Origin of the sequence: Variovorax sp. RTB1, assembly GCF_035018765.1 — a bacterium.
Classification (GTDB): Bacteria; Pseudomonadota; Gammaproteobacteria; order Burkholderiales; family Burkholderiaceae_C; genus Variovorax.
The window spans coordinates 1-112474 of record NZ_JASJXG010000001.1; the positions used below are offsets into that span (position 1 = coordinate 1).

General features: G+C 63.8%; 105 protein-coding genes and 5 pseudogenes (1 of these 110 cut by a window edge). 45 read left to right on the forward strand and 65 right to left on the reverse strand.

Annotation, left to right across the window (positions count from 1 at the left end; all coding sequences use genetic code 11):
• The first annotated feature begins 67 nt into the window (after positions 1 to 67).
• Positions 68 to 2053: a cation:proton antiporter gene (locus QN397_RS00005; RefSeq protein ID WP_323499681.1), complete on the forward strand. Its 1986-nt coding sequence runs from the start codon at positions 68 to 70 to the stop codon at positions 2051 to 2053.
• 16 nt (positions 2054 to 2069) lie between these two features.
• Here QN397_RS00005 and QN397_RS00010 read toward each other — a convergent pair whose 3' ends face one another.
• The 9 genes and pseudogenes from QN397_RS00010 to rpmH form a co-directional block, all read right to left on the reverse strand.
• Positions 2070 to 2642 (reverse strand): hypothetical protein, encoded by a 573-nt coding sequence (locus QN397_RS00010; RefSeq protein ID WP_323499682.1) that lies wholly within the window; start codon positions 2640 to 2642, stop codon positions 2070 to 2072.
• A 346-nt stretch (positions 2643 to 2988) separates the two neighbouring features.
• A complete protein-coding gene (locus QN397_RS00015; protein WP_323499683.1) occupies positions 2989 to 3810 on the reverse strand; it encodes a hypothetical protein in 822 nt (273 codons plus the stop codon).
• A gap of 153 nt (positions 3811 to 3963) precedes the next feature.
• Positions 3964 to 4032 (reverse strand): annotated as a pseudogene (locus QN397_RS26720) (zinc-ribbon domain-containing protein); the annotation flags it as partial.
• Between the two features lie 119 nt (positions 4033 to 4151).
• Complete coding sequence (locus QN397_RS00020) at positions 4152 to 4619, reverse strand: Crp/Fnr family transcriptional regulator (RefSeq protein ID WP_187053739.1); 468 nt, start codon at positions 4617 to 4619, stop codon at positions 4152 to 4154.
• An 86-nt stretch (positions 4620 to 4705) separates the two neighbouring features.
• Positions 4706 to 6112: a tRNA uridine-5-carboxymethylaminomethyl(34) synthesis GTPase MnmE gene (gene mnmE, locus QN397_RS00025; RefSeq protein ID WP_323499684.1), complete on the reverse strand. Its 1407-nt coding sequence runs from the start codon at positions 6110 to 6112 to the stop codon at positions 4706 to 4708.
• Between the two features lie 94 nt (positions 6113 to 6206).
• Entirely contained in the window at positions 6207 to 7898 is a 1692-nt protein-coding gene (yidC, locus tag QN397_RS00030) for a membrane protein insertase YidC (RefSeq protein WP_323499881.1), read from the reverse strand.
• 2 nt (positions 7899 to 7900) lie between these two features.
• Complete coding sequence (yidD, locus tag QN397_RS00035; protein WP_323499685.1) at positions 7901 to 8188, reverse strand: membrane protein insertion efficiency factor YidD; 288 nt, start codon at positions 8186 to 8188, stop codon at positions 7901 to 7903.
• Positions 8185 to 8574, reverse strand: coding sequence for a ribonuclease P protein component (locus QN397_RS00040; protein WP_323499686.1), 390 nt, complete (start codon positions 8572 to 8574; stop codon positions 8185 to 8187). The genes yidD and QN397_RS00040 overlap by 4 nt, the downstream gene beginning before the upstream one ends.
• A gap of 80 nt (positions 8575 to 8654) precedes the next feature.
• Positions 8655 to 8789 carry a 50S ribosomal protein L34 gene (rpmH, locus tag QN397_RS00045; protein WP_007834827.1) on the reverse strand — a complete coding sequence of 45 codons (135 nt, stop codon included), beginning with the start codon at positions 8787 to 8789 and terminating at the stop codon, positions 8655 to 8657.
• A 322-nt stretch (positions 8790 to 9111) separates the two neighbouring features.
• On the opposite strand from rpmH, the gene dnaA reads away from it, so the two are divergent.
• From dnaA to gyrB, 3 genes are all read left to right on the forward strand, one after another.
• Positions 9112 to 10491 carry a chromosomal replication initiator protein DnaA gene (gene dnaA, locus QN397_RS00050; RefSeq protein WP_323496766.1) on the forward strand — a complete coding sequence of 460 codons (1380 nt, stop codon included), beginning with the start codon at positions 9112 to 9114 and terminating at the stop codon, positions 10489 to 10491.
• A gap of 286 nt (positions 10492 to 10777) precedes the next feature.
• Positions 10778 to 11884, forward strand: coding sequence for a DNA polymerase III subunit beta (gene dnaN / locus QN397_RS00055; RefSeq protein WP_323499687.1), 1107 nt, complete (start codon positions 10778 to 10780; stop codon positions 11882 to 11884).
• Between the two features lie 61 nt (positions 11885 to 11945).
• The gene (gyrB, locus tag QN397_RS00060; RefSeq protein WP_323499688.1) at positions 11946 to 14579 is read left to right on the forward strand and encodes a DNA topoisomerase (ATP-hydrolyzing) subunit B; all 2634 of its coding nucleotides are present in this window, start codon (positions 11946 to 11948) and stop codon (positions 14577 to 14579) included.
• A gap of 234 nt (positions 14580 to 14813) precedes the next feature.
• Here gyrB and QN397_RS00065 read toward each other — a convergent pair whose 3' ends face one another.
• Positions 14814 to 15752, reverse strand: a complete 939-nt coding sequence (locus QN397_RS00065) for a nuclease-related domain-containing protein (protein WP_323499689.1) — start codon at positions 15750 to 15752, stop codon at positions 14814 to 14816.
• 617 nt (positions 15753 to 16369) lie between these two features.
• On the opposite strand from QN397_RS00065, the gene QN397_RS00070 reads away from it, so the two are divergent.
• From QN397_RS00070 to QN397_RS00085, 4 genes and pseudogenes are all read left to right on the forward strand, one after another.
• Positions 16370 to 16939, forward strand: a complete 570-nt coding sequence (locus QN397_RS00070) for a hypothetical protein (RefSeq protein ID WP_323499690.1) — start codon at positions 16370 to 16372, stop codon at positions 16937 to 16939.
• 118 nt (positions 16940 to 17057) lie between these two features.
• A pseudogene (locus QN397_RS00075) lies at positions 17058 to 18041 on the forward strand (magnesium and cobalt transport protein CorA).
• 112 nt (positions 18042 to 18153) lie between these two features.
• Positions 18154 to 18642, forward strand: a complete 489-nt coding sequence (locus QN397_RS00080) for a hypothetical protein (protein ID WP_323499691.1) — start codon at positions 18154 to 18156, stop codon at positions 18640 to 18642.
• A gap of 27 nt (positions 18643 to 18669) precedes the next feature.
• Complete coding sequence (locus QN397_RS00085) at positions 18670 to 19926, forward strand: metallophosphoesterase (RefSeq protein WP_416352291.1); 1257 nt, start codon at positions 18670 to 18672, stop codon at positions 19924 to 19926.
• On the opposite strand, the gene QN397_RS00090 is transcribed toward QN397_RS00085, so the two are convergent.
• Entirely contained in the window at positions 19892 to 20425 is a 534-nt protein-coding gene (locus tag QN397_RS00090; protein WP_323499693.1) for a polyhydroxyalkanoate granule-associated phasin, read from the reverse strand. The two genes, QN397_RS00085 and QN397_RS00090, sit on opposite strands and share 35 nt — an antisense overlap.
• 124 nt (positions 20426 to 20549) lie before the next feature.
• Here QN397_RS00090 and QN397_RS00095 point away from each other — a divergent pair.
• Positions 20550 to 20642 (forward strand): annotated as a pseudogene (locus QN397_RS00095) (acyloxyacyl hydrolase); the annotation flags it as partial.
• Here the strand turns inward: QN397_RS00095 and QN397_RS00100 are convergent.
• From QN397_RS00100 to QN397_RS00120, 5 genes are all read right to left on the reverse strand, one after another.
• A complete protein-coding gene (locus tag QN397_RS00100) occupies positions 20639 to 22192 on the reverse strand; it encodes a UdgX family uracil-DNA binding protein (protein WP_323499694.1) in 1554 nt (517 codons plus the stop codon). The pseudogene QN397_RS00095 and the gene QN397_RS00100 overlap by 4 nt on opposite strands.
• Positions 22193 to 22275: 83 nt before the next feature.
• Entirely contained in the window at positions 22276 to 23553 is a 1278-nt protein-coding gene (locus QN397_RS00105; protein ID WP_323499695.1) for a putative DNA modification/repair radical SAM protein, read from the reverse strand.
• Between the two features lie 59 nt (positions 23554 to 23612).
• Positions 23613 to 24590: a YbhN family protein gene (locus QN397_RS00110; protein ID WP_323499696.1), complete on the reverse strand. Its 978-nt coding sequence runs from the start codon at positions 24588 to 24590 to the stop codon at positions 23613 to 23615.
• A gap of 35 nt (positions 24591 to 24625) precedes the next feature.
• Positions 24626 to 25882, reverse strand: a complete 1257-nt coding sequence (gene clsB / locus QN397_RS00115; RefSeq protein WP_323499697.1) for a cardiolipin synthase ClsB — start codon at positions 25880 to 25882, stop codon at positions 24626 to 24628.
• Positions 25883 to 25899: 17 nt separating this feature from the next.
• Positions 25900 to 26628, reverse strand: a complete 729-nt coding sequence (locus tag QN397_RS00120; protein WP_187053755.1) for an endonuclease/exonuclease/phosphatase family protein — start codon at positions 26626 to 26628, stop codon at positions 25900 to 25902.
• 269 nt (positions 26629 to 26897) lie between these two features.
• On the opposite strand from QN397_RS00120, the gene QN397_RS00125 reads away from it, so the two are divergent.
• Positions 26898 to 27323: a serine/threonine protein kinase gene (locus tag QN397_RS00125; protein WP_323499698.1), complete on the forward strand. Its 426-nt coding sequence runs from the start codon at positions 26898 to 26900 to the stop codon at positions 27321 to 27323.
• 104 nt (positions 27324 to 27427) lie between these two features.
• Here the strand turns inward: QN397_RS00125 and QN397_RS00130 are convergent, their stop codons facing one another.
• Together QN397_RS00130 and QN397_RS00135 are read right to left on the reverse strand one after the other, a co-directional pair.
• A complete protein-coding gene (locus QN397_RS00130; RefSeq protein ID WP_323499699.1) occupies positions 27428 to 28015 on the reverse strand; it encodes a Spy/CpxP family protein refolding chaperone in 588 nt (195 codons plus the stop codon).
• 145 nt (positions 28016 to 28160) lie between these two features.
• Positions 28161 to 29507, reverse strand: coding sequence for a carotenoid oxygenase family protein (locus tag QN397_RS00135; RefSeq protein WP_323499700.1), 1347 nt, complete (start codon positions 29505 to 29507; stop codon positions 28161 to 28163).
• Positions 29508 to 29708: 201 nt separating this feature from the next.
• On the opposite strand from QN397_RS00135, the gene QN397_RS00140 reads away from it, so the two are divergent.
• The gene (locus QN397_RS00140; protein ID WP_323499701.1) at positions 29709 to 30530 is read left to right on the forward strand and encodes a ferritin-like domain-containing protein; all 822 of its coding nucleotides are present in this window, start codon (positions 29709 to 29711) and stop codon (positions 30528 to 30530) included.
• A 27-nt stretch (positions 30531 to 30557) separates the two neighbouring features.
• On the opposite strand, the gene QN397_RS00145 is transcribed toward QN397_RS00140, so the two are convergent.
• The 9 genes from QN397_RS00145 to QN397_RS00185 form a co-directional block, all read right to left on the reverse strand.
• Positions 30558 to 31292, reverse strand: coding sequence for an aspartate/glutamate racemase family protein (locus QN397_RS00145; protein ID WP_323499702.1), 735 nt, complete (start codon positions 31290 to 31292; stop codon positions 30558 to 30560).
• 37 nt (positions 31293 to 31329) lie between these two features.
• The gene (locus tag QN397_RS00150; RefSeq protein ID WP_323496785.1) at positions 31330 to 32220 is read right to left on the reverse strand and encodes an ABC transporter permease; all 891 of its coding nucleotides are present in this window, start codon (positions 32218 to 32220) and stop codon (positions 31330 to 31332) included.
• A gap of 4 nt (positions 32221 to 32224) precedes the next feature.
• Positions 32225 to 33142 (reverse strand): ABC transporter permease, encoded by a 918-nt coding sequence (locus tag QN397_RS00155; RefSeq protein ID WP_323499703.1) that lies wholly within the window; start codon positions 33140 to 33142, stop codon positions 32225 to 32227.
• 91 nt (positions 33143 to 33233) lie between these two features.
• Complete coding sequence (locus tag QN397_RS00160) at positions 33234 to 34517, reverse strand: PotD/PotF family extracellular solute-binding protein (RefSeq protein ID WP_323496787.1); 1284 nt, start codon at positions 34515 to 34517, stop codon at positions 33234 to 33236.
• A 103-nt stretch (positions 34518 to 34620) separates the two neighbouring features.
• Positions 34621 to 35757 carry an ABC transporter ATP-binding protein gene (locus QN397_RS00165; RefSeq protein ID WP_323499704.1) on the reverse strand — a complete coding sequence of 379 codons (1137 nt, stop codon included), beginning with the start codon at positions 35755 to 35757 and terminating at the stop codon, positions 34621 to 34623.
• Positions 35758 to 35954: 197 nt separating this feature from the next.
• Entirely contained in the window at positions 35955 to 37220 is a 1266-nt protein-coding gene (locus QN397_RS00170) for a biosynthetic peptidoglycan transglycosylase (RefSeq protein WP_323499705.1), read from the reverse strand.
• A gap of 31 nt (positions 37221 to 37251) precedes the next feature.
• Positions 37252 to 37866, reverse strand: coding sequence for a hypothetical protein (locus QN397_RS00175; protein WP_323499706.1), 615 nt, complete (start codon positions 37864 to 37866; stop codon positions 37252 to 37254).
• A complete protein-coding gene (gene xrtQ / locus QN397_RS00180) occupies positions 37847 to 38758 on the reverse strand; it encodes an exosortase Q (protein WP_323499707.1) in 912 nt (303 codons plus the stop codon). The genes QN397_RS00175 and xrtQ overlap by 20 nt, the downstream gene beginning before the upstream one ends.
• A gap of 19 nt (positions 38759 to 38777) precedes the next feature.
• Positions 38778 to 40901, reverse strand: a complete 2124-nt coding sequence (locus tag QN397_RS00185) for a VIT and vWA domain-containing protein (protein ID WP_323499708.1) — start codon at positions 40899 to 40901, stop codon at positions 38778 to 38780.
• 207 nt (positions 40902 to 41108) lie between these two features.
• Here QN397_RS00185 and creD point away from each other — a divergent pair, with 207 nt between their 5' ends.
• Together creD and QN397_RS00195 are read left to right on the forward strand one after the other, a co-directional pair.
• Positions 41109 to 42506: a cell envelope integrity protein CreD gene (gene creD / locus QN397_RS00190; protein ID WP_323499709.1), complete on the forward strand. Its 1398-nt coding sequence runs from the start codon at positions 41109 to 41111 to the stop codon at positions 42504 to 42506.
• Positions 42507 to 42549: 43 nt separating this feature from the next.
• A complete protein-coding gene (locus QN397_RS00195; RefSeq protein ID WP_323499710.1) occupies positions 42550 to 44889 on the forward strand; it encodes a penicillin-binding protein 1A in 2340 nt (779 codons plus the stop codon).
• Here the strand turns inward: QN397_RS00195 and creC are convergent.
• From creC to QN397_RS00215, 4 genes are all read right to left on the reverse strand, one after another.
• A complete protein-coding gene (creC, locus tag QN397_RS00200; protein WP_323499711.1) occupies positions 44882 to 46357 on the reverse strand; it encodes a two-component system sensor histidine kinase CreC in 1476 nt (491 codons plus the stop codon). The genes QN397_RS00195 and creC overlap by 8 nt on opposite strands.
• Before the next feature lie 4 nt (positions 46358 to 46361).
• Positions 46362 to 47207, reverse strand: coding sequence for a two-component system response regulator CreB (gene creB / locus QN397_RS00205; protein ID WP_323499712.1), 846 nt, complete (start codon positions 47205 to 47207; stop codon positions 46362 to 46364).
• A gap of 155 nt (positions 47208 to 47362) precedes the next feature.
• Positions 47363 to 47785 (reverse strand): Cu(I)-responsive transcriptional regulator, encoded by a 423-nt coding sequence (cueR, locus tag QN397_RS00210; RefSeq protein WP_323499713.1) that lies wholly within the window; start codon positions 47783 to 47785, stop codon positions 47363 to 47365.
• Entirely contained in the window at positions 47786 to 47980 is a 195-nt protein-coding gene (locus QN397_RS00215; protein WP_187053772.1) for a heavy-metal-associated domain-containing protein, read from the reverse strand.
• Between the two features lie 141 nt (positions 47981 to 48121).
• Between QN397_RS00215 and QN397_RS00220 the strand changes: the two genes are divergently transcribed.
• On the forward strand, positions 48122 to 50398 hold the full coding sequence (locus tag QN397_RS00220; RefSeq protein ID WP_323499714.1) for a heavy metal translocating P-type ATPase: 2277 nt from the start codon (positions 48122 to 48124) through the stop codon (positions 50396 to 50398).
• 14 nt (positions 50399 to 50412) lie between these two features.
• Here QN397_RS00220 and QN397_RS00225 read toward each other — a convergent pair whose 3' ends face one another.
• Complete coding sequence (locus QN397_RS00225; RefSeq protein ID WP_187053774.1) at positions 50413 to 51267, reverse strand: PA4780 family RIO1-like protein kinase; 855 nt, start codon at positions 51265 to 51267, stop codon at positions 50413 to 50415.
• A gap of 74 nt (positions 51268 to 51341) precedes the next feature.
• On the opposite strand from QN397_RS00225, the gene QN397_RS00230 reads away from it, so the two are divergent.
• Positions 51342 to 52391, forward strand: coding sequence for an aldo/keto reductase (locus QN397_RS00230; protein ID WP_323499715.1), 1050 nt, complete (start codon positions 51342 to 51344; stop codon positions 52389 to 52391).
• A gap of 23 nt (positions 52392 to 52414) precedes the next feature.
• On the opposite strand, the gene QN397_RS00235 is transcribed toward QN397_RS00230, so the two are convergent.
• The 4 genes from QN397_RS00235 to QN397_RS00250 are packed head-to-tail and all read right to left on the reverse strand — an operon-like array spanning position 52415 to position 56032.
• Positions 52415 to 53554, reverse strand: a complete 1140-nt coding sequence (locus QN397_RS00235) for a sterol desaturase family protein (protein WP_323499716.1) — start codon at positions 53552 to 53554, stop codon at positions 52415 to 52417.
• 12 nt (positions 53555 to 53566) lie between these two features.
• On the reverse strand, positions 53567 to 54808 hold the full coding sequence (locus QN397_RS00240) for a beta-ketoacyl-[acyl-carrier-protein] synthase family protein (protein ID WP_323499717.1): 1242 nt from the start codon (positions 54806 to 54808) through the stop codon (positions 53567 to 53569).
• Complete coding sequence (locus QN397_RS00245; RefSeq protein WP_323499718.1) at positions 54805 to 55146, reverse strand: phosphopantetheine-binding protein; 342 nt, start codon at positions 55144 to 55146, stop codon at positions 54805 to 54807. The genes QN397_RS00240 and QN397_RS00245 overlap by 4 nt, the downstream gene beginning before the upstream one ends.
• A 37-nt stretch (positions 55147 to 55183) precedes the next feature.
• Positions 55184 to 56032 (reverse strand): alpha/beta hydrolase, encoded by an 849-nt coding sequence (locus tag QN397_RS00250; RefSeq protein WP_416352292.1) that lies wholly within the window; start codon positions 56030 to 56032, stop codon positions 55184 to 55186.
• A gap of 160 nt (positions 56033 to 56192) precedes the next feature.
• Here QN397_RS00250 and QN397_RS00255 point away from each other — a divergent pair, with 160 nt between their 5' ends.
• Positions 56193 to 56882, forward strand: coding sequence for a response regulator transcription factor (locus QN397_RS00255; protein ID WP_323496804.1), 690 nt, complete (start codon positions 56193 to 56195; stop codon positions 56880 to 56882).
• Complete coding sequence (locus QN397_RS00260) at positions 56879 to 58225, forward strand: sensor histidine kinase (protein ID WP_323499719.1); 1347 nt, start codon at positions 56879 to 56881, stop codon at positions 58223 to 58225. The genes QN397_RS00255 and QN397_RS00260 overlap by 4 nt, the downstream gene beginning before the upstream one ends.
• Positions 58226 to 58276: 51 nt before the next feature.
• Here the strand turns inward: QN397_RS00260 and QN397_RS00265 are convergent, their stop codons facing one another.
• A complete protein-coding gene (locus QN397_RS00265; protein ID WP_187053780.1) occupies positions 58277 to 59380 on the reverse strand; it encodes an alkene reductase in 1104 nt (367 codons plus the stop codon).
• A gap of 135 nt (positions 59381 to 59515) precedes the next feature.
• Between QN397_RS00265 and QN397_RS00270 the strand changes: the two genes are divergently transcribed.
• Positions 59516 to 60790: a YbfB/YjiJ family MFS transporter gene (locus tag QN397_RS00270; protein WP_416352293.1), complete on the forward strand. Its 1275-nt coding sequence runs from the start codon at positions 59516 to 59518 to the stop codon at positions 60788 to 60790.
• Positions 60787 to 60990: a hypothetical protein gene (locus QN397_RS00275; RefSeq protein ID WP_323499720.1), complete on the forward strand. Its 204-nt coding sequence runs from the start codon at positions 60787 to 60789 to the stop codon at positions 60988 to 60990. Before QN397_RS00270 ends, QN397_RS00275 begins: the two co-directional genes overlap by 4 nt.
• Here QN397_RS00275 and gstA read toward each other — a convergent pair.
• Positions 60954 to 61562: a glutathione transferase GstA gene (gene gstA, locus QN397_RS00280; protein ID WP_323499721.1), complete on the reverse strand. Its 609-nt coding sequence runs from the start codon at positions 61560 to 61562 to the stop codon at positions 60954 to 60956. The genes QN397_RS00275 and gstA overlap by 37 nt on opposite strands.
• 204 nt (positions 61563 to 61766) lie before the next feature.
• On the opposite strand from gstA, the gene QN397_RS00285 reads away from it, so the two are divergent.
• From QN397_RS00285 to QN397_RS00315, 7 genes are all read left to right on the forward strand, one after another.
• Complete coding sequence (locus tag QN397_RS00285; protein ID WP_187053783.1) at positions 61767 to 61952, forward strand: DUF1328 family protein; 186 nt, start codon at positions 61767 to 61769, stop codon at positions 61950 to 61952.
• Positions 61953 to 62344: 392 nt separating this feature from the next.
• On the forward strand, positions 62345 to 64309 hold the full coding sequence (mnmG, locus tag QN397_RS00290) for a tRNA uridine-5-carboxymethylaminomethyl(34) synthesis enzyme MnmG (protein WP_323499722.1): 1965 nt from the start codon (positions 62345 to 62347) through the stop codon (positions 64307 to 64309).
• Positions 64306 to 64959, forward strand: a complete 654-nt coding sequence (gene rsmG / locus QN397_RS00295) for a 16S rRNA (guanine(527)-N(7))-methyltransferase RsmG (protein WP_323499723.1) — start codon at positions 64306 to 64308, stop codon at positions 64957 to 64959. The genes mnmG and rsmG overlap by 4 nt, the downstream gene beginning before the upstream one ends.
• Positions 64960 to 65224: 265 nt before the next feature.
• Positions 65225 to 65839: a LysE family transporter gene (locus QN397_RS00300; protein ID WP_323499724.1), complete on the forward strand. Its 615-nt coding sequence runs from the start codon at positions 65225 to 65227 to the stop codon at positions 65837 to 65839.
• 16 nt (positions 65840 to 65855) lie between these two features.
• Positions 65856 to 66770: a ParA family protein gene (locus QN397_RS00305; protein WP_323499725.1), complete on the forward strand. Its 915-nt coding sequence runs from the start codon at positions 65856 to 65858 to the stop codon at positions 66768 to 66770.
• Entirely contained in the window at positions 66760 to 67332 is a 573-nt protein-coding gene (locus QN397_RS00310) for an alpha/beta hydrolase (protein ID WP_323499726.1), read from the forward strand. The genes QN397_RS00305 and QN397_RS00310 overlap by 11 nt, the downstream gene beginning before the upstream one ends.
• A 5-nt stretch (positions 67333 to 67337) precedes the next feature.
• A complete protein-coding gene (locus QN397_RS00315; RefSeq protein WP_323499727.1) occupies positions 67338 to 68285 on the forward strand; it encodes a ParB/RepB/Spo0J family partition protein in 948 nt (315 codons plus the stop codon).
• A 73-nt stretch (positions 68286 to 68358) separates the two neighbouring features.
• On the opposite strand, the gene QN397_RS00320 is transcribed toward QN397_RS00315, so the two are convergent.
• Positions 68359 to 69780: an FAD-binding oxidoreductase gene (locus QN397_RS00320; RefSeq protein ID WP_323499728.1), complete on the reverse strand. Its 1422-nt coding sequence runs from the start codon at positions 69778 to 69780 to the stop codon at positions 68359 to 68361.
• Positions 69781 to 69849: 69 nt separating this feature from the next.
• On the opposite strand from QN397_RS00320, the gene QN397_RS00325 reads away from it, so the two are divergent.
• Complete coding sequence (locus QN397_RS00325) at positions 69850 to 70446, forward strand: cob(I)yrinic acid a,c-diamide adenosyltransferase (RefSeq protein WP_323496815.1); 597 nt, start codon at positions 69850 to 69852, stop codon at positions 70444 to 70446.
• Here the strand turns inward: QN397_RS00325 and QN397_RS00330 are convergent.
• Complete coding sequence (locus tag QN397_RS00330; RefSeq protein WP_323499729.1) at positions 70443 to 71687, reverse strand: D-amino acid dehydrogenase; 1245 nt, start codon at positions 71685 to 71687, stop codon at positions 70443 to 70445. The two genes, QN397_RS00325 and QN397_RS00330, sit on opposite strands and share 4 nt — an antisense overlap.
• A gap of 186 nt (positions 71688 to 71873) precedes the next feature.
• Here QN397_RS00330 and QN397_RS00335 point away from each other — a divergent pair, with 186 nt between their 5' ends.
• Both QN397_RS00335 and QN397_RS26725 read left to right on the forward strand, forming a co-directional pair.
• Positions 71874 to 72770 (forward strand): transporter substrate-binding domain-containing protein, encoded by an 897-nt coding sequence (locus QN397_RS00335; protein WP_323499730.1) that lies wholly within the window; start codon positions 71874 to 71876, stop codon positions 72768 to 72770.
• A 28-nt stretch (positions 72771 to 72798) separates the two neighbouring features.
• Positions 72799 to 73091, forward strand: a pseudogene (locus QN397_RS26725) (RcnB family protein); the annotation flags it as partial.
• A gap of 45 nt (positions 73092 to 73136) precedes the next feature.
• On the opposite strand, the gene QN397_RS00345 reads toward QN397_RS26725, so the two are convergent.
• From QN397_RS00345 to QN397_RS00375, 7 genes are all read right to left on the reverse strand, one after another.
• Positions 73137 to 73391, reverse strand: coding sequence for a hypothetical protein (locus tag QN397_RS00345; RefSeq protein ID WP_187053792.1), 255 nt, complete (start codon positions 73389 to 73391; stop codon positions 73137 to 73139).
• Between the two features lie 145 nt (positions 73392 to 73536).
• Entirely contained in the window at positions 73537 to 74487 is a 951-nt protein-coding gene (locus tag QN397_RS00350) for an ABC transporter permease (RefSeq protein WP_323499731.1), read from the reverse strand.
• Entirely contained in the window at positions 74484 to 75596 is a 1113-nt protein-coding gene (locus QN397_RS00355; protein WP_323499732.1) for an ABC transporter permease, read from the reverse strand. The genes QN397_RS00350 and QN397_RS00355 overlap by 4 nt, the downstream gene beginning before the upstream one ends.
• Positions 75589 to 77121, reverse strand: coding sequence for an ABC transporter ATP-binding protein (locus QN397_RS00360; RefSeq protein WP_323499733.1), 1533 nt, complete (start codon positions 77119 to 77121; stop codon positions 75589 to 75591). Before QN397_RS00360 ends, QN397_RS00355 begins: the two co-directional genes overlap by 8 nt.
• A 19-nt stretch (positions 77122 to 77140) precedes the next feature.
• Positions 77141 to 78229, reverse strand: a complete 1089-nt coding sequence (locus QN397_RS00365; protein WP_409050846.1) for a BMP family ABC transporter substrate-binding protein — start codon at positions 78227 to 78229, stop codon at positions 77141 to 77143.
• A gap of 69 nt (positions 78230 to 78298) precedes the next feature.
• Complete coding sequence (locus QN397_RS00370) at positions 78299 to 78685, reverse strand: VOC family protein (RefSeq protein ID WP_323499734.1); 387 nt, start codon at positions 78683 to 78685, stop codon at positions 78299 to 78301.
• Between the two features lie 13 nt (positions 78686 to 78698).
• Positions 78699 to 79700, reverse strand: a complete 1002-nt coding sequence (locus QN397_RS00375; RefSeq protein ID WP_323499735.1) for an isopenicillin N synthase family dioxygenase — start codon at positions 79698 to 79700, stop codon at positions 78699 to 78701.
• A 150-nt stretch (positions 79701 to 79850) separates the two neighbouring features.
• Between QN397_RS00375 and rutR the strand changes: the two genes are divergently transcribed.
• Positions 79851 to 80618, forward strand: a complete 768-nt coding sequence (gene rutR / locus QN397_RS00380; RefSeq protein WP_323499736.1) for an HTH-type transcriptional regulator RutR — start codon at positions 79851 to 79853, stop codon at positions 80616 to 80618.
• A 41-nt stretch (positions 80619 to 80659) separates the two neighbouring features.
• Here rutR and QN397_RS00385 read toward each other — a convergent pair whose 3' ends face one another.
• From QN397_RS00385 to minC, 9 genes and pseudogenes are all read right to left on the reverse strand, one after another.
• Positions 80660 to 81121 carry a flavin reductase gene (locus QN397_RS00385; RefSeq protein ID WP_416352296.1) on the reverse strand — a complete coding sequence of 154 codons (462 nt, stop codon included), beginning with the start codon at positions 81119 to 81121 and terminating at the stop codon, positions 80660 to 80662.
• 103 nt (positions 81122 to 81224) lie between these two features.
• Positions 81225 to 81815, reverse strand: coding sequence for a malonic semialdehyde reductase (locus QN397_RS00390; RefSeq protein WP_323499737.1), 591 nt, complete (start codon positions 81813 to 81815; stop codon positions 81225 to 81227).
• Positions 81812 to 82657 carry a pyrimidine utilization protein D gene (gene rutD / locus QN397_RS00395; protein ID WP_323499738.1) on the reverse strand — a complete coding sequence of 282 codons (846 nt, stop codon included), beginning with the start codon at positions 82655 to 82657 and terminating at the stop codon, positions 81812 to 81814. Before rutD ends, QN397_RS00390 begins: the two co-directional genes overlap by 4 nt.
• Before the next feature lie 38 nt (positions 82658 to 82695).
• Complete coding sequence (rutC, locus tag QN397_RS00400) at positions 82696 to 83085, reverse strand: pyrimidine utilization protein C (RefSeq protein WP_323499739.1); 390 nt, start codon at positions 83083 to 83085, stop codon at positions 82696 to 82698.
• A 36-nt stretch (positions 83086 to 83121) separates the two neighbouring features.
• Positions 83122 to 83874 carry a pyrimidine utilization protein B gene (gene rutB / locus QN397_RS00405; RefSeq protein ID WP_323499740.1) on the reverse strand — a complete coding sequence of 251 codons (753 nt, stop codon included), beginning with the start codon at positions 83872 to 83874 and terminating at the stop codon, positions 83122 to 83124.
• A 48-nt stretch (positions 83875 to 83922) separates the two neighbouring features.
• A complete protein-coding gene (rutA, locus tag QN397_RS00410; RefSeq protein ID WP_323499741.1) occupies positions 83923 to 85035 on the reverse strand; it encodes a pyrimidine utilization protein A in 1113 nt (370 codons plus the stop codon).
• A 278-nt stretch (positions 85036 to 85313) separates the two neighbouring features.
• Positions 85314 to 85565: pseudogene (gene minE, locus QN397_RS00415) on the reverse strand (cell division topological specificity factor MinE); the annotation flags it as partial.
• A 2-nt stretch (positions 85566 to 85567) separates the two neighbouring features.
• Complete coding sequence (minD, locus tag QN397_RS00420; protein ID WP_323499742.1) at positions 85568 to 86383, reverse strand: septum site-determining protein MinD; 816 nt, start codon at positions 86381 to 86383, stop codon at positions 85568 to 85570.
• Positions 86384 to 86408: 25 nt separating this feature from the next.
• On the reverse strand, positions 86409 to 87167 hold the full coding sequence (gene minC / locus QN397_RS00425) for a septum site-determining protein MinC (protein ID WP_323496831.1): 759 nt from the start codon (positions 87165 to 87167) through the stop codon (positions 86409 to 86411).
• Between the two features lie 225 nt (positions 87168 to 87392).
• Here minC and QN397_RS00430 point away from each other — a divergent pair, with 225 nt between their 5' ends.
• Positions 87393 to 87782, forward strand: a complete 390-nt coding sequence (locus QN397_RS00430; protein WP_323496832.1) for a hypothetical protein — start codon at positions 87393 to 87395, stop codon at positions 87780 to 87782.
• 18 nt (positions 87783 to 87800) lie between these two features.
• On the opposite strand, the gene QN397_RS00435 is transcribed toward QN397_RS00430, so the two are convergent.
• Positions 87801 to 88256: a hotdog fold thioesterase gene (locus QN397_RS00435; protein ID WP_323499743.1), complete on the reverse strand. Its 456-nt coding sequence runs from the start codon at positions 88254 to 88256 to the stop codon at positions 87801 to 87803.
• A gap of 84 nt (positions 88257 to 88340) precedes the next feature.
• Here QN397_RS00435 and QN397_RS00440 point away from each other — a divergent pair, with 84 nt between their 5' ends.
• The gene (locus QN397_RS00440) at positions 88341 to 89660 is read left to right on the forward strand and encodes a hypothetical protein (protein ID WP_323499744.1); all 1320 of its coding nucleotides are present in this window, start codon (positions 88341 to 88343) and stop codon (positions 89658 to 89660) included.
• A 32-nt stretch (positions 89661 to 89692) separates the two neighbouring features.
• On the opposite strand, the gene QN397_RS00445 is transcribed toward QN397_RS00440, so the two are convergent.
• Genes QN397_RS00445 through QN397_RS00475 form a run of 7 tightly spaced genes read right to left on the reverse strand, consistent with a single transcriptional unit; the run spans position 89693 to position 96548 of the window.
• A complete protein-coding gene (locus QN397_RS00445) occupies positions 89693 to 90394 on the reverse strand; it encodes an ABC transporter ATP-binding protein (protein ID WP_323496835.1) in 702 nt (233 codons plus the stop codon).
• A gap of 1 nt (position 90395) precedes the next feature.
• Positions 90396 to 91142, reverse strand: coding sequence for an ABC transporter ATP-binding protein (locus QN397_RS00450; protein ID WP_323499745.1), 747 nt, complete (start codon positions 91140 to 91142; stop codon positions 90396 to 90398).
• Between the two features lie 13 nt (positions 91143 to 91155).
• Positions 91156 to 92106, reverse strand: a complete 951-nt coding sequence (locus QN397_RS00455) for a branched-chain amino acid ABC transporter permease (RefSeq protein WP_323499746.1) — start codon at positions 92104 to 92106, stop codon at positions 91156 to 91158.
• A complete protein-coding gene (locus tag QN397_RS00460) occupies positions 92106 to 92978 on the reverse strand; it encodes a branched-chain amino acid ABC transporter permease (protein WP_323499747.1) in 873 nt (290 codons plus the stop codon). Before QN397_RS00460 ends, QN397_RS00455 begins: the two co-directional genes overlap by 1 nt.
• Positions 92979 to 93001: 23 nt before the next feature.
• Positions 93002 to 94180 carry an ABC transporter substrate-binding protein gene (locus QN397_RS00465; RefSeq protein ID WP_323499748.1) on the reverse strand — a complete coding sequence of 393 codons (1179 nt, stop codon included), beginning with the start codon at positions 94178 to 94180 and terminating at the stop codon, positions 93002 to 93004.
• Complete coding sequence (locus tag QN397_RS00470) at positions 94177 to 94914, reverse strand: alpha/beta fold hydrolase (protein ID WP_416352297.1); 738 nt, start codon at positions 94912 to 94914, stop codon at positions 94177 to 94179. The genes QN397_RS00465 and QN397_RS00470 overlap by 4 nt, the downstream gene beginning before the upstream one ends.
• 59 nt (positions 94915 to 94973) lie before the next feature.
• The gene (locus QN397_RS00475; protein ID WP_323499750.1) at positions 94974 to 96548 is read right to left on the reverse strand and encodes a benzoate-CoA ligase family protein; all 1575 of its coding nucleotides are present in this window, start codon (positions 96546 to 96548) and stop codon (positions 94974 to 94976) included.
• Between the two features lie 132 nt (positions 96549 to 96680).
• On the opposite strand from QN397_RS00475, the gene QN397_RS00480 reads away from it, so the two are divergent.
• The 13 genes from QN397_RS00480 to QN397_RS00540 all read left to right on the forward strand — a co-directional run bounded on the left by QN397_RS00480 (position 96681) and on the right by QN397_RS00540 (position 112306).
• Complete coding sequence (locus QN397_RS00480; RefSeq protein ID WP_323499751.1) at positions 96681 to 97610, forward strand: helix-turn-helix transcriptional regulator; 930 nt, start codon at positions 96681 to 96683, stop codon at positions 97608 to 97610.
• Between the two features lie 147 nt (positions 97611 to 97757).
• Positions 97758 to 99455 carry a 2,3-epoxybenzoyl-CoA dihydrolase gene (gene boxC, locus QN397_RS00485; protein WP_323499752.1) on the forward strand — a complete coding sequence of 566 codons (1698 nt, stop codon included), beginning with the start codon at positions 97758 to 97760 and terminating at the stop codon, positions 99453 to 99455.
• A 33-nt stretch (positions 99456 to 99488) separates the two neighbouring features.
• A complete protein-coding gene (gene boxB, locus QN397_RS00490) occupies positions 99489 to 100916 on the forward strand; it encodes a benzoyl-CoA 2,3-epoxidase subunit BoxB (protein ID WP_323499753.1) in 1428 nt (475 codons plus the stop codon).
• A gap of 6 nt (positions 100917 to 100922) precedes the next feature.
• Complete coding sequence (gene boxA / locus QN397_RS00495; RefSeq protein ID WP_323499754.1) at positions 100923 to 102221, forward strand: benzoyl-CoA 2,3-epoxidase subunit BoxA; 1299 nt, start codon at positions 100923 to 100925, stop codon at positions 102219 to 102221.
• A gap of 34 nt (positions 102222 to 102255) precedes the next feature.
• Positions 102256 to 102699, forward strand: coding sequence for a MaoC family dehydratase (locus QN397_RS00500; protein ID WP_323496846.1), 444 nt, complete (start codon positions 102256 to 102258; stop codon positions 102697 to 102699).
• A gap of 97 nt (positions 102700 to 102796) precedes the next feature.
• Entirely contained in the window at positions 102797 to 104812 is a 2016-nt protein-coding gene (locus QN397_RS00505; RefSeq protein ID WP_323499755.1) for an acetoacetate--CoA ligase, read from the forward strand.
• Positions 104813 to 104876: 64 nt separating this feature from the next.
• Positions 104877 to 105371 carry a ribonuclease HI family protein gene (locus QN397_RS00510; RefSeq protein ID WP_323499756.1) on the forward strand — a complete coding sequence of 165 codons (495 nt, stop codon included), beginning with the start codon at positions 104877 to 104879 and terminating at the stop codon, positions 105369 to 105371.
• A 95-nt stretch (positions 105372 to 105466) separates the two neighbouring features.
• Positions 105467 to 106543, forward strand: coding sequence for an ABC transporter substrate-binding protein (locus tag QN397_RS00515; protein WP_323499757.1), 1077 nt, complete (start codon positions 105467 to 105469; stop codon positions 106541 to 106543).
• A 9-nt stretch (positions 106544 to 106552) separates the two neighbouring features.
• The gene (locus tag QN397_RS00520) at positions 106553 to 108112 is read left to right on the forward strand and encodes a sugar ABC transporter ATP-binding protein (protein ID WP_323499758.1); all 1560 of its coding nucleotides are present in this window, start codon (positions 106553 to 106555) and stop codon (positions 108110 to 108112) included.
• Complete coding sequence (locus tag QN397_RS00525; protein ID WP_323496851.1) at positions 108109 to 109026, forward strand: ABC transporter permease; 918 nt, start codon at positions 108109 to 108111, stop codon at positions 109024 to 109026. The genes QN397_RS00520 and QN397_RS00525 overlap by 4 nt, the downstream gene beginning before the upstream one ends.
• The gene (locus tag QN397_RS00530; RefSeq protein ID WP_323496852.1) at positions 109023 to 110012 is read left to right on the forward strand and encodes an ABC transporter permease; all 990 of its coding nucleotides are present in this window, start codon (positions 109023 to 109025) and stop codon (positions 110010 to 110012) included. Before QN397_RS00525 ends, QN397_RS00530 begins: the two co-directional genes overlap by 4 nt.
• A 39-nt stretch (positions 110013 to 110051) precedes the next feature.
• Positions 110052 to 110810 (forward strand): alpha/beta hydrolase, encoded by a 759-nt coding sequence (locus QN397_RS00535; RefSeq protein ID WP_323496853.1) that lies wholly within the window; start codon positions 110052 to 110054, stop codon positions 110808 to 110810.
• Between the two features lie 41 nt (positions 110811 to 110851).
• Entirely contained in the window at positions 110852 to 112306 is a 1455-nt protein-coding gene (locus tag QN397_RS00540; RefSeq protein WP_416352294.1) for a coniferyl aldehyde dehydrogenase, read from the forward strand.
• 48 nt (positions 112307 to 112354) lie between these two features.
• Here QN397_RS00540 and QN397_RS00545 read toward each other — a convergent pair whose 3' ends face one another.
• On the reverse strand, positions 112355 to 112474 hold the final stretch of the coding sequence (locus QN397_RS00545) for a phage holin family protein (protein WP_323499759.1). 279 nt of this gene lie beyond the right edge of the window; only the last 120 of its 399 coding nucleotides appear in the window; its start codon lies off the right edge, out of view; it ends in the stop codon at positions 112355 to 112357.

Here is a 112474-nt window from a genome sequence, read left to right on the forward strand (position 1 = left end):
GGGGAGGGCGGGAACTCATCGACCGGATTTTATCGGCCGCGCGCATGGTGCTTGCTAGCATCCGCCCATGTCATCGTTCGAGCTTGCCCTGTTGTACTTGCTGGCCGCAGTGATCGGCGTGGTGGCCTGCCGAATGCTAAAGCTGCCGCCGATGCTCGGCTACCTGAGCGCAGGCGTCTTGATCGGGCCACACGCGTTCGCCTTTGCGCAAAACACCGAAGGCATCCAGCACTTGGGCGAGTTCGGCGTGGTCTTTCTGATGTTCGTCATCGGACTCGAGTTCAACCTGCCCAAGTTGCGGGCCATGCGGCAGCACGTCTTCGGGCTCGGGTTGCTACAGGTGCTGTTGACGATGACCATCGCGACCGCCGGCACGCTGGTATTGAGCATGGTGTTACCCGTCGGCTGGCGACTCGGCTGGCAAACGGCGCTGGCCTTGTCGGGCGCGCTCACGATGAGCAGCACCGCCATCGTCGTCAAGCTCATGGCCGAACGGCTGGAACTGGAGAGCGAACACGGCAAGCGCGTGATGGGCGTCCTGCTGTTCCAGGATCTGGCGGTAGTGCCTTTGCTGGTGCTGATTCCTGCGTTGGGCGCGCCGCCCGAAGCGCTGGCCACCGCCCTTGGCGTCGCGCTGGCGAAAGCGACCTTTTTGATCGGCGTGCTGCTCTACGGCGGACCCCGCGTGATGCGCTGGTGGCTGACGATCGTCGCGCGGCGGCGCAGCGAAGAACTGTTCATCCTCAACGTGTTGCTGATCACGCTCGGCCTCGCGTGGATCACTGAATTCGCCGGGCTGTCGCTGGCTTTGGGTGCCTTCATCGCGGGCATGCTCATCTCGGAAACCGAATATAAGCACCAGGTCGAAACCGACATCCGGCCGTTCCACGACGTACTGCTCGGGCTCTTCTTCATCACTATCGGTATGGCGCTCGACTGGCACATCGTGCTGGACAAATGGGCGTTGGTCGCAGTGCTGCTCGTGCTGCCGCTACTCTTCAAGCTCGGTCTGGTGATGCTGTTGGCGCGCTTGTTGGGCGCAACTGCCGGCGTGTCGCTGCGAACCGGTCTTTACCTCGCGCAGGCTGGTGAGTTCGGCTTTGTGCTGTTGACACTGGCGCAGGGCCGTGGGCTGTTGCCGCCGCAGTTGGCCAGCCCGGTGCTGGCGTCGATGGTGCTGTCGATGCTGGCCACGCCGTTCATCATCATGTACAGCGATGCAATCGTGCGAAAGCTGGTGGCCAGCGACTGGCTGCAGCAGTCGTTGCAAATGACCTCGATCGCGCGCAAAACCATCAACACCGCCAAGCACGTGATCATTTGCGGCTACGGCCGTTGCGGCCAGAACCTGGCGCGCATCCTGGAACGAGAAGGCATCCCGTACATGGCGCTCGACCTCGATCCCGACCGCGTTCGGCAGGCCGCCGCGGCTGGCGATTCGGTGGTGTTCGGCGATGCGGCGCGGCTGCAGGCGCTGATGGCCGCGGGGCTGGCACGTGCAAGCGCTGTGGTGGTGACCTACCTCGACGTACCCGGGGCGCTCAAGGTGCTGGCCAACACACGTGCGCACGCGCCGCAGGTGCCGGTGATCGTTCGCACCCAAGACGACCACGATCTCGAAAAGCTGCAGGCGGCCGGCGCGACCGAGGTGGTGCCGGAAGCGATCGAAGGCTCGCTGATGCTGGCGAGCCATGCGCTGGCGCTGGTCGGCGTGCCGATGCGGCGCGTGATCCGCGTGGTGCAAGACCTGCGCGACGCGCGCTACAACCTGCTGCGTGGCTACTTCCACGGCGCCGACGACGACAACGCGGACGAACTCGACCACGAGCGGCTCAACAGCTTCACTTTGAATTCAGGCGCGCGCGCGGTCGGGCAGCCGCTGGCGCGGCTGGCGCTGCATGCGCTCGGTGTGCGAGTGGCGAGCATTCGGCGGCACGATGGTCGGGCGAGTGAACCGGGGGAAGACACCGTGCTGCTGGACGGCGATACGCTGGTGCTGTCGGGCAAACCGGGGAATCTGGCGATGGCCGTTGAACGGCTGCAGAAGGGTTGAACGGAAACCGACGCCTTTAAAGCGCCGCGCCCGCGCGCGTCGGCGGCAGATCCGCGATATCCCCCGGCACCCACTGCTCGTCGATGCGTACGAAGTTCTTGCGCTGGGTCAACTGCCATCCTTGCGCCGCCGGTTGCCAGCGTGCACTGCGCCAGGTCGGCAGCTCGCGTGCCAACGCCTCAGCGACGCCCGGGTTGTCGAGCCACGGTGCGGGTTGGTCGAGCACCCACCGAACGTCGGCTGGAACGCCGGTGTACGGCTTGCCACGCAGCCGCATGTCGTCGACCCGACCGATGTTGGCCACGCTTTCCAGCTTGACTGCGCGCGCGATGCACAGGCGTCGCGCGCCGGCCCAGTCGGCCAGTGAGGGCAACGGCTGGTACACCAAGAGCGCCTGCGACACAGCACCGCCGGAGACGCCGTTGGCAGGCGCCGCATACAAGCCGGCCGCCACGAGGATGTTCATCCACGACACCGTGGCTGCATTGTCGATCTCGACATTGACGGGCTCCTGGTCGTAGGCCAAGCCGTTGGCTACGCAAATCGGATCTCTACCCGGGCTGTCGCCTCGCGCTATGGCGATACGCATGGCAGTCTGCAGCGCATCCGCAGAAACTTCGGGAGGCCTCGGCCACCAAAGCACCGCGACAAACAGGGCGAGCAGCGTCGTGGCAACACCAAACGCTGCGTGCCGCCTCCCGTCGGCAGTGCCACGCGGTGTCGATTGATTTGTAGACGAACCAAGAGACGCAGCGACCGTCCGGGCGCGCTGCGAGCGGGGGCCCAGCGCAGCACCGCATGCGTCGCAAAACGGCGCCTTGTCATCGACCTGCTTCGAGCACGCTGCGCACCACATCGACTTCGCTACCTTGCACATGCTCGCCGTACGCCAGCGGCACCAGCGCGATCGGTGTTGCAGGCGTTGTCGGCGCAGCTCAATTGGCCATGCTCGGGTTACGCTTTTCTTCGTCGATCCGCTGTTGCTTTCTTACTGCATCACACTGCGGGTGCGATTTGAATTCGGCCTTGGCACATTGATTGACCATGCACTGCGCCATGGCGATGAAGTTGCGCCCGGCGCATTCCGCCTGCGGGGCGGCCGGCGGTGGCGGGGGCGGCTCAAGCGCCGGAACCGGCGTCGGCGCCGCCGTGACCGGCGCGGCGGCGGCCACCACAGGCGCGGGTGCTTGAGCTTTCTTCGCCTTTGCAGATGCCGTCGCTACAGCGGTGCGAGCGGGCGCCGCGCGGGTTTCGGAGGTCCCAAGCGCCGGCTGCGCCGTTGATGCGACTGACGCAGTCGCCGAGGCTGCCGGGGATGGAACGGCCGTGGTTATTTCGGCAGCCGGCGCCGGTTCAACAGCGCCCGTAGCAGCCGGTTTGCCTGCCGCTGGCACCCCCACTGACAAAACCTCTGTTGCTGGACCCCAGCCTGAAAACCAGTACCAGCCAGCGCCTGCAACGATGGCCGCCAACAGCACGATCACGCCTATTCCGGCGCCGCTGGAAGATTTCGGCTCAGGCAAAGTCAGCGGCGCCTCCGGATGACGGCGCGAAACGGCGTCGTCCGCTGCGACGAAAGTCGATTGAGGCGGGCCGGGTTGCAAGGAAGGTAGAGAGGAGGAAAGCGATGAAGGCGACAAGGCAGGGAACAGCATCGATTCCGCTATGGATGGCTCCAGAAGAGTCACGTCCTCGGGCTGGTGCTTCGAGCGCGCAGCGGGGTTGACGATGACGGTTCTTTCGTCCTCGAATGGCACAGCGGGGGTAGTCGGTCGTATGGGCGCAGGATTGCCACGTTCCAGCGGACTGGCTGGCAATTTCCCTTTCTCCAACGGCGCGGGCTCGGTAGCAGGCCATTCGTTCACGTGCGCTGCTTCTGCGCGCAGCGTGGAACCCGACGTCAGCCTGCCGCCGCAACCCTTACAAAATCTGGCGCCGTCTCTATTTTCGGTGCCGCACGCGGGACATACCACAGCCATATCGCACCCCAAAGTATCTTTGTAACTATGTTAAACCGCGATCTGTCGGCTGTCATCACCCGATTCCGGCTTGTTACTGCTGACGCGCACCGGCCGCGCAAGACTCCGGCCTGATGCGCTCAGGTGACCGCGACTCGCTTCGGCTTGTTCACCATGCGCCTGGCGATCACTGCACCCAAAGCCAGCACCAGCTCCAGCGCCAGTCCCGGTTGTCGATTCGACATCTCGGAAAAGCGGATTGCCGTCAGTCTCCAGACGCGAGCCGGACCGGTCGCCACCACGTTGGCAGAGCGTGGCAGGCGCGAGAAAAACGAACCTTCTCCCACGACCGAGCCGGGGTTGAGGATGGCCAATTGCATCTGTCCCTTGTCGCCGATGAGGTGGACACTGAGTGCACCGCTCTCGATGAAGAACAGAGTTCGGTCGTGCGCGTTCTGGTCGATCAGGACCTGGCCGACGGCCAAGTCGGACACTTGCAAATAGCTGGCAAGCATCTCCCATTGCGGCGGCGTCAGCGCTGGCGCAAAGGCGTCGTAGCTCGTGTTTTGCGAGACGGCGCGGCACAAATCCTGGATGGTCGATGACATGGCTTCAACACCTGCGTTAGGTGGAGCAGTATGGCGGAGTGCCTGCCAGAACAGCGACAAATGTCACGTTTGCATACGGATTGCTACTACTTTCCAATGCAAAAGCGGGAAAAAATCACACCCAATAAATCGTCAGCACCAAACTCGCCAGTGATTTCGTTCAACGCATTTTGCGCAAGGCGCAGCTCTTCAGCCAACAGATCGAGTTGCTGCGCCCGCGCAAGCAGATGCTCGTTGGCGATGCCGAGGTGCCCACTCACACGCTCCAGCGCCTGCACGTGTCGGGCGCGTGCCAGATAGGTCCCTTCGGGCACCGCCTGCCAACCGGCAACTTCGAGCAGTTTGTCGCGCAGCGCCCCGACGCCGAGGCCGGTCTTGGCGGACAACATGATTCCAGAGCGAGGGTGCGTGTTCGCGACCGCATCCCGCTTGTTCCAGACATTGACCACGGGTACCGACGATGAAAGCTTGGCTTGCAGGCCCTGAAGAATTTCATGGTCCGCCGCTGCGTAGATGTCGGTATCCGCGCGCGTCAAGTCGTGCAGAAAAAGCACCGCGTCGGCGCCTTCGATCTGACCCCAGGCACGCGCGACGCCGATCTGTTCGACCTCATCGGTGCTGTCGCGCAGGCCCGCGGTGTCGGCAACGTGCACGGGCACGCCGTGGATCTGAATCGTTTGCGAGACGACGTCCCGCGTCGTGCCAGGCACCGCGCTCACGATGGCAAGCTCGGCGCCCGCCAGTGCATTCAACAACGAGCTTTTTCCTGCATTAGGCTGGCCGGCAATCACCACCTTAATCCCTTCTCGCAGCAACGCGCCCTGGCGTGCACGCCGTTGCACTGCGGTCACTTGTGCACGCAATGAATCGAGTTGCCCCGTGGCATCTGCCTTCTGCAAAAAGTCGATCTCTTCTTCCGGAAAGTCCAGCGTGGCCTCCACCAGCATTCGCAGATTGACCAGCGCATCGCGCAAGCTGTGAATCTCGCGCGAGAACTCGCCCGAAAGGGATCGCGACGCGCTGCGCACCGCCGCTTCAGTGCTGGCGTCGATCAGGTCCGCAATCGCTTCGGCCTGCGCCAGATCGATCTTGCCGTTCAAAAAGGCGCGCTGGCTGAACTCGCCAGGTTCTGCAATACGAAGATGGGGCAGCCTCGGAAGACTCGTCGCCGCGTCGATCTCCGTCGCAGCTTCGAGACAGCGCGCGACCAGCAGTTGCAGCACCACCGCGCCACCATGCGCTTGCAGCTCCAGCACGTCTTCCCCGGTGAACGAGTGCGGCGCCGGGAAATGAATCACCAGGCCACGATCGATCGGCTCACCCCGCGCGTCCCGAAACGGCAGGTAGGTCGCTTCACGCGGCTTGAGTGCGCGTCCGCACAGCGCGTTGATCAATGGCGCCAGGCGCGCGCCCGATACGCGGACGATCCCCACAGCGCCGCGCCCCGGCGCAGTGGCGACGGCGACGATCGGATCGTTCGTGCGAGACAGCATGGCGCGATTCTTTCAGTTCTTGGAGCACGTTCGGAGCGCTCACAAAAAAAGGGCCGCTTTTGCGGCCCTTCAAGGTTGGGTATGTGCGCCGCGGCTACTTTTTCCCCAATACGCCGAGGCGCTTGTTGATGAACCACTGCTGTGTGATGGACAAGGTGTTGTTGGTGATCCAGTAAAGCACCAGGCCGGCCGGGAAGAATATGAACATCACGCTGAAGGCCAGCGGCATGATCCACATCAACTTGGCCTGCATCGGATCGGGCGGGGTCGGGTTGAGCCAGGTCTGAAACAACGAGGTGCCGGTCATCACGACCGGAAGGATGTACCAGGGGTCCGGCGCCGAAAGGTCATGAATCCAGCCAATCCACGGCGCATGGCGCATTTCGACCGACGACAACAGCACCCAGTACAGCGCGATGAAAACCGGGATCTGAATGACGATCGGCACGCAGCCACCCATCGGATTGACCTTTTCCTCGCGGTAGATGCGCATCATCTCTTGCTGCATCTCCTGCGGCTTGTCTTTCAGCCGCTCACGCATTTCAGTGACCTTCGGGCTTATGGACTTCATCTTGGCCATGCTGGCGTAGGCTTTGGCATTGAGCCAATAGAACGCTGCCTTCAGCAACACCACCAGCGCGACGATCGACCAACCCCAATTGCCCAGCAGTGCATGGATCTCGTTGAGCAACCAGTAGAGCGGCTTGGAGATGATGGCGAAGATGCCGTAGTCCTTGACCAGGTCCAAGCCAGGCGCAGTCGCTTCAAGCGTGCGTTCGATTTCAGGACCAGCGAACAAGCTGCTGCTGACGACCTGCGTGGTCCCGGGAGCAATCTTTGGCAAGGCGGCCACCATGGCGATCGAGTACAGGTTGTCGCCCAGATCGCGAACACGGAATTCACGCTTCAACTGGTCGCTGCCTGCCCCCGTCAACAGCCAGGCCGATACGAAGTAGTGCTGGACCATCGCGACCCAACCATCATTTGCGGCTGGCGGTGGCTCGGCCTTCCCCTTGGCAATGTCCTTGAAGTCGAGCTTGTGGAACTTCTTTTCGTTCGTATAAGCAGCCGGGCCTGTGAACGTATTGGTGCCGAACATCGTGCCTGCGGCCACCGTGCCGTGGCGCACCAGTTGCAGATAGAGCTGCGCGTCACGTGGCTGATCGCTCATGTTGACGACCTCGTGGCGCACGCCGATCGAATAGCTTCCGCGGTTGAAGATGTAGGTCTTGATGTACTTCAGACCACCGACGGGCTGGCTTTCGAAGGTCACTTCAAGCGCGTTCTGGCCATCGGCCATCTCATGCGGGCCTGATTTGACGGCCATCGGCGTCAGATGGTTCGGAAACCTGTCGCCACTGTCAACGGGGTTGATCAGGCCGGATTGGGCAACGTAACGCGTGGCTGGCGAGCCGTCTTCGAACAACACGACATGCTTGCTGCGATCGCCGTTGTCTTCGTACTTGAGCAGCTCGAGGTGATCGACGGTCGCGCCCTGGCTGTCGATGTCAGCCTTGAAGAGGTCGGTGGTGATGGCAATGCGTTCGCTCGCAGCCGGCGCTGCGGCTTGCGTCGGCACAGCGCCTGCCGCGCCCGAAGTAGAAGACGAGGCTGTCGGCACACCATTGGTTGCGCCGGTGGTCGCAGGCGCATTTGCAGCCACCGTCGGCTTGCCCGAGGGCAAAAACGTCGGCTTGTTGCCGTTGAAGACTTGCCATTGGTCCCACAACAACACCAGTGAAAAGCCAAAAATCACCCAGAGGATGGTTCGGCGGATATCGAGCATGTTCATGGCGAAGACTTCTTGTCGGGAGACAGACCCGCGAACAGTGACCTGGTTGGGTCACATGGGCGCTTGCCTTTGGTGGGAACTGGGTCGTGTCCGCCGGCGCAAAAAGGCTGGCAGCGAACAAGACGCTTCAAAGTGAAATAGCTGCCATGCGCTGCACCGTGGACCTCGAGCGCTTCGATCGCGTAGACGGAGCAAGTGGGCGTAAAGCGGCACGAGGCGCCGAGCCAGGGGCTCAACAGCAAACGGTAAGCCTTGACCAGCCAGATCAGCACGCCACGAATCATGCGCGTGCCCCTGCCGCCCGCTTCAAAAGCTGCTGCAGCTCTAGCCGCACAGCGGCCTTGAGCTTTTCAGAGGTCGCACTGACGAATTCCTTGCGATCGAAGCCGGAGCGCAAGCGAACGACGTGCGCCGCTATCGGCAGGGTAACTTCCGGCGCTGCACTCACGTTGTAGATCTGGCGTTTGATGGCGTTGCGGGTCACCGCGCGTTTTGCCCATCGTTTGGGGACCATGGCACCGAGCCAGACGTCTTGTACGTCGAACAGGGTCGCGGCTTCACCGGCCGGCACATCGAGCGGGCAACGGTGCAATGCAAAGTGAGGAGTGCGCGCCACGGTGGAACCTGCGAGCACGGCTTGGAATTGCGCGCGGGTTTGGAGCCGCTGCATGGAAAGCAATCTCGACGCACCAGCAACCGGGGCCGACGGATCGAAATCTCGACGGTCCGGCAGTGGCGCGCGGACCGGTTTCAGACAGCCAGGCGCTTGCGGCCCTTGGCGCGGCGCGCGTTGATGACGGCGCGGCCACCGCGTGTCTTCATGCGGACCAGAAAACCGTGGGTACGGGCGCGGCGGACTTTGGATGCTTGGTAAGTGCGTTTCATGATGGTTCTTCCTGATATGCCCGACAGGGTGCCGAGCCCCCCGAAACACACAAAGGGTTTTCAGGGAAACCCGCGATTATCGCAAACATTTGTGTAAGCAACAATGATCACTTGTTTTGGCGTTGCTCTCGATGCTCTACAACTGCCTGCTGTCCCTGCGCTCCAGCGGCATTCCTTACCACCTTCTCATGACCTTTCCAGGTGGCTTCAGGGGTGTGGATAAGGTTTTGACAAGTTAGAATGTCGGGCGCTTGCCGCAGAGAATATCCACAATACAAAGACAAGAGAATGCCCGAGGGATTCACCACCATTTACAGCACCCATGTCGACTGACGGCATCGGTGAAAGCCTGTGGCAGGCCTGCGTCGATCAGCTCGCCCAGGAGCTGTCGGAGCAACAATTCAATACCTGGATTAAACCGCTCACTGCACAGGTTGCGGACGATCTTTCGCGCATGACGGTGTTCGTCGCAAACCGCTTCAAGCTGGACTGGATTCGTGCCCAGTACGCGGGCAAGATCGCGTCGATGGCAGAGAAAATGTATGGCCAGCCTGTAGCTATTGAGTTAGCGCTCGCTCCGCGTGAAATGCCCGTTCGCTCTACGCCAATGGCGGTGATGTCCGAGACCGATGTACCGCGCGACGTCGCTGGGCCGGGAGAAGATCCAGCCGCTGCTGCTTTCAAGAACCGACTCAACTCTGGCCTCACTTTCGACACGCTGGTCGAAGGGACCGCCAATCGAATGGCGCGTGCCGCTGCCATGCACGTTGCCGGCATGCCGGGCCACTTGTACAACCCGCTTTTCATCTACGGCGGCGTTGGCTTGGGCAAGACCCACTTGATGCATGCTGTCGGCAACAAACTGCTCGCCGACCGGTCCGACGCCAAAGTTCTCTACATCCATGCCGAGCAGTTCGTGTCGGATGTGGTTAAGGCCTATCAACGCAAGACTTTCGACGAGTTTAAGGAGCGCTATCACTCGCTCGACTTGCTGCTCATCGACGACGTCCAGTTCTTTGCCAACAAGGACCGAACGCAAGAAGAGTTCTTCAATGCATTTGAGGCCTTGCTTGCCAAGAAGTCGCACATCGTGATGACCAGCGACACTTATCCGAAGGGCCTGGCCGACATTCACGAGCGCCTTGTTTCACGATTCGATTCGGGTTTGACGGTCGCCATCGAGCCACCTGAACTGGAGATGCGCGTCGCCATCCTTATCAACAAGGCCCGTGCCGAGTCAGCTGAAATGCCGGAAGAGGTCGCATTCTTTGTCGCGAAGAACGTGCGCTCCAACGTTCGTGAACTTGAAGGCGCGCTGCGCAAGATCCTCGCCTACTCGCGCTTCAACCAGAAAGAGATCTCGATCGCACTGGCACGTGAAGCCCTGCGCGATTTGCTATCAATACAGAACCGGCAGATCTCTGTCGAGAACATCCAGAAGACGGTGGCCGACTATTACAAGATAAAGGTCGCCGACATGTACAGCAAGAAGCGCCCGGCCTCTATTGCGCGGCCACGGCAGATCGCGATGTACCTGGCCAAGGAACTGACCCAGAAGAGCCTTCCTGAGATCGGAGAGCTCTTCGGTGGGCGTGACCATACGACGGTGCTGCACGCTGTGCGCAAGATCTCTGGCGAGCGCCAGCAACTGACCGAGCTCAATCAGCAGCTGCATGTGCTCGAGCAGACGCTCAAGGGTTGAAAAGCGAGCATCGAAACCATGATCTATTTGTCATCACAGATTCAAGCAAGACTGTCAAAGGACAACTCTGGGGACAGTTCCGGCACAAGCGGGCAGTTGTCCACAGGCCAGACGCAAACCGAAAAGTTATGCGCTTTGGCACCACAGCAGAAAACACGGCTACACACAGCCAGAGGGACGGGGCAAGTGCCTGTCAGGAAAGGAGAAAATGCCTCTTTCCACAGGGCAGCGCTGCCCTTATCTACTACTACTAAATTAAATTAAAGAAATAAGGAAGAGGTAAGAAATGATCGTCCTGAAGGCAAACCAAGACAAAGTCCTCTCCGCGCTGCAGTCGGTGGCGGGCATCGTCGAGCGCCGGCATACGCTGCCGATCCTGGCCAACGTGTTGATCCGCAAGACAGGCGGACAGTTGCAACTCACGACCAGTGATCTTGAAATCCAGATCCGCACGACATCAGAACTTGGTGGCGACGAAGGCAACTTCACGACGACCATTGGTGCGCGCAAGCTCATCGACATCCTGCGCACCATGCCGGCAGACCAGACCGTGAGCTTGGAGTCGAGTGCGAGCAAGCTGGTGCTGAAGGGCGGAAAAAGCCGCTTCACGTTGCAGTCGCTGCCGGCCGAAGACTTTCCGCTGGTGCAGGAAGCCGCCAACTTCGGACCCGTGTTCAGCGTCCCGCAAAAGACGCTGAAAGACCTTCTCAGCCAGGTTTCGTTTGCGATGGCAGTGCACGACATCCGGTACTACCTCAACGGCATCCTTTTCGTCGCCGAAGGCAAGCAATTGAGCCTGGTCGCGACCGATGGTCACCGCCTTGCTTTTGCATCAGCCACGCTCGACGTCGAAGTGCCACGGCAAGAAGTCATCCTTCCTCGCAAGACGGTGCTCGAGATGCAGCGCCTGCTCTCCGATGCCGAAGGCGCGATCGAAATGCAGTTCGCCAACAACCAGGCGAAGTTCAGTTTTGGCGGCATGGAGTTCGTCACCAAGCTGGTCGAGGGCAAATTCCCCGACTACAACCGCGTGATCCCCAAGAACCACAAGAACAGCGTGACGCTGGGTCGTGCACCATTGCTCGCCAGCTTGCAACGCACCGCCATCCTTACGAGCGAAAAGTTCAAGGGTGTGCGCCTCAATCTCGAGCCCGGCACTTTGCGCATTGCGTCGAGCAACGCAGAGCAGGAAGAAGCGCAAGACGAGCTCGACATCGACTACGGTGGCGACGCGATCGAGATAGGCTTTAACGTGACCTACCTTATCGATGCATTGGCCAACATGGGCCAGGAGATGGTTAAGTTGGACTTGGCCGATTCGAACAGCTCGGCCCTGTTCACCATTCCTGACAACGCGAGTTTCAAGTACGTCGTGATGCCAATGCGAATTTAAAAAAATAAGCCAGTCTGTTTGCCCGAGTTAGCGAGTCAGTGAGCGAGAGGAAAGAGTCCCAATGAGCGAAGAAAACAAGCCGAAAGTTCCGTCGGAAGCCCCGCATACCGAACCGGTCTACACCCCTGAAATCGAAAGTGCGATTCCGGTAGAGATCATTGCGCCCGACACTTCGTATGGCGAAGGCTCCATCACGATCCTCGAGGGCTTGGAGGCGGTGCGTAAGCGCCCCGGCATGTATATCGGGGACACGTCCGACGGCACCGGTTTGCACCATCTGGTGTTCGAAGTGGTGGACAACTCGATCGACGAAGCGCTGGCCGGCTATTGCGACGACATCGTCGTCACCATCCATTCCGACAACTCGATTTCGGTCACTGACAACGGTCGCGGTATTCCGACAGGCGTGAAGATGGACGACAAGCACGAGCCCAAGCGCTCGGCCGCTGAAATCGCCTTGACCGAACTGCACGCCGGCGGCAAGTTCAACCAGAACAGCTACAAGGTGTCGGGTGGCCTGCACGGTGTGGGCGTGAGCTGCGTGAATGCGCTCAGCGTGAAGTTGCGCCTGGTGGTTCGTCGTGAAGGCAAGATCCACGAACTGGAGTTCAGCCGTGGCTTCGTGCAGAACCGTTTGCTCGAGATAGTGAACGGCGTTGAGGTGTCACCGATGAAGATCATCGGCGAGACTGACAAGCGCGGCACTGAAGTTCATTTTTTGCCCGACACGACAATTTTCATCGAGAACTCGGACTTCCATTACGAGATCCTGAGCAAGCGTCTGCGTGAGCTGAGCTTCCTGAACAACGGCGTGCGCATTCGTTTGCTCGACGAACGCACAGGGAAGGAAGACGACTTCTCAGGCGCGGGCGGTGTGCGCGGCTTTGTCGAATTCATCAACAAAGGCAAGACCGTATTGCACCCCAATGTCTTTTACGCAGAGGGCAGGCGTCCGGCCGAAACCTATGGTGGCATCCCAGGTACGGAGATCGGCGTCGAAGTCGCGATGCAGTGGAACAGCGGCTACAACGAGCAAGTCCTCTGCTTCACCAACAACATTCCACAGCGTGACGGCGGCACCCACCTGACCGGCCTTCGCGCCGCGATGACCCGCGTCATCAACAAGTACATCGACGAGAACGATTTCGCCAAGAAGGCCAAGGTTGAAGTCACTGGCGATGACATGCGCGAAGGTCTGTGCTGCGTCATGAGCGTGAAGGTGCCCGAGCCTAAATTTTCCAGCCAAACCAAGGACAAGCTGGTGTCTAGCGAAGTGCGTGCACCGGTCGAAGACATCGTTGGCAAGTTGCTAGCCGACTATCTGCAAGAACGCCCGGCTGATGCCAAGATCATTTGCGGAAAGATTGTCGAAGCGGCCCGAGCGCGCGAAGCCGCCCGCAAGGCGCGCGAAATGACGCGCCGCAAGGGCGTGCTCGACGGCATGGGCTTGCCCGGAAAGCTGGCCGACTGCCAGGAAAAAGATCCGGCACTTTGCGAGGTCTACCTGGTGGAGGGTGACTCAGCCGGCGGCTCTGCCAAGCAGGGGCGAGATCGCAAGTTCCAGGCTATTCTTCCACTGCGCGGCAAGATTCTGAACGTGGAAAAGGCACGCTACGAAAAGCTGCTGACCAGCAACGAAATCCTGGTGATGATCACTGCGCTCGGTACGGGTATCGGCCGCGCAGGTGGGAGCAGTGCGGGCGGCGGTGCGGATGACTTTAACGTCGCCAAGCTGCGCTACCACCGCATCATCATCATGACCGACGCCGACGTCGACGGTGCCCACATCCGCACATTGCTGCTCACCTTCTTCTATCGCCAGATGCCCGAGTTGGTCGAACGCGGCCACATCTACATTGCCCAGCCGCCGCTCTACAAAGTGAAGGTCGGCAAGGAAGAGCAATACCTGAAAGACGGCCCGGCGCTCGATGCCTTCCTGCTCAAGGTCGCATTAAAAGACGCGAGCATTGAAACCGGTGGCGCCAACACGACCACGCTCTCTGGCGACACGTTGTCTGAGCTGGCACGCAAGCACCAAGTGGCCGAAGCCGTGATCGCACGGCTGCGAAACTTCATGGATGCAGAGGCACTGCGCGCCATTGCAGACGGCGTCGCGCTCGACCTCGACAACCCGGGCAGTGCCGAGGCCTCGGCCGTCGCATTGCAGATCAAGCTGCGAGAGCTGAACAGCACCGGCGTGCCTGCCGAAGTTGCCAGCGAGTTCGACGTGCGCACCGACAAACCTTTGCTGCGCATCAGCCGCCGGCATCACGGCAATATCAAGAGCAGCGTCATCACGCAGGACTTCGTTCATGGCGCTGACTACGCAGCTCTGGCCTTGGCAGCCAACACCTTCCGCGACCTGCTGAGTTCCGAGGGCGCCGTTGTCAAACGTGGTGAGGGCGAACGTGCAAAGGAAGAAAAGGTAGCCGACTTCCGTATCGCCATGAAATGGCTGATCAGCGAAGCCGAGCGCACCACTTCACGGCAGCGCTACAAGGGCCTGGGCGAAATGAACCCCGAGCAGCTGTGGGAAACCACGATGGACCCGACCGTGCGTCGCCTCTTGCGCGTGCAGATCGACGATGCCATAGAGGCCGATCGCGTGTTTACGATGCTGATGGGCGACGAGGTGGAACCGCGGCGGAATTTCATTGAACAGAATGCGCTGCGGGCTTCGAATATCGATGTTTGATCGTAACTAACGCGCCTTGATTTAGACAAAGACGCTACCTTCGGGTGGCGTTTTACTTGGTCATTCCGACCGAAGAGGGCGTGCGGTTTAAGAGTCGAGCGGGTTGAACAATCTGAGGATTGGTCTTGTGCAGCTTGCCGAAAGGCAGTTGGCCATAAAGGTTGAATGCGGCGATTAATTCTTCGTGGGTCTAGTCTCGACGGCCAGTAGTCTGGTCCCCAGAACTTTCTATTTCTAAATGAACTCGCGCTGATGCTCGCGGCAATACTGGCCGCCACCAAAGCGTCGTTCGTTGTTCCAACAGAATCGACCTTCTTGAATTGTTATCTTGGCACTGCACGACTTGCAGATTAGCCGCTTCTTGGATTCAGCTGGTTGAAATACATTGATTGTCGATGGAGAGGGTGGTTGCTGTGCTTTGATCGGATACGGCTGCAAAACGATCAATTTTTTCGGAGCCATGAAATCCGGCAGCTCAAGTAGGTCAATCGGCTTGTGCTGGAGCGCGATTTTTTGAGCCAATTCTTTGAGTGTTGCAACCCTGCGCATGTCGAAGATCGCCGAGATAGCGTCGCCGACCGACAGCTTGCCTTGAAATTTTGTATGCCAAGTTGCAAAGCTGTCTGCTTTGATAACGTGACTCGTATCGAATTTTTCTGGACGAGTGATTTGTGCCTTCGGATGTACGAGAACAAGATGATGAAAATGAGGTGTGCTTCGAATCCGGCTGCCAATATCTAACTTCTGAAGTAGTTTTGTCAGCACGTTGGCCTGACGCTGGCTTTGCTCTAAAGGCGATGGAATGCCGTAAACCGCATCGCTTCCGTACTTAACTGAGAACTCACCGTGATCGTTGATGAAAAGACTGCCGTTGAATGATTTCGTCTCAAGCAAATAGAAGTGCATCCCGCGGCTGATGACAAGATGATCGATCTGTGCAACTTCATCATCAACTTTGATGCGCAGATCATGGATCACAGCATGCGTGTCGCGGTCACGGTAGTGGCTGTCAATGTAGTGAGCTGCATCACGCTCTCCCGCAATCCCTGTGCGCTGGTTCCAAAGTTGCTTTGAAAGCCATTCGCGCTGGACTCTGTCCAAAACGTTGGAATCCTGAAGGTCCTCCAGTAGCTTCAGTCGTTTTGATTTGTCGTCTGCTGACTTGATAAGCATGCGGCGTCTCCCCTTTTAAGAGATTCTGCCATTCGCAACCAAGTGTTGCGAAATCGACCGTTGGCTCTGCCGTAACTATTTAAAGAAATCGCCGCCCAGCGTCAGTCCCGGCACCGAAGCCAGCTTCGCGACTCCATCTGTCCCACTCGCCCCACACCCGACTAACGCGGTGGTTGCAGCGCTGACTAGCTGCCGCATTAAAGCGACCGGCTACGTCCTGCCGTCATGAGCCGCAACAGGCCGGCGGGTGTGGACTTCTTTGATTGCGTCGAGGGTGGATTGGGCGTTCGCCATGGGTGGAGGCTCTGTTTTGGATGCGATTCGATTGATGTTGGTTCATATCAAGACGGCGAGCGCACCGCTGTAGATGTCGGCAAGATTCGCAGGCGGGAGATGGACGGGCAAAAGGGGGAGGCGATCGAGAGACAGAAGGGGTGATCAATCACCTGAAGCTGCTGCAAAGCGCTCCCGCATTGACGATGACGCTACAAAAAACATAGCGCACTGGTGTTAACGCTGTGGCTAGCCCGCTCCTTGCTAAGCAGAATCTCATGCGGTAACGCTTGGCAATCTCCCAACACCCTCTCTAACCACCTCCAGCGTCAAGGACTTCGGCAGTGACCACACCTTCCAGGAATTCGCGACCTTTGTTCGACGCATCCAGCGCGCTGGCTTGCCTCTGTCTTGCCTTTTGTGCCGCGCTGCCTGCGCATGCGCTCCCGAGCAACCCGCCGATCCTCGTCGCGCAACAGGGCGTCGAGTACATGAGCGGTGGTGCGAACAAGGACGAGGCGGCCTTCATGGCCATGGTGTCGCCGCGCTGGGCGGCCACGTTCGAATTCGGCTTGAAGAACGCCAGGCTGCCGGCGCCGGTACGCGTGGTGGTGCACAACGCGTCGAATGGCGATCTGATCATGGACGCGCTGTCGTCAGGCCCGGTCATGCTGGCGCGGCTCGAGCCCGGCGCCTACGACGTCGACGTGACGGTGGGCGGGCTCACGCTTACGCAATCGATCAGCGTTTCCATCGATGTGCCGGGGCACGCAGTTTTCAACTGGCCTTCGAATTTCGACATGGTGGCCGCTACTCAGGCCGCCGCACCTGTGACGGCGCAGACGTTGCCGGCACCCGCGCCGCAAGTGACGGAGGCATCGCGGACCACGGCGATGTTGTCGGTCAAGCATTGACCGTGCTGCGCCGGGGTTCTGCACCGTTGCGGCGCGGGCCGCAAAGCCGCGTGGCAACAGCAGGCAAGCGGCCGCGTACCGACAATCGGATCCCCACGTTTTCCAATGCGAGCTGCCGATGTTGATCAATTGCGTTGCCTACCAGCACGGCGCCAAGTTAGCCGATATCGATGTAGACAGCATCAGCGACTACATCGCGCGGCCCGACTGTTTCGTGTGGGTCGCACTGAGTGATCCGGAGCCTGAAGAGCTGGCGATGATGTAGTCGGAGTTCGGCTTGCACGAGCTGGCAGTCGAAGACGCGAGCCACGGCCATCAGCGGCCGAAGATCGAGGAGTACGGAGACTCGCTCTTCGTCGTGATGCACCTCGTTGAGCCGATCTCAGCGACCGCTGATAGCGAGGCGACCTTCAACGTCGGCGAGGTGGATGTGTTTGTGGGGCTGAACTATGTGCTGTCGGTGCGCAGCCGAAGCAGGTCGGGGTTTCTGGGCGTGCGCGAGCGTTGCGAACGAGAGCCAGAGCTGCTGCGCAATGGCTCCGGCTTCGTGCTGTACGCACTGATGGATGCGGTGGTCGACCGCTACTTTCCAGTGATCGACGCGCTGGAGGTCGAGCTCGAAGAAGTCGAGCAGCAGATCTTCAGTCAGGGTGAGCCGCGCGCGAGTATCAAGCGGCTCTATGAACTCAAGCAGCGCGCCATGGTGCTCAAGCACGCGGTCGCGCCATTGCTGGAAGGCGCGGGCAAGTTGCATGGCGGACGCGTGCCGCAGATTTGCGCCGGCTCGCAGGAATACTTTCGCGACGTGGTGGACCACCTGAGTCGCATCAACGGCTCGATCGAGTCGATCCGCGACACCATCAGCACCGCGGTGCACGTCAATCTCTCGATGGTGACGATTTCGGATGGCGAGGTCACAAAGCGGCTGGCGGCCTGGGCCAGCATCTTCGCGGTGTGCACGGCCTTTGCCGGCATTTGGGGCATGAACTTCGAGGCGATGCCGGAGCTCAAGTGGCGCTATGGCTATCTCATGGCCCTTGGCCTGATTGCTGCTACGTGCGGCGTGTTGTATTGGCGGTTCCGCAAGGCCGGCTGGTTGTAACGTTGACCTTAGCGCCGACCTGGACGCCGACTGAAGTCAGCCTCACCTAAGGCGCGCGCAGCACAGTGGCTACCGGTGCGATTCGCGCCAGGAAGACCGAAGGACTTTCATCATGAAACCATTTTTCTCACCGGTCCGCTCGCTGCTCGTCGCGGCCGCTTGTGGCGTTGCGCTGCTGGGCGCGATATCGGCGAACGCGGCCAATCCGCCGATCTTCATGACGCATGGCGTCGAGTACATGAGCGGCGGCATCGGTGCCGACGAGGCCGAGCTGATGCAAGTTGTGTCACCGCGCTGGGCAGCGACCTTCGAGTTCGCGGTCAAGGACCATAAAGGTGCTGATTTAGTGGCCAACGTGCACGTGACCGTGCGCGACAAAAGCGGCACCGCGCTGCTCGACAACGTGGTGTCGGGTGGCCCGTACTTTGTCGCGCGACTCGAGCCCGGCGAGTACGAGGTCGAAGCCCAACTCGGCGGCCAGAGCCTCAAGCAGCCGCTGCAAATCATGGCTGGCGCACCTGCCAAGGCGACGTTTCTGTTCCCCGTGGGCGCCGACGTGGCCCCTTCTGTGACAGCCGCGGCGCCGACAGCAAAGCCGTAGTGATATCCACCCGTGTCCGCGCCTTGAATGTGCGGCACGCGCCTTGCAGCTGTCTGGCACCGGGCCGTGCCCGTTCCGACTGAACCGATGCCTTTCCGTTCCATGAGTGTTTTGACAGCGCTGTTGCATGTGCTGATCGCCTTGCGTCTTGTGCCCGCGCTAGCCTCGTCGAGGCCGTTGTGGCCGCTCGCTGCGCTAGCGATCGTCGCGCTGCTCGTTTCAGCCGCCACCATCCCGCTGCCTTTCCTGTCGCGCGGCATTGCCAAAAAGACTTCTGCCGTCGATGTGCTGAAGTGGATCGGGCTCATCAGCATGGGCTGGTTCTCGTCGCTGTTCGTGCTCACGATTCTTAGAGACGTCGGCATGTTGCTGACCTGGGCTGTCGGCGCGGCCAGTGGCATGGTGATCGACTGGCCGGCGTTGCGGCGATGGAGCGCTGTGGCAGTCCTGGGCGTGGCGACGGCGACCTCTCTGATCGGCTTCGTCAATGCGCGCCGCACGGCAGGTATCAAGCGTGTCGACGTGCCGATCACCGGGTTGCCGGCGGCACTGGATGGCTTCACGATCGCGCAGCTGAGCGACATCCACGTCGGCCCGACCATCAAGGGCGGCTACATCAGCCGGATCGTCGAGGCGGTGAACCGGCTCAACGCCGACGTGGTCGCCATCACCGGTGACCTGGTCGACGGCACGGTCCCGGAGCTGCGTGACCACATCGCGCCGCTCGCTGGCTTGCGTGCGCGGCACGGCACCTTCGTGGTCACAGGCAACCACGAGTACTACGCTGGCGCGCACGCTTGGATCGTCGAGCTGCGCCGGCTCGGCCTCACGGTGCTGCTCAATGAGCATGTGGTGTTGCAGGGCCGTCCGCCGCGAGGCGCACAAACAGACGAGGAGGTGAATGCCGATGCATTGGTGCTGGCGGGGGTGACCGATTTCACTGCCGGGCACTTCGACGCGGCACATGCAAGCGACCCACGCGCTTCATTGGTCGGCGCGCCGCTCGGGGCGACTACCCGCGTGTTGTTGGCGCATCAGCCGCGCAGTGCCGCGGCGGCGGCCGATGCGGGCTTTCACCTGCAGTTGTCTGGTCACACGCACGGCGGCCAGTTTTTTCCGTGGAACCTCTTTGTGCCCCTGCAGCAACCCTTTACGGCGGGGCTGCACAAGCTGAGTGACATGTGGGTCTATGTGAGTCGCGGCACCGGCTATTGGGGTCCGCCCAAGCGCTTTGGCGCGCCGTCTGAAATTACGCTGCTGCGATTGGTGCCCGAGCGGCTTTGACCACGACGGGCGCCAGGCGCTTGGCGTTCGACGTTGCCTTGGCGTGAATCGGGTGCAGCCCGCGCTGTGCCGCCAGGGCGGAGGCGCTCGACAGCTGGCTCACCGTGGCGGCGGAACGCGTGGCGGCATCGACAAAAGCGGAATGGTGCGCCATCGCCTGGGCTGGGGTGGTGCTGCTTGCCAGCGCGAAGAGTGCGGTGACGCTGCCGATCCAGTGCTTGACGACGCTGTTCATGAGCATGAATTGCTTGTTGCCCAACTCGTCCGCCATGGCGGCGGTCGACTCGTTGGCAGCCTCGAACTTCTCCTTGCCCATCAATTGAAATTCGGCCATGTCGGCGGCGCTGGGCGTAAGCCCGGCGGAGGCCATGCGTTGCGTGCGGATCTGAATGACCGAGCCGGAGGACATCAGCATCTCCCCGGTCTTGAGCACGACATCGGTCCACACCATCAGCGGGTTGACAAAGCGTGGCGAAGCAGAAGTAGAGCGAGAGGACATGGGAAGTGCGACAGCGTTGATTTCGATTGATAACTATAGTCTCGGCGGACACTTTTTGCTGCGGTGCAGCATTCAACAAAGCTGCGATTGGTGAAAGCGTCCTACTTTGCATTTGGAAACGTTCTCGCTGCGGGTGCAGCACTTCTCCAACGCCGGTATCAAGGAGCCGAATCCGGGCGAAACCTTCTACAAGGTTCGGTACGCGTACCGTTTCTAGACAGCGTGCTTGAGCCAGTCCGTGGCGAGTGCCAAATCGTCCAGCCACGCCTTGTAGGCCTGCTCGTGCTCGGCCGGGTCGCCGCGAAGCAATGCGGACGGATGCAACGTCACCAGCACCTTGCGTCCGCGCGGACAGTCATGCCACTGGCCGCGCTCACGCGTGACGGCGACGGGCCTGCCCAGCAAGGCCTTGGCCGCTGTGGCACCGAGCGCAATCAAGGCACGCGGCTGAACCTGTTCGATCTCGCTTTCGAGCCAATGCAGACAGGCGGCAGCCTCGCGTTGAGTCGGCGTTTTATGAATACGCCGCTTGCCGCGCAGCTCGAACTTGAAGTGCTTGACCGCGTTGGTCACATAGAGCTGCTCGCGCGGCCAACCGAGTTGCGCGATGGCTTGATCGAACAGGCGCCCGGCAGGCCCGACGAACGGGCGACCACGCAGATCTTCCTGGTCGCCGGGTTGCTCTCCGACCACCATCAGTGCGGCGTGGACCGGGCCTTCACCGAACACCGATTGCGTCGCGTGTTCACCGATGGGACATTCACGGCACCGGTCGGTCGCTTTCTTGAGGGCGGTCAGCGCCTGCGCGGGGTGGATGGCAACAGTGAGCTCTGCGAAGACGCCGCGACCAACGTCTTCTGGCCCGGCAACGCCCTCGTGCGGCGCATTCGACACCCTCGGCGCCGTCTCACTTGCCACGGGCACGATGCGCCGCGCAGGCTGCGTCGGCGCGGCTTCGACCATGCGTCCGCTACGTGCCATCGCGTCGGCTGCCAGCCCGCTGATGAGTTCGGCCTCCGGCAGGTTGTGCCAGTACTTGACCGGCATCTCCTTTTTCATCATCGCCATCTTGAGGCGCGCTGGATTGAAGATGTTGGCGTAGTAGGTGAGCCACAGGGCTTCGCCCGCGTCGGGCGCGGGTGCATGGCGACGCTCGCCGCCAGGGCCGAAGTGCAGGCGCTCGCCATCCCAGTGCACTGAACGCTCCGGTGTCAGGATGGCCCACTCCATCTGCGTGAAACGTCGCATGAAGAACGGCGCCACGGCTTCGACAATGTGGTGATCGGGCTCGAACCACGCGACGTGCAGTGGCGGCTTTCCCTCTCCGCGCTCAACGGTGCGAAAGCGCACGAAGGCTTTCATCTTGTGCATGTCACGCCGCACCGATTGAGCCATGTGCTGCGCCTTGACACGGCCTGCATCGAGCGGGTCGTGACGCAGCGCGGGCTCATGGACAAGTCTCCACAGCAGGCTGTACAGCAGGCCGAAGCGAGCGGGGTCGTTGTGCAGAATGACCGTTTCGCACAGCGTGACGAAAGACGACGGCACCACCAGGTTGATCGGACCATGCGAATGCGCCGCGACAAGTGGACTGGTCGGCGATACGTCGGAATCCGAGAACAAATCTGCCGCGCCGCTTGCAGGCGTGTGCCATGCGACTTCTGCAGGAGCGATCAGTTTCGCAAGCAGCGCGCGGGCTTCGTTGCGAAAGCCCGGCCAGTCCGTTTCGCTTGCAAGTGAGATGTTCGTGACCGTGAGACCTGCCATGAAACAAGGCTATGACGCAGCGGTCGCGGTCGATGTAGGGATTGAGCGCGCGCCATGGGCAGCGGTCACGCAACCACAGGGCCTCATGCGTCGAACAGAGAACTTTGCACGTGCGCGGGGCGCAGCTGCGCCGCAAGCCGGTGGCTGGTGAGCGTGGGGTCGGGCCGATGATCGGCCGTCACGACGAAAGGCATCACTTTCTTGAGCGGCACATGCAGTCGCGAAAGATCGTCGCTGCGCAATTGCCGCACGCGCCGCGCGATGAGCAGCCGGTCGACCGCCTTCACGCCCAGGCCCGGCACGCGCAACAGCATGGCGCGCGGCGCCACATTGAGGTCCACCGGAAAGCGCTCGACGTGCGCCAGCGCCCACGCCAGCTTGGGATCGACATCGAGCGACAGCATGCCGCCTTGTGCTTTGGGCACGATCTCTTCGTGCGAGAACCCATAGAACCGCATCAACCAGTCGGCCTGATAGAGCCGGTGCTCACGCACCATCGGCGGCGACTTCAACGGCAGCGAAGACGAGGCATCCGGAATGGGGCTGAAAGCCGAGTAGTACACCCGGCGCAAGCTGTAGGCGCCGTAGAGATTGGCGCTGGTCGAAAGGATGGCGACGTCGTCGGCGGCGTCGGCACCGACGATCATTTGCGTGCTCTGCCCAGCGGGCGCGAAGCGGGGCGGCTTGGCGCGGCGCGGTGTGGCGTTTGGCATCGAGACGATCGAGGTGACACTGCTGTCGCGTGCCGCACCTTTGGCGTCGTCGATGTGGACGGCCAGCCGCGCCATCGATCTGCGGATCGCCGTGCCGTCTTTCTCCGGTGCCAGCAATGCCAGGCCCTGCAACGTCGGCAGTTCGATGTTGATGCTGAGCCGGTCGGCATAACGGCCCGCTCTTTGCAGCAGCTCGGGCGACGCGTCGGGAATGGTCTTCAGATGAATGTAGCCGCGAAAGTCGTGGTCTTCGCGCAGCACGCGCGCGACCTCGACGACCTGCTCCATCGTGTAGTCGGGGCTCTGGATGATGCCGCTGGAAAGAAACAGGCCTTCGATGCAATTGCGGCGATAGAAGTCGAGCGTCAAGGTCACCACTTCGTTCACCGAAAAGCGCGCGCGCTGCACGTTGCTCGTCACGCGGTTGACGCAGTACAAACAGTCGTACGTACAGAAGTTGGTGAGCAGAATCTTGAGCAGCGAGATGCATCGGCCGTCAGGTGCATAGCTGTGGCAAATGCCGGAACCTTCGGTCGAGCCGATGCCTTTGCCGCCGACCGAATTGCGCTTGCTGGTGCCGCTCGATGAACACGAGGCGTCGTACTTGGCGGCGTCGGCCAGCACAGCGAGTTTCTGTTGAATATCCACTGGATGAATCTACAGTGGTTATCGGATTCAATCCATACCGTTCGTCTCGTCCGCCTGCCTCAGGCGGCTTGTTTTGACGCGGCCAGCTTCTTCGCGTTGAGTTCCATGAGCAGATACAGCGCCCCGGCGATCGCGAGCGGCGCCCAGTAGTACATCGCCCGATAACAAAGCACTGCCGCGATCAACACGCTGTTGCCGAGCGGTGGCGAGAGCACGGCAATGAAGACCGCCTCGAGCACGCCGAGCCCGGCCGGTACACGCGACAGCAAGCCTGCCACGGCTCCGATCAGCAACACGCCGAGCGCCATCGGATAGCTCACCTTGCCGAGCAGCAGTACATACATGGTGGCGCCCATCACCGCCCAGTTGGCGCACGACATCGCCAACTGCACCAGTGCGACGGGCAACGCGGGCAATGCGATCTCGTGGTCGCGGATCGTCCACTCACGGCGTTTTGAAAACGCGCACAGCAGCAGGTAGGCGAGCGCAATCATTACCAGCACACCGCCGACCGCTCTCAACGCGGCGATCCCCAGATGCCATGTGTCCGGCAACTTGAGCGGCCAGAACAGAAAAGCCGTGCCCGCGAGCAGAAAGTAGCCGAGCCAGTTGGTCAGCATGCTGCTGCCGACGATGCGGGCGATGGTCGTCGGCTCGAGCCCGAGCCGCGAATACAAGCGAACGCGCATCCCCAGTGCACCGACCAGAGTTCCGAGGTTCAGGTTGAACGCATAACTTACGAAAGCGATGGCCATCACCGTTGCCGCCGGCAACTTGTGGCCGGTGTAGTGCCGGCCGACGAGATCGAAGGTGCTGTAGATCAGGTGACTCGACGCGGCCAGCGCGGCACCCAGCAGCAGCACGTGCAGCGGGTAGGCGCGCAGGGTCGTCATTACTTCCGACCAGTTGATGGACCGGGCCTGGATGACCAGCAGCGTGATGACGAACGCCAGGAAGCCCAGCACCACGATGCGCTTGGCCCAAGGCCACCATGGCTTGCTCGTGATGTTGACGATCCATGATCGGCGCGGAGGCATTGGCTGCGACCTGGAGGACCGGGCCGCGGCCGGGGTCATGCGGCTGTGTCCGTCTGCGTAGCGCCCGCCGTTGCGCTGCCGCTGCCTTGCTCACCGGACTCGACCCGTTGCAAGCGCGGCGCATGGCGCGGCAGCCAGCGAATCCACGCGGGATACCAGCGCAGCAGGTGAAAGATGAAAAAGCTGCGCACCAGCCGCCATCCGCTCCACTCGGTAAGGTCCGATGTCTTGATCTGCTTGCAGCTGAGTGCGATCAGCGTGTCGAGGCGATCGGCCAACACGCCGTTGAACTCACGGTCACGCACGATCACGTTGGCTTCGAGGTTGAGCGACAGGCTCAGCGGATCGAGGTTGCTCGAGCCGACCGTGCTCCAGCGATCGTCCATCACGGCGACCTTGCCATGCAGCGGTCGCTCGCAGTATTCGTAGACCCGCACACCGGCATTCAGCAGGTGGTGATACAGCATGCTGGCGGCGGTCTTGACGATTGGCATATCGGGCTCGCCCTGCAGGATGAGCTTTACATCGACACCGCGCCGAGCGGCGCGCCGCATCTCCTGGATCAGGAGATAGCCGGGAAAGAAGTACGCGTTGGCAATCACGACACGCTGCCTGGCCGCGCGAATCGCAGCGCGGTAGTGGCGCTCGATGTCGTTGGTATGACGCCGGTTGTCCCGGCTGACGAAGAGCACATCGGCTGTGCCTGATGGTTGCGCAATGGCGACGTCCACATGTTCTTTCGCGGCCCGAAGCCGCCGCCTGAACCAGCCCGCGCCTTTGCCACCCACCGCGATGGCGTGCAGCACGAAGCGATGGATTTCCACGACGATCGGACCCGTCAACTCGACCACATAGTCCTGCTTGGACTTGGGCCCGTGCGCGATCAGGTGATCGGCCGCATAGTTGATGCCGCCGACGAAGGCGCGCGCCCCGTCGATGACGACGAGCTTTCGGTGCATGCGACGAAAGATGTTGAGGCGCTGCCCGAAGTACCGCTTGCCCGGATCGAACACACGCACCCTGACGCCGACCGAGGTGAGCGACGCCATGTACTCCGGCGACAGATCGGGTGAGCCGAAGCCGTCGATCATCAGGTCGACCTTGACGCCGCGGCTGGCGGCCGACACCAGCGCATCACGCAGCCCCAGGCCGACTTCATCTTCAAACAGGATGAAGGTCTCGATGATCACTTCTCGCTCGGCCTTGGCAATAAGCCCGAACACGCGCGGAAAAAACTCCTCGCCGTTTTCCAGCAGCGCGATAGTGTTGCCGGCGATCCAATGCGCGCTCATGGTTTGGCCCCGATCGTTTACAGCGAGATGTCTGCGACCAGCGGCGCATGGTCGGACAAATGCGACCAGGGCTTGCGCGGCAACACGATGGGCGAATGCACGCCGGCATTGCGCACATAGATACGGTCCAGTTGCAACACGGGAAAGCGTGCCGGAAACGTGCGCGCGGCGCTGCCATTGGCCTGCACGAAGACTTCGTGCAGCGCAGCGCCTTGTTCCAGGATCTCGTGCGCGCGGCCGCGCCAGTCGTTGAAGTCACCGGCGACGATCAGCGCCGCATCGGACGGCACTTCGTCTCGCACGATATGGCACAGCAGTTCGAGTTGCTTCTGACGATGTGCCTCGGCCAGACCCAGATGCGCACAGATGACATGCACATCGACCGGGCGACCCGGAAGGCGCAGCACGCAATGCAACAGGCCGCGTTTCTCCGGCCCGGTGATAGACACATCGTGGTTTTTGAAGTGCACGATCGGGAATTTGGAAAGCACTGCGTTGCCGTGATGTCCCTTGGGATACACCGCATTGCGGCCATAGGCAAATTGCGGCCACATGGTGTCCGCAAGGAATTCGTAGTGCGGTGCCTCGGGCCAGTTGTCGACTTTGCGCGAGTGCCGCGAATGCGTGCCCAGCACCTCCTGCAAAAACACGACGTCCGCGCCGACAGTCCGGACGGCGTCGCGCAGCTCCGGCAGGATGAATTTGCGATTGAGCGCAGTGAACCCTTTGTGGGTGTTCACTGTCATGACCTTGAGGGAAGTGGGTGCGGCTGTCACAGAGTTCAGTTGTAACGGTCACGCGCTTAGTGGGCTGTAGGAACGCGCCACCTTCGCCCTCATTCCTTTCCGACCTTGCCAAAGCTTGCCGAAACCTTTCGTACTCGCCCTCCTCGCTCCTACAACTCTGACTGCTGCGCCCCGACACGGTGCGCGCCAACTGGGGCTACGGTGGAACCAGAGCTTTTCGAGCGGAAGGGCTCATCCATCCATTCTGAAATTCAGTAAAGGACATCGCCATGAAAAACCAACGTCTGTTATCCGTACTCACCGCCACCTTGTTGGGCGTCGGCAGCATCAGCGCAATGGCCCAGGACAAGCCTGCAGCACCCAATCCGTCCAAGGGCGGCGAAGGCAGCACGATCTCGCTCAAGAACGGCACAACCAACCCGCCTCAGCGACCTGACGGCACCGATCCGGTGTCGCGCGAAGCTGTGAAGGCAGAGACGCGCGCTGCCAACCGCGCGAAGACCATTCCAACTGGCGAAGCGAGCACGATGGGCTCGATGACCAAGCAGCCCAACGAGACGCTGCAGGCGACCGGTGACATGTCCCGCAAGGAAGTCAGCATGGCGGGGCGCAAGACCAAGCCGGTGCGTGGTGACAAGGTCGAACGTCCAGACGTTCCCACCAATCCAGCTGCAGGTGGCGGTACGCCGAATTAATTCGGCACTGGCGTGAGGCAAAACAAAAGCCCGTAGCGCGATGAGCGCTACGGGCTTTTTTATGGACGCCGAGGCTGAGCCTTTATGCACTCAGCGTGGATGGCTCATCCCTTGACAGGAGGCGGCGGGCGATGGCCATCCGGGCCGCCCTGACCGTGGTGACCGCGGTGACCGTCGTGGCCCATGTGCGCAGTTTCCGCATCAAAGGTTTTTTGCTGTTCAGGATTCAGGCCCGCGTAGAAGGTCTTCGTTGCTTCCGCCCGCTTCGCGAACATGGCGGTGCGCTCGCTCTGGCGGGCTTGCATGCGCTCGAGACGCTGCGGCGTTGTCAGCTTGGCAAACTCAGCGCGGTCGGGCCGCTGCGGTGGTGGGCCTGCAGGGGGCTGCGTCGACGCGGTGAAGTTGGTCCAGGCACCTTCTTGCGTCGGGCTGAGCTTGAGCTTTTCTTTCAATGCCGCCATGCGTTTGGCCCGGTGCTCCTGCATGCGGGCAAATCGCTTGGCAGGATCTCCGTGGTCCATGCGGCGATGGTCGGCCGCGGGGTCGGCTTTGCCGACGGGAGCCTGAGCAGGGGAGGCAGTGGGCGCAGTCGTCGGCGCCGATGGCGCCGGTTGCGCGAAGGCTCCAGCAGTGACGAGCGTAGCGGTGGCCAGCATGCTGGCCCAGAGAACACGATGGCGGAGTTTGATCATGACGTTGCTTCCTTTTGAAGCCTGCGACCGAAGGGCAGCAGGTGAGGGCAAGTGTGGAAGCCGTCCGTATCGATTCCGTGAGCGCAGCGTGAGCTTGCGTAAAGTTCAATGAACTGTTCAGTGAATCATTTGGGCCGCGGCCGCCTCAATCGTGCGTCAGGCGGGTCGATCCTTCCGGAAACCAGTTGCCGTGAAAGCCTACCGGCACGCGATGCGGCAAGACGGCGGTGCACACCGGGCCCTTGGCGACGTCTTGCGCATCGAAGATGACGAGGTCGCTCGTGTTGCTACGGCCGCGCCACACGGTGGCCAGGAGCCAGCCATCGCCTTCTTCGGCATCAGCGGCGCGGGGCACGAAGATGGCTTCGGAAACCATGTCGGGCGCATCGAAGGTGAACATGTCGCGCGCCCCTGTCGCGTGGTCGATATGGATGACGCTCGCGTACATGCGCACCTCGCCATCGTCCAGCGCGACGTGTCCGGCGAACCACCCGTGGCGATACGCAAACCCGGCGAAGCGCTCGTCCATTCGCGGGAATTCGCCGCGGGTTTCTTCCAGCACCGTTTGCGTGAACTCGTGGGCCGGGTTGTCGAGGTCGAAGGTCCACCGGGTGAGGCGTGAGGGCGTGCGGCTGTCGCCGGCGGGCGAGCCGTCCGGGTACGGAAAAAGCGGCGGCAGGTCGAACTGCATGACGTCGACGAACACGCTGTTGCCGGCTTCCCACGCGTTCATCACATGGAACACGTAGCAGGCCGGACCCGACCACCAGACCAGGTCTTTGGTGCTGCCGTTGCGCGGCATCATGCCGACGCGCGTGCAGTGCGCAGGTTCCCACGCGAAGGGCGGACGGCCCGATTGGGCGCGCTCGCGGCTGGCGGTGAGCGGCATGACAGGGAACATCACGTGCTCGGCACTGACCGCGAAGTCGTGGACCATGCTCGCGTAGGGCGCCTCGAAATGTTCCCGCCGCGTAACGTGGCCTTCGCGCGAGACGGTGCCGAAGCTCATGCCGCTGGAGAGCGACTCGGGCGTGCCGTAGCCGAAGAAGAGCAGCTCGCCGGTGCGCGGATCGGTCTTGGGATGGGCGGTGACGCGGTGCTGCAGGCCGCCGTCGAAGTCCGTGGGGCCCAGCGTGTCGAGGGTGGCCAGATCGATCACGACCGGCAGGTGTGCTTCTTCGAGCGCGAGCACTCGGCCTGCGTGGCCGATGACATTGGTGTTGGCGACGCCGTCCGACGGGCCCGTTTTGATCCAGCGGTTCCGGTAGTGCACCGCGCCGTCGGCGATGTGAAAGGCGTGGAGCATGCCGTCGCCTGAAAACCAATGGGCCTTGGCGTCCGGCACGCGCGGGTTCGGACCGTTGCGGACCAGCGTGCCGCGCAGACTTTCAGGCAATGTCCCGTGCAAGGGCAACGGGCCGACTTCGGTCTCGAAATCGATCGGCGCCAGGTTCGATGGCGCCGCGGTGTGGCGCGGGGTCGCTTCGTTCATGAGAAGGCTCCTGTTCTTCGCGGAAATCGCGGCGCTGGGCTTTCTGTGCCTGCGCGATGCCATCGTATCGGCGGTCTGCTTTTTTAGGGGCATGCCGTCCTAACTCATTCATAAGTTGAATTGGTCACGCGCCTACAGGGAGGATCGGGCAACGGGCGAAGAATGAAGCAAGGGTCGAATCAACAACGTCAGGGAACGCACATGCCAGCGCACGAAGCCGCTCGATGGGAAGCGGAGGATCTTGATTTCTCGCGCATCGTGCTCGGCGACGTACACGAGGACGAGAACCTTTTTTATCTGATCAGTTGTGCCTCTTTCATAGAGAGTGGCTCCGATCTCTACACGCACAACCTGATCGACTTCTTCCGTGGCGATACCGAGGTGGCCGACTGGCTTCGCGATCGCTGGGAGCCGGAGGAGCTGAAGCACGGGCGTGCCTTGCGAGCCTATGTCCAGCACGTCTGGCCTGAGTTCGCGTGGCAGCCGGCCTTCGACGCGTTCCTCCTTGAGTACGCGACCTACTGCAAGGTCGAACTGCTGGCGCCGACGCGGGCGCTGGAGCTGGCGGCGCGCTGCGTCGTCGAGACCGGCACGGCGACGTACTACAGCGCTCTCGCCCAGAGCACGAACGAGCCGTTATTGCACGAGCTGGCTGAGCGCATCGCTGCCGACGAGGTCAGCCACTACAAGAACTTCTATCGCTTCTTCAAGCGGTATCGCGCGCAGGAAGCGCCGGGTCGCGCACGCGTGTTGGCGACGGTCGGCCGGCGCACGCTGGAGCTGAAGAGCGAAGACGCGGACTGCGCGATCAGGCACGTGGCCAGGTCGCACGCGCCGGAGCGTGCCGAAGACTCGGCTTATCTGCAGCAGATCAGCGCGCGCATGAACGCGACCATCCGCCGCAATTTGCGACCGGGCACCACGCTCAAGATGCTGATGCGCCCGCTGGCGCTGCCGCCGGCCTTGCAGGCCATCGTTCAGTGGCCAGTCGAGCAGTTCATGCAGCGCGTGTTCTTGCGCTAGCGCCGCGGCATTGACCTCGCCCGCGCATCAAGGCAGGGCTTCGAGTTCCCAGGATACGTTCTGCCACGCGACGCCGAAACCGGCTGGCGAGACATCGCGTGCCCCTGGATTCCGCAGCGCTTCAAGTGCCCATTCGGCACCGGCAGTGACGCTGTCTACCAGCGGGACCGGCACTTGGGCTGCGATGTCGGCGGCGATGCCTGCGAGGCCCGCGCCGCCGAGGATCACAGCCTGTGCCTTGAACCGATCGGCGGCCTGGCAGCAGGCCTCGGCCAGCAGCTTGCGAGCGCCGACCGGATCGGCGGCGAGTTGCGCGCCGGTGGGCGCTACCGTGTGGATGCCAGCCAGCGTCTGGCCGTAGCCGAGCGCGTTGGCCAGGCGCGAGAGCATCGGCCGCCAGCGGTCGCCGCCGGTCACGATGGCGAAGCGCCCGTGCCACGCGGCGGCCGTGAAAGACGCCTCGGCCAGGCCGCCCACCGGCACGCCAGCGCCATCCCGCAACGCAAAAAGTCCGGGATCGCCGAAGCACCCGATCAGTACCGCGTCCGGCTTGAGTCCTTGCGCTTGCGCCACCGCCCAGCTGTCGAGCACTGCGTGGTTCGCGACCGCGTAGCTGGCTTCGTCCGAGATGTAGGGTGCGCCGAAACGCGCCGTCAACGTGTGCACAGACAAGGCCGGGCCGGCGGCGGCTTGCACGTGGCCCTGCAGCCGCGCGGTGACGGACGCCGAGGTGTTCGGATTGATGACGAGCAGGCTGGGCATCGCGGCGTTGTTCCCGGATCGCTTGGTGTCGTTCGGGTCAGCGGGGCCGCGCGGCACGTCGACGCAGCAGCGCGGCCGAGCCGAGCGCGATCGCCATCACTCCGAACGACACGATGGTGGTCACGGTACCGAGCGCATAGATCGACGGCGTCGTCACCGTCGAGGTCAGTCCCTGCAGTTCGAGTGGCAGGGTATTGACGTCGCCGATGGCCTGCGAGGTGCGTGCGATTTCGTCCCAGCTGAGCGTGAAGCCGAACATGCCGATGCCGACGATCGAAGGGCCGATGAGCGGCAACACGACGAACCTGAAGGCTTGCCACGGCGTGGCGCCGAGGTCGCGCGCGGCTTCTTCGTAAGCCGGGTCGAAGCGGTTGAACACGGCGAACATGATGAGCAGGCCGAAGGGCAAGGTCCACGTCAGGTGCGCGCCGAGCGCCGAAGTAAAGAGGCCGAGGGCTGTGCCATAACCCTCGAGCATGTCGGTTGCGCCGAGTGCCGTCAGTGCTTCCTTGATGCCGGTGTCTATGAGGCGGAACTGCAGTCCGATGCCGAGCGAAATAATGATCGACGGCATGATCAAACTTGCCACCGTGATGAAGAAGAGGGCGTTGCTGCCAGTGAGCTTCTTGCGGAATGCGAGGCCTGCCAAAACCGACAGTACGACGGTGAAGGCCATGACGACGGCGCCGAGAGCGAGCGAGCGCCTGAACGCTGCGCCGATGTCTACCGTGCCGAGGCCTTCCGCGAGTTTGTAGAACCAGTGCAGGGAGACACCGCGCAGCGGGAACGTGAGGCCGCCTTCGGGCCCCTGGAAGCTGAGCACGAAGATCGTGATCATCGGGCCGTATAAAAAGACAACGAAAAGCGCGAAGACGATGGCCAGCGGCCAGAAGCCCGGGGAGCGTTGTTCGCCTATGCGGTTGCTCATGGCGTCACAGTTCCTTCCGGATGTCGACGAGCCGGGTCAGACCCCAGATGATCATGAGCACGACTGCCAGCAGGATCATCGCGTTGGCTGCGGCGAGCGGGAACTGCAGGTACGAGGTCTGTACCTGGATGATCTTGCCGATGGAGGCGATCTGCTGGCCGCCCATCACGCCGATGGTCACGAAGTCGCCCATCACGATGGTGATGACGAAGATCGAACCGATGAGGATGCCGGTGCGCGACAGCGGAACGATGACGTTCCACAGCGTCTGCCAGCCGGACGCTCCGGCGTCGCTGGCTGCTTCGAGCAGACTGCGGTCGATGCGCATCATCGAATTGAAAATCGGCACGATCATGAACATCGTGTAGAGGTGCACGAAAGCGAGCACCACCGAGAAATCGGAGAACAGAAGCCACTCGATCGGGTCGTGGACCACGCCCAGGCTCATCAGTCCCTGGTTGACCAGGCCGTTGCGACCCAGCAGCGGAACCCACGAGATCATGCGGATGACGTTGGAGGTCCAGAAAGGCACCGTGCACAGCACGAACAGCACCGTCTGCATGGTCGACGAGCGCACATGGAACGCGAGAAAGTACGCGACCGAAAAACCGATGAGCAACGTGATGCCCCAGACCAGCAGACAGAACTTGAGCGTGCTGATGTAGGTGCTGAGCGTGACGCAGTAATCACCGTTGTCGGTGAGGTGCGTGCAGCCTTCGAAGATGCTGATGTAGTTGCGAATCGAGATGGCAGGAATGAGCTCGTATTCGTTGAAATTCCACAAGCTGACCATCGCGATCAGCGCCAGTGGAATCAAGAAGAAGAGCAGGAATACCAGCGCGAACGGCGCCGCCTGCCACCATGCCTTCACGGTGTGGCTGGGCAGGGATACGGCGTGACCGGAAGTTGCTGGTGCGCTCATGAATCAATGTTGGAAGAGGAGTGTCGCCCCCGGTCAGGGGGTGGGAGTCGCGACACGCAGTGCGCAGCGACCTGGGGGCGAGCAACAGTGTTCAGGCTGCTACGAACTCGTTCCACTTCTTGACCATGTACTCGTTCTCGTCCATCACCGCGTTCCAGCAGGCGATGCCGCCCATGCGTTCTTCATAACTGCCGCCGTCGCGGATGGCGCCGGTCTTGGCCAGCACATCGCCGTTCGGGCTCTTGATGTCTTGCGAAGCGGGTTTGCCTTCCATCCAGTAGGCCCACTCGTAGCCTTCCATCTTGGCCTTGGCGGTGTCGAGCACGGCGCTGTAGTAGCCCTGACGATTGAGGTACGCGCCGGCCCAGCCGTCGAGGAACCAGTTGATGAACTCGTAGGCGCCGTCGAGCTTCTTGCCGCTCAGGGTGGCCGGCAGACCGAAGCCGGCAGCCCAGGCGCGATAGCCTTCTTTCAGCGGTTGGAAGTTGCAGGCGATGCCCTTGGTGCGCACGGCCGTGACGGCCGGCGACCACATCGACTGGATCACCACTTCGCCCGAGGCCATCAGGTTGACCGACTCGTTGAAGTCTTTCCACAGTGCGCGGAACTGACCGGCCTTCTTGGCTTCGATCAGCGTCTTGATGGTCAGGTCGATCTCGGCCTTGGTCATGTTGCCTTTGTCGGCGTACTTGTGGATGCCCTTGGCTTCCACCACCATGGCCGCGTCCATGATGCCGATCGACGGGATGTTCAGAATGGCGGCCTTGCCCTTGAACTCCGGGTTCAGCAGCTCGGCCCATGAGGTGATGGGGCGCTTGATGAGGTCCGGGCGAATCCCCAGCGTGTCGGCGTTGTAGACCGTGGGGATGAGCGACATGAACTGCGTCGGCGTGGTCGAGAATTTCTTCGACTTTTCGCTTTCGAGGTAGATCACCTTCTTGGGTGCGGTGCCCTGGTCACCGACCTTCTTGCCGGCCACTTCGCCCTTGGTGAAGAGCGCGGTGATCTTGTCGGCGTTCTTGATTTTCTTGACGTCGATGCCCTTCAGGTTGCCGGTCGGCACGATCTTCTTGAGCGAGAAGAATTCGGTGTCGATCAGGTCGAAGCTGTTAGGCGCGGTCACGGCGCGCTTGGTGACATCGTCGGTGGTCACGGCCACATACTGGATCTCGATGCCGGTGTCGGCCTTGAACTTCTCGCCGATGGCCTTGTCCTGGTTGACCGCCGTACCGAGGTAGCGCAGCACGATTTTTTCCTGTGCGTGCACGAAGGGCGCGACGCCCGCAGCAAGGATGCCGGCCATGCCCGCGCCGCCTTGCAGCAGGACGCGGCGCTTGACGCCATTGGCAGAAGAGTTGTCGATAGGGTCGGACATGAGGAGGCCTCCAGGTTTGTGGTTTGAGAGAACGGGATCGAAGGAATCGGGAGCGGTATCGGAAGAGTCGAGGACGCGTGGTCGAAGCGTTGCCGACGTGCCGTCAGGCGGGAATGACCGTCAGCACTTCGGTCGCATCGCGGACGGCCGGCGCCGCGTTGGAAGACGGTGGCGCCCCGCGTTCACCGCGCTCCGACGGCCGCTTGACGCCGGGGCCGAGCACGCGCGCATCGGCTTCATGCCACGACAGCGTGACCTGCTCGCCTTGCACGTAGGGACGGGCCAGAAATGGCGCTTCGCCCAGCAACACCGACACGGTCTTGCGGCCTGGTGCGCCTTGCAGCAACTCGAGGCCGAGCAGCACATAGGTGCCCTGGTATTCCACGTCGGTGATCTGCGCGGCCACGGCGTTCGCGCCTTGGATGGGCTCGCTGGCCGGTGTGATCAGCATGTGGTCGTTGCGCACCGCGATCGGCCCGTTCGGCGTGTCGATCACGTTGTGGCCTCCCATGAAGCGGGCGACGAATTCGCTGGCCGGATGGTTGTACACATCGTGCGGCGAGCCGACCTGTTCGATCAGCCCGTGGTTCATGACGACCATGGTGTCGGCCAGTGCCATCGCTTCTTCCTGGGAATGCGTGACGTGAATGAAGGTCAGACCCAGTTCCTTTTGCCATCGGCGCAACTCGGCGCGCATCTGGATGCGCAGGAACGGGTCGAGTGCCGAGAGTGGCTCGTCGAGCAGTAGCACGCGCGGTTCGGTGATGAGCGCCCGCGCCAGCGCCACGCGTTGCTGCTGGCCGCCGGAGAGTTCAGCGGGCTTGCGCTCGGCCAGATGACCCATGGCCACGCGTTCCAGCAGGTCGCGCGCCTGCTTATGGCGCTGCACCTTGCCGATGCCCTTCATCTTCAGGCTGAAGGCGACGTTGTCGAGCGCGGAGAGGTGCGGAAAGAGCGCGAAGCTCTGAAACATCATGGCCGTGCCGCGGGCTGCGGCGGGCAAGTCGGTAATGTTGCGGTTGTCCAGCAGGATGTCGCCGCTCGACACGGACTCGTGGCCGGCGATCATGCGCAATGTTGTGCTCTTGCCGCAGCCTGAGGGGCCGAGCAAGCAGCAGTAGCTCCCGCTGGCAATGCGCAGGTCGATCTGGTCGACAGCGGCGGGCGTGCCGGCAGCGTATTGCTTGGTCAGCGAGACGATTTCGACGGCCGCGGGCGGCAGGGCAGTGACAGCATCCATTGAGTGCTGTTGTGCAAGACATGTGCCAGTTGTGCGGCGAGCCTTGTGCACATGACTGGTGCACCAGGTTATTCCGCAAGATCGCGAGTGGCGTCGAAATGGGGCGCAGCGGCAGCGCAAAGCATTCGCAAGCTGACGGGAGCCCGAGGTGATCGGTGCCCCAAACCGTGCATCGACAGCGGCGGAAGAAACCCAATTCAGGGCGGTGCGAACTTGGCGGCGGCCACATTCTTGAGCAGCGACTCGCGCTGAAAACGGGTCACGCCACGCACTCCTTCGGCGACCCACTCGGCGCGAGCGGCGTCGATGCTGCCATCGCGTTGCCATTTCTCGACGGCGACCTGCGGGTTGTTCAGCATGGCTGCCATCCAGACGGCTTGGGCGGGTTCGAGCTTGGCAGCGCTGCGCTTGAAGTAGCGTTTGGCGGCCGAGTCGGCACCGCACAGGTCGGTGCCCCAGGGTGCGTTGTCGAGGTACAGCTGGAGGATGCGCGCCTTGCCGAGGGTCTGCTCCATCTCGACGGCGTAGAGCAGCTCGCGCAGCTTGCGTTCGGCGGTGCGGTCGCTGCCGGTGACGAGCAGTCGCGCCAGCTGCTGGGTCAGCGTGCTCCCGCCGCGCTCCACGTGGCCACTCTTCTGGTTGCTGTCGATGGAAGCGGTGAGTTCGGTCAGGTCGTAGCCTGTGTGGGTGAAGAAGCGCTGATCTTCGGCGGCGATGACGGCGCGTGCCAGCCAACTGTCGTTGCTCAGTTTGGCGGGCGAGCCGCAACTGGTGCGGGCGCCGAGCATCGCTTCGGTGCCGAGCCCTTCGACAGTGAACTGCGCGATGCGCGGCTGCAGCGCGAAGGTGCCGGCGGGGAGGGTGAACTGGCCGCGCATCGCCACGCTGCCGCCAATGCGGGCACGTTGCAGCTCGGGCAACGCCGGCGCGAGCACCGCGTACCAGAGTGCGATGGGCGCATCGGGCAGGTCGACGTTGATGGGCAGTGACTTGGGTGTGACGCGGCCGTCCCAGTTGCCGCGCAAAAGAGTGACGCCGGTGGCCCCGGCATTGGCGGCAGGTGTTGCCTCGAGCGTGCCGGCCAGCGCGTTGCCATCTCGACGCACGGTGGCGGTCAGGCGGTCCAGCCGGATCGGTGCAGAGCCCAGTGCTGGCACCGACGCACTGCACGGCGCACACCGCAGTTCGAGTGCGCCGACGCTGTCGTTCCAGGCGAAATGCACGGTGCCGAAACGCGTGTCGAGCGAGCGGCCGTCGAGCCACGGCGCGAACCACTGCGACGTCGCCACGCGGATGGCCGAAGGCACGCTGACATCGAAATCGACCGGACCGAACTTGATGCGCGTCTGCCACTCACCTGCCGCCGGTGCCAGGGTAAAGCGCGCGATCAACGCTGCCGCCACACACGTGGTGATCACCAGGGCCAGCAGCCCGAACAGCACGAAACGCAGCGTCTTCTTCACGGTATTTCCGCCCTCTCTTTATTCGATAACCTTACATCGGTCTTGTGACGCGGGCGACGGTCACGGCCTCCCACGGCCCGGTCGAGCGACCGCTGGCCGCCGCCCAGTACCAGGCTGAAGTGTCGGTGAAAGAAGTGCCCTTCGCATCGACGATGCGCTCGCAGACACGCAGGGTTTGTCCCTGTTGGCTTGGGTGGCTCGATGCAGTGCGCGTGGCACCGCGCTGGGCGTTGAAGCAGCGCCACAGCCGTTCTTGCGCATCACGTTCCAGCCGCGCCTGCACGATGCGATAGCCCAGCGCACGGTAGCAATCGGCGGCGGGATGCAGCATGCGCGTCGGCGCCTCGACCTGCCGCAGCACGAACATCTGCTCGCCATCGGTCATGCGCGCGATGGCGCCCGGAAAGCGGTCGGCGAAGCGATGCTCGACGTCGCTCAAAGCCAGCGGGCGCAGCGGCACGCCGTCCCATTCGCGCGGCCATTCGTGGAAGGCTGCTACCGGCTGTTGGGCGGCGGGTGGGGCAGGCAGGCCGGCGGCAGTGCTCCACACGAGACACAGCAGCATGGCCGCGCCGAACAGGCTCTTGTGCACCGCGCGATGGAGGAAACGATTGGCGAACCAGCGGTCAAAGAGCAGTGTCGACACGACGGCCTCCTGGGGATGTGATCAAGCCGGGGATGGCTTTGGCCGTCCTACTCGCCATGGCCCAGGCGATGCCACCGCAGACCAGCGCCAGCAGCAACAAGCCGAACGCGTCGTGCGCCCAGGGCGCCAGCGCGTGCCCGGCACCTTCGAACGCCACCAGCACCGCATTGCGCACGATGTTGCCGAGCAGCACCAGCAGTCCGACCACGGGCAGCCGCGTCGCGAACTGCCTGTCCGTGCGCTGCGCCCAAAGTGCGACGGCGCAGGCGGTGAAGTAACCGAGCCAGGCCATCTGCACACCGGAGCAGGGCGCGTCGACGATGACCATGCGGCCATCGATCAGCAGCGTGCTGCCTTCACGCATCACTTCGAAGCCCGGCATCAGCAACCATCGGCTGGCTTCGGCCGTGACCACGCGCAACGGGTAGCCCGCGTAGAACTGTAGCGACGAGAGCAGGGGCAGTGCCAGCACTGCGAGCCCTGCCACCGGCAACGCGGCGACGCGCTTCGGCAGGAAGGCGACGAGGCCGCAGGCCAGCGCCAGCACGGCCAGCAGACCGGCCGCGAGCGGCGGCAGAGCAGGCACCACGCCGAGACCGTTGCGCGCCAGGGTGGCGAGCAAGGTACCGCCCGTCGCCAGCGCGATCCAGCCGAGACGTGGTGCCGCGCGCAGTTGGTGTCGAAGATGCCAGACCAGCACAGCGAGCGAGGCCAGGGCGAGCGCGCCGAGCGGATCGTCCGAGCCGTCGCGCATGCGGATGACCATCCAGCACCAGGTCGGCGTGAGCGCAGCGAACTGCAGTGCGAGCCAGCCGGCGGCCGGCAGTCGATCGACTTGGATGCTCCAGTCCACGAAACGGGGATGGTGCTGTGCGAGGTGAGCGAGCGTCATGGTGTTCGATCGATCCGGTTCAAGCCGTGAAGCGGCGGTCGTCGTGCCGGCGCGCGCGGCGGCGCAACATCGCGAGCATCGACAGCACCACCGCGATGGCGCCGAGCGTCTCTGGCTCCGGTGTGCTCGGCACTTCGGCACCGAGCGTGGCGCCGCCGACAGCCAGCTCGCTCACGCCTTTGGGCAATGGCACCGGCTGGTTGACGCCCACCGTGTTTTGCGGCGCGACGTTGCGCACCACCTTGTCGACCGCGATGAAGCTGGTGTACTGCGTGAGCAGGCTGTATTGCAGGCCGAGATCGGTGATGCGCTGCTTGAAGCTGTCGCCGCCTTCCAGCGTCTCCTGGTCGCTCAAAGACGCGATGCGGTGGCGGGCCCACAGGCTGCGCAGTGCGGCGGTGTCTTGACGCACGGCGCCGTCGACCTTCAGCTCCTGCCGGTACGGGCCGTTGGCGCTGCGGCCTTCGATGACGATGCGGCCCTTGGGCGCTCCACCATCCACGTTCGCGCGCCACTTGCCGAACACGATCACCGGGCGCTCGCCCATCACGTCGGGCAGTGCGGCCGGCTCGACGTCGTACACATCGATTCCTTCGAACTTTGCCTTCACGCTCGTCAGCACCGGCGACTCGACCATGCGGCGAAAGCGCGCAGCCTCCTCGGTCGCCTGAATGGGGTCGGTGATGATGAAAGGTTCGCCCATGCCCGCCCGCGCAATGCCTTCCATCAGGCCGCGGTTGACCGATGAGCCGATGCCGAAGGCGAACACGTTGGCTTGCGAGAGGTTCTTGCGCACCAGCTCGAAAGCCTCGCGTTCGACCGTCACATAGCCGTCGGTGATGACCACCACGGTGCGCGACACGTCGGGCTGCTTGGCCTCGGCGTAGACGCGCTTCAGCGCGGGGATGAGCTCGGTGCTGCCGCTGCCGCTGTAGTTCTGGATGGTCGCGAGCGCCTGCTCGATGTTGGCGCGCGTGGCCGGCACCGAGTGCGGCGAAAGCATCGTGTTGCTGCCTGAGAACAGGAGCACATTGAAGGTGTCGCTGGTGCGCAGCCCGCCGATGAGTTCGCGCAGCACGACCTTGGCCGTGTCGAGCGGAAAGCCGTGCATCGAACCCGAGATGTCGACCACGAAGATGTAGTCGCGTGGCGTGATGGTGGTGGCCGCGACCGATTTGGGCGGCTCGACCATCGCGAGGAAGAAGTTCTCCGCCGTCCCGCCACCTTCGCCGCCTTGGCCCTTGAAGAGCATCAGGCCCGACTCGATCTTTTCGCCGGCCAGGCGGTAGTCCAGCACGAAGTCGCGGTTGTCCGCCGGCTCTGCACTTTGCGTCAAGATGACGTCCGCGTGTTTGTCTGCATCGCCCTTCTTCACGTCGATGCCATGCGTGCGCGAACGCACTTCCTTGATGCCCATCGGCGTGTCGATCGCCACCTTCATGGCGAAGGTCGTGCCCGGCGGCACGGCCGCACGCAACACCGGTTGCGCGACCCAGCTCGCGTTGGCCTGCGACGACTGCGGGCTGTTGTAGCGCGGGCCGACCACCGTCGGAAAGACGAACTGGTAGTTACCGGACTGCGGCACCAGCAACTCGGTGTAGTGCAGCTCGACCTGAATGTCGTCGCCCGGCAGGATGTTGGCGACGCTCATCTGGAACACGTTGGGCAGATGCTGTTCGAGCAGCGCGGCCGTCTTGCCTTCTTTCTTTGCGGTGTCGTACTCGATCTGCGCCTGCTGCTTCTCGCGGATCTGCGCGGTGATGAGGCGATCGGCCAGCCGCACGTTGAGACCGTTCACCGCCGCCTTGGTCGAGCCGGGGAACACATACTTGGCTTCGATGGCGCGCTGGCCTTCGTTGCGGTAGTGCTGCGTGACCGTGACGTCGGCGATGACGCCCGTTATGTGCACTTTGACTTCAGTGCCCTTCAGCGGCAGGCGGTCGACCGACGGGTCGTCGCTCTTCACGAAGAAATACGGGCTCTCGGTTTTGAGGCGCGGGCCGGGTGCTTCCTGGGCATGCAATGGCCGCATGCCGAGGGCGACGAAGCCCAGCGTAGCGAGGCCCACTGTGGTCGCCCAGAGCCAGCGGCCCGGACGGGTCGATGCGCTGTTGTTGTTGTTTAGGTTGTGGCAGGTGTCCATGACAGCTTCTTCTCCGGTGCGTGCAACGGTGCACGGAGTCGAATGTCGGAGCCGAAAGAGAAGCCGCAATGAAGCCTTCGCGCGGTGACTTCGACGGCCGCACGCCCGGTGTGAAGTCTGTGTGAAGTGACGCTGTCGACGCACTTCACACGGACTTCGGATGGCGAGGCGAGCATCGGGTCGTTCCACATTCAGGAAGAGGAAAAAATGTTCAAGAACCTTCGCAATTCAGTGCTGTTCAAGATCGGCGTGCTCGTGCTGCTGACATTGTTGTTGTGCATCCCGCTGGCCGAGATCGGATCGCTGATCAACGAGCGCGGTGGCAGTCGACGGGAAGCAGCAGAAGAGCTCGGACAGACCTACGCCGGTCCGCAGACGCTGGTCGCGCCGCTGCTCATCGTCCCGTACACCGAGCGCTGGTCCGAGGAACAGCGCAACAGCGCCGGCAACGTAACGGGCACTGTAGGGAAGACCAAAGCGCTCACGCACATGGTGTTTCCAGAGACACTTCGCATCGAAGGCACCATGGCGCCGCAGCAGCGCTATCGCGGCATCTTCAACGTGCTGTTCTATACCTTCAATGCCGGGATGGAAGGGCGTTTTGCCGCCTTCGATCCAGCGTCGATCCCGCGCAGCGAAACCGGGTCCACGATTGAAGCGGGCACGCCATACCTCGCTCTCGGCGTCAGCGATTTGCGTGGCCTCGATGGCTCACCGGCGCTTACGCTGGCTGGCGAAAGGCTGCGCTTCATGCAGCGCGTTCCGGGCCTTGGCAAAAAAGATGCATGGCTCGCTGGCGGTATTCATGCGCCGCTGGCCGGTGGCGCGTTGAAAGCGTGGAGCGCGAGAGAAGCGCTACCCTTTACTTTGAAGCTTGGCTTGGTCGGGCAAGAGACGCTGTCCATCGCGCCGATCGCCGACGACACGACTGCGCATATCACCTCGCCATGGGCCGCGCCGAGCTTCGGTGGACGTTTTCTGGCATCGGAGCGCAGCGTGACGCCTCAGGGCTTCGACGCACACTGGCGCGTTTCTTCGCTGGTGAGCGCGGCGCGCGAGCAGGTGCGCTCTGGTGTGGGCGGGCCCCAGGGCAACGCGTTGGAAACTTTCGACGTGACGCTGGCAGAGCCGCTCAACGTCTACGCGATGTCGACAAGAGCCGTAAAGTACGGAGCGCTTTTCGTCGGACTCGTGCTGATGGCCGGCTTCATGTTCGAACTTTTTCGCAAGTTGCGGCTCCATCCTGTGCAATACGGTCTGGTCGGCCTTTCGATCGCGCTGTTCTTCCTGCTGCTGCTGGCGCTGTCTGAAAAGCTCCTGTTCTGGCAGGCCTATTCTGTTGCTGCGACAGCAAGCGTGTCACTGCTCGCCGTGTACTTCAGCTCGGTGCTCGGCGGCTGGTGGCGCGGCGCTTCTTTCGCTGCCTTCGTGGCGCTGTTGTATGGCGCGCTGTACGGGCTGCTCGCTTCCGAGAGCAATGCGTTATTGCTCGGCGCCTTGATGGTGTTCGGCATGCTGGCGGTACTGATGCTGGCGACGCGCAAGGTCGACTGGTACGCGCTGTCGAACGCAACAACGGGCCAGCTGGACACCAGCGCTCCGTGACGTCTGGCCGCGTCGACACATTTATTCAGATATTGAGGTTCGCATGGTTCCGATTCGCAAGCTTTTGAAATGGACTGCCGTTACCGCGGCGGCTGGCGTGGTGTCGCTGCTGCTCGTTGGCGGTGTCGCGCTGGCCGTGATCTATCCCAAGCTGCCGGATGTGTCGTCGTTGTCCGATTACCGACCCAAGTTGCCGCTGCGCATCTTCTCGGCCGAAGGCACCTTGATCGGTGAATTCGGTGAAGAGCGACGCACGCTGACGCCGATCGCGTCTATTCCCAAGTCGATGAAAGAGGCCGTGCTCGCGGTGGAAGACGCGCGCTTCTACGAGCACGGCGGCGTCGATTCGCTCGGCCTGATGCGCGCGGTGCTAGCCAATCTACGAGGCGGCATGCGCCAGGGCGCTTCCACCATCACGCAGCAGGTGGCGCGCAACGTCTATCTGAGCTCCGAACGCACGTTGAGCCGCAAGGTCTATGAGGCGCTGCTCGCCTTCAAGCTCGAGAGTCGATTGAGCAAGGACCAGATCCTCGAGATCTACCTGAACCAGATCTACCTCGGCAACCGGGCCTATGGCTTCGCGGCCGCGTCGGAGGTCTATTTCGGCAAGCCCTTGCAGGACATCACGGTGGCCGAAGCCGCGATGCTGGCCGGCCTGCCGAAGTCGCCCGGCACCGCCAACCCAATCAATAGCCCGACGCGCGCGCGCGCGCGGCAGCTCCATGTGATCGACCGCATGAAGGACACCGGCTTCATCACCGCTGCACAGGCCGATGAGGCGAGGCAGGAGCCGCTGCATCTGCGCGATGCGTCGGACCCGAACCGGCCGCACGCCGAATACGTGGCCGAGACCGTGCGCCAGCTCATGTACGCGCAGTACGGCGACAGCATCTACACGCGCGGCCTGTCGGTGCAGACCACGCTGGTGGCGGCCGACCAGCAGGCGGCGTACCGCTCGTTGCGCAAGGGCATCATGGACTACGAGCGACGCCAGACTTACCGCGGCCCCGAGGCCTTCGCCGACTTGCCGGACGACCCCAAGGCGCTCGACGATGCAGTCGACGACGCATTGGCCGATCACCCGGACAACGACGACGTGATGTCCGCCGTGGTGCTCACTGCGGCGCCGAAATTGGTGACTGCGGTGCGCGGCAACGGTGACATTCTGCAGATCACGGGCGATGGCCTGCGTCTCGGCCAGCTCGGTCTTTCCGACAAGGCCGGCCCCAACATCAAGGTGCGTCGCGGCGCGGTGATCCGCGTCATGAAGACGCCACGCAACACGTGGGAGATGGCGCAGCTGCCCGAGGTCGAAGGTGCGTTCGTCGCAGTCGATCCACGCGATGGCGCGATCAAGGCGATGGTCGGTGGCTTCGACTTCGGCAAGAGCAAGATGAACCGCGTGACGCAGGCGTGGCGCCAGCCAGGCTCGAGCTTCAAGCCCTTCATCTATTCAGCCGCACTCGAGAAAGGTTTTACGCCGGCGACCGTGGTCAACGATGCGCCGCTCTTCTTCGATGCGGCCACCACCGGCGGCCAGCCGTGGGAGCCGAAGAATTTCGAAGGCACCTACGACGGTCCCATGTCGTTGCGGCATGCGCTGCAGGAGTCGAAGAACCTGGTGACGATCCGTGTGCTGCAGTCGATCGGCACGGAGTACGCGCAAGACTGGATCACGCGCTTCGGCTTCGACAAGGACAAGCATCCGGCGTACTTGCCGATGGGTCTGGGTGCGGGCTCGGTGACACCGATGCAGATGGCGACGGCCTACTCGGTGTTCGCCAACGGTGGCCACCGTGTCGATCCGCATCTGGTGATGCGCGTCACCGATCGCGATGGCAAGGTGCTCAGTGAAGTGACGCCGCCGGTGCTCGACGAAAGCAACCGCGCCATTCCGGAGCGCAATGCCTATCTGATGGACAGCTTGCTGCAGAGCGTGATGAAAGGCGGCACCGGCGCCAAGGCCTATCAGGCACTGAAGCGCGACGACATCTACGGTAAGACGGGCACGACCAACGATTCGGTCGACACTTGGTTCGCGGCGTTCCAGCCGACGATGGTCGGCATCGCCTGGGTCGGCTACGACACGCCGCGCAAGCTGGGTGTGCGCGGCGAGACCGGCGGCAGCCTGAGCCTGCCGATCTGGGTCGGCTACATGCAGGCCGCGCTCAAGGGCGTGAAGGTCGCCGAAGTGCCGGAGCCCGCCGGTCTGATGCATGCGGACGGCGAGGTGTTCTTCGACGACTACGGGCCGGGGCGAGGCGTGGCGAGCCTGGGACTGGATGCGGCGCCGGTGGTGCCGGTGGAGACGTTGGCCGGGGAGCAGGTGGCGCCGGTCGCGCCGGTAGAGGAGCGCAATCGGATTCTGGATATGTTCAAGTGACGAGCCGATTCGTATCCCTCGCCAGATAAGACAGCGGCAACGTCAACGTCGCCACTGCCCCGGCGCCCTTCGCATTCGCCAACTCGATGCGCCCGCTGTGCAGTGCAGCGATTTCCTTCACGAAGGCCAGCCCCAGTCCGGTGCTCTTCTTCAGCGTGTGCGGGCGCGCCAGCGAATAGAACTTCTCGAACACCTTGGATTGCGCGTAGTCGGGAATGCCCGCCCCGTGATCGCGCACCGTGACGATGGCGTTGCGGCTTGCCACACGCAGCGCCAGCGTGACCTCGCCTGCATCGGGTGAAAAGTCGATCGCGTTCGCGAGCAGATTGCTCACGGCTTGTTGCAGCAGGAATCGATCGCCATCGCAATACAACTCGCCGAGGTCTTCACGCGGACCATCGACACGCACGGTGATGCCGCGCGCCGCGGCGCTCGTGCGTGCGCTGTCGGCGACTTCGCGCAGCAGCACGCCGAGCGCGACCGGCTCGGTACGGTCCAGCACGCGCCGTGTCTCCAGCGCGGTGAGCTCCATCATGCGGTCGACGATCTGCTGGATGCGCTCGGTCTCTTGCGCGATGTTGCCGAGGAAGCGCTCGCGTTCGGCCTCGGGCATGCTGCTTTCCTGCATCAGCTCGGCTGCACCGCGAATCGCCGAGAGCGGGCTCTTGATCTCGTGGGTGAAGGTCTGAACGTAGTCGGCGACGTAGTTGCGGCCGGTGAGGGCGTCGCGCATTTCTCCGAACGCGCCGCGCACCATGACGATGGCCCGCCGCACCATGCGCACCGGATGAAAGCCGCGCTGCGTGCGCAGCCATGCGATGTAGTCGGCGGTGAGGCCGAAGGGTCGCACCAGCCACACCGAGAGGATGAGCGTGAAGAGCAGCAGCGCCGCGGCCGATCCGGCACCGACCCACAAGGTGCGCGCCCGCGCGTCTTCGATGAACTGGCCGAAGCTCTGCACCGGCTTGCCAAGGCTGACGACGCCCACGATCTCGTTGTTCCAGCGGATCGGCGCGCCGACGTACATCACCGAGGTGCGCGGATCGCTCTCGACGTCGCGTGAAGTGCGGGCGCCGTAGAGGCCGGCGAGCGATTGGGTCACGTCGTTCCATTGCGAGTAGTCGGCGCCCTGGTTGCGCCCGAGCGAATCGAACAGCACGCGGCCGTTGCGGTCGGTCACGTAGGCGCGCAACTCGACGCGACTCTTGTGCAGGTTGTAGATCTGCGCGGAGAACTCGCGCGCGTAGACCGACTTGAAAATCGGGTCGAGACGTGCGGGGTTGATGGCGCCGGCGATGACGTCCTGCTCGATCATGCTGGCCATGAGTTGCGTGGTGTCGACCAGCGACTCTTCGGCCGACTCGCGGTAGCGTGGATCGATGTCGAGCACCACGCGATACAGCAGGAACGCGATGCCTGCGCTGTAGATCAGCAGGACGCCGATGAAGATGCGGGTTCTCCGGCTCACGCGCTCAAACCGGTGTTGGCGGCAGGTCTTCGTTCAGCGCATAGCCGGTGCCGCGCAGCGTGCGGATCGGCTCGACGTCGGGCGCGATGGCCTTGAGCTTGGCACGCAAGGTCTTGACGTGCGCATCGACCGTGCGGTCGAAGCTGTCGCTGGCGTCGTCCCACACGTGCTGCAGCAGCTCGTCGCGCGTGAAGACGCGGCCGGGCCGCTGCACCAGCAGGCGCAGCAGGCCGTACTCGTAGCGCGAGAGTTCGAGCGGGCGCCCGTAGTAGCGGATCTGCATGCGCTCGGCGTCGAGCGCGAAAGGTGTCGTGCCTACAACGACAGGCGCAATCGCTGCGGGCGATGCGATGGTCGGTGCAATAGTCGGTGCAAGAGGAGCGGCTGGCGTGTTGGCCGTTGGCGCAGCGCCCACATGCCGCACGCTGCGCCGCAACACGGTCCGCACCCGCGCCACCAGTTCGCGTGGCGAAAAAGGTTTGGCGATGTAGTCGTCGGCACCCAATTCGAGCCCGACCACGCGGTCGATCTCGTCGCTGCGCGCGGTCAGGAAAATCATCGGCACTTCCGGCGCGCCGGTGCTTTGCGTGATGGCCTGCAACCGCTTGAAGAGCTCGAAGCCGTTGAGGTCGGGCAGGCCAATGTCGAGGATCGCCAGGGCGGGCGGCTGCGCGGTGAATTGCGCGATGGCTTGTTGCGCCGTGGCACACCACACCGGCTCGAAGCCATCGGACTTGAGCACGTACTGCAGCGTGTCGGCAATGCCCGATTCGTCTTCCGCGATCAGGATGCGGAGTTTGGATGACGCTGATGGCGGCGCTGGAATCGGTGGCGGATGCGGGGACGACATGCCCGGCATCGTAGCCGCGCCTTCGCGGCCTGCGCTCACTGGGTCGGGGTGCCATCGGCAGAAATCGATGCGATCGGCACCGGAAGACGCAGCGTTCGCATGCAAAGCGACCAATCGGTAGCTGCACCAGGCGCTCGTCTCCAGTCCGGAAGTGTTCAGGCCGACCCAGCAAGGTCTTCAAGGATCGGGCAATCGGGCCGCGCATCGCCATGGCAGCAATGCACTAGGTGCGCCAGCGTGCTGTGCATGGCCTGCATGTCGACGATGCGCTGTTCGAGTTCGTTCAGGTGCTGCTGTGCGATGCGCTTGACACTGGCACTGGCCCGACGGCGGTTGTGCCACAGACCGACCAGCTCGCCGATCTCGTCCATCGAAAAACCGAGATCACGCGCCCGCTTGATGAAGCGCAAGCTGTGCACATCGGCCTCGCTGTATTGTCGGTAGCCGCTGTCGGTGCGTGCGACTGAAGGCAGCAATCCGAGGCCTTCGTAGTGCCGCACCATGCGTGCCGACACGCCGGAGCGCCGCGATGCTTCGCCTATCGCGACATGGACCGGGCTGCTGTCGACGTGGCGCACCTATTGCACCCGGTAGCCGGCGTTCTCGATGGCGGCAACGATGTCCTGGCGCGGCTGCAGGCTCAGCACGTCGACATGGCCGGTCTCGAGGTCGACGGTCACTTGCGCTTCAGGATCGACGGCCTGCACCGCGTTTTGCACCGTGCTCACGCAGTGGCCGCAGCTCATGCCGGTGACGTTGAATTTCTGGCTCATCTTGATGTTCCTTTGGATTCGAGGATTAAACAGAGCGCCGAGTTTGAACCTTCTCACGATGTCAATGTCCAGCGCAGGGTCTCAATTGCAACTTGACCTTGCCATCGTGTGAGGCTTTAGTCTCCATCCATGAATTCTTCGATGGCTACCCCGGCTCCCTCGCAAACCTTCGACATCGCCATCGGCGGCATGAGCTGCGCGTCATGCGTCTCGCGCGTCGAGAAAGCGCTCGATCGGGTGCCCGGCGTGCTCAGTGCCAGCGTCAATCTCGCGACGGAGTCGGCGAGGGTGGTCGCCTCGTCGTTGCCCTCGGGAGTCGGAGAGCTCGATGCCTTGTTGCGGCGGGCGGTGCGTTCGGCCGGCTACGAGCCGCGCACGGCGAAAGCGGCCGCTGCGCTGTCCGACGCGGCGGCGGCATCGCCCTGGCAAGGCTTCGCGCCGATCGCACTGGGCATGTTGCTGTCGGCGCCGTTGCTGGCACCCATGCTGCTCATGCCTTTCGGCATCGACCTCATGCTGCCGGCGTGGGCGCAGCTGTTGCTGGCTGCGCCGGTGCAGTTCTATCTGGGCGCTCGCTTCTATCGCGCAGGTTGGCATGCGGTGCTCGCGCGCTCCGGCAACATGGACTTGCTGGTCGCACTCGGCACCAGCGCGGCCTTTGGGCTGTCGCTGTGGTTGTGGTGGCGCGGCGTGCCGCATCTGTACTTCGAGGCATCGGCCGTGGTCATCACGCTGGTGCTGCTCGGCAAGTGGCTGGAGGCCCGCGCCAAGCGGCAGGCGACGTCTGCCATTCGTGCGCTGCAGCAGTTGCGGCCCGAGGTAGCGCATCTGCTCGGCGAGCCCGGTACGCGCGGCGGCCGAATTGTCGAGAGCGACGTACCGCTCGCAGAGGTCATGAAGGGCGATCGCCTTGCGGTACGTTCCGGTGAGCGCGTTCCGGCCGATGCACGCGTGCTCGAAGGCGAGTCGGAGGTAGACGAAGCGATGCTTACCGGCGAGCCTCTGCCAGTGCCCAAGCGGCCCGGAGATTCGCTGACCGGCGGCTCGATCAACGGCGATGGTCGGCTGGTGATCGAAGTGCGCGCCGTCGGTGCCGAGAGCGTGCTGGCGCGAATCATCCGGCTGGTCGAAGACGCGCAGGCGGCCAAGGCGCCGATTCAGCGACTGGTGGATCGGATCGCCGCGGTCTTCGTGCCGGTGGTGTTGCTCATCGCGCTGGCAACGCTCGCAGGCTGGATGCTGCATGGAAGTGGCGTGGAGATCGCGATGATCCATGCGGTCGCGGTGCTGGTGATCGCCTGCCCGTGCGCTCTTGGCCTGGCGACGCCCGTGGCGGTGATGGCCGGCACCGGCATGGCGGCGAAGCGGGGCATCCTGGTGAAGGATGCGAGCGCGCTCGAGATGGCGCGCCGTGTCGACACGGTGGCGTTCGACAAGACCGGCACGTTGACGTTGGGGCGGCCCGCGCTGACTGCGCTGGTGTCGCTCGAAGCGGACAAGGGCGCATCCACTGCAGACGGCATTGCACAAGACGAAGCAACATGGCTGGCCCTCGCTGGGGGACTGCAAGGCGGCAACGCGCATCCGCTTGCGCGCGCCGTGACCGATGCCGTTTCGCGGCGCGGCATCACGGCGTACGCGCTCGACGGGCTCAGGTCATTGCCAGGTCGCGGTGTGCGCGGCGACATCGCCGGTCAGAGTTGGGCCCTTGCCAGCCTGCGCTGGTGTGCGGAGCTCGGTGTGGCGGTCGATGCGACCGCGCTCGAGCGGTTGCACGCACACGGCGCCACCGTGTCTGCTTTGCTGCGCTTCGATGCCAGCGACGCGGCCCATGCCGTCGCGTTGCTGGCCTTCACCGACGAGCCCAAGCCGCATGCTGCCGAGGCCATCGCCACCCTGCATGGGCGGGGCCTGCGTGTGGTCATGATTTCGGGTGACAACGCGCAGGCCGCGCATGCCATGGCAGCACGGCTGGGCATCGCAGCCGATGACGTCTTCGCCGACGTATTGCCCGCCGACAAGGCCGCGCAAGTCACCGCGCTGAAGCAAGGCGGCCATGTCGTCGCGATGGTCGGCGACGGCGTCAACGATGCGCCGGCGCTTGCCGCCGCGGATGTCGGCATCGCGATGGCAAACCCCGACGGCGGCACCGACGTCGCCATGGAAGCCGCCGGCATCACGCTGATGCGCGGTGATCTCGCCTTGGTGGCCGAGGCGCTCGACGTGTCGGCGCGCACCGTGGCCAAGATCCGGCAGAACCTGTTCTGGGCCTTCGCCTACAACGTGGCCGGCATCCCGCTCGCCGCGTTCGGCTTGCTGAGCCCGGTGGTGGCGGGTGCGGCGATGGCGGCTTCGAGCCTCAGCGTGATGGCGAATGCGCTGTTGCTCAAGCGCGAAGGTCGTCGCAGCGAGCGCTAGCGCGCAGGTCGGTTTCAGCGCACTGGCTGCAACTGCATCCGCACGCGGCGCGCTGCCTCTTCAGCCTTCGCGTCGTCGACTTCCCGCAGCACGTTGCCGACATCGACCGGACCGGTCTGGCGCGCGAAACGCCCGGTCAACGGCGTCTCGACCTGCAGTGCGCCGCTTTCGTACAGCGACCAGATCTCGTCGCCGAAATTCGTCTTCAGCAACTCTGGCGCGAACTGCCCGAAGAAATTGCGCAAATTGGCGACGTCGCGCAGCAGCATGCGGTTGGCGTGGTTGTTGCCGGCCGCGTCGATCGCCTGCGGCAAGTCGATGATGACCGGACCGTCGGCTGCCAGCAGCACGTTGAACTCCGACAAGTCGCCGTGGACGACACCGGCGCACAGCATGCGCACGACTTCCTTCACGAGCGTCGCATGGTGTCCGCGCGCTTCGTCAGCAGTGAACACGCAGTCGTTGAGGCGCGGCGCGGCGTCGCCGTCGGCGTCGGTCACCAACTCCATCAGCAGCACGCCTTCGGCGAAGTTGTAGGGCGTGGGCACGCGCACGCCGGCCGCGGCCAGGCGGTAGAGCGCGTCGACCTCGGCGCTTTGCCAGGCGGCTTCGGTGGCTTGCCGGCCGAACTTGGTGCCCTTGGCCATGGCGCGGGCCTGCCGCGAGTTCTTGACCTTGCGGTTCTCGGTGTAGTCGACGGCTTGGCGAAAGCTCCGGTTCGTCGCTTCCTTGTAGATCTTCGCGCAGCGCGTCTCGTCGCCACTGCGTACGACGTAGACCATCGCCTCTTTGCCGCTCATCAACTGGCGCACGACCGTGTCGATGAGTCCTTCGTCGACCAAAACCTGAAGTCTGGGAGGTGCTTTCATCCGGCGTATTCTGCTCTGTACGCCAGCTCGGTTTCCCTTCTGGTTTCTTCTCAATCCTTCAACGGAGTCCTTTCATGCGACACAACCCTCTGGGCCGAACCGGCCTCTTCGTTTCAGAACTTTGCCTCGGCACCATGACCTTCGGTGGCAGCGACGGCATCTGGGGAAAGATCGGCGACCTGCAGCAGAGCGATGCCGAGCGGCTGGTCGGCCAGGCGATCGACGGCGGTATTAATTTCATCGACACGGCCGACGTGTACGCGGGCGGACTGTCGGAACAGATTACCGGTCAGGCGCTGAAGAACCTGAAGGTCCCGCGCGAAAACATCGTGGTCGCGACCAAGGTGTTCAGCGACGTGGGCAAGGGCCCCAATGCGCGTGGTGCGTCGCGTGGTCACATCATGGACGGCGTCAAGGCGAGCCTGAAGCGGATGCAGCTCGAGTACATCGACCTGTATCAAATTCATGGCTTCGATCCGGCCACGCCGATCGAGGAAACGGTGCGCGCGCTCGACCAGCTGGTGCGCCACGGCCATGTGCGCTATGTCGGCGTGTCGAATTGGGCCGCGTGGCAAATCGTAAAGGCGCTCGGCATCTCCGAGCGGCTCGGGCTGGCGCGCTTCGAGTCGCTGCAGGCGTACTACACAGTCGCCGGCCGCGATCTCGAACGCGAGATCGTGCCGATGCTGAAGAGCGAAGGCGTCGGCCTGATGGTGTGGAGCCCGCTGGCCGGCGGCCTGCTCAGCGGCAAGTTCGGCCGAGAGCAAAAAGGCGAAGCCGGCAGCCGCCGCGTCGAGTTCGACTTTCCGCCGGTGAACAAGGAGCGTGCCTGGGATTGCGTCGATGCGATGCGGCCGATCGCTGAAGCAAGAGGTGTGTCGGTGGCGCAGATCGCGCTGTCGTGGCTGCTGCATCAACCGCAAGTGACCAGCGTGATCCTCGGCGCCAAGCGACCCGATCAGCTAACCGACAACATGGCTGCAACGAAGGTGTCGCTGAGCGAGGACGAGCTGAAGAAGATCGGCGATGCCAGCGCACTGGCGCCGGAATATCCGGGGTGGATGTTCGAGCGGCAGGGGGAGTTGCGGCGCGGGCAGATGGGAGAGCGGGCTGCGCCACGGTAAGCGTGGAGTTGGCGCCCTTCGCGTCAAGCTCCCGACAGCACCACGACCGATATGGTCAGCAACACCGTTTGCACTGCCCAAGCCCGTCGCAAACCGACGGTTGCACCAAGCACTGCGCCGGTCACCCACAGCCCCGCCGCCACGCAGCCGAGGAGCGCGGCATCCACACCGAACGACAGCTCGTCTGCCTGCCACAGGAAGGCCAGCGTCACGGCGACCCACAGCATGAAGTGCGCGGCGCCGGTCCACTGCTGAACACGCGAAAGCGAAGGATCGAAGCGACGCACCGCATCGAGCGCGAACGGTGCTGCGGGAAAGCGCGTCGCCACATCGGCCGGTCGCCACCCCGGCGCCTTGAACCACACGCGCAGCTTGTCGCGCCAGCGCCGTGCATGCCAGGCATCGCGCAGCAAAGGTACATACGGCCCCAACACCGCGCGCATCGGACTCCAGCTGTCCAGCGGCTTGCGCGTGCCGTACACGCAGGGCGCACGTTCCTCGGCGAAGGTGCCGAACATCCGGTCCCACAGGACCAGCATGCCGCCGTAGTTGCGGTCGATGTATTCGTCGTTGACGGCATGGTGCACGCGATGATTCGACGGCGACGAGAACACGCGATCGAACCAGCCGAGCTTGCCGATGTGCTCGGTATGAATCCAGAACTGGTAGACCAGCACGATGAGCCCCGCCACGCCGAACTGCTCGGGTGGCACGCCGAGCAAGGCCATCGGCAGGTAGAACGGCCAGCCCAATAACGCGACCGTGCTCTCTTGCCGCAACGCGGTCGACAGGTTGAAGTCCTGGCTCTGGTGATGCACCGAGTGCGCGGCCCAGAACACGGCCGACTCGTGCCCCGCACGGTGCAGCCAATAGTCGCAAAAGTCGAACAGCACCACGGCCAGGACCCAGCCGATGGCGCTGTCCCAGAAAGTTTCGCCGGGCGGATGGATCCATCGCGTCGCCAGCGGAAACACCATCGCATAGAGGCCGATCTGAAAAAGCTGCGTACAGACCGCAACGGCCTGGCTCAACAGGCCCTGGCTCAGGCTGCTGATGCCGTCGTTGAGCCGCCAGGTGTTGCGCCGCTTACGCCAACCCCAGGCGAACTCGAGCGCCATGAGCAACGCGAATACCGGCACCACCAGCACCACCAGACGATGCACGAGATGCTTCGCTCAGTCGGTGAGACTGGCGCGACTCGCGACCAGTACGGCGTTGGTACCGCCGAACGCGAACGAGTTCGAAATGGCGTGCCGCAGCCGCGGTGCCGCGCGCGCGGTGCCGCGCACGAAGTCGAGCGCGAACGCCGCGTCGGGCGTCTGCAGATTGGCCGTCGGCGGCACGCTGCGACGCTCCAGTGCGCGCAGCGTGGCAACCAGCTCGACGGCACCGCCACCGCCCAGCAGATGGCCGTGAATCGCCTTGGTCGCGCTGACCGGCACGGCATCGCCGAACACCTCGTTCACCGAGATTGCCTCTGCCGCATCGCCGGCGCCGGTGGCGGTGCCATGCGCGTTGATGTAGCCGATGTCGGCTGCATCGAGGCCGGCATCGCGCAACGCGGCGCGCATGGCACGCACTTGGCCGCCCGCATCGGGGTTGGTCATGTGCACGCTGTCGCAATTGGTGGCGTAGCCGCTCAGGAAGGTCGTGGGCTTCATGCCGCGCGCCAAGGCGTGCGCTTCCGATTCGATCACCAGCGCAGCAGCGCCTTCGCCGAGTGCGAAGCCGACGCGGTCGGCCGAGAACGGACGGCATGCAGTCGAAGGGTCGTCCGCCGGTGGCTGCGCGGTGACGCGCATCGAATGCCACCCAGCCATCGTGCCGGACGTGAGCATGGCCTCGTGGCCGCCGACGATCGCGATATCGATCCAGCCGCCTCTTATCGCGCGCATCGCTTCGCCGATAGCGACAGCCGATGAGGCGCATGCGCATGCATAGCTCAACGCTGCACCACGCGCACCGAACAGCAGGCCGAGCTCGGCCGCGGCGGCGTTTGGCATCGTGGTCAGCACGGCGGTCGGGCGGATGCGTCGCTTGTGGCGATACAGCGCGATCGCCGTTTCGTCGAAGCTCGCCGAGCCGGCCATGCCGCTGCCCCAATACACGCCGAGGCGTTCGCCGTCGGGTGGCGTTTCGGCCAGGCCCGCCATGATGAATGCATCGCGTGCCGCAGCGATGGCCATGGCCGTGCCGCGGTCGAGCGGCAAACGCGATGTGCTGCGTTCGGAGTCGTCGAAGTCGCACGATGCGACGGCGAGCTGCATCGCGTCGAGCCCTTCGATTTCAAGCGTGAGCGCGCGTACCGCAGAGCGACCCGCGAACAGCGCGTCGTCGAATTGCGCCAACGTATGGCCGAGCGGCGTGACGAGGCCGATGCCGCTCACGCCGATGCGTGCGCCCTGGCCCTTGCTCATGCGCGTACCGAGCTCAGCACCGGCTTCTGCGCGTTCGCAAGCGATGCCACGGCGGGCGCTGCGGGCGCGGGCAGATCGTCGATGACTTCGCACAGCCGTTGCAACGTGATGCCGGCCTCGCGGGGGTCGAGGCGCTCTTCCGGAATGCGCAGGTGAAACGCATCTTCGACAGCGAAGACGAACTCCATCAACGCCAGCGAGTCGAGGCCGAGGTCGGTCAACGTCGTCGTCGGTTGAACGGCTGCAGCCTCGACCTTGAAGTCGCTCCGCAAAATGCCGGCGATGGTGTTGAATGTGGGCGATGTCGCGGACGTCGTCGAGGTTGTCGTTGCGGTCATGTGGATCTCCTGTGTGCCGATGGTGAGAGTCCGTGCGTCAGCCAGCACTGTGCGCGATGGTCGAAGCGAACTCGAGGGCGTGCCGGACCACTTGATGGCGGTCGTTGTCGATGGTGATCATGTGATAGCTGTCACCCAGCACCACGGCACGAAAAGAAGCCGAGCGCAGTCCGCGCGCAAGCAGATCGAGGTTGCTCACGCTGGCCACTTCGTCTTGCCGCGCGTGCAGCGCGAGCACGTGATCGCAGACCACGCGGCCAAGCTGGCTGCGCACGTGGCGCATCAGGCGATGGTGTTCGCGCATGTGTGCGATTCCGATCACCGAAGAACCTGCACTGGAAATGCGACGCGTGCGCAGTTCGCGCTCGATCCATGCGCGCACGCGCTCGTTCTTGACGCCATAAGGCGCGCGCTCACGGTATTTCCAGAAACGGCCGAGCGGTGTGTACAGCGCCAACGGCAGCAAGAACTGCCAGCGCGGAACGGCCCAACCGTCGAAGCGCAAAGTGGTCGACATCAGCAGCAGTGCATCGACGCGGCGCTCGCAGCGGATGGCTGCGGCCAGCGCGAGCGATGCGCCGGCTGAAATACCGACCAGCATCACGCGCTCGTGCGATGCGCGCAGTGCGTCGATGCGACGTTCGATCGAATCTATCCACTGCTCGAACGGAGCTGCTTGCTGCTTCTCGACGCTTGGATTGAAAGAGTAGCCATCGATCGACATCGGGTGCACCGAGTAACCCACGCTGCGCAGCGCGCTTTGCACGCCCTGCAATTCATCGGGCGTACTGCACAAGCCGTGCAGTAGCACGACCGCTGTGCGACTGGCCGTTGAATGATCTAAGCCGTGGTCGTGTCCAATGACAAATGCGGGCCGCGCGCTCAACGGTGGACCCCTGGCCTTTTGCTGATAACCCACTCCCTGAAAATCACCTGCTGTCGTATGCTCATGCCCCGTTTATCGCGCCGAGCGGCTGACGTGCCGCTGACCCTCTGATTGCGTATAAACACGTACTTTAGACCACCGTTTTCTCCAGCTAAAACCGATGCGAATACTCCTTGTCGAAGACGACGCCGTACTGCGCGAAGTGATGCTGCGCAGCCTCGCGGATGCGGGGCATCGCGTCGATGTCGCATCGAATGTCGATGACGCCGATCACCTGTGGCGGGTGCAGCCGTTCGATGCGGTGCTGCTCGATCTCAACTTGCCGGTGACCGGTGCGATGGGCAGTGCGACTGGCAGCGGCCTCACCGCGTTGCGCCATGCGCGGGCTCGTGGTGACCGCACGCCGGTGCTGGTACTCACCGCACGCGACCGCACCGAAGAGCGCATCGCCGGTCTCGATGCAGGCGCCGACGACTACCTCGGCAAGCCCTTCGATCTGGCCGAAGTCGAAGCGCGCTTGCGGGCCTTGGTGCGACGCGCCAAGGGTACCGAAGACATGGTCACGCTCGGCCAGCTCAAGCTCGATCGCAAGGCACGGCGCTTTGCGATGGGCAGCACGCCGCTCGACTTGCCGGCGCGCGAGTTCGAGGTGCTGTGGGAACTCATGAGCCCGCCGGGTCATGCGGTAAGCAAGCGCTCCTTGTCGGACAAGCTCTCGACCTTCGATGAGGCGCTCGGCGACAACGCGCTCGAAGCCTTCATCTCGCGCCTGCGCAAGAAGCTGCTGGGCAGCGGTGCGAGCATCCGTACGTTGCGAGGCATCGGTTACCTGCTGGAAGCCGAGCAGTGAACGCGCCCTCGCTGACGCAGCGTGTGCTGCGCAGCGTGCTGCTGCCCTTGGGCCTGACATGGCTCATCGGCACGGCGGTGGCGATCTTCATCGCCAACGTATTGACCGAGCAGGCCTTCGATCACGCGATGCTCGACGATGCGTATTCGGTGTCGACCAACGTGCAGGTGAGCGATGGCGGCATCGAGCTTTTGCTGTCGCCGCGCGAAGTGACCACGGTGCTTTTCGATCAGGTCGAAACCGTGTACTTCGCGGTGCTGCGGCCCGATGGTTCGCTGCTGGCAGGCAACGCCGGGCTGGAAGCGCCGGCGCCTGGCGAAAACGCGCAGCTGCGCTTTTCGGACATCGTTTTTCAGGGCAATGCGTTGCGTGCCGTGGTGCTCAGGCATGACTCGCCCAATGCCTATCAAGTGATCATCGCGCAGACCACGCGCGCCCGTGCCACGCTGGTTGCGCGCCTGCTCAGCTATGCGCTCACACCGCAACTCATCCTGCTCGCGTTGTTGGCGCTGTGGATCTGGCGGCGTATCCGAAACGACCTGCGGCCGTTGGGCGAGCTGCAACGCGCACTCGACCGCCGCGATGCGCGCGACCTCGCGCCGGTGCCGGTGGCGCAGACGTCGCGCGAGTTGCAAAGGCTCGGCAATACCGTCAACTCGCTGTTCGAACGGCTCGGTTCAAGCGTCCGCGCGCAGCGGGAATTTGCCGGCAACGTGGCGCACGAGTTGCGTACGCCGCTGGCCGGCATTCGTGCGCTGGCCGAGTACGGACTCGCTCAGCCAAACCCCGTGGTGTGGCGTGAGCAACTGGAACGCATTGCGGCGAGCCAGGCACGCGCGAGCCGCCTCGTCGATCAGCTGCTCGGCCTCGCATTGGCCGATGAGGCGCACGCCGGATTGCAACGAGAGCCGGTTCGGCTCGATCGCCTCGCTGAAGAAGCCGTCATGCGGCACCTGACGCGCGCCGATGCGAGGGGCGTCGATCTCGGTGCGATCGGGCTTGAGAAGCCTGTCACGGTGGATGCCAATGCCGCATTGATCGAAGGCATCCTGGACAACCTCATCGACAACGCGATGCGCTATGGCGGGCGCACGATCACGATCGAACTCTCAGGCAGCACGCTCAGTGTGGTGGACGATGGCGCCGGAATCCCGGCTGATGCGCAACGTGAACTGGTGCAGCGCGGGTCGCAAGGTGCGGCGGGGCAGAAGCTGGGCCAGGGTGCCGGACTCGGACTGTCGATCGTGGCGCGCTACGCCAAGCTGCTCGGCGCCGAGCTCACGCTGGAAAACGACGCGGCCACCGGTGGCTTGCGCGTCAACGTCGCGTTCGCTGGCGCCTGAGACGCGCCCACTTTCAAGGCGCGAGTTCGGCTTCGCCCAGGCTGCCGGGCGTTATGCGAGCGCCGGATAGTCGGTGTAGCCCTTGGTGCCGCCGCCGTACAACGTGGCCTTGTCGAGCTCGTTCCATGGCGCGCTTTCGCGGATGCGGCGTACCAGGTCGGGGTTGGCGATGAAGGGTCTTCCGAAGGCCACGAGATCGTCGCCTTCCTTGACCGCGATCTCGGCCATCGGCTTGTCGTAGCCGTTGTTCACCATCCAAGCACCCTTGCCGCCGGCCTGGCGGTAAGCGGCCTTGAGCGCTTCGTAGTCGAACGGCCTGTCGTCCAGTTCACGCGGGCCACCGGTGGCGCCTTCGATGATGTGGATGTAGGCCAGGCCGAGCGTCGCCAGGTGCTTCACGACGTAGGTGAAGAGCGGTTGTGGATCGGCGTCTTCGACGCCGTTGGCTGGCGTCACCGGCGAAAGGCGGATGCCGGTCTTGCCGCCGCCGACGGCATCGACTACGGCGCGCGTGACTTCGAGCGTGAAGCGGGCGCGGTTCTCGATGCTGCCGCCGTAGTCGTCGGTGCGCTGGTTGCTGTTGGTCTTCAGAAACTGGTCGAGCAGGTAGCCGTTGGCGCCGTGAATTTCGACACCGTCGAAGCCGGCCGTTTCAACTGCGTTGCGTGCTGCAGTGGCAAACGAGTGAACGATGCCGGGGATCTCTCCAGCGTCGAGCGCGCGGGGTTCCGAGGTGTCGACGAAGCCTGCGACGCCGTCCTTGATGAGCACGGTCTTGGTCTTGGCGGTGATGGCCGAAGGTGCGACGGGTTTGCCGCCTTCGGGTTGCAAGTCGATGTGCGACACGCGGCCCACGTGCCAGAGTTGCACTACGATCTTGCCGCCGTCGGCATGCACAGCGTCGGTCACCTTCTTCCATGCGTCGAGCTGCTCGGTGCCGTAGAGGCCCGGTACGTCGGAGTAGCCCTGGCCCTGCTGGCTGATCGCGGTTGCTTCGGTGATGAGCAGTCCGGCGCTGGCACGCTGCGCGTAATAGGTCGAGGCGATGTCGGGCGGAACGGCGTTGGGCGAGCGATTGCGCGTCAGCGGCGCCATCACGATGCGGTTGGCGAGGTGCAGGTCGCCGGCTTGTACGGGGTCGAAAAGTGTGTGCATCGGGATCAGGTCTAAGTTGGACAAAAGGGGAAGAGGGCAGCAAGGTTAGCGCCGCGCGCGCAAACGTGCTGTGACAGGGTTGTCGTGCGGTGTCGGTCGGGTGTCGCAAAATGATCCGCCGACCGCCACGAGCCCATGACTTTTTCGTCCAAGCCACCCGACACGCCAGCCCTGGCCGCGCTGTCATCGGCGGCGTCGCGCTCTGTTCGTAGCCCGCTTCGAATGGCCCTTGCGTTGTCGATGGGTGCAGCGGTGTCGCTCGGCATCACGCGCTTCGCATACGGCCTGCTGTTGCCACCGATGCGCGCCGATCTGGGTTGGAGCTATGCACTGGCCGGCGGCATGAACACCGCCAATGCCTTCGGCTACCTGATGGGCGCGCTGGTGATGCCGGCCTTGATGCGGCGCGTCGACCCCACGCGCTTGCTGGTGTGGGGCGCTGTGCTGGCGAGCATCTTCATGGCCGCGAGCGGCTTCGTCGAAGCGGCGCCTGCCCTGTTGTTGCAACGCTGGCTCGCCGGCGTGGCCAGCGCATGGGTCTTCGTGGCGGGTGGGCTGCTGGCTGCGCGGCTCGGTGCCGAGCACCCGACGCGCGCAGGTTTGTTGCTGGGCATCTATTACGGCGGGACTGGCTTCGGCATCTTGCTGTCGGCGTTGCTGGTGCCGCCGGTGCTGCATGCGGCGGCGGGCGTGCCGCACGGTTGGGCTTGGGCGTGGTGGATGCTGGCGGCGGTGAGTGCCGTGGCGACGATGGTGTTGGCTGTGACGGTGCGTGCGCTGGACCGCAATACAGCACGCCGAACGACCGTGCCCGCGAACACGGCGGATGTGCGAGCCGGTCCGCGGCCCGTGCCGGTGCGCCGCTTCGGCTGGGCACTCGGTGGCTACACCTTCTTCGGCGCAGGCTACATCGGCTACATGACCTTCGTCATCGCGCTGCTGCGCGAGCAGGGCGCCAATGCCGGCGGCGTCACGTTGTTTTATTCGTTGCTCGGCGTGGCCTGCGTCACGTCGTCGCGTCTCTGGGCTGGCCTGCTCGATCGCTATCGGGATGGTCGACCGCAGGCATTGCTGAACACCTTGCTGGGCATAGCGACCTTGCTGCCGGTGCTGAGCACGTCGTGGCCTGTGGCGTTGGCGTCCGGTGTGCTTTTCGGCGCGGTGTTTCTGTCTGTGGTGGCATCGACCACGGCATTGGTCCGGCACAACCTGCCGCAAGCGCAGTGGGCCACCGGCATCAGCGCATTCACGATCGCTTTCGCGCTGGGGCAGATCGTCGGACCGACGGTGGCCGGCTGGATTTCCGATGGTTCGGGTGGCCTGGCGCGCGGGCTCGTGGTGTCGGCGATCACCTTGTGGATCGGCGCTGCGTTGGCGTCGAGGCAGAAGCCTTTGGCAATGCCGACATGACCACGGTCAATGGCACGGCAGCGCGCAAGTTGCGATATCTCCTGCGTCTCGGCGAGCACCGTTTTACGTCGATCGCCGATGCATTCGACGATGCACTTGCGCCTGATGGCAGGCAGACAGTGCAGCGCATGCGAGACGCGCCGGACGCGCTCCAGTCATTGCGCTACTTCAGCGCGGCTTCAGCCTTCAAGGCTTCCTGAACAGCCGGCCGCGCACCGACGCGCGCATGCCAAGCCATGACCGTCGGGTACGGGGACAGGTCGATGCCCAGCGGCTTGGCCCAGTTGGTGATGGTGAACAGGTAGCCGTCGGCCACGTTGAAGTGCTCACCCATCAGGTACTCCTTGCCTGCGAGCTCGCTCTCCAGCCATGTGTAGCGCGACGCGAGCCGTGCCTTGACCACGGCTTTGTACTCGTCCGGCGTGGCCGGATTGAAGAGCGGGCTGAAGCCCTTGTGCATCTCCGTGCCGATGAAGTTCAACCACTCTTGCAGGCGGTAGCGCTGCATCGTGCCCGCAGCGGGCGCAAGGTTTTTCAGCGGCACCAAGTCGGCGATGTATTGCAGGATGGCCGGGCCCTCGCGCAGACGCGTGCCATCGTCGAGTTCGAGCATAGGCACGTAGCCGAGCGGATTGATGCCGTAGTAGTCGGTGCCGTCTTGCAGCTTGTGGCTTTTGGTGCTGGCGAGCACGGGCTCGAACGCGAGGCCGGCTTCATGCAGGGCGATGTGCGGCGACAGCGAGCAGGCGCCGGGAGAGAAATACAGCTTCATGGAAGGCTCCGTTGCTTTCATTTGTGTCGACAAGACGGCGGATGCTAGCGCGTCCTCGGACTTCCGGTGCGGGTGCGGAGGATCTAGTGGGTGCCCGCGTTTTTGTCCTACGGTCCCTCGCGTGCGCCGACTATTCGCTGCCGCTCGCGCCAACATTTAATCTTTGTTTCCCTGCGGGCGGTGGCCTGCTGCAAAGGAGTTTCCATGTTGAAGTACGCGATTGTTTTTGCCGTGATTTCGCTTATCGCGGGTGCTCTCGGCTTCGGTGGTGTAGCTGCTGGCGCGGCCGGCATTGCAAAGGTGCTGTTCGGCTTGTTCCTGATCCTCGCGGTTGTGTTCCTGGTGCTTGCCGCACTGGGTGTGGGCGCTGTCCGAAAAGCGCTCGACTAGTTTTCATTCGTGCACCCTCCCACCTGTTGCTGAACGGAGAGGCTGCGCGCCGGGGCACGCAGGCTGTCAGCGGCGAGCATCTGGTCATCGAGCCTCAGGCGCAGATGCAGCGTGCCGCAAAGAGGGGCGCCGCATCGTTTTATCCGTTCCGACGCTGGGCCCGGCCCGTTGAAGATCTGCTACGAGGAGACGGTGCAGCGGGCCCATGCCGCTGCGGTCGCAGACCGAGCTGCCCGTGCTACCAATAGGATAGCGTTAGATGCAGATGGCATCAGGCTTTTGCGATGCCTTGATTCGAGAGGCCTATAGGCAAAGGATGGTGCGAATGTCCGAGGCGGCGATTAAAATCGACGCCCCACTTTGCTGCAGCGCGTCAAAGTCGCGCCCCATTCATGCTGTACCCCGAAGAATTCGATGTGATCGTCGTCGGTGGCGGTCACGCCGGCACTGAAGCCGCGCTGGCGTCGGCGCGCATGGGCGCGCGCACGTTGCTCCTGTCGCACAACATCGAAACCTTGGGCCAGATGAGTTGCAACCCGTCGATCGGCGGGATTGGCAAGGGCCACCTGGTTAAAGAGGTCGATGCGCTGGGCGGTGCGATGGCGCTGGCGACCGACGAATCAGGCATTCAATTTCGTATTCTTAATTCCAGCAAGGGCCCCGCCGTGCGAGCTACGCGTGCGCAGGCCGATCGGGTTTTGTACAAAGCCGCGATTCGGCATCGGCTCGAAAACCAACCCAACCTCTGGCTTTTTCAACAGGCCGTCGAAGACCTGATCATCGAAGGTGACCGCGTGGTGGGCGCTGTCACGCAAGTGGGCATTGGCTTCCGCGCACGGGCGGTGGTGCTGACAGCCGGAACCTTTCTCGACGGGCGCATTCATGTCGGCCTCGACAACTACCAGGCTGGACGCGCCGGTGACCCGCCCGCGATCAGCCTGTCGGCGCGTCTGAAGGAGCTCAAGCTACCGCAGGGCCGCTTGAAGACCGGCACGCCGCCTCGACTCGACGGTCGAACGATTGATTTTTCGAAATGCACCGCGCAGCCCGGCGATGGCATGGAAGGCGGCACTGGTCCAATACCGGTGTTCAGTTTTATGGGGAGCGCCGAAATGCATCCGGCGCAAATGGCCTGCTGGATCACGCACACCAACGCGCGCACCCACGACATCATCCGATCCGGATTCGATCGCAGTCCAATGTTCACCGGCAAGATCGACGGCATAGGTCCGCGTTATTGCCCGAGCGTCGAAGACAAGATCAATCGCTTTGCAGACAAGGAAAGCCACCAGATCTTTCTGGAGCCCGAAGGTCTGACGACGAACGAGTACTACCCGAATGGAATCTCGACGAGCTTGCCTTTCGACATCCAGTATCAGCTGGTGCGCTCGATGGTCGGCTTGGAAAACGCGCACATTCTTCGACCTGGCTACGCCATCGAATATGACTACTTCGATCCACGTGAGCTCAAAAGCAATTTTGAGACACGGGCGGTGCGGGGGTTGTTCTTTGCGGGGCAAATTAACGGCACTACGGGGTACGAAGAGGCGGCCGCGCAGGGTCTTTTTGCGGGCGTGAATGCCGCGCTGCAATGCCGGGGCGACGACGCCTGGCTGCCGCGTCGTGACGAGGCCTACCTTGGCGTGCTTGTAGACGACTTGATCACAAAGGGCGTGACCGAGCCCTACCGTATGTTCACCAGCCGAGCGGAGTTCAGGCTCCAACTTCGCGAGGACAACGCCGACATGCGTCTGACGGAGGCTGGTCGCAAGCTCGGGTTGGTCGACGATGCGCGGTGGGATGCGTTCAGCCGAAAACGTGATGTTGTTTCACGTGAAACAGAACGGTTGAAATCGATCTGGATCAATCCGCGAAATCTTCCGTCGGCCGAGTCGCAGCGCGTCCTCGGCAAGGCAATCGATCATGAATACAACTTGGCTGATTTGCTTCGACGTCCGGATGTCAGCTATGCCTCATTGATGTCGCTCGATGGTGGCAAGTACATTGCGGATTTGCCTCTGGGTGAGACCGAAATAGAGCAGATTGAAATCTCCGCTAAATACTCGGGCTACATCGAACGTCAGCACGATGAGGTCGAGCGCGCGTCCCACTTCGAGAATCTGAAGTTGCCGGACGCGTTCGATTACACCCAAGTGCCGGCGCTGAGCTTTGAGGTTCGGCAGAAATTGACGAAGCATCGGCCGGAGACTCTGGGGCTGGCCTCGCGCATTTCAGGCGTGACCCCGGCAGCGATTTCGTTGCTGCTGGTGCATCTGCGTAAGGGCGGACATCGCGCCTTTGCAGCGGATGCGTCGGGGCTTGGGGTCAGGCTGCCAGAGCCGCACGCTGCCGAATGACCGCTGTGCTCTCGGAGTCTGCGCTGCGAAGCGGCGCGGAGGCATTGAATGTTGAACTGACGGACGCCCAATCGGCGCAGTTGGAAAACTACGGCGCGCTCCTGATGAAGTGGAGCAAGGTCTACAACCTGACGGCGGTGCGCGACCCGGGCGGCATTTTGACGCACCACTTGCTTGACAGCATGGCTGTCGTTCCCGCCCTTCGTCGCGAGTTGAGAAAAAGAGGGTGGGAGAAGGTCCGTCTTCTGGATGTGGGATCGGGCGCCGGCCTGCCAGGTGCGGTTATCGCGATCCTTTGTCCGAATGTCGATGTGACTTGTCTCGATGCCGTTGCCAAGAAGATCGCATTCGTTCAGCAAGTTGCGGCTGAACTCAAGTTGCCCAATCTCACAGGTCTGCATGCCCGCATCGAGGCCATGACAGATCCTTACGAAGTCGTCAGTTCACGCGCATTTGCCTCACTTGGAGACTTTGTCGGTGGCTCAGCAAACGCCCTGCGGCCCGATGGGATATGGCTTGCGATGAAGGGTCGAACGCCGGACGAAGAGATTAAAAATCTGCCTGTCGGGACGGAGGTGTTTCACGTGGAACAACTGGTTGTTCCCGGCCTGGACGCCGAGCGTTGCATCGTCTGGCTTCAGAAGGACTAGACAAATCTTGATCGCGGCGTTTACCGTGACGTCCAAGACAGAAGGGCGCGTCCGTGTCGATCACCTGCTTTTCCACCACATACCCGAGGCCCGGAAGCACACGCTGTAACTGGTCGGCGTCGCGTGCGATATGTCGGAAGCGGGCGAACGCGTCGTCAGCTGAGCGAAGTTTTGCGCCGGAGCGCTGGCGGCGGGCCGGCAGCCCGCCATTGGGGAATGCCGACGCCATGCGTACACTCGGGGTTTTCCTACAGCCCCCAATTCCATGTTCGGCATCGCTGACTACGGTGCGTTTGTCGCCGCCATCATTCTGTTTTTGCTGATCCCCGGCCCGGGCAATCTGGCATTGATCACGTCGACGGGCAAGGGCGGAATTCGAGGTGGCTTGGCTGCCACGCTGGGTGTGATCGCTGGCGACCAGGTATTGATGTGGGCCGCTGTCGCTGGTGTCGCCGCTTTGCTCTCCGCATATCCGATGGCCTTTCATGCAGTCCAATGGCTGGGCGCTGCTTATCTCGCGTGGCTCGGCTTAAGGATGTTGCTTGCCAAGCCCGGCGCCGCACCGATTCTCAACATCCGACCGCGGCACTTTTTTCGACAGGCGATGGCGATCACGCTGTTGAACCCCAAAGCCATCGTCTTCTACATGGCCTTCTTCCCGCTGTTTGTCGATCCGACGCAGCACCAGGGGCTCACGACCTTCGGCGTGATGGCTGCGACGATCGCCACGTTGACGCTCGCTTATGGACTCGCCGCCACCTTGTTGACTTACTTTCTTGCCGAAAGGCTCCGTGCCAATCCGCGCGTGTCGTCGACGCTTCAAAAAGTGGCGGGCGCTTTTCTGATCGGCTTCGGCGTCAAGCTGGCGCTGTCCCGCTAGCCGACCGAACAAGCACATGGCTAAAATTTTCTGCATTGCCAATCAAAAGGGCGGCGTCGGCAAGACGACCACCACCGTCAACTTGGCGGCAGGCCTGGCCAAAGTCGGTCAGCGCGTGCTCATGATCGACCTCGATCCCCAGGGCAACGCGACCATGGGGTCCGGCATCGACAAGCGGCAGCTCGAACTGTCGGTGTACGACGTACTGCTTGAGTCGGCGACTGTGGCCGAAGCTCGCGTCAAAGCCGAAAAGCTGGAGGCGGCGGGTTGCGGATATGACATCCTGGGCGCCAATCGCGAACTGGCCGGCGCAGAGGTGGAGATGGTCGCGCTCGACCGCAGGGAAAAGCGCCTGCGTACCGCGCTGGCTTCCGTCGGCGCCGAGTACGACTTCATCCTGATCGATTGCCCTCCCTCCCTCAGCCTGCTCACGCTCAACGGCCTGTGTGCGGCCCACGGCGTCATCGTGCCGATGCAATGTGAGTACTTCGCGCTCGAAGGTCTGACCGACTTGGTCAACACCATCAAGCAGGTACACGCCAACCTCAACAAGAACTTGCAGATCATCGGCTTGCTGCGAGTGATGTTCGATCCGCGCATCACGCTGCAGCAGCAGGTGAGTGATCAACTGAAGGCGCACTTCGGCGACAAGGTTTTCGACACGGTGATCCCGCGCAACGTGCGCCTCGCCGAGGCGCCGAGCTATGGGTTGCCTGGCGTGGTGTTCGACCCGTCAGCCAAGGGCAGCGTGGCCTTCGTCGCCTTCGCTAAAGAGCTGGTGGAAAAGATGCCGCCGGCCAGCGCACTGCAATCTCCGTCGGCACCCCCCGATGACGGGCCGGTCGTTGGCGTGAGTACAGCCAGCGCCGCAGGTGTGGCAGATAAGGCCTCCGGCGTGCAACCAGAAGTGCAGAACCACAATGGCGGCTAGTCCTGCGGACGGTACGGTCCTGCTGCTGCCGGGTTGGCAGAACAGCGACTCTGGTCATTGGCAAAGCCGCTGGGAAACGCTCTACGGCGATCGTCGGGTCGAGCAACACGAGTGGATGCATCCGCGCCGCGGCGACTGGTCCGCGCGCCTCGAAGAAGAAGTGCTGGCCGCGCCAAGCCGGGTGATCCTCGTTGCACACAGCCTCGGCTGCATCCTCGTCGCCGCCTGGGCAGCGCACTCACGCAACACACAGAAGGTGCGTGCGGCACTGCTCGTTGCGCCGGGCGACGTCGAGCGCGATGACCTGAGGCAAATGATCCCTGGCTGGGCGCCGATCGTTCGGCAGACCTTGCCTTTCAAGGCTCTGATGATCGCTGCCGACAACGATCCGTATTGCGCCATCGACCGCTCACGAGACATGGCCGCCGACTGGGGAGTCCGCTTTGTCGATTCAGTGGACGCTGGCATCGCCGGTAAAGGCGGACATCTCAACAGCGAATCTGGATTGGGTGATTGGACCCAAGGGCGCGCCCTGCTTAACGAAATTTCGAAAGAAGAATAGCGACCATGGTCACCAAAAAACTCAAAGGCCTTGGCCGCGGACTCGAAGCCTTGCTCGGTCCGACCGCATCTTCAGCCAGCGATAGCCTCGACGGAAACGGCATTGCGCACAACCCGACCGTGCTAAGGCTCGATCAAATGGTGCCCGGCGTCTACCAGCCACGCACGCGCATGGACAAGGGCGCGCTGTACGAATTGGCCGAGAGCATCAAGGTTCAAGGCATCATGCAGCCGATCCTCGTACGTCGGCTAGACGCCGAATCGGCAGACGCGAAGAACGCAGAATTCGAAATCATCGCGGGTGAACGTCGCTACCGCGCAGCCAAACTGGCTGGTCTCGACAGCGTGCCGGTGCTGGTGCGCGACGTGCCCAACGAAGCGGCGGCGGCGATGTCGCTCATCGAGAACATTCAGCGTGAAGACCTCAACCCGCTGGAAGAGGCTCAAGGCCTGCAAAGGCTGGTGGCTGAGTTTGGGCTCACTCACGAAGCTGCGGCGCAGGCTGTAGGCCGTTCAAGAAGTGCGGCGAGCAACTTGCTGCGCTTGCTCAATCTGGCCGAGCCGGCGCAGGCCATGCTGATGGCGGGCGACATCGACATGGGTCACGCGCGGGCTTTGCTGTCGCTCGATCGTGGCACGCAGATCACCGCTGCCAACCAGATCGCCGCAAAGAAGATGTCGGTTAGGGAAGCTGAAGCCCTGGTCAAAAAGCTGGCGGCCGAGTTCAGCCTGTCGCCTTCGCCGCGCCACGGCAGCGCAGCGGGCGAGAAGTCTCGCGACTTGCAGCGCGTCGAAGAAGAGCTGGCCGACCTGCTCACAGCCGAAGTCGAAGTCCGGCTCAAGAAGCGCACCAAGCGCGGCGGGCAAGTGGAGCAGAGCGGTGAGCTTGCGATCCATTTCGGCACGCTCGAGGCGCTGAATGGGTTGATCGATCGCCTACGTCGAATGGCATAGGAAAGGAAGCCAGCGCGCTGCTGGCCCTTATCGACAACCGCTCCGGCAAGGAGAAGATGAGCGAGCGAAATCTCTAGCGGAAGATTTTTCCTGGATTCATGATGTTCTTCGGGTCCAGCGCCCGTTTGATCGTCCGCATCATGCCCACCGCTCCCGCGCCCGCCTCGGTCACGAGAAAGTCCATCTTGTGCAGCCCGATGCCGTGCTCGCCGGTGCAGGTGCCTTCCAGTTCGATCGCGCGCATCACCAGCGCATGGTTCAGCGCCTCGGCCTTGGTGCGCTCTTCGGCATCGTTGGGGTCGATCAGATAGCCGAAGTGGAAGTTGCCATCGCCAACGTGGCCGACGAGGAAGTACGGGATGCCGCTGGCGTCGACCTCGGCCACCGACTCGAGCAGGCAGTCGGCCAGCCGGGAGATCGGCACGCAGGTATCGGTCGAAATCGCCCGACAGCCTGGCCGCGACTGAATCGCCGCGAAGTAGCTGTTGTGACGCGCCGCCCACAGCCGCGTGCGTTCTTCCGGCGTGCTGGCCCATTCGAAGGCATTGCCGCCGTGGCCGCTGGCGAGCTCCTGCACCGTCTCCGCCTGTTCTTTTACGCTGGCCGGGGAGCCATGAAATTCCATCAGCAGCAACGGCTCTTCGCGCAGCGTGAGTTTCGAGTACGCGTTGACCATGCGCACCGTGTTCACGTCGATCAGTTCGACCCGTGCGATCGGAACGCCCAGCTGGATGATCTCGATGGTCGTGCGCACAGCCGCCTCGATGCTCGGAAACGAGCAGATCGCCGCCGACACCGCCTCGGGCAACGGATAGATGCGTAGCGTGATTTCGGTGATGACGCCGAGCGTGCCTTCGCTGCCGACCATCAGGCGGGTGAGGTCGTAGCCTGCAGATGATTTCTTTGCGCGCGTGCCGGTACGAATGACCTCGCCACCGGCCGTGACCACTTCGAGCGCCAACACGTTCTCGCGCATCGTGCCGTAGCGGACCGCGTTGGTGCCGCTGGCGCGGGTGGCGGTCATGCCGCCGATCGATGCGTCGGCGCCCGGGTCGATGGGAAAGAACAGGCCGGTGCTCTTGATCTCTTCGTTGAGCGCCTTGCGCGTGACGCCCGGCTGCACCGTCACCGTCAGGTCGTCAGCGTTGATCGAAAGCACCTTGTTCATGCGCGACACGTCGATGCTGATGCCACCCTGCACGGCGAGTAGATGGCCTTCGAGCGACGAGCCGACGCCGAACGGAATGACCGGCACGCTGTATCCGCTCGCGAGCGTGACTGCGTCGGCGACGTCCTGCGTCGATTCGGCGAACACCACTGCCGACGGCGGTGGCGCCTCGAACGACGACTCGTCGCGCCCATGTTGCGTTCGCACGGCGAGCGCCGTGGAACAGTTGGTGCCGAAGCGCGCCTTCAACGCGTCGATCAATGCGTCGGGTGTGTTGCGCAACGCCAATTCAGGCGTCAGATGGGCGAGGGCGGTGGGTGCGTTCATGGATGTCTCCGGAGGCGGTCTACCATTCTATGAACCTACCGCAAAACTCCACAGCAGAAAGACACGACCATGGGCAACCGCCTCACTCAGATCGCAACTCGCACTGGCGACGACGGCACCACCGGCTTGGGCGACAACACGCGCGTGCCCAAAGACCACCTGCGCGTGCACGCCATGGGCGACGTCGACGAGTTGAATTCGCAGATCGGCGTGCTGCTGTGCGAGGCGATGCCGGACAACGTGCGCGAACTGCTGGTCGACATCCAGCACCAGCTCTTCAACCTGGGCGGCGAGCTTTCGATGCCGGGCTACACGCTGCTGAAGCCGGAGGCACTGCTGCAGATCGACAACGCGCTGGTCGAGCACAACGCGGTGTTGCCACGATTGGCGGAGTTCATCTTGCCGGCGGGCACGCGCGCGGCCTCGCTTGCGCATGTGTGCCGCACAGTCGCGCGGCGCGCCGAGCGTGCGGTCGTTTCACTGGGTGCGGCAACCGAGATCAACGATGCGCTGCGGCAGTACCTGAATCGGCTCAGCGACCTGCTCTTCGTGCTGTCGCGGGTCTTGAACCGGATGGACGGCGGCGACGATGTCTACTGGAAGAGCGAGCGGATGGCGCGTGCGGCGGCGGATGGCGCAGCCGAAGATGGTGCGCCGACGGCTTAGCTTCTTGCCGCAACCGCAGGAGACAGTCTCGACGCAAGCTCGACCGCCGAGCCGAAAGCCAGCGTGAACCCCAACGCGCCGTGCCCGGTGTTGAAGAACATGTTGTCGGGTGCGCCATCGACGCTGCCGATGATCGGCACGCCGGTCGGTGTAGCCGGGCGCATGCCTGTCCACGGGGCGAGCTGAATAAAGTCGCTGCAGTGCGGGAACAATGCTCTCGTCGCGGCGACCATCGTGTCGATGCGGCCTTCAGGAATGCGGCTGTCGTGGCCGACGATCTCCGCCATGCCGGCCACGCGCAGCCGTGAGCCGATGCGTGCGAACACCGTCTTGCGCGCGCTGTCGGTCACGTTCACTGTCGGCGCTGCGCCGGGCGAGTTGTCGACGTCGAGGGTGATGCTGTAGCCCTTCAGCGGGTACACCGGCAGGTAGGCGCCAAGCTGGCGTCCAAAGCGCGCCGAGGCGCTTCCCAGGGCCATCACGAAGGCGTCTGCCTGCACCGGGCCTCCGGCGGCTTGCACAGCCTGCACGCGGCCTCGCTGGCTCCCTCTATTCAGGTCGAAGCCTTCGATGTCCGCACCCAACGAGAAGACAACGCCACGCGCGCGCAGCACTTGTTCGAGCGCCCGGCATACCTTGAGGCAATCGGCCGCGCACTCACTGGGCGTGTGCACCGCCCCCGCGATTTGCCGGTGATAGCCGGCGAGCGCAGGCTCGATGGCGATGACCTCTTCGTTCGATACCAGCCGCTGTGGCGCCGAGCCCAAAGCGCGCTGCAGATCGATCTGGCGACGTGCGCCTTCGAGCGCATCGGCACTGCGGTACAGCACCAGCTTGCCGGTGGCAGAGAAGTCGATGTCGGCCGGCAGTTCGGCGCGCACGCTGTCGAACACGGCGCGGCTCGCTGCGGCCAGCGCGAGCAGACGCGCAGTGCTGGCAGCGGCCATGGGGGCATTGCAGGCAGCCAGGAACGCGAGGCCCCAACGCCACTGCTGCGGATCGAGTTTCGGGCGCAGCTTCAGCGGCGACGAAGGCGAGAACAACAAGTGCGGCAACTGTCGCCAGATCGACGGATCGGCCAGCGGCGCCACATACGAGTAGCTCAGCTGCGCGCCGTTGCCGGCACTCGCGCCTTCGCCCGGCGCAGCACGATCGATCACCGTGACCTGATGGCCGTCGCGCTGCAGTTGCCAGGCCGTGGCCAGTCCGACGATGCCTGCGCCGAGCACGCAAATGTGCATGGATGTCCTCGTTCCTTCGTTCTGGAAAATGCCGATGCGCTCGACCTCGCGAGCTTGGCTAATGATGAGCTGCGACGCAGTGCGGATCTGGCGTGTGCAGTGTCACGGGACATGTTGGCACCCGCCTTGCGTACTGCCGAGCTCTTCCCAAGTTTCTTGTTCGTTCAATTTTCCAAAGAGGTCTCCATGAAACTTTCTGCCCTCACGACCGCCGTGCTGGCCGTTGCCGCCGCACTCGCCGCCACCACCGGCGCGCATGCTGCCGACACGCTTGCGAAGATTGCCGCAGCCAACAAGATGACTGTGGCCTACCGCGAATCGTCGGTGCCTTTCAGCTACCTCGACGGTCCTGAGAAACCCGTCGGTTTCTCGGTCGAGCTGACGAACGCCATCGTCGCAGCGGTCAAGCAAAAACTGGGCAAGCCGAATCTGGAAGTCGGACTGATGGCGGTGACGTCGCAAAACCGTATCCCGCTCATCACCAACGGCACGCTCGATCTGGAGTGCGGCTCCACCACCAACAACTCGGCGCGCGCCAAGGACGTCGCCTTTGCCATCAACCATTTCTATACCGGCACGCGGCTGCTCGTGAAGAAGGGCGCAGGCATCAAGGACTACCCGGACCTCAAGGGCAAGAAGGTCGCCATCACGACCGGCACGACCAACGTTCAGGTCGTGCGCAAATACAGCACCGACAAGAACCTCGACATCGACATCGTGATGGGCAAGGACCATTCCGATTCGTTGCTGCTGGTGGAGAGCGATCGCGCCACGGCTTTCGCGATGGACGACATCCTGCTGTACGGGTTGAAGTCGAACTCCAAAACCCCGGCCGACCTCGAAGTCGTCGGCGAAGCGCTGCAGGTCGAGCCGTACGCCTGCATGCTGCCCAAGGACGATCCGCAGTACAAGGCGCTGGTCGACGGCGTCATCACCGGCTTGATGAAGTCGGGCCAGTTCGACAAGCTCTACGACAAGTGGTTCATGCAGCCCATCGCGCCGAAGAACCTGCCCATCGGGCTGCCGATGAGCAAGGAACTGAAGGACAACATCAAGACGCCGAGCGACAAGCCGGCGACTTGACCGCGATCAGCAATACCAGCAATAGCAACGGCATCAGCCACGTGATCATTTCGACCGTCATGACGACGGCCGCTACGGACATCAGGACTATCGCCCCGGCAGCCAGTTCGATCGCGGCGGCTTCCCGCAGCCGCATGCCGAATGGCGTCGCGGTGGCCGCGTACCGATGGAATACCGTGGCCGCATTACGTAGTCAACGACTGGCGCGGCAACCACCTTAATGCGCCTCCGCGCGGTTACCAGTGGGTCGGTGTCGGCGGTGACTTCGTGCTCGCAGCCATCGCGACCGGGCTGATCGCGCAGATCATCTCGAATCAGTAGTCGCAGCGGTGTGCGGGCAGTGGACCGTATCCACTTCGAGCTGCGCTAATCGGCGACAGCAGCCGGCGCCATCTGCGCGCAGACGTTCTTGCCGGTGATCGTCAGCCGGAGGCCGCCACCCTGCCACTCGAGCCAGTTGAGAGCGACGTAGGCTTCGATGTCGTCGACGTCGATCTGGTCGGCGTGCCGCTCACGGAGCATGGCGACAGTTGCCGGCAAAGCCAGCCTGAGACGATCGCGCCGGATGGTTTCAGCAGAAACGAAATCCTTCGGGGCAACTAGAGGGCGGCGCAGTGGCATGACGATCCATTTCGGGAGCAGTACTGTGTACCAATGTACGCTTGCCTTAGCGGCTGTCGCGGACTTATTTGGCGCTGCACTGTCCGCAGCGCGGCACTGTGCCAATGGGCCCACAGATCCTGTGATTCCATGTGTTTCGCGGTGGTCATCGTCTTTCTTCCCGCAGGTAAGGCTCGCCCAATGCACCGGGTTCGCCGTCGTTGGTCCCGCCCGTGTCACTCTTTCGTGCAACCGCGACCCAGATCATCACGGCGAGCGTAATGGCGTATGGCGTCATCGACACGAAGTACTGAGGCAGCTGCACGCCGGCCGCGGCGAGCTGCGGAATCAACGCTTCGATGCAGCCGAACAGCACCGCGCCAGCCAGCGCTTTCCATGGCGACCAGCGCGCGAAGATCACGAGGCCGACTGCGATCCAGCCGCGCCCACCGGTCATGCCGGCGATCCAGAGCTTGGTGCTCACGACAGAGATGTAGGCGCCCGCTAACCCGACCAGCGCCGCCCCAGCGAGCACTGCAGCGAAGCGCCATGCCCCGACGCTGATGCCGGCCGCATCGGCCGCCTGCGGGTTCTCGCCGACCGCGCGCATGCGCAGTCCGGCGCTGGTGCGCGTGAGGTACCAGACCACCGCGATGAAGATCGGCAGCGTGAGGTACACCACGATGTTCTGCGTGAAGAGCCGGCCCACCAGCGGCAGCTCCGACAACGGCCACAACGGCAGCGCACTGAAGCTGGTCACCGCCACATTGGTCCAGCCGAACAGCGTGCCGGCGAGACTGGTAAGCCCCTGGCAAAAGAAGACCAGCGCCAGCCCGGCGATGACCTGGTTCACGCGCAGAAGGATCGTCATGACGGCGAACAGGATCGACACCGCGCTCGCCGCCAGCATGGCGATGACGAGCGAAAGAGCGGGATGCCCGAAAGCGATCTGCGCGCCGATGCCGGCCAGCGCGCCGACCAGCATCAAGCCTTCGGCGCCGAGCGACAGCACGCCCGATCGCTCGGTGAGAATGAGCCCGAGTGCGGCCAACGCATAAGGCACTGCAAAGTCCGGCGCGTTGCCTAACCAATTGGTAGCGATCGCAAAAGCACTCATCGGACGCGCCGTATCCGGTGCCGGATGAAGAAGTCCGACGAAGCCACGCAGATCACCACGATCGCCTGGATCAGCTGCACCATCGAGAACGGGATTTGATAGAACACCTGCAGGTTGCGCCCCGCCACGAAGAGCGCTGCGACCAGCACCGCAACCACCGTCGCGGCCAACGGATTGTTGCGCGCGAGGAAGGCGATCAGGATGCCGGAGAAACCGTAGCCCGCGTAGAAGGCCTGCGTCAGCCGGCCCTCCTGTCCCGCCACCACCACGAACCCCGCGATGCCCGACAGCGCGCCCGACACGAGCACCGCCGACAGAATCATCCGGCGCACCGGCACGCCCACCGCGTCGGCCATGCGCGGGTTGGCATAGACGAAGCGCAGGTACAGCCCCGCACGGCTGATGCCGACGAACCACCACGCCAGCACGGCAACGATCAGCGCGAGGCCGATCGCCGCGGTGCTCACATTGCCGAACCATTCGGGCAACCGCTCGAAGGCGCGGAACTGCGGCGAATACGGGAACGAATCCTTCGGGTCTTTCCATGCGCCGTAGACGAGGTGCAGCAGGAAGTAGCCGGCGATGTAGTTGAGCATCAGCGTCGAGATGATTTCGTTGACGCCGAGCTTCAGCTTGAGCAGCGCGGGTGCCACTGCCCACGAGAGCCCGAGCCCGATCGCCATGAGCAGCATCAGCGGCAAGCGCAGGGTCGGCGGCCCGAGGTCGAAGAACGAGATGGCCGTCGCACCGATGGCGCCCCAGATCATCTGGCCTTCGAGCCCGAGGTTCCAGAAGCGCGCACGAAACGACATCGAGGCCGCGATGCCGACGAGGACCATCGGCGCCGCCTGGAACAGCACCGCCATCAGGCTTTGCTTGTCGAACAGCGTCTGCAGCACGAACTCGTTGAGCAGCTCGTTCGCGGGCACGCCCGCCGCGACCAATATGGCCGCGGAGATGCCCATGCCGATGGCGAGCGACACAACGAGGATCGCGGCCTGCGACAGCCATCCCATCTGCTGCCGGCTCTCCAATGCGAAGCGCCGGCTTGCGAACGGCTGCCGTGCCACGGTCGTGGCGGTCGATGCGTCCACCGCGAGCTCAGCCATGGTCGACCATTGCCTGTCCCACGGCTTGCCGATCGGCCGGCTGATCGAACTCCGCCACGATGCGCCCGCGCGTCATCACGCCGACGCGATCGGCCAGCGCCAGCACTTCGTCCAGGTCTTCACTGATGAGCAGCACCGCTGCGCCGGCATCGCGCGCGGCCAGCAGCCGCGCATGCACCTCGGCACCGGCGCGCACGTCGAGCCCGCGGCTCGGGCTGTGCGCCAGCACGACGCGCGGCGTACGGCCGAACTCGCGCGCCAGCACCAGCTTCTGCGCGTTGCCACCCGAAAGCAATGCCGCCTTCTGGTCCAGGTTGCGGACGCCCTGCACGTCGAACTGTTCCACGGCGGCCTTCGCATCGGCTTGGAGTTGCGTGGTGTCGAGCCGCCACGGCGAGCCGTAGCGCCCGCCATGCACCTGGCCGATGCCGAAGTTCTCCGCCACCGACAAGGCCCCGGCCAATGCGAGCCCATAGCGATCGGCCGGGATGGCGGCGAACTGCAACGCGCGCCGTTGCGCATTCGAGGCGGCCTTCAAGTCGCCGAAATCCTCCAGCGTGATGTCGCCATCGATCGTCGAGTCGAGTCCCATCAACGCGGCGGCGAGTTCGCTTTGACCGTTGCCGCCGACGCCGGCCAGACCGTAGATCTCGCCGGCGTGCAGCGTGAGGTCGACGCCATCGAGGGCAGGCCGCGCATCACCGACGACCTTGGCCGCAGCCGTGCGCAAGCCGCGCACGGTAAGCCGCGCCGCACCGGCCTGCGAGCGCTGCGGTCGCAGGGTCGAGTGCGCGATCGAGTCGCCGACGGTGAGCTGCACCAGCTCGGCCACCGCGGTCTGCTTCGGGTCGACGGTCTTCACCGTGCGGCCACCGCGCATCACCGTCACGCGGTCGGCATAGCGCCTCACGTCGGCCATCTTGTGCGTCACCAGCACGACGGCAGAACCGCTGCGCGCCAGCGCCTGCACCGTCGACAGCAAGCGTTCGGCTTCGCGGTCGGTCAGCACCGCGGTCGGCTCGTCGAGGATCAGGATGCGGGCGCCCGCGAGCAGCACTTTCAGGATCTCGACGCGCTGCTGTTCGGCGATCGACAGCCGCTCCGTGCATTGCCGCGGATCGATGGCGAAGCCGAGCTCGTCGGCCTTCGCGCGGATCTGCGCTTCGAGCATGCCGAGCCGCTTGCGATGACTGCCTTCACTCGATGCGAGCGGATGCCCGAGCAGGATGTTCTCGGCCACGGTGAAAGGCTTCACCAGCTTGAAGTGCTGGTGCACCATGCCGATGTGATGCCGCGCCGCATCGCGTGGGCCGTCGAGCCGCACTGCGTTGTCGTCGACCAGCAGCTGGCCCGACTCCGGCGCATAGAGGCCGGCCGCGATGTTCATCAGCGACGACTTGCCAGCGCCGTTCTCGCCGAGCAGCGCATGCACCTCGCCCCAGCGCGCGCTGAAGTCCGCGTCGATCAGCGCCTTGAAACCGTCGAACGATTTGCAGATGCCGGTGAGCTGCAGCGCGGTCGCCATGACGCTGAATGTCCTGCGCTTACTTTTGCGTAACCACGCCCTTGACGTACCAGTCCATCTTCCACAGGTCGGCATCCGACAGCGTGCCGCCCGCAGCCACGCGCTCCTTGCCGTCGCGGTCTTTCAGCGGGCCGGCGTAGATCTGCTTGCCCTTGAGGATGGCGTCGCGCTCGGCGGTGATCATCGCGGCCTTGTCCTTGGGCACGCCCGCGCCGAAGCCCGCGATGTCGGTGCCGCCGTCCTTCATCTCGATGAAGGCGCCGTATTGCGAAGGCGTCCAGTTGCCGGCCATGATCTTCTTCAGCTCGGGCGTCAGGAACTTGTCCCAGACCCAGACCGACGAGCACAGCGTGGCCTTGGGCGCGAACTGGCGCAGATCACGATGGTGGCCGGTGCCGTACACGCCGCGCTCCTGCGCGACGATCTGCGGTGTCGGCGAATCCACGTGCTGGCCGATGACGTCGGCACCCTGGTCGATCAACGCCATGGCGGCCGCGCGCTCCTTCACCGGGTCGTTCCATGCGCCGGTGTAGATCACGTTGACGGTGGCGTTCGGGTTCATCTTTTGCGCACCGAGCGCAAAGGCGTTGACGGTCCAGTTCACCACGCCGAAGGGGTTGGCCGCCACGAAACCGAGCTTGCCCGACTTGGATGCCGCGCCGGCCGCCATGCCGCACAGGTACTGGCTCTCGTAGGTGCGGCCGTAGAACGATTCGAGGTTGCTGCCGTTGGTGGTGCCCGAGCCGTTGAGGAACGCGACGTCCGGGTACTTGGCAGCCAGTTCCTTGAAGGTGTCGGAGTAGCCGAAGGCGGTGCCGATGATGATGTTCGCGCCGCGCGAAATGAAGCGCTCGGCCGCCGGCTTGATGGCCGACGCGTCTTCGGGCACGTTCTCGACGAACTGGATCTTCTTGCCGGTCGCAGCCTCGACCTTGATACGCGCCTCGTCGAAAGCCTGCGTCCAGCCGCCGTCGTTCTTCGGGCCGAAATAGATCATCGCGATCTTGGGCTCGCCCTTGAGCGTGAAGCCGTCGGCCATGGCCGGCGCGACGAGCACGGTGCAGGCGGTCAGCGCCACGAGGGCGTACGGGGCGGTTTTGCGGAACATGGTCAGGCCTTTGGTGGTGAGCGTTGAAGACATCGAGAAGAGAAGAAGGGGACAGTCGCCGAGGCCGCGTCACATCATGAAGTTGATGCGGAAGACGTTGCCTTCCGGGTCGAGCAGCACCGACTGGTACCAGTGGTAGTAAGTGACGTAAGGCGCCTTGATCAGCGTCGCGCCGGCGGTCACTGCGATCGGCACCATGCGGTCGACATCGGCCTGGCTGTCGACATCGATGTTGAGCAGGAACTTGACGCCGCGCGTGTCGGAGAACTCGGCCAGGTGCAGCAGCTCGTACGCTTCGAGCGCGTTGAAGCCGAGGCTCGATTTACCGGTGTCGAGCCCACGAAAAATCGGCGAGCGAATCGCCTCGATTTCAGGGAAGCCGAAGACGCGTTGATAGAAGCCGCTGAGCGCGAGAACGTCTTTCGCAAAGACGTTGACGTAGGAAAGATGGGCCATCGAAAGCTGCGCCTCAGGCCGCGACCTTGGTACCGCCGAAGGTCGTCTGTTTCACGAACTTCGACATCAGGTGGTCGCCTGAAGAAATGGGCGCGTACGTCGGCTTGCCGCCAGGTGCCAGACAGCTCGGCAGGCACTCGACCATCGCGTCGTAGTTGGGCTGGTGAAAGAACACCAGCGACTGGCGGCGGTTGGTGCTCGCCGCCTCGAAAGGCGGGTTGACCACGCGGTGCATGGTCGACAGCCACTGGTCGTTGGTCCACTGCATCATCAAGTCGGCGATGTTGACGACGAGGCCACCTTCGACCTGGGGCACGTCGACCCACTGGCCGGCCTTGTTGAGCACCTGCAGTCCCTTGTCGTCGGGCAGCACCACCGTCAGGCTGCCGTAGTCGCTGTGCGCACCGGCACGCAACTGGCCCGGCAACGGGGCTTCTTTCTGTGGCGGGTAACTCAGCACGCGGAACATGCTGATGTGTTCGTCGATCTTGTCGTCGAAGAAACGCTCCGGCAGCTTCAGGCCCAGCGCGAAGATGCGCATCAGCGAGCGCGAGAGTTCGCTCATCGCCTCGAAGTATTCCTCGTACGCTTCGCGGAAGCCCGGGATGTCGGGCCAGCTGTTGGGCTCGAAGTGCGGGCCGGCCGCCTTGCCGCGGTGGTACTCGTCGTCCGGCACGTTCGACGGACCGACCGAGAACGACTCCTTCAAGTCGCCGGGTGTCGCTTCTTCCAGGCTGTACGACAAACCTTCTTCGCCGACCGCGCTGTAGCCGCGCACCGCGTCTTCGCGCGGCCGGTCGACGCGGCGCTTGTCGGCCAGCGGCAACGCGAAAAACTGGCGCGACAGCTCGGACACGCGTGCGATCAATTCGGGCGAAATGCCGTGGTGCGTGATGACCAGAAAGCCGATGCTGCGCGAAGCCTCGTCGACCTTGCGTGCGACCTCGGCGCGGCCTTGTTCGGTGCCCTCGAAGTAGGGCGCGAGATCGATGATGGGTACGGTCAGCAGGGTCATGCTTCGAATCCTTTTGAAGAGCGCGAACCGGTGCGCTGCAGCGGCAGTGACATGCAACGTTTGTGCCAGTTGGACCAAATGGACAAATGCGGCAAACTGGCCCGCGTCATGCAAGCAGCACGGCATGCAGAAACAAGAAAGCAGCAGCCCATGCCGAAGACATCCGGAGGAGCGGTGAAGGCGGCCAATGCCAAGATGACCAAGACGGCCAAGGTCGTCAAGTCGACGCCCGCCACCAAGCCGTCGCAGCGCGGGCAAGCGCTGCGCACACCCGGCGTGCGCAGCGTGGCCGCGGTGAACCGCCGGCTGCGCCAGATCGAAGACAAGCGCAGCGTGATCCTTGCTGCCGCATTGGGGCTGTTCTCGCGCTTTGGCCTGCATGGCACCAGCGTCGATCAGGTGGCAGCGCGGGCCGATGTCTCCAAGAGCAATCTGCTCTATTACTTCGCCAACAAGGAAGAGCTGTACGTGAGCGTGTTGCGCGAACTGCTTGCCGTATGGCTCGAACCCTTGCGCGGTTTCAGCGCCGAGCAAGACCCGCGTGAAGCCATCGGCCACTACATCCGACGCAAGCTGGTGATCTCGCGCGATCAGCCCGACGCATCGCGGCTGTTCTGCCTCGAAATGATTCAGGGCGCACCGTTATTGCGCGACGAACTGGGGCGTGAACTGCGCGATCTGGTCGACCGCAAATCGGAGGTCATCAGGGAGTGGGTCGCGGCCGGCAAGCTGGCGCCTGTCGACCCGCATCACTTGATCTTCGCGCTGTGGGCGACCACGCAGCATTACGCCGATTTCGGCGTGCAGGTGCAAGCCATCACCGGCCGCACGCTCGACGATCCGGCGTTCTTCGAAGAGGCGGTGGAGAACGTGCAGCGCATCGTGCTGCAGGGCATCCTGTCGGCCGCGAAGAACTGAACGGACGCGAAATCGGACTCGGCCTTTTGTCCCGAGCCGGCTCAGTGGGCCGGTGGCGTCACGATGTCGTGATAGCGGCGATCGAAGTAGATGAGCCCATGCGCCGCTTCGCCCATCGCCACCGCCACGACCTCGCAGAACAGCACGTCGTGCGTGCCGACGCTGGTGCTGCTGGTGACGCGGCAGTCGAAGGACACGGAGGCGCCTTCGAGCACCGGCGAACCGGTGGCGCCTCGCTCCCACTGCGAGCCGGCAAAACGTTCGTCCATCGGCGTCTTGCCGCCAAAGACACTTGAGAGCGCTCGCTGTCCCGCGCCCAGCACGTTGACGCACAGCACGCCAATGGCCCGGAAGGCCGGGTACACCGAGGCGGTGCGATTGAGGCAGATGAGCAGGGTCGGCGGCTCGTCCGTCACGCTGCACACCGCCGATGCGGTGAACCCCGCGCGGCCTGCAGGGCCATCGGTGGTAATGATGTTCACCGCTGCGCCGAGCCGTGACATCGCATTGCGAAAGTCGCTGCGCTCGAGTGCTACCTCGCGCTCGGACGGTGCTGGCACCTCGGACAAGGGCACGGGCACGGGCATGGTCGTGCAAGGCATGACGTCAGGCCAGCACGCAGGCTTCGTCAAACGCCAGGCGCGGCAAGCGGCCGAACACCTTGCTCGCATCACCGTGGCCGAGGTTGATCAGCAGGTTGACCGACCAGCTCGTGCCTTCGAAGAACGCGGCGTCGACCACGGCCTTGTCGAAGCCCGACATCGGACCGCAGTCGAGCCCGAGCGCACGCGCTGCCAACAAAAAGTAGCCGGCCTGCATCGAGGCGTTGCGGAACGCGGTCTCGTGCGCGGCTTCGGCGCTGCCGGTGAACCAGGCGCGTGCATCGGCATGCGGAAACAGGGCAGGGAGCTTGTCGTAGAAAAGCTTGTCCCACGCACAGATCACCGTGACCGGTGCGCTTATCGTCTTGTGATGGTTGGCTTTGGACAACGCCGGCGAGAGCTTCGCCTTGCCTTCGGGCGTGCGCACGAACACGAAGCGCGCTGGCGAGCAGTTGGCCGAAGTCGGCGCCATGCGGGTCAGGTCGTAGACGCTCTTCAGCAACTCGTCGGACACCGGTGCGTCGGTCCAGCCGTTGTGGGTGCGGGCCTCGGTGAAGAGGGTGGCCAGTGTGGCGTGGTCGAGGGTCTGTGTCATTTGCGTTGTCCGCTGAAAGTCGCGTCAGGTTGGTTATGCGTTGGCTGTTCTTGCTGCTGCGTTTGTTGCGCGAGGAACTTGAGCAGCACCGGATTGAAGGCATCGGCTTCGGTCACGTTGTGCGCGTGACCGCCATGTACGACGCGCTCCATCGTCGCGTTCGGCAAGCCATCGGCCAGCCGCTGCGAGCAGGTCCACGGCACGAGTACGTCGTCGGTAGCGGTCGCGACCAGGGCCGGTACGCCGATGTCACCCAGCCGCGCATCCACATCGAATGCGCGCAACGCGCCGATGCGCGCAAGCAGGTTGGCGTCGCCCGGAAAGTTGTCGTAAGCGTGATCGACTTCGGCGGCCACGTGCTCTGCATGCGCCGCGCTCCAAGCGGCCGGGTACAAAAAGATCGGCTGCGCCTCGACATAGGCGCGTCGGCCCGAGCCGGCGAGCAAGGCGATGCGGGCGTCGAAACAACGCGCTGAATGTGGGTTCGGCCTGGACCATGCGTTGATGAGTACCAGGCTCGCGACGCGCTCCGGCGCATCGAGTGCCAACTGCAAGCCGACAAGCCCGCCGAGCGCATGACCGACGAGGTGACAGCGTGCCGTGCCGCTGGCATCCAGCACTTCGACCACGTCACGCGCCATGTCGGCGATGGCGTAGTCGTCGGGCAGCACGCCGGGGCTGCGGTTGGTGCCGCGCTGGTCGTACACCACCACGCGCCAGCCGGCGGCGACCAGGCCGGGCAACTGCGGACGCCAGAAGCCAGCCGAACCACCGAGGCCGGACGACATCAGCACGCTGGGTGCGTCCGAGTCGACGCCGTGGACTTCGAAGTGCAAAGTCATTTCAGGGGCATGGAAAATTCATGTGAGCCGGACTGCAGTCAGGGCTTGCCGACGTGCGCGATGGACGCGATCTCGATCAGCGCCTCCGGCTTGACCAGGCCGCACTGGATGCAATAGCGCGCTGGCTTCACGCCCGGAAAGTACTCGGCGTAGACCGCATTGACCTTGGGGTAGTCGGCCCAGTCCTTGATCATGATCATGTTGAAAGTCACGTCGTCCATCGTGCCGCCGGCCGTGCTGATCACGCTCTTGATGGTCTCCAGCACATGGCGCGTTTGCAGCGTGGCGTCGCCCACGTGGACCACGTTGTTGTCCTTGTCGAAGGGCAGCGTGCCCGACACGTAGACGATGCCGTCGGCCATGGTGCCGGGCACGAAAGGCGCGATCGGCGTGGTGGTGCCGGGCGGGATGATGGCTTGCTTGGGCATGGATGCTCCTGGGGATAAGTCGGATCTAAGGCACTGTCAGGCGCTGACGGTCTTGCAGAATTCTTCGACGGTGGAGACCCAGCCGAAGAAGGTCTCGACGTTGTAGACCGTCGCCTTCTGGATCGCCGCGCCGCCGAGTTCGTGCGTTGCGTCTTCCAGCATCACGCTGAAGTATTCGAGGTGGAAGGCGTCGCGCAAGGTCGACTCGACGCACACGTTGGTCGCGATGCCGGTAAACACCAGATTGCGAATGCCGCGAGCCCGCAGCGTGCTGTCGAGCGTGCTGTTGAAGAAGCCGCTGTAGCGTGTCTTGGGGATGACGATGTCGCCGGCCTGCGGCTTCATCGCGTCGATGAGCTCGTAGTCCCAGCCGCCTTTTGCAAGGAACTTGCCTTGCAACTCCGGCTTCTTGCGCATGGTCTTGAGTGCGTTCGATTTGTACCAGTTGGGCGAGCCTGGACCACCGGCTTCGACGTAGCCTGCATCCCAGCCGTTCTGCAAGAACACGACGAGGATGCCGGCCGCGCGTGCCGCCTCGATGGTGCGTGCGATGATGGCGATGGTGCCCTGCGCGCCCGAGATGTCGAAGCCCGCCGAGTCGACGTAGCCGCCGAGCGACGCATAGGCGTTCTGCATGTCGACCACGATGAGTGCCGAGTTGGCTGCGTGCAGCGCGACCGGTTCGGGCCGCGCGGGCAGCACCAGCGGTGCCGGCGCGCCGGGAAGGCTCGGCACGCCGACCGGCGTGGTCGACGTGATCGTGGTGTTCTTCGGGGCGACGGTGGTCATGGCGATGTCCTTCGGATCCTGGGTGATGCAGTGGCAGCGCGATTCAATTCAAGCAGCGATCGCTTCATCCTGCACCGCGGAGGGAACCGGCGTATCGACGTCGATGCGGCTCTTCATCAGCGGCTGAATGCGCTGGCCGAAGGCCTCGATGCCTTCGACGAAATAGTCGAAGGTCAGCAACACGCCTTCGGTGCCGGGCACTTCCGCCATCTCGTCGAGCATGCGCGCGACGGTGGCGTACGAGCCGACCAGCGTTCCCATATTCAGGTTGACGGCCGAGGTCGGATCGGCCATCTGCCGCACGTTGGTGTCGGCGCCCGACTTGGTGTCGGCCGCGCCCTGCACGCCGAGCCACTGGATCGCGCCTTGGTCGGCGCCGGCCTTGTAGTGTTCCCACTTGGCACGCGCCGCTTCGTCGGTTTCGTCCGCGATGATCATGATGAGCACGTAGGTCGTCACGTTGCGGCCGGTCTTGGCGGCCGCGTCGATCAGTTTCTGCGCCGAAGGTGCGAACGCCTTGGGCGTGTTCACGCCTTTGCCGAAGCAGAAGTTGTAGTCGGCATGCGCGGCCGAGAAATCCATGCCGGCGTCGCTCTGGCCGGCGCAGATCACCTTCATGTCGGCTTGTGGCTGCGGGCTCAGGCGGCAGTCGTCCATCTTGAAGTGGTCGCCCTTGAAGTCGGACTGCCCGGTGGTCCACAGCTCGCGCAGCACCTGGATGTACTCGGACAGGTACTGGTAGCGCGTCGCGAAGAACTCGTCGCCCGGCCACAGGCCCATCTGCGAATACTCCGGCTTCTGCCAGCCGGTGATCAGGTTCACGCCGAAGCGCCCGCCCGAGATCGAATCGATGGTCGACGCCATGCGCGCGACGATAGCGGGCGGCATCACCAGCGATGCGGCGGTGGCGAAAAGCTTGATCTTGGTGGTCACCGCGGCCAACCCGGCCATGAGGGTGAACGACTCCAGGTTGTGGTCCCAAAACTCGGTCTTGCCGCCGAAGCCGCGCAGCTTGATCATCGACAGCACGAAGTCCAGGCCGTAGTGCTCAGCCTTCAGCGTGACCTCTTTGTTGAGCGCGAAGCTCGGCTTGTACTGGGGTGCGTTCTCGGACAACAACCAGCCGTTGTTGCCGATGGGAATGAAGATGCCGACTTTCATTGGAATGGTCCTCGCCGCAGCAGGATGAACATGGGAAACGCTACATGCATGCAGCGTGCCAAGTCATAAAACCAATGAAATCAACGACCTACGTCAAGCCAGCCTGATCAATTTGTCCAAATGGTCCAAAGTGGATCGTTTGGCGCACGCCGGTTGTGCAGCCACGCACTGGCGCCGCCCGACCCCTTTTTGGATCAGCGCGCCTTGGGAGCGGGCGCAGCGACAGGTGCCGCTGCGACAGCAGGCGCGGCCGGCCGCGTGACCGCCTTCTTCACCGCATCGGGCAACTCGATCTTCACTTCGAGTACTTCGAGGTTGTCCTGCCTCTCGACATGCACCTTGAGGTCTTCGGGGCGGATCGACACGTATTTGGAGATCACTGCCAAAAGCTCGCGCTGCAGCTCGGGCAGGTAGTCGGGTCGCTTGCTGTTGAGGCTGGATCGCTCGTGCGCCAGGATGATCTGCAGCCGCTCCTTGGCGACGTTGGCAGTCTTCTTTTTCTCTCCGAGGAGAAACGAGAAAAGCGACATGCTTACTTTCCTCCGAAGATGCGTTTGAAGAAGCTCGGTTTGTCAGCGTCGATGAAGCGCAGCGGACGGTCTTCGCCCAGAAAACGGGCGACCACGTCCTGGTACGCCTCGGCCACGTCGGTGCCCTTGTCATGGATGGCGGGCACGCCCTGGTTGGACGCGTTGAGCACCGTCTCGGATTCGGGGATGACGCCGATCAGCTTGATGCGCAGGATGTCCTTGATGTCGTCGAGCGACAGCATCTGGCCGCCGGCTACGCGGTTCGGGTTGTAGCGCGTGATGAGCAGATGCTCCTTGATCGGGTCACCACCGTCGATCGCGCGCTTGGTCTTGCTGCCGAGCATGCCCAGGATGCGGTCGGAATCGCGCACTGAAGAGACTTCGGGGTTGGTCACGATGAGCGCTTCGTCGGCGAAATGCATGGCCATCATGGCGCCGGTCTCGATGCCGGCCGGCGAGTCGCACACGATGTAGTCGAAGTCCATGTCGGACAGGTCCTTGAGGACCTTCTCGACGCCCTCTTGCGTCAGCGCTTCCTTGTCGCGCGTTTGCGAGGCAGCCAGCACGAACAGGTTCTCGCACTGCTTGTCCTTGATCAATGCCTGGTTGAGGTTGGCCTCGCCCTGAATCACGTTGATGAGGTCGTACACCACGCGGCGTTCGCAACCCATGATGAGGTCGAGGTTGCGCAGGCCGACGTCGAAGTCGATCACAGCCGTCTTCTTGCCGGCCAGCGCCAGGCCGGATGCAAAGCTGGCGCTCGTCGTCGTCTTGCCGACGCCGCCCTTGCCCGAAGTCACCACCACAATTTTGGCCATGGCCATTCCTCTTTTATGTTTCTGTTCAGGCGATCGGATCGATCACCAATTTTTTGCCGTCCAGGCGGATGGTCGCCGGCTTGCCGAGCACGTTGGCGGGCAGCGGAACCTCCGCGGTGCGGTAGATGCCCGCGATGGCCACCAGTTGCGCTTCGAGGCAGGTCGAAAAGATGCGCGCATCGATGTTGCCGCGAGCGCCCGCAATGGCTTTGCCACGCAACGGTGCATACACATGGATGTTGCCATCGGCGATGATCTCGGCACCGAAGCTCACGACCGCGGTGACGATGACGTCGCCACCGCGTGCATAGACCTGCTGGCCCGAGCGCAGCGGCTTGTCGATGACGAGCGTGCCGTTGGCAGGCACGGGCACCTCGCGCACGATCTGCGGTGCTTCCGGTGCAGCGGCAACCGCTTCTTGCGTTGGAGCCCGAGGCGCCGGGGACACCGGCATGGCCGCCAGCGACAGACCGGCCGCGCGTGCCGCGATGTTTTGCAGCTCGCTGCCACCTCGTACGGCAATGGGCTGCGTCTGGTGGCGCGCCAGCAGGCTGCGCAGCCGGGCGAAGTCGATGTCGGGTGCCGTACCGGTTTCTTGCAGCACAGACAGGTCGATCACCACCGGCTCTTGCTCGAAGAAGTCGGGTGAGTCGGCGAGCTGCGCATCGAGCGCTTCAGCCAGCACCGCGAGGTCGGCGGTCTTGAGGATCACCGCGATCAGCGGGAGCGTGGCGCTCTTGAATTCGAAAACCGCCTTGGTGCGCGCGGCGGATGAATCGGCCATGGAAAACGTTCGTTCGAAAAGCTGGCGAGTCTACCGGGCTCGCTGCGACTGCCCGGCAAAAAGCTGGCCCGATGACCGGGACGATCTACACCTCTTGCATGCGGTTGCACTTTTTCAGCCGTCAGGCAAAGGCGACGCACTCCTACAGCGAAGCGTTTTCGCAGCGGCAAACTGCTTCACTTGGAAAAAAATACTTCTTCGACCATTGCGCAGTCAAGCATTGCCTTGCAGCCTATTCTGGATGTGCGGAAGGCACATCCCGGCGGCGTGCACTTCACTTACTCGGTGAGCGCCGTTGTGGTTCCGGAACAGGGATCTCCCGGCGAGTTGTTCGACTCGGTCGAGCGCTGTCTTTACGACGCCGGGCTCGCGCTCCAGCACTACTTCGACGGCGTGCAAATTCGCTACGAAGGCATTGCACTCGGAACATACGCCGTGTCGCGTTTGGTCAACGATCCGCTCGGTTTGTTCGATGATCTGCTGCAGCGCCTGATTGCGACTTTCCGCATGCGAACCAGAGGCTACGTCACGACGCCACGCGCATCGGGATTGGGTACCGTTTCCATGGCGGTTCCATCGACAGGCACGCCCGCGGTCGAACGAGTCGATTCGTAAGTCGCCGGGCGGGTCGCGTCAGCTCTTCGCCCCGTTCGCGTGGTTGGCGCCACCACGCGGCTGCAGCACCGCCATCGTGATGCGCGAGACGCAGGTCAATTCGCCAGCGTCGTTCTTCATGTCGATCTGCCACACCTGCGTGGTCCGACCACGGTGAACAGGGCGCGCCGTGGCCGTCACCCAGCCGCTGGTGGCAGAGCGCAGATGGTTGGCGTTGATGTCCAACCCCACCGCGCGGTCGCCTTCCGGGGCTGAATAGTGGGCACCGCAAGATCCCAGCGTTTCGGCCAGCACCACCGACACGCCGCCGTGCAGCAGGCCATACGGCTGGCGGGTGCGCACGTCGACCGGCACGCGACCGGTGATGAAGTCGTCGCCGACCTCGGTGAACTCCATGCCGAGGTGCTCGACCGCAGTGCCCACGTGGCTCTGGGTCAGTAGTTCTATCGAGATTTCTTTCTTCCAGATCCGCATGGGTGTTGCTCCAGTGAACGATTGCCGAAACTATAGCGACGGCGGCTGACAGGCCGCGGAGCCACCGCGCGCTAAGCTGAAACGATGACACGCACCCAACGTTGGCTGACCGGAATCGCCGTGGCGTCGGGCGTGGTGGTGAGTGCGTTGGTCGTCACCGCCAGCGCGCTTTTGCCGAGCGACGAAAAGATCGCAGCCGAGCTCAGCGCACGCTTCGAAGAGAACTTCGGCATCGGTCTCAAGATCGGTAGCGCGCACCGCACGCTGTGGCCCATGCCGACCTTGGTGCTGAACGAGCTGGCGACTGCGCAAGCGCAGCCCATCGCCGCCAGGCGCGTGATGCTCCGGCTGCGCGTCGCACCGTTGTGGCACCGCGAGATCGCGTTCGACGCGGTCGATGTCGAAGGCGCCGTTTTTCCCAGTGCGTCGGTGCGGGCGTTTCGAGGGCGTGGCGGTGCCGGCAAACCAGACGACCTGGCGAAGAAACACCTGCCCAGCAAGTGGACGTTGGCATCGACACCGGTCGAGCAATTGCGCTGGCGCGACGTCCGCTGGATCGACCGGCGCGACATCGAACTCGCCTATGACGGCGAGGTCACCTTCGACGCCAGCTGGCGACCGCGGGTGGCGGCGATTCGCCGGCTGGGCGTCGAGCCTGTGACGCAAGCCCGCGCCGAGCGCGTCGGCAGCAACGAAGACCGATGGCGCGTTTTTATGGAAGCCGGTGGCGGCACGTGGAACGGCGAAGCCAGGCTCGACACCACGCCCGCCGGACTGCTGCGTGTCACAGGTCGATTCGAAGCAAAGGCGATCGACATCGAAAGCCTGGTGAAAGCATTCGACCGGCGTGCGCCACTGGCCGGCAAACTGTCGGGCACGACCGAGATCGATGTCGAGGGCGAGCAGGTCACCGAGTTCGCCCGAAAGCTGCACACGCGCACGCGGTTCTCGGTCAAGCCCGCAGCGCTGACACGAATCGATCTCGCCAAAGCAGTCAGCACCGCCGGCACCAGCCGCGGCGGTCGCACGCCGCTCGATGAGCTCAGCGGCACGCTCGACACCCAAGGCACCGACGACGGCGTCGTCCTCAAGTACACCAACCTCAAGGCACGCTCCGGCGTACTTACCGCCACCGGCAACTTGCGCTTGTTCAATCGCAAGATCGATGGCGATGTGGCGGTCGACATCGTCGACGGCGTGGTGGGCGTGCCATTGAAAGTGGCTGGCACGGTCGATGAACCGGAGGTGTCGCTGACTGGCGCTGCGCTCACCGGGGCTGCGATAGGCACCGCGGTGCTGCCGGGCGTGGGAACCGCGATCGGAGCGCGCATCGGGCAGCAGGTCGAGCGGATGTTCGGTGGGAAGAAGGACGGTAAAGCGAAGGCCGGGGTGGGGCGGCCTTAGCTGCTTGGCGGGTTGTGTGCCGTTGCAGGAAATCAGACCCCCAGCCACCCAGCCAGTTCATCAGGCGCCGCACTCAATTCAGCGGAAGAAGACGCCAGCACGATGCGACCCTTCTCCATCACCACGGCAAGATCGGTATGCGCCAGCACACGGCGCCAATCGCGGTCCACGATCAGCGTCGCGATACCGGTGGCTCTGATGTCGCCGATCACGCGCCAGATCTCCGCGACCACCAGCGGCGCGAGTCCTTCGGTCGCTTCGTCGAGCACCAGCAGGCGTGGGTTCGTCATCAGGGCCCGGCCGATCGCGAGCATCTGCTGTTCGCCGCCCGACAGTTGCTGCCCGCCGAAATTGAGCCGCTCGGACAGCCGCGGAAAGGTCGCCATCACGCGATCGAAAGTCCAGTCGCGTGCGCCGCCGATGCCCGCCCGTTCGCTCATCACCAGGTTCTCTCGCACCGACAGGTTGGGGAAGATGCCGCGGCCCTCCGGCACGTAGCCGATGCCGCGTCGCGCGATCTTTTCCGGTGCGCTGCCGGTCACGTCGATGCCGTCGAGCAGTAAACGGCCCGACGCCGGCCGCACGTAGCCCATCAGCGTGCGGATGAGCGTGGTCTTGCCCATGCCGTTGCGCCCGAGCAAGCCGAGCGACGTGGCGGCAGGGAGTTCGATATCGACACCGCGCAGGATGTGGCTGTCGCCGTAATACGTGTTGATGGCTTCGATCTGGAGCACGTCAATGTCCTTCGCCGAGGTAGGCGGTGCGCACATCGGCGTTGTTGCGGATCGCGGCCGGATCGCCAGTCGCGATGACGGTGCCGTTCACCATCACCGTGATGCGATCGGCGATGCGAAACACCGCGTCCATGTCGTGCTCGACCAGCAGGATCGCATGCGTCATTTTCAGACGCGTCAGCAAGGCGAGCATGCGTTCGGTTTCTTCAGCGCCCATGCCCGCGAGCGGTTCGTCGAGAAGCAGCACACGCGGCTTCGTCGCCAGGCACATCGCGACTTCGAGCTGTCGCTTGGCCCCATGGCTCAGCGTGCCGGCAATGCGCCCTGCATCGGCCTCGAGGCCGGCGGCAGCGAGTGCTTCTCCCGCCGCTGCATTGCTCGCCGCGCAAGTGCCCGATGCCTGCCAGACCGCCCACGGCCGTGCCGTCGCGGCCTGCGCCGAAAGCCGGCAGTTCTCGTGCACGGTGAACTCCGGAAAGATCGTGGTGCGCTGGTAGCTGCGACCCACTCCGTCACGCGCGCGGCGCGACTGCGCGCGCGTCGTGATGTCGACACCATCGAGCGCCACGCGCCCGCTCGATGCGGCGATCTCGCCCGACAGCATGTTGATCAAAGTCGACTTGCCGGCGCCGTTGGTGCCGATCACCGCGTGGATTTCGCCACGGTGCAGGTCGATGCTGACTGCGTTGACGGCGACGAGCCCGCCGAAGCGGCGCGTCAATGCATCGACGGACAGCAGCGCGCTCATGTTGAAGTCCCTGTCATACCGCAGCCCTCGGCGACAACCGCGCGGCGATGCCGATGATGCCCTTGGGCAACAGTGCGACGAAGGCGATGATCGCCAGGCCCAGCGTCAACTGCCAGTGATCCGCCAGCGGACCCACGAAAGCGTGCGTCGACAGCAGTTCCTTCAGCAGCGTGAACGCGACCGCGCCGATCACCGCGCCGCGCAGATGGCCGAGTCCGCCGAGGATGATCATCAACAGCACCTCGCCGGAGTTGTGCCACGCCAGCAGTTCAGGGTTGACCACGCCGTCGCGTGCCGCCAGCAAGAAGCCCGCGAGTCCGGCCAGGGCACCCGCGATGACGAAGGCCGCCAGCTTGTAGCCGTAGACCGGAAACCCCGCCGCGCGCATGCGCTGTTCGTTCACGCGAATGCCGGCGAGCGCAGCGCCGAAGCGCGAGCGGCGGATCAGCGCGAGCAGGCCGAAAGTGAAGACCAGCGCTGCCAGCACGAAGTAGAACTGCACGCTGCGGTTCTCCATGTCGAGTGCGCCGAACACCGGCCGCACGTACATATAGATGCCGTCGCTGCCGCCGCCGATCTTGGTGTCGTGGAACACGAAGAAGGCCATCTGCGCGAAGGCCAGCGTGACCATGATGAAGTACACCCCGCGCGTGCGCAGGCTCAACGCGCCGACCACCAGCGCATACGCTGCAGCCGAGCCCATCGCGAGCGGCAGCAGCCATGCGATGGAGCCGCCTTCGGCGCCCGAGCCGAGCACCGTCGCGTAGGCACCGATGCCGTAGAACGCCGCGTGGCCCAGGCTCACCAGCCCCGTCATGCCGACCAGCAGTTCGAGACTCAGCGCAAAGATCGACAGGATCATCACCTTGACGATGAAATCCGAAACGTACGGGCTCAGCAGCGGGCCTAGCAGCGCCAGTGCAATGGCACAGGCGAGCGGAAGAAATCGGTTGAACTGGCTCATCAAGCCCTGCGCCCCATAAGACCTTCAGGCCGCCAGATCAACACGATCGCCATCAGCACATAGATACCCATGCCGCTCACTTCGGCAAAGAGCACCTTGCCGAAGGTGTCGACGAAGCCGACCAGAAGCGATGCCACCAGTGCCCCGGTGATCGAGCCGATGCCGCCGATCACCACGACCACGAAGCAGACGATGAGCACGCTGGCGCCCATGCCGGGATAGACCGAAGACATCGGTGCCGCGATCATCCCGGCCAATGCGGCGAGCGCTACGCCGGCGGCGAAGACGATGCGGTAGAGCTTGCGGATGTCGATGCCCAGGCCGCGCACCATGTCGCGGTTGCTGGCACCGGCGCGGATCATCATGCCGAGCCGCGTGCGGTTCACGACGAAGTAGAGAGCGGCCGCCAGCACGATGCAGGCGGCTGATGCGAAGAGCCGATACCACGGGTAGCTCATGAGGTCGCCGAGCGCGAAGCTGCCTTCGAGCCACGGTGGCGCCTTGACGCCGTGGACGTCGTTTCCGACGAAGATCGAGCGCACCTCTTCGAACACGAGGATGAGGCCATAGGTCATCAGCACTTGCTGCAAATGGTCGCGCTGGTACAGGTAGCTGAAGAAGGCCCATTCGAGCAGATAGCCGAACACCGCAGCGAGCACCACGCCGGCCAGCAGCATGACGATGAACTGGTCACCGAAGAGCGGCGCCAACGCGAACGCCATGTAGGCGCCCAGCATGTAGAAGCTGCCGTGCGCCAGGTTGATGACGCCCATGATCCCGAAGATCAGCGTCAGCCCCGAAGCCACCAGAAAGAGCAGCAAGCCGTACTGCACGGCGTTCAGGCACTGAACGAGAAAGGTACCGAAGTCCATGCAGTCGATCGCTCTTCAAACAGTCACATCTTGCAGCCGCGGGCCGGGTCGGCCAACGACTTGGTCGCGATGCTCACCATCTTGTTTTCCTTGCCGTCGACCTTGCGCAGATAGATGTCCTGCACCGGGTTGTGCGACTTGCTGACCGAGAACGCACCGCGCGGGCTGTCGATCTTCGTCTTCTCGATGGCGGCAGCGAACTCGGCCTTCTTCGTGATGTCGCCCTTGACCGCGGCGAGGCCGATGCCGAGCATCTGCGCGGCGTCGTAACCCTGTACGGCATAGACGTCGGGCTGCAGCTTGAACGCCTTGGCGTAGGCGGTGCGAAAGCTGGTATCGCGCGGTGTGTTGAGTCCGTCTGCGTAATGCAGCGTGGTCAGCATGCCTTGGGCGGCTTCGCCTTGCGCATCCAGCGTGCCGTCGGTGAGGAAGCCGGGGCCGTACAGCGGGATGGTCTTGTTGAGGCCGGCCGCGGCATAGTCCTTGACGAACTTCACCGCGCCGCCGCCGGCGAAGAAGGCGTACACCGCGTCGGGCTTGGCCGCGGCGATCTCTGTCAACAGCGCCTGGAACTCGACGTTGGGGAACGGCACGTTGAGTTGCTTGGTGACCTGCCCGCCGTTCTTCTCGAAGCCGTCCTTGAAGCCGTTGACGGACTCGTCGCCGGCCGCGTACTTCCAGGTGATGGTGATCGCCTTCTTCTTCTTTTCCTGCTTGGCCGCGACCTCGCCCATGGCGTAGGCCGGTTGCCAGTTGCTGAACGAACTGCGGAAGATGTTGGGTGCGCACATCGGGCCCGTCACCGCATCGGCGCCGGCGTTGGGCACGATCAGGATCGTGCCGCTTTCCTTCGCCGCCTTGGCCATCGCCATCGCCACGCCCGAGTGCACCGTGCCGACGATGACATCGACGTTGTCGCGCTTGATCAGCTTGTTGACGTTGTCGGTGGCTTTGGAGGGGTCGGACTCGTCATCGACCTTCACGTACTCGATCTCGCGGCCGCCGAGCTTGCCGCCTTGTTCTTCGACGCGCAGCTTGAAGCCGTTTTCGATCGCGACACCGAGCGCGGTGTAGGTGCCGCTGTAGGGCAGCATCAGGCCGACCTTGAGCTTGGCTTGCTGCGCATGGCCGAGCGTGGCTATGCAGGCCAGGGTCAATGCCGTGAACGTCGCCAGGGCACCGCGTGTGAATCGAGGGGTCATGAAAGTCTCCTTTGATTGATGAACGAAACGGTCGCCAATATGGCTTGTTCCGGCTGATCGCGATGCGGGGAATGCCCGCAGTCGGCGAGCTCGAGCAACTCGGTTTGCGGCAAGCGTCGCTGAATGCCGCGAATCTGTTCCAGCGTGCCGTATTCGTCGTCGACACCCTGCATCGCCAGCACCGGGCAGCCGATGCCGGTCAGCTCGGCCTCGATGTTCCAGTGCTTGAAGGGCGGGTGCAGCCAGATGCGGCTCCAACCCAGAAAAGCCGAGTCGGCGCTGTCGTGATAGCGGGCTAGCTTCTTCGGCAGGTCGGTGGTCTCGTAGGCCGTGCGCGCCTGTTCGATGGCTTTGACCGTCTTGTCTTCGACAAAGATGTGCGGTGCCGCGACCACGATGCCCGCGACCTGATCGGGCGAGTGCGCCGCGAACAGCAAGGCGATCGAACCGCCGTCGCTGTGGCCGAACAACCAGATGGGCTCGTTGATGCCCAGGGCGCCCAGCAGCTTTGGCAACACCTCGTGCGCCTGGCGGTGCATGAAGTCGAGCTCCCATTTCTCGTTGACGCCGCGCGGGGTCGAGCGACCGTAGCCGGGGCGCGAAAACACCAGCCCCCGAAAGCCGCCCGCGTCGCACAGCCGCTGCGGGAATTCCTTCCACATCGCGACCGAGCCGAGGCCTTCGTGCAGAAACACGATCAACGGTGCGCCGACGCGCTCGGGCGCGATGCGCATGACCTCGATGCGCACGTCTTTTTCCCGCCAATGGATGGCGGCGAATTCGGTTTCCGCGCTCACTCGACTTGTTCCCGCTCGCGCAGGCGGAAGCGCTGGATCTTGCCGGTTGCGGTCTTCGGCAGCTCGTCGACGAACTCGATGAAGCGCGGGTACTTGTAGGGCGCGAGGCGGTCTTTGACGAAGGCCTTGAGTTCGTCGGCGCTGGCCGTCTTGTCGGCCTTGAGCACCACGTAAGCCTTGGTCTTGGTGAGGCCGTCGGCATCGGGCTTGCCGATGACTGCGGCTTCGAGCACGGCGGGGTGCAGCATCAGGGTCGACTCGACCTCGAAGGGCGACACGTAGATGCCGCTGACCTTCAGCATGTCGTCGCTGCGGCCGGCATAGGTGTAGTAGCCGTCGGTATCGCGCGAGTATTTGTCGCCGCTCTGGGTCCAGCCGTCCTTAAAAGTAGCGGCTGTTTTTTCGGGATTGGCCCAGTACATCAGCGCGGCGCTAGGGCCTTTGATGTAGAGGTCGCCGACCTCGCCGTCAGCCACGGCTTTGCCGTCTTCACCGCGCAGCTCGATCACATAGCCTTCGACCGGCTTGCCCGTGGTGCCGTAGCGAATGTCGCCCGGCCGGTTCGAGATGAAGACGTGCAGCATCTCGGTGGAGCCGATGCCGTCGATGATTTCGCAGCCGTAGTGCGCCTTGAAGCGCTGCGCGATCTCGCCCGGCAAAGCTTCGCCCGCAGACGAGCACATGCGAAGTGCGACGGTGTCGGCCATGGGCAATGCAGGCGAGGCAAGCATGCCCGCGAAGCCGGTCGGCGCGCCGAAGAAGACGGTCGGCTTCATCGCCGCAGCTACGCCGTGCGCGGCATTGCCGGTCCAGCGCTTGAACGTGGCATCGGGCGTCGGGCGTTCGGCCATCAGCACCACGGTCGCACCCACCGACAGCGGAAAGGTCAGTGCGTTGCCCAGCCCATAGGCGAAGTACAGCTTGGCGGCCGAGAAACACACGTCGTCTTCGGTCAGCGCCAGCACCGGCTTGCCGAACAGTTCTGCCGTCCACCACAGGCTGCCGTGCGCATGGACCGTGCCCTTGGGGCGCCCGGTCGAGCCGGAGGAATAGAGCCAGAAGGCGTGGTCGGTCGGCTTGGTTGCCATCGGCTCGGCCATCGGTGCGTGGCTGGCGATCATCGAATCGAAATCCAGTGCGCCGTCGGGCAGTGTGGTGACCGGATGCGATACGAAGAGCCGACGCAGCGCGTGCGGTGCGCGCGACATGCCGTCCTGCAATACCGGCAGCAACGCGCCCGACACCAGTGCCGCGACCGAGCCGCTGTGGTCCAGCATGTAGGCGTAGTCGTCGGCCGTGAGCAGTGTGTTGACGGCCACCGGCACCACGCCGGCATACAGGCAACCGAGGAAACTGACGGGCCAGTCGATGCTGTCGAGTTGCAGCAGCAGCACGCGCTCCTCTCGCTGGATTCCCGCAGCGTGGAGTGCGGCGGCAAAACGACGTGCCCGATCTTCGAGCTGGCCGTAGCTGAGCGCGCCATGGTCGTCGAGGTAAGCAGTTTTTTGCGCACGTCCGCGGTTCAGTGCAAACAGGTGCTCTGAAAAATTGAAGGGGCTCGGCAGGCTCATCGTGGGTCTCCGTCTCGATCACTTGCGGTATCAGTGCATGTGCAGTATCTTGCTTGTGCACGCACCATAAGCACGGCCCGATAGGGTGTCAAGCAATATAGTGCATGTATGGTGTTTACCCCGAGGGATGGAATGAACGAGCAAGTCGAGGCGGTGCTGTTGGCACCCGCAGAGATCGCGGAGAGCGAGGAAAAGAATCCACTGCTGGTCGCGCTGGGCGACCGGGTGCGCAACCTGCGCGCCCAACGCGGTCTCACGCGCAAGGCGGTGGCGAAGACAGCCGGCGTGTCGGAGCGGCACCTGGCCAACCTCGAATACGGCACCGGCAACGCATCGATCCTGGTGTTGCAGCAGGTCGCGACCGCACTGCACTGCCCGCTGGCCGAGCTGGTCGGCGACTTCACGACGAGTTCGCCTGAATGGCTGTTGATTCGAGAGCTGCTGGAGCACCGCGACGAGGCCGATCTGCGCCGCGTGCGCGTGGCCATCGGTGAGCTGCTCGGCACCGCGGGCATCGACGCGGCACGGCACCGGCGCATCGCGCTCGTGGGCCTGCGCGGCGCAGGAAAATCCACGCTCGGCCAAATGCTCGCGGACGAGCTGGAACTGCCCTTTGTCGAGCTCAGTCGCGAGGTCGAAAAGCTGGCCGGCTGCAGCGTGCGTGAGATCCACGATTTGTACGGCACCAACGCCTATCGCCGCTACGAGCGGCGTGCGCTGGAAGAGGCGATCCAGATCTACGGCGAGGTGGTCATCGCGACGCCGGGCGGCATCGTGTCGGATCCGGCCACCTTCAATGAACTGCTGGCGCACTGCACCACCGTGTGGCTGCAGGCCGCGCCCGAAGAGCATATGGGCCGGGTGGTCGCGCAGGGCGACACGCGGCCCATGGCGGCCAGCAAGGAAGCGATGCAGGACCTCAAGCGCATCCTCGACGGACGGGCGGCTTTCTATTCGAAAGCCGACCTGACGATCGACACGCACGGCCAGACGCTGCAGCAAAGTTTCGACGCGCTGCGCAGCGCGGTGCTGCCTGTGGTCGGCGCGCAAAACGGCACCTGAGGCCGATTCTGAAATAAAGCATTCCAGTCGTCGGGCGGTCTTGACTCGCTCCGTTGCATGCACGATCATGCATGCGATCGGAGAAAGACGGCGCAGAGACATGCACTATCTTTCATGTTTGCCAAAGCCTTCAGGAGATAACCCACCATGAGCGACCTTTCTCAGCCCCTGCAGCCCCACCTGGCTCCGCAATCGCCCCGCGTCGATTACCGGACCGACCCCACCCAGTACCGCCACTGGAAGCTGGACGTCGAAGGCGCCGTGGCCCGCCTGTCGCTCGACATCGCCGAGGACGGCGGCATCCGCCCCGGCTACAAGCTCAAGCTCAACAGCTACGACCTGGGCGTCGACATCGAACTGAGCGATGCGCTGAACCGCGTGCGCTTCGAGCATCCGCAAGTGAAGTCGGTCATCGTCACCAGCGCCAAGGACCGCATCTTTTGTTCGGGCGCCAACATCTTCATGCTGGGCGTGTCGAGCCATGCCTGGAAGGTCAACTTCTGCAAATTCACCAATGAGACGCGCAACGGCATCGAAGACACGTCGAAGCATTCGGGGCTCAAGTTCCTGGCGGCCGTCAACGGTGCCTGCGCCGGTGGCGGCTATGAACTGGCGCTAGCCTGCGACGAGATCGTGCTGGTCGACGACCGCTCGTCTTCGGTGTCGCTGCCCGAGGTGCCGCTGCTCGGCGTGCTGCCCGGTACCGGCGGCCTGACGCGCGTAACCGACAAGCGCCATGTGCGGCACGACCTGGCCGACATTTTCTGCACCAGCGTCGAAGGCGTGCGCGGCCAGCGCGCGGTCGACTGGCGACTGGTCGATGCGATCGCCAAGCCGGCACAGTTCGCGGCAGCGGTGCAGGAGCGGGCTGCGAAGTTGGGCGAGGGCAGCCTGCGTTCCGGCGTTGCAGGCCAGGGCGTGCTGCTGACCCGCATCGAGCGCACCGACAGCGCCGACGGCATCGCCTACGAGCACGTCACGGTCGTCATCGACCGCACGCGGCGCACCGCGACGCTGACGGTCAAGGCACCGACCGCAGCGCAGCCGACCGACATCGCCGGCATCGAAGCCGCCGGCTCAGCCTGGTGGCCATTGGCGATGTGCCGCCAGCTCGACGACGCGATCCTTAACCTGCGCACCAACGAACTCGACATCGGCACCTGGCTCCTGAAAACCGAAGGCGACGCGCAAGCCGTGCTCGCCAGCGACGCGACATTGCTCGCCCACAAAGACCATTGGCTGGTGCGCGAAACCATCGGTGCGCTGCGTCGTACGCTGGCGCGGCTCGATGTGTCGTCACGCAGCCTGTTCGCTCTGGTCGAGCCGGGCTCATGCTTTGCCGGCACTCTTGCTGAAATCGCATTCGCCGCCGATCGCAGCTACATGCTGGCGCTGCCCGACGATGCCGACAAGGCACCCAAGCTCACGCTCAACGAATTCAACTTCGGCTTCTATCCGATGGTGAACGACCAGAGCCGGCTGCAGCGCCGCTTCTACGAAGAGGCTGCGCCGCTCGAAGCGGTGCGCGGCGCGGCGGGTCAAGCGCTCGATGCCGACGCTGCACTCGCGCTCGGACTGGTCACCGCCGCACCGGACGACATCGACTGGAACGACGAAATCCGCATCGCTATCGAAGAGCGCGCTGCCATGTCGCCCGACTCGCTGACCGGCCTCGAAGCCAACTTGCGTTTCGCCAGCAAGGAGAACATGAACACGCGCATCTTCGGCCGGCTCACCGCCTGGCAGAACTGGATCTTCCAGCGGCCGAACGCCGTCGGCCCCAAGGGCGCGCTGAAGGTCTACGGCACTGGCGAAAAGGCCGGCTTCGACACGACCCGTGTCTGAACTACATCAACACAGACAACCCAAGGAACAACGATGAGCACCGTCAACTACAGTGAGAAGATCCCGAACAACGTCAACCTGGGTGAAGACCGCACGCTGCAGCGCGCGCTCGAAGGCTGGCAACCCAACTTCATCAACTGGTGGGACGACGTCGGCCCGGACGAATCGACCGACCACGATGTGTACCTGCGCACGGCCGTGAGCGTCGACCCGCAGGGCTGGGCGCAGTTCGGCCACGTCAAGATGCGCGACTACCGCTGGGGCATCTTCCTGAACCCGGGCGATGCCAACCGCGAGATCCACTTCGGCGACCACAAGGGCGAGAAGGCCTGGCAGGATGTCCCTGGCGAGCACCGCGCCAACCTGAAACGCATCATCGTGACGCAGGGCGACACCGAGCCCGCATCGGTCGAGCAGCAGCGTCACCTGGGGCTGACCGCGCCGTCGATGTACGACCTGCGCAACCTCTACCAGATCAACGTGGAAGAAGGCCGCCACCTGTGGGCGATGGTCTACCTGCTGCACAAGCACTTCGGCCGCGATGGCCGCGAAGAAGCGGATGCACTTTTGCAGCGCACCTCCGGCGACGTCGACAACCCGCGCATCCTGGGCGCCTTCAACGAGAAGACGCCCGATTGGCTGGCGTTCTTCATGTTCACCTACTTCACCGACCGCGACGGCAAGTTCCAGCTGTCGGCGCTGGCCGAAAGTGCCTTCGATCCGCTGGCACGCACGACCAAGTTCATGCTGACCGAAGAAGCGCACCACATGTTCGTCGGTGAGAGCGGCGTGTCGCGCGTGCTGTCGCGCACTGCCGCCGTCATGAACGAGCTGAAGACCGACGACGCGCAAAAGGTGCGTGCGGCCGGCGCCATCGACCTGGGCACGATCCAGCGCTACCTCAACTTTCATTACAGCGTGACGATCGACCTGTTCGGCGCCGATCAGTCGAGCAACGCCGCCATCTTCTACAGCTCGGGCTTGAAGGGCCGCTACGAGGAAGGCAAGCGCACCGACGACCACGTCCTCAAGGGCCAGAGCTACAAGATCCTCGAAGTGCAGAACGGCCAGCTGCAGGAGAAGGAAGTCCCGATGCTCAACGCACTGAACGAAGTGCTGCGCGACGACTTCATCAAGGACTCGGTGGCCGGTGTCGGCCGCTGGAACAAGGTGCTGGAAAAGGCTGGCATCGCGACGCGACTGGTGGTGCCGCACAAGGCTTTCAACCGGCAAATCGGCGCACTGGCAGGCATCAAGATGTCGCCCCTGGGCGCGGTCGTGAACGAAGTCGAATGGGCTGCCAAGAAAAACGAGTGGCTCCCGACGCCTGATGATTTCGCGTTCGTCGCATCGCTGATGGGCCGCGTTGTCGACCCGGGCAAATTCGCGGGGTGGATCGCGCCGCCGGTGATGGGAGTGAATCGCCAGCCCGTCGACTTCGAGTACGTGCGCTTCAACTGAATCGCCATGAACATGGTCGTTGAAGCCGGCGTCATCAAGCAGCACCTGATCGACCCGGAGATATGCATTCGTTGCAACACCTGCGAAGCGACGTGCCCGATCGGCGCGATCACGCACGACGACAACAACTACGTCGTGCGGGCGGACGTGTGCAACGGTTGCATGGCCTGCATCTCGCCATGCCCGACCGGCTCGATCGACAACTGGCGCACCATGCCGACGGCACGCGCGTACTCGATCGAAGAGCAACTGACTTGGGAAGAGTTGCCAGCAGAAATGTCAGCCGACCAGCTTGCCGCCGAAGGTGTTTCGCCGACCGAAGCCGATGCGGCGGAAATGCCCGCGGTCGTCGTCGCGTTGGACACCGCCGCTTCCCTTTCAGCCGCAGAACCCGGAACCGTGCCCTTCAACTCCTCGGCCTACGGCGCGACGATGCCGCCCTGGTCGGCCGCGCACGCTTACACCAATCTGTTCTCGCCGAAGAAGGCAACCAGTGCGACGGTGGTCGGCAACTTCAATTGCACCGAGGCCGGCTTCGACAGCCAGACGCACCACGTCGTGCTGGACTTCGGAACGATGCCGTTTCCCGTGCTCGAAGGCCAGTCGATCGGCATCGTGCCGCCGGGAACCGACGCGATGGGCCGCGTCCACCAGCCGCGCCAGTACTCGGTCGCGAGTCCGCGCAACGGCGAGCGACCCGGCTACAACAACGTCTCGCTCACGGTGAAGCGCGTCACCGAAGACCACATGGGCAACGCCGTGCGCGGCATCGCGTCCAACTACGTTTGCGACCTGAAAGTCGGTGACAAGGTCACGGTGGTCGGCCCGTTCGGCTCGACCTTCCTGATGCCCAACCATCCCAAGTCGCACATCGTGATGATCTGCACCGGCACCGGCAGCGCGCCGATGCGCGCCATGACCGAATGGCGCCGGCGCCTGCGCAAGAGCGGCAAGTTCGAAGGCGGCAAGCTGCTGCTGTTCTTCGGCGCGCGCACGCAGCAGGAGCTGCCGTACTTCGGCCCGCTGCAGTCGCTGCCGAAAGATTTCATCGACATCAACTTCGCCTTCTCGCGCACGCCTAACCAGCCCAAGCGCTACGTGCAGGACCTGATGCGCGAGCGCGCCGCCGACCTGGTCGCGCTGCTGAAAGACGAGCAGAGCCACTTCTTCGTATGCGGCCTGAAGAACATGGAAGAGGGTGTGGTGCTGGCCCTGCGCGACGTGGCGCAAGAGGCCGGGCTCGACTGGGAAACGGTGGGTGCCGGTCTCAAGCGCGAAGGCCGCCTGCACCTCGAGACCTATTGAGCGTGCCGAAGATCGATCCGCGACAATCCGGCGCATGAAGTTCGCCGAGTTCCACGCAGGCCAGCGCATCGAGGCCGGGCCACATCAGGTGACCGAAGCCGAGGTGTTGTCGTTCGCCACCGCATGGGACCCGCAGTGGTTTCACACCGACGCCGAGGCCGCGGCCGAAGGCCCGTTCGGTGGCCTGATCGCCAGCGGCTGGCATACCTGCGGCATCGCGATGCAACTGGTCGTCGGCGCGGCGCTGGCCGGCTCGGAATCCTTCGCCTCGCCGGGGCTGGCCTACGTGCGCTGGCCGAATCCGGTGCGTCCTGGCGATGCGCTGAAACTCGTCGTCGACGTGATCGAGGTGCGTCGCTCCGAGAGCAAGCCGCGGCTGGGGATCCTGCGCTGGCGCTGGCAACTCTTCAACCAGCGCGGGCTCGAGGTGCTGGACCTCGAAGCGACCAGCCTGTTTCGCCTGAACCCGATGCTGTGAGGCCGATGAAGCGCGCCGTCGCACTGGCGACCTCGCGCCTTCGTCACCGGGCATTCCCGCTGGATTTGCACCAGCTCAGCCGATACGCTCAGGCCCCATGACTGCCCCTTTCGTTCCTCAGATCCGTATCTATCAAAACTGGCTGCGCGACACGCTCGGCATCGCCTTCGATTCGTACGATGCGCTGTGGCGCTGGTCGGTCACTGACCTCGATGCTTTCTGGCAAAGCATCTGGGACTTCAGCCGCATGCAGTCGCCGACGCCGCATACGGCCGTGCTGGCCGAGCGCCGGATGCCGGGTGCCGTCTGGTTCCCCGGCGCCAAGGTCAACTACGCGCGCGAAGTGCTGCGCCACGTCAAGGCGGCGCATGCGGCCGGCATGCCCGCGATGGTCACGGACAACGAGCTCGGCGAAGTGCGCGAGATGTCGTGGCCCGAGCTCCAGCGCCAGGTCGCTTCGGTCGCGCTCACGTTGCGTGGCATGGGCGTGCAGCGCGGCGATCGGGTCGCCGCCTACCTGCCGAACGTGCCCGAAACGATGGTGGCCTTCCTCGCGTGTTCGAGCCTCGGAGCCGTGTGGAGTGTGTGCGCGCCCGACATGGGCACAGCCGCGGTGGTCGACCGCTTTCGACAGATCGAACCCAAGGTGCTGATCGCGGCCGATGGCGTGCACTACGGCGGCAAGCCGATCGACCGCAGCATGGTGGTGCGCGAGTTGCGCGATGCGCTGCCGAGCGTGCAAAGCCTGCTGGTCTTGCGCACGCCGTTCGCGGCCGAGGCGGTCGCGGCAGAAAGCGACTGGGCCACGGCCACGGCGCGCGACGATGCCGAGGTCCACGCCTTCGAGCCCGAGTGGCTGCCCTTCGATCACCCCATCTGGATCCTGTATTCGAGCGGCACCACCGGCCTGCCCAAGCCGATCGTGCATGGCCACGGCGGCATCATCCTCACGATGTACGCGTGCGGCCTGCACAACGATGTCGGCGCCAGTTACAGCGCCAACAACCTGGGTGAGCGCTACCACTGGTACAGCTCGACCGGCTGGGTCATGTGGAACGCGCAGCTGTCGGGGCTCGCCTTCGGCGCGACCATCTGCATCTACGACGGCCATCCGGCCGGCAGCAAGGACAAGCCCGACTGGAGCGTGTTGTGGCGCTTCGTGGTGCGGCACAAGGTCACGTTCTTCGGCGCGGGCGCCGCCTACTACGCCAACTGCATGAAGTCCGGCATCGCACTCAAGGACAGCGGCGACCTGTCACGTGTGCGGGCGCTCGGCAGCACCGGCTCGCCATTGGCCGAAGACGTGCAGCGCTGGGGCACCTCGCAGCTGAAGGCGGCCGGTGCGGAGCACGTGTGGTGGTGCAACATTTCCGGTGGCACGGATTTTTGCGGCGCCTTCGTCGGCAGCCACCGCGAACTGCCCGAAGTGCCCGGCCAGATGCAATGCCGCCAGATCGGCCATGCGGTCGAAGCCTGGAACGAGCAAGGGCTCCCGGTCATCGGCGAGGTCGGCGAGCTGGTCTGCGTGCAACCGATTCCTTCGATGCCGCTCTACCTGTGGGGCGACACCGACAACGCGCGCTACCTGTCGAGCTACTTCGACACCTATCCCGGCGTGTGGCGACATGGCGACTGGCTCAGGATCGGCCTCGATGGCGGCTGCATCATCTATGGCCGCAGCGACGCGACCATCAACCGCCAGGGCCTGCGCATGGGCACCAGCGAGATCTACAGCGCGGTCGAAGGCCTGCCGGAAGTGCTCGATTCGATGGTCGTCGATCTCGAGTACCTGGGCCGCGACAGCTACATGCCGTTGTTCGTCGTGCTGCGCCCCGGCATCGCGCTCGACGATGCGATGCGCGCCAAGCTCAACAACGCGATCAAGACGCAGTTGTCGCCGCGTTTTCTGCCCAACGACATCTTCGAAGTGCCGGAGATTCCGCGCACGCTGTCGGGCAAGAAGCAGGAACTGCCGATCAAGAAGCTGCTGCTCGGCCAGCCGATCGAAAAGGTGGTCAACAAGGAAGCGATGGCCAACCCGGGCAGCCTGGATTGGTACCTGGCGCTCGCGGCGGACGAGCGCATTCAGCGGCTGCGCGCGGTGGCCGCCTGATTGCCCAAAGGAAACCGGTCAGCGTCGCGATGAGCGAAGACGCTGGCTCGGTGCGGCTTTGCCCTTGAACGAACGCCACTGGACTCTCTACTGCGACGGCAGCGCCATGCCCAATCCCGGGCGCATAGGTCTCGGCGCGGTCCTCGCCGGACCTGATGGCACGCGCCACGAACTGTCGGTGGCAACGCACACCATCGGCTGCAACAACGAGGCGGAACTGAAGGCGCTGACGCACGGCCTCGAAGCAGCGAAGGCGCTGGGTGCGACGGACGTGCGTGCCTACAGCGACAACAGCGTGCTCGTCGAGCAGCTCGGTGCGAAGACCGCAGGGGCGGTGAAGCCGATCGCGCGCCTCGCGCACTTGTTTGACGACGCGCGCACCTTGCTCGACTCGTTCGACCACGTAAGCGTCGAATGGATCCCGCGCCATCGCAACGCGCAGGCCGATGCACTCGCGCGTTCAGCCTTGGGGCTGGAGCCCAAGCGCGTGGCGCGCTTCGGCAAACGGGGAGCTGATCGAATTCGCAACAAAGCGAACTCGGTTCAGGGAAAACACTGACTACTTTCGCACGGCAGCGCGTAAAAATGAATCGATAGGAACACAAGCGAACTGTTCGCTTTGTTCACTCAGTGCTCTGTCCAAGGAAAACTCCCATGTCCCGAACCATCAGTAGAACCATGCGTTGGGTGGCTGCAGCGGCCGCCACCGTTGCCATGTCAGGTGCGGCGCTGGCCGCCGATGTCGAGATCCTGCCGAACGGGCTGATGGCGCCGACCACGACAGAGCAAACCAAGCCCGACCAGTTCAAGAAGGCGCCGCCGTGGCGCATCGGCGTGTCGTTCGGCGGTGTGGGCAACACATGGATCGTCCAGATGATCCAGGAGATGAAATACGAAGCATCGCTCCACAAGGAGATCGGCGAGTTCATCTTCGTGGAGGCCAACTGGCAAGCCGCCAAGCAGGTCGCCGACGTGGAAGACCTGCTGACCAAGAAAGTCGACGCCATCATCATCGGGCCAATTTCCGCCGCCATCGGCGCGCCGTTGTCCGCCAAGGCCGTCAAGCAGGGCATCCCGGTCGTTGTCTTCGGTGCTTTTGGTAAGGCGATGCAGTCGACCACCGAGATCGGCGCGGGGGGCGAAGTGTTCGGCCGCCAGGGCGGCGAATTCCTGCGCAAGGAACTCAATGGCAAGGGCAGCGTCTGGGCCTTCCGCGGTGTTGCCGGTGTCGATGAAGAGACGCTTCGCTATGAGGGCTTTCGCAAGTCGCTGGTCGGCTCCGATATCAAGATCACCAACGAGGTATTCGGCGATTGGGGCTATGCCAAGGGCAAGCAGCTCTGCGAGAATCTGGTGTTGTCAGGCAACGCGGTCGACGGTATCTGGTTCTCCGGTGCCGAGATGACCCGGGCCTGTCTGGACGTGTTCAAGGAAAGCGGCAAGGCACTTGTGCCGATGACCGGCGAAGGCAACAACGGTTTTCTGCGGGCCTGGAAGCAGACCGGCGTGAAGAGCGTCGCCCCGCTGTTCACGCCCGGACTCGGCGCCGCGGTGGTGCGTGCGTCCGTCGCCTTGCTCGAAGGCAAGCCGCTCTACAAGTCGTACTTTTCGGCGCCCGCTGCCGTGCAACAGGGCGATCTCGACAAGTTCTACCGGCCCGACCTGAACGACGCCTACTGGCTGCCTTCGACCTTGCCCGAAGCCAAGCTCAAGGAAATGTTCCACCGCTGAGTCAGCGTCATGTCCACGAACACGGCACAGCCGCCGAGGACCGGCGACGGGGCGGTGCGCGACCTGATCGTGGTGCGCGGGGTCTCGAAAGCGTTCGGATCCACCGCGGCACTTCGCGATGTCAGCCTGGTCGGCCGCTCGGCTTCCATCCATGCCATCACCGGCGAGAACGGGGCGGGCAAGTCGACCCTGATGAAACTGCTGGCTGGCGTGCACCGGCCCGATGCGGGGGAGCTCGTGGTCGACGGCCAGTCGCTGCGGTTGAACAGCCCGACCGCTGCGCGCCACGCCGGCATCTCCACCGTCTTCCAGGAGCTGACCGTGTTGCCCAACCTCACGGTCGGCGAGAACCTGATGCTGGGGCGGGAGCCGACGTATTTCGGCATGCTCGACCGCTCCCGCATGCTGCGTGAAGCGCGCGATGTCTTGCGCCGCATCGGCATCGACCTCGAACCGGATCGTCTCTGCGGCAGTCTCACCGTCGGCGAGCAGCAGCTGGTCGAGGTCGCCAAGGGCGTGTCGACCGACGCCAAGGTCTTCATATTCGACGAGCCTACGGCTGCGCTGAACCGGGCCGAGGTCGACAAGCTCGAAGCCCTGCTCACCGACCTGAAGGCGCAGGGGAAACTGGTTTTCTACATCAGCCATCGGCTCGACGAGATCTTCCGACTCTGCGACACCGTGACCGTCCTGAAGGACGGACAACTCGTCGTCACCGAACCCACCGCTGCGCTGACGTCCGAGCGGCTCATCACGTTGATGGTCGGGCGTCCGCTGCAGGCGTTGTTCCCGCCGCATGACGGCAGCGATTCAGGTGCACTCGCGCTCGATGTCCGGTCGCTCAAGCCGCGCGCCGGTGGGCCGGTTGCGCGCTTCGCACTGCGGCATGGTGAGATCGTCGGCTTGGGCGGGCTGGAGGGCCAGGGCCAGCGCGAGATCGTGCGCTCGCTGGCTGGCGTGATGCTCCCGGCGCACAGCGATGTCTGGAGAAGTCGGGCGGGCGAACAGCCGGTGCGCTTCGACCCGCGCGACGGCGTCGTACGCGTCGTGGAAAAGGGCATCGGCCTGATTCCGGAAGACCGAAAACTGGAGGGCCTGTATCTGGAGCTGCCGATCATCGACAACGTCTGGTTGGGTGGGCTGCGCGGCATGGGGTTGATGCGCAAGGCGCCGCGCGATCGCTCGGTCGTGACACGCATCGCCGAGCGCATGCAACTGCGTGCACGCGACCTCGCTCAAGAGGTGGGTGCGCTGTCGGGCGGCAACCAGCAAAAGGTGATGCTCGGACGCTGGCTCGCGGCCGGCGTCGACACCCTGTTGGTCGAGCAGCCGACCCGTGGCGTCGACGTGGGTGCGAAGGCCGAGATCTACGCTCTGCTGCGCGAGTTCGTCCAGCAGGGCGGCGCGGTGCTCGCGGTATCGAGCGACCTGCTCGAACTGATCGGCCTGTGCGACCGGATTCTCATGGTGCGCGCCGGCGAGATCGTCGGCGACGTCCAGGCAGAAGCGGCCACCGAAGAATCGCTGTTGGCGCTCGCGCTTTCCGGTGCGTGCGAGGCGGTCGCATGAGCAAGACGCGCTCCGGCCTCAGCCGCTACACGATCGGCCTGCCGATCCTGCTGTTTATCGTCCTGGCAGTGGCGGTGCCAAATTTCACTGAGACCCGCAACCTGGCCAACATCAGTGCGCAAATCACGGCGCTGCTGATCGTCACGCTGGGGCAGCTCGTGGTGGCGCTCATCGCCGGAATCGATCTGTCGGTTGGCTCGGTGATGAGCCTGGCGAGCTGCATCGTCGCGACGCATGCCGATCCGGTCTGGGGCATCACTCTGGCGTTGGCACTCGGCGTGATCGTGGGCCTCGTCAACGGCATCGGCGTGGCATTCGCCAACATCCACCCGCTGGTGATGACGCTCAGCTCGATGACGTTTTTGCAGGGCCTTGCCTACCTGATCCTCCCGATCCCTGGCGGCCAGGTCGCAGCCGGCCTGGGCGTGCTTGCGAACGGTAGCCTGTGGGGTATTCCTCAATCCCTGTTCTGGTGTGCGCTGTTCACCGCGCTGGTGGCGTGGCTGCTGCATCGTTCGCGACTGGGCCTGCACATCTTCGCCGTGGGCGCCAATGCCCGCAGCGCCAATCTCAACGGGGTGCGGACCCAGGGTGTGGTGGTCGCGGCTTACGTCATCTGCAGCCTGCTCGCCGTGGTCGCGGGCGTGTACCTGGCCGCGCGTGTCGCGTCGGGTGACCCGAGCATGGGCGCCTCTTTCAGCCTGGAGTCGGTGACCGCCATCGCGCTCGGCGGCGTTCAGCTCACGGGCGGCGTCGGCAGCATCGTCGGTGTCGTCACCGGGGCGCTCAGTCTCGGCTTGATCACCAACGGCATCAACCTCTTCGGCATCTCGCCGTTCCTGCGCGGCGCGATCACTGGCGTTCTGTTGCTGGCGGCTGTGTGTTCGCAGCGTCGCACGGCGGTAGGCCTGTGAGCACGCCCGCCGATTCCCTTGCGGGCTTGACGGCGCCGCGCCGTATCGCATCGCGATGGCGCGCCATCGCTGCAGCGATCGTCGCCGTGCCGCCGGCCTATCCTGGCACCGTGATCCTGCTGCTGCTGGCGGCATTCATGCGGCCCCAATTGCTGTCGCTCACGCTGCTCCCGCTGATCGTGCGTCAGGCCGCGCCGCTCGGCCTTGCCGTGATCGGGCAATCGCTGGTGATGCGGTCGCGGTCGATCGACCTGAGCTCCGGCGGCGTGATCGTCGCTGTGTCGTACATCCTTACCAGTGGCTTTTTTCAGGTGCCGGATGCCGTCGCGATGGCGATGTGCGTGGTGCTGGGATTGGGGGTCGGAACAATTAACGGGATCTTGATCGTCCGTGCGAGGGCGTCGTCGATGATCGTGACGCTGTCCGTCGCGATGATCCTGCTCGGCGTGGTGATCGCGTTGTCGCAGTTTCGTGCACCGGGCGAAGCCCCGGAGTCCCTGCGGGCGCTGGCACGAATGCGATTGAGCGGCTTGCCGGTGCCGGTGCTCGTTTGGTTGGCCCTCCTTGTTCCAGCGGCGCTGTTTCTCCGGACGACTGTGTTCGGGCGCTACCTGGACGCCGTCGGCGCCAATCCGCAGGCCGCGGCGCTGTCAGGAATTCCGTACCTGCGCGTGATCTTCGTGGGGCATGTCGCCTCTGCCCTGATCTCGGTGCTGTGCGGCTTCATCCTCGTCGGATTCGTCGGCTTCGGAAGCGTCACGCTCGGGCAGGAACTGGCGCTGAATTCACTCGCCGCGGCGATCCTCGGTGGCGTGAACTTCGGCAATGGCAAAGGCGGCATGGTGGGCCCGGCGGTGGCCGCTTTCATGCTCACCTTCCTGTTCAACTTTCTGACCAGTCTCGGCCTGGGCGAGCCTGGTCGACTGATGTTGCAGGGCGCCATCATTGCGGGCGCCGCGCTGATCTACAGCATCGGAAAACGTTGACCCGGCCTCGACCCGCTTTTTCTTCACCAAAGGCAAACCATGACAGACGAAACCATCCTGGCCGGTGCCGAACCCTTCTTCTTCAAGGGCAACGACATCGGGGTGCTGCTGTGCCACGGCTTCACCGGCACCACGCAAAGCATGCACTATCTCGGCGAGCAGTTGCACGGTGCCGGCTACACCGTCATCGGTCCTCGCCTCAAAGGCCACGGCGTATCGCCGCAGGCGATGGCCAAAACGACGGCGGGTGACTGGATCGATTCGGTCGACGAGGCACTGGTCGAGTTGCGCAAGACGTGCTCGCAGATCTTTATGGCGGGGCTCTCGATGGGCGGCACGCTGACGCTCTACACCGCTGCGAAGCACGCCGATGTCATCAAAGGGGCGATCCCGATCAACGCGGTGGTGCACATCGGCAAAGCCGAGATGGCCGGGGTGGCGTTCGACCGCTCGATGCCCGAGATGCTTCCGGGCATCGGCTCGGATGTGAAGGACCCGAAGGTCACGGAGCTCGCGTACAAGGAGGTGCCGGTGACGGCCTTCAGTCAGGTCTATGCGCTGGCGGCGGTCACGCAAGACCTGCTGCCGCTCATTAAATGTCCGACGCTGGTCATCCAGTCACGCGAGGACCATGTCGTCAATCCGGCCAACGGTCCGCGCATCGTCGGCGGAGTGGGTTCCGGGCGCGCCGAATTGCTGTGGCTGGAAGACTCGTATCACGTCGCCACCATCGACAACGACAAGGACCTGATCGCGCGCGAGACCATTGCCTTCATCCGGTCGATCGCGGGCGACTGACAGGGCCGGTGCGGCTTGCAGCGCGGGTTCGTGAGCAAGATATGAATGCAGGTTTAAACCCGATGGCGTCGATCGAAGCGGCCAGCCCCAAAGACGCCATGCGCCGCGTCTTCGACGTGCAGCGCGCCGCCTTCGCCGCCGACATGGCGCCGTCGTACGCGATGCGGCTCGACCGGCTCGACCGCCTGTTCGCCATGACCGAGCGCATCGCGCCAGCCCTCGAAAGCGCCGCCTCTGCCGACTTCGGCCATCGGCCGGTGCAGGTCACGCGACTGGCCGACGTGATGATGGTGCTGTCCGCCATCAAGCACGCGCGCCGCCATCTCAAATCGTGGATGAAAGTCCACCGCGCGCCGACGGCGATGGCGTTCTGGCCGGGCGCCAACCGCATCGTTGCGCAACCGCTCGGCGTCGTCGGGGTGGTGAGTCCGTGGAACTACCCGTATCAGCTGGCGATGGGACCGGCAATCGCCGCATTGGCAGCCGGCAACCGCGTGATGATCAAGCCATCGGAATTGACGCCGCGCACCTCCGAGCTGATGCGGCAGGCTGTCGCCGAGACCTTCGCGCCCGACGAGATGACCGTCGTCACCGGCGACGCCGACATCGGCAGCGCATTCGTCGCGATGCCGTTCGATCATCTGCTCTTCACCGGCTCCACTGCGGTGGGCCGCCACGTCGCGCTGGCGGCCGCGGCCAACCTCACGCCGGTCACGCTCGAACTCGGCGGCAAGTCGCCGGCGTTGTTGAGCCCCGACGTCGACATGACGTACGCCGCCGCGCGGCTGGTCATGGGCAAGTTGTTCAACGCCGGCCAGACCTGCATCGCGCCCGATTACGTGGCGGTGCATCGACCGGCGATCGACGCGTTCGTGGACGCGATGCGCCTCGCAGTGCCGCTGCAATACCCGACCATCGCCGGCAACGCCGACTACACCGGCATCGTCAGCGAGCGTCACTTCACGCGGCTGCAGGCGCTGGTCGACGATGCGCTTTTGCGCGGCGCTCGCGTGGTGCCGCTGCATCCGGAAGGCCTCGTCGCGCACGCCGACACACGCACCTTTCCGCCAATGCTCATCCTCGGCGCGACCGACGACATGCGGGTCATGCAGGAAGAAATCTTCGGCCCGTTACTCCCCGTGCTGGCCTACGACGCGCTCGACGATGCCATCGGCTACGTCAACCGGCACGAGCGTCCGTTGGCCCTCTACTGGTTTGGCGCCGACAAGGCCGACCGCGACAAGGTGCTGGCTCGCACCATCTCGGGCGGCGTTACGGTCAACGATTGCATGTGGCACTTTGGGCAAGAAGATTTGCCCTTCGGCGGCGTGGGCGCCAGCGGCATGGGGGCGTACCACGGCGAGTACGGCTTTCGCACGTTCAGCATGAACAAGCCCGTGTTCTTTCAGTCGCCGCTGTCGGGCACGCGGCTGCTGTTCCCGCCTTACGGAAAGACATTCGAACGGATGACGCGGCTGCTCAAGATCATCACCTGAGCTTGGCCGGCGAGGCGCGCTGCGCGGCAGCCAGGCAGGGTGACAGCGCTATAGCCAGTTGCCGCCGCTCGGCATCTGGATCGTCGTTTCCGGCGTGCCGCTGTCGACCAGCGAGCCGACCGCGATGCTCAGGATCGAGACGAAGATGCTGGCGAAAAAGGCGGTCCA

Bases quoted from the DNA above. Each gene is read 5' to 3' on its own strand.
- QN397_RS00005 (WP_323499681.1), top strand. From the start codon at position 68: ATGTCATCGTTCGAGCTTGCCCTGTTGTACTTGCTGGCCGCAGTGATC.
- QN397_RS00010 (WP_323499682.1), bottom strand. From the start codon at position 2,642: ATGCGTATCGCCATAGCGCGAGGCGACAGCCCGGGTAGAGATCCGATT.
- QN397_RS00020 (WP_187053739.1), bottom strand. From the start codon at position 4,619: ATGTCATCGACCATCCAGGATTTGTGCCGCGCCGTCTCGCAAAACACG.
- mnmE (WP_323499684.1), bottom strand. From the start codon at position 6,112: ATGCTGTCTCGCACGAACGATCCGATCGTCGCCGTCGCCACTGCGCCG.
- yidC (WP_323499881.1), bottom strand. From the start codon at position 7,898: ATGCTCGATATCCGCCGAACCATCCTCTGGGTGATTTTTGGCTTTTCA.
- yidD (WP_323499685.1), bottom strand. From the start codon at position 8,188: ATGATTCGTGGCGTGCTGATCTGGCTGGTCAAGGCTTACCGTTTGCTG.
- QN397_RS00040 (WP_323499686.1), bottom strand. From the start codon at position 8,574: ATGCAGCGGCTCCAAACCCGCGCGCAATTCCAAGCCGTGCTCGCAGGT.
- rpmH (WP_007834827.1), bottom strand. From the start codon at position 8,789: ATGAAACGCACTTACCAAGCATCCAAAGTCCGCCGCGCCCGTACCCAC.
- dnaA (WP_323496766.1), top strand. From the start codon at position 9,112: ATGTCGACTGACGGCATCGGTGAAAGCCTGTGGCAGGCCTGCGTCGAT.
- dnaN (WP_323499687.1), top strand. From the start codon at position 10,778: ATGATCGTCCTGAAGGCAAACCAAGACAAAGTCCTCTCCGCGCTGCAG.
- gyrB (WP_323499688.1), top strand. From the start codon at position 11,946: ATGAGCGAAGAAAACAAGCCGAAAGTTCCGTCGGAAGCCCCGCATACC.
- QN397_RS00065 (WP_323499689.1), bottom strand. From the start codon at position 15,752: ATGCTTATCAAGTCAGCAGACGACAAATCAAAACGACTGAAGCTACTG.
- QN397_RS00080 (WP_323499691.1), top strand. From the start codon at position 18,154: ATGAAACCATTTTTCTCACCGGTCCGCTCGCTGCTCGTCGCGGCCGCT.
- QN397_RS00085 (WP_416352291.1), top strand. From the start codon at position 18,670: ATGTGCGGCACGCGCCTTGCAGCTGTCTGGCACCGGGCCGTGCCCGTT.
- QN397_RS00090 (WP_323499693.1), bottom strand. From the start codon at position 20,425: ATGTCCTCTCGCTCTACTTCTGCTTCGCCACGCTTTGTCAACCCGCTG.
- QN397_RS00100 (WP_323499694.1), bottom strand. From the start codon at position 22,192: ATGGCAGGTCTCACGGTCACGAACATCTCACTTGCAAGCGAAACGGAC.
- QN397_RS00110 (WP_323499696.1), bottom strand. From the start codon at position 24,590: ATGCCTCCGCGCCGATCATGGATCGTCAACATCACGAGCAAGCCATGG.
- clsB (WP_323499697.1), bottom strand. From the start codon at position 25,882: ATGAGCGCGCATTGGATCGCCGGCAACACTATCGCGCTGCTGGAAAAC.
- QN397_RS00120 (WP_187053755.1), bottom strand. From the start codon at position 26,628: ATGACAGTGAACACCCACAAAGGGTTCACTGCGCTCAATCGCAAATTC.
- QN397_RS00125 (WP_323499698.1), top strand. From the start codon at position 26,898: ATGAAAAACCAACGTCTGTTATCCGTACTCACCGCCACCTTGTTGGGC.
- QN397_RS00130 (WP_323499699.1), bottom strand. From the start codon at position 28,015: ATGATCAAACTCCGCCATCGTGTTCTCTGGGCCAGCATGCTGGCCACC.
- QN397_RS00135 (WP_323499700.1), bottom strand. From the start codon at position 29,507: ATGAACGAAGCGACCCCGCGCCACACCGCGGCGCCATCGAACCTGGCG.
- QN397_RS00140 (WP_323499701.1), top strand. From the start codon at position 29,709: ATGCCAGCGCACGAAGCCGCTCGATGGGAAGCGGAGGATCTTGATTTC.
- QN397_RS00145 (WP_323499702.1), bottom strand. From the start codon at position 31,292: ATGCCCAGCCTGCTCGTCATCAATCCGAACACCTCGGCGTCCGTCACC.
- QN397_RS00150 (WP_323496785.1), bottom strand. From the start codon at position 32,220: ATGAGCAACCGCATAGGCGAACAACGCTCCCCGGGCTTCTGGCCGCTG.
- QN397_RS00155 (WP_323499703.1), bottom strand. From the start codon at position 33,142: ATGAGCGCACCAGCAACTTCCGGTCACGCCGTATCCCTGCCCAGCCAC.
- QN397_RS00160 (WP_323496787.1), bottom strand. From the start codon at position 34,517: ATGTCCGACCCTATCGACAACTCTTCTGCCAATGGCGTCAAGCGCCGC.
- QN397_RS00165 (WP_323499704.1), bottom strand. From the start codon at position 35,757: ATGGATGCTGTCACTGCCCTGCCGCCCGCGGCCGTCGAAATCGTCTCG.
- xrtQ (WP_323499707.1), bottom strand. From the start codon at position 38,758: ATGACGCTCGCTCACCTCGCACAGCACCATCCCCGTTTCGTGGACTGG.
- QN397_RS00185 (WP_323499708.1), bottom strand. From the start codon at position 40,901: ATGGACACCTGCCACAACCTAAACAACAACAACAGCGCATCGACCCGT.
- creD (WP_323499709.1), top strand. From the start codon at position 41,109: ATGTTCAAGAACCTTCGCAATTCAGTGCTGTTCAAGATCGGCGTGCTC.
- QN397_RS00195 (WP_323499710.1), top strand. From the start codon at position 42,550: ATGGTTCCGATTCGCAAGCTTTTGAAATGGACTGCCGTTACCGCGGCG.
- creB (WP_323499712.1), bottom strand. From the start codon at position 47,207: ATGTCGTCCCCGCATCCGCCACCGATTCCAGCGCCGCCATCAGCGTCA.
- QN397_RS00215 (WP_187053772.1), bottom strand. From the start codon at position 47,980: ATGAGCCAGAAATTCAACGTCACCGGCATGAGCTGCGGCCACTGCGTG.
- QN397_RS00220 (WP_323499714.1), top strand. From the start codon at position 48,122: ATGGCTACCCCGGCTCCCTCGCAAACCTTCGACATCGCCATCGGCGGC.
- QN397_RS00225 (WP_187053774.1), bottom strand. From the start codon at position 51,267: ATGAAAGCACCTCCCAGACTTCAGGTTTTGGTCGACGAAGGACTCATC.
- QN397_RS00230 (WP_323499715.1), top strand. From the start codon at position 51,342: ATGCGACACAACCCTCTGGGCCGAACCGGCCTCTTCGTTTCAGAACTT.
- QN397_RS00240 (WP_323499717.1), bottom strand. From the start codon at position 54,808: ATGAGCAAGGGCCAGGGCGCACGCATCGGCGTGAGCGGCATCGGCCTC.
- QN397_RS00245 (WP_323499718.1), bottom strand. From the start codon at position 55,146: ATGACCGCAACGACAACCTCGACGACGTCCGCGACATCGCCCACATTC.
- QN397_RS00255 (WP_323496804.1), top strand. From the start codon at position 56,193: ATGCGAATACTCCTTGTCGAAGACGACGCCGTACTGCGCGAAGTGATG.
- QN397_RS00265 (WP_187053780.1), bottom strand. From the start codon at position 59,380: ATGCACACACTTTTCGACCCCGTACAAGCCGGCGACCTGCACCTCGCC.
- QN397_RS00270 (WP_416352293.1), top strand. From the start codon at position 59,516: ATGACTTTTTCGTCCAAGCCACCCGACACGCCAGCCCTGGCCGCGCTG.
- QN397_RS00275 (WP_323499720.1), top strand. From the start codon at position 60,787: ATGACCACGGTCAATGGCACGGCAGCGCGCAAGTTGCGATATCTCCTG.
- gstA (WP_323499721.1), bottom strand. From the start codon at position 61,562: ATGAAGCTGTATTTCTCTCCCGGCGCCTGCTCGCTGTCGCCGCACATC.
- QN397_RS00285 (WP_187053783.1), top strand. From the start codon at position 61,767: ATGTTGAAGTACGCGATTGTTTTTGCCGTGATTTCGCTTATCGCGGGT.
- mnmG (WP_323499722.1), top strand. From the start codon at position 62,345: ATGCTGTACCCCGAAGAATTCGATGTGATCGTCGTCGGTGGCGGTCAC.
- rsmG (WP_323499723.1), top strand. From the start codon at position 64,306: ATGACCGCTGTGCTCTCGGAGTCTGCGCTGCGAAGCGGCGCGGAGGCA.
- QN397_RS00300 (WP_323499724.1), top strand. From the start codon at position 65,225: ATGTTCGGCATCGCTGACTACGGTGCGTTTGTCGCCGCCATCATTCTG.
- QN397_RS00305 (WP_323499725.1), top strand. From the start codon at position 65,856: ATGGCTAAAATTTTCTGCATTGCCAATCAAAAGGGCGGCGTCGGCAAG.
- QN397_RS00310 (WP_323499726.1), top strand. From the start codon at position 66,760: ATGGCGGCTAGTCCTGCGGACGGTACGGTCCTGCTGCTGCCGGGTTGG.
- QN397_RS00315 (WP_323499727.1), top strand. From the start codon at position 67,338: ATGGTCACCAAAAAACTCAAAGGCCTTGGCCGCGGACTCGAAGCCTTG.
- QN397_RS00320 (WP_323499728.1), bottom strand. From the start codon at position 69,780: ATGAACGCACCCACCGCCCTCGCCCATCTGACGCCTGAATTGGCGTTG.
- QN397_RS00325 (WP_323496815.1), top strand. From the start codon at position 69,850: ATGGGCAACCGCCTCACTCAGATCGCAACTCGCACTGGCGACGACGGC.
- QN397_RS00330 (WP_323499729.1), bottom strand. From the start codon at position 71,687: ATGCACATTTGCGTGCTCGGCGCAGGCATCGTCGGACTGGCCACGGCC.
- QN397_RS00335 (WP_323499730.1), top strand. From the start codon at position 71,874: ATGAAACTTTCTGCCCTCACGACCGCCGTGCTGGCCGTTGCCGCCGCA.
- QN397_RS00345 (WP_187053792.1), bottom strand. From the start codon at position 73,391: ATGCCACTGCGCCGCCCTCTAGTTGCCCCGAAGGATTTCGTTTCTGCT.
- QN397_RS00350 (WP_323499731.1), bottom strand. From the start codon at position 74,487: ATGAGTGCTTTTGCGATCGCTACCAATTGGTTAGGCAACGCGCCGGAC.
- QN397_RS00355 (WP_323499732.1), bottom strand. From the start codon at position 75,596: ATGGCTGAGCTCGCGGTGGACGCATCGACCGCCACGACCGTGGCACGG.
- QN397_RS00360 (WP_323499733.1), bottom strand. From the start codon at position 77,121: ATGGCGACCGCGCTGCAGCTCACCGGCATCTGCAAATCGTTCGACGGT.
- QN397_RS00365 (WP_409050846.1), bottom strand. From the start codon at position 78,229: ATGTTCCGCAAAACCGCCCCGTACGCCCTCGTGGCGCTGACCGCCTGC.
- QN397_RS00370 (WP_323499734.1), bottom strand. From the start codon at position 78,685: ATGGCCCATCTTTCCTACGTCAACGTCTTTGCGAAAGACGTTCTCGCG.
- QN397_RS00375 (WP_323499735.1), bottom strand. From the start codon at position 79,700: ATGACCCTGCTGACCGTACCCATCATCGATCTCGCGCCCTACTTCGAG.
- rutR (WP_323499736.1), top strand. From the start codon at position 79,851: ATGCCGAAGACATCCGGAGGAGCGGTGAAGGCGGCCAATGCCAAGATG.
- QN397_RS00385 (WP_416352296.1), bottom strand. From the start codon at position 81,121: ATGTCACGGCTCGGCGCAGCGGTGAACATCATTACCACCGATGGCCCT.
- QN397_RS00390 (WP_323499737.1), bottom strand. From the start codon at position 81,815: ATGACACAGACCCTCGACCACGCCACACTGGCCACCCTCTTCACCGAG.
- rutD (WP_323499738.1), bottom strand. From the start codon at position 82,657: ATGACTTTGCACTTCGAAGTCCACGGCGTCGACTCGGACGCACCCAGC.
- rutC (WP_323499739.1), bottom strand. From the start codon at position 83,085: ATGCCCAAGCAAGCCATCATCCCGCCCGGCACCACCACGCCGATCGCG.
- rutB (WP_323499740.1), bottom strand. From the start codon at position 83,874: ATGACCACCGTCGCCCCGAAGAACACCACGATCACGTCGACCACGCCG.
- rutA (WP_323499741.1), bottom strand. From the start codon at position 85,035: ATGAAAGTCGGCATCTTCATTCCCATCGGCAACAACGGCTGGTTGTTG.
- minD (WP_323499742.1), bottom strand. From the start codon at position 86,383: ATGGCCAAAATTGTGGTGGTGACTTCGGGCAAGGGCGGCGTCGGCAAG.
- minC (WP_323496831.1), bottom strand. From the start codon at position 87,167: ATGGCCGATTCATCCGCCGCGCGCACCAAGGCGGTTTTCGAATTCAAG.
- QN397_RS00435 (WP_323499743.1), bottom strand. From the start codon at position 88,256: ATGCGGATCTGGAAGAAAGAAATCTCGATAGAACTACTGACCCAGAGC.
- QN397_RS00440 (WP_323499744.1), top strand. From the start codon at position 88,341: ATGACACGCACCCAACGTTGGCTGACCGGAATCGCCGTGGCGTCGGGC.
- QN397_RS00450 (WP_323499745.1), bottom strand. From the start codon at position 91,142: ATGAGCGCGCTGCTGTCCGTCGATGCATTGACGCGCCGCTTCGGCGGG.
- QN397_RS00455 (WP_323499746.1), bottom strand. From the start codon at position 92,106: ATGAGCCAGTTCAACCGATTTCTTCCGCTCGCCTGTGCCATTGCACTG.
- QN397_RS00460 (WP_323499747.1), bottom strand. From the start codon at position 92,978: ATGGACTTCGGTACCTTTCTCGTTCAGTGCCTGAACGCCGTGCAGTAC.
- QN397_RS00465 (WP_323499748.1), bottom strand. From the start codon at position 94,180: ATGACCCCTCGATTCACACGCGGTGCCCTGGCGACGTTCACGGCATTG.
- QN397_RS00470 (WP_416352297.1), bottom strand. From the start codon at position 94,914: ATGCGCATCGCGCCCGAGCGCGTCGGCGCACCGTTGATCGTGTTTCTG.
- QN397_RS00475 (WP_323499750.1), bottom strand. From the start codon at position 96,548: ATGAGCCTGCCGAGCCCCTTCAATTTTTCAGAGCACCTGTTTGCACTG.
- QN397_RS00480 (WP_323499751.1), top strand. From the start codon at position 96,681: ATGAACGAGCAAGTCGAGGCGGTGCTGTTGGCACCCGCAGAGATCGCG.
- boxC (WP_323499752.1), top strand. From the start codon at position 97,758: ATGAGCGACCTTTCTCAGCCCCTGCAGCCCCACCTGGCTCCGCAATCG.
- boxB (WP_323499753.1), top strand. From the start codon at position 99,489: ATGAGCACCGTCAACTACAGTGAGAAGATCCCGAACAACGTCAACCTG.
- boxA (WP_323499754.1), top strand. From the start codon at position 100,923: ATGAACATGGTCGTTGAAGCCGGCGTCATCAAGCAGCACCTGATCGAC.
- QN397_RS00500 (WP_323496846.1), top strand. From the start codon at position 102,256: ATGAAGTTCGCCGAGTTCCACGCAGGCCAGCGCATCGAGGCCGGGCCA.
- QN397_RS00505 (WP_323499755.1), top strand. From the start codon at position 102,797: ATGACTGCCCCTTTCGTTCCTCAGATCCGTATCTATCAAAACTGGCTG.
- QN397_RS00515 (WP_323499757.1), top strand. From the start codon at position 105,467: ATGTCCCGAACCATCAGTAGAACCATGCGTTGGGTGGCTGCAGCGGCC.
- QN397_RS00520 (WP_323499758.1), top strand. From the start codon at position 106,553: ATGTCCACGAACACGGCACAGCCGCCGAGGACCGGCGACGGGGCGGTG.
- QN397_RS00525 (WP_323496851.1), top strand. From the start codon at position 108,109: ATGAGCAAGACGCGCTCCGGCCTCAGCCGCTACACGATCGGCCTGCCG.
- QN397_RS00535 (WP_323496853.1), top strand. From the start codon at position 110,052: ATGACAGACGAAACCATCCTGGCCGGTGCCGAACCCTTCTTCTTCAAG.
- QN397_RS00540 (WP_416352294.1), top strand. From the start codon at position 110,852: ATGAATGCAGGTTTAAACCCGATGGCGTCGATCGAAGCGGCCAGCCCC.